The 115343-nt window shown below is 44.1% G+C and carries 94 protein-coding genes and 1 pseudogene (2 of these 95 cut by a window edge); 83 read left to right on the top strand and 12 right to left on the bottom strand.

Annotation, left to right across the window (positions count from 1 at the left end; all coding sequences use genetic code 11):
- From ACH6CZ_RS09615 to ACH6CZ_RS09625, 3 genes and pseudogenes are all read left to right on the top strand, one after another.
- Positions 1–1146 carry the 3' portion of a YjiH family protein gene (locus ACH6CZ_RS09615; protein ID WP_374097214.1) on the top strand. 225 nt of this gene lie to the left of the window's left edge, so only the last 1146 of its 1371 coding nucleotides appear in the window; the start codon falls outside the window, past its left edge; the stop codon is at positions 1144–1146.
- 172 nt (positions 1147–1318) lie between these two features.
- The gene (locus tag ACH6CZ_RS09620; protein ID WP_374097215.1) at positions 1319–2515 is read left to right on the top strand and encodes an aminotransferase-like domain-containing protein; all 1197 of its coding nucleotides are present in this window, start codon (positions 1319–1321) and stop codon (positions 2513–2515) included.
- A 140-nt stretch (positions 2516–2655) separates the two neighbouring features.
- A pseudogene (locus ACH6CZ_RS09625) lies at positions 2656–3798 on the top strand (Gfo/Idh/MocA family protein).
- Between the two features lie 110 nt (positions 3799–3908).
- Here the strand turns inward: ACH6CZ_RS09625 and ACH6CZ_RS09630 are convergent.
- Positions 3909–4427, bottom strand: coding sequence for a YehS family protein (locus tag ACH6CZ_RS09630; protein WP_374097216.1), 519 nt, complete (start codon positions 4425–4427; stop codon positions 3909–3911).
- 300 nt (positions 4428–4727) lie between these two features.
- Between ACH6CZ_RS09630 and ACH6CZ_RS09635 the strand changes: the two genes are divergently transcribed.
- The 4 genes from ACH6CZ_RS09635 (at position 4728) to ACH6CZ_RS09650 (ending at position 12715) form a co-directional block, all read left to right on the top strand.
- Entirely contained in the window at positions 4728–5252 is a 525-nt protein-coding gene (locus ACH6CZ_RS09635; RefSeq protein ID WP_374097217.1) for a nuclease-related domain-containing protein, read from the top strand.
- A 317-nt stretch (positions 5253–5569) separates the two neighbouring features.
- Positions 5570–10309: a S8 family serine peptidase gene (locus ACH6CZ_RS09640; protein ID WP_374097218.1), complete on the top strand. Its 4740-nt coding sequence runs from the start codon at positions 5570–5572 to the stop codon at positions 10307–10309.
- Positions 10310–10454: 145 nt separating this feature from the next.
- Positions 10455–11243: a transposase gene (locus ACH6CZ_RS09645; protein WP_374097219.1), complete on the top strand. Its 789-nt coding sequence runs from the start codon at positions 10455–10457 to the stop codon at positions 11241–11243.
- A 170-nt stretch (positions 11244–11413) separates the two neighbouring features.
- Positions 11414–12715, top strand: coding sequence for an acetamidase/formamidase family protein (locus ACH6CZ_RS09650; protein WP_374097220.1), 1302 nt, complete (start codon positions 11414–11416; stop codon positions 12713–12715).
- 114 nt (positions 12716–12829) lie between these two features.
- Here ACH6CZ_RS09650 and ACH6CZ_RS09655 read toward each other — a convergent pair whose 3' ends face one another.
- On the bottom strand, positions 12830–13756 hold the full coding sequence (locus ACH6CZ_RS09655; protein WP_374097221.1) for an LCP family glycopolymer transferase: 927 nt from the start codon (positions 13754–13756) through the stop codon (positions 12830–12832).
- Between the two features lie 294 nt (positions 13757–14050).
- On the opposite strand from ACH6CZ_RS09655, the gene ACH6CZ_RS09660 reads away from it, so the two are divergent.
- From ACH6CZ_RS09660 to ACH6CZ_RS09670, 3 genes are all read left to right on the top strand, one after another.
- Positions 14051–16063, top strand: a complete 2013-nt coding sequence (locus tag ACH6CZ_RS09660) for an acyltransferase family protein (protein WP_374097222.1) — start codon at positions 14051–14053, stop codon at positions 16061–16063.
- Between the two features lie 216 nt (positions 16064–16279).
- Positions 16280–17161: a UTP--glucose-1-phosphate uridylyltransferase GalU gene (gene galU, locus ACH6CZ_RS09665; RefSeq protein WP_374097223.1), complete on the top strand. Its 882-nt coding sequence runs from the start codon at positions 16280–16282 to the stop codon at positions 17159–17161.
- Between the two features lie 66 nt (positions 17162–17227).
- The gene (locus ACH6CZ_RS09670) at positions 17228–18328 is read left to right on the top strand and encodes an S-layer homology domain-containing protein (RefSeq protein ID WP_374097224.1); all 1101 of its coding nucleotides are present in this window, start codon (positions 17228–17230) and stop codon (positions 18326–18328) included.
- Between the two features lie 224 nt (positions 18329–18552).
- On the opposite strand, the gene ACH6CZ_RS09675 is transcribed toward ACH6CZ_RS09670, so the two are convergent.
- Positions 18553–19137: a histidine phosphatase family protein gene (locus ACH6CZ_RS09675; protein WP_374097225.1), complete on the bottom strand. Its 585-nt coding sequence runs from the start codon at positions 19135–19137 to the stop codon at positions 18553–18555.
- Positions 19138–19863: 726 nt separating this feature from the next.
- Between ACH6CZ_RS09675 and ACH6CZ_RS09680 the strand changes: the two genes are divergently transcribed.
- From ACH6CZ_RS09680 to ACH6CZ_RS09690, 3 genes are all read left to right on the top strand, one after another.
- Entirely contained in the window at positions 19864–20871 is a 1008-nt protein-coding gene (locus tag ACH6CZ_RS09680) for a CAP and S-layer homology domain-containing protein (RefSeq protein ID WP_374097226.1), read from the top strand.
- Between the two features lie 169 nt (positions 20872–21040).
- Positions 21041–21562 (top strand): VanZ family protein, encoded by a 522-nt coding sequence (locus ACH6CZ_RS09685; RefSeq protein WP_374097227.1) that lies wholly within the window; start codon positions 21041–21043, stop codon positions 21560–21562.
- 119 nt (positions 21563–21681) lie between these two features.
- Positions 21682–22815 carry a GGDEF domain-containing protein gene (locus tag ACH6CZ_RS09690; RefSeq protein WP_374097228.1) on the top strand — a complete coding sequence of 378 codons (1134 nt, stop codon included), beginning with the start codon at positions 21682–21684 and terminating at the stop codon, positions 22813–22815.
- A gap of 88 nt (positions 22816–22903) precedes the next feature.
- On the opposite strand, the gene ACH6CZ_RS09695 is transcribed toward ACH6CZ_RS09690, so the two are convergent.
- Positions 22904–25417, bottom strand: coding sequence for a CotH kinase family protein (locus tag ACH6CZ_RS09695; protein ID WP_374097229.1), 2514 nt, complete (start codon positions 25415–25417; stop codon positions 22904–22906).
- Positions 25418–25787: 370 nt separating this feature from the next.
- Between ACH6CZ_RS09695 and ACH6CZ_RS09700 the strand changes: the two genes are divergently transcribed.
- The 3 genes from ACH6CZ_RS09700 (at position 25788) to ACH6CZ_RS09710 (ending at position 30336) form a co-directional block, all read left to right on the top strand.
- Positions 25788–26528 carry a polyphosphate polymerase domain-containing protein gene (locus tag ACH6CZ_RS09700; protein ID WP_374097230.1) on the top strand — a complete coding sequence of 247 codons (741 nt, stop codon included), beginning with the start codon at positions 25788–25790 and terminating at the stop codon, positions 26526–26528.
- 16 nt (positions 26529–26544) lie between these two features.
- The gene (locus ACH6CZ_RS09705) at positions 26545–27240 is read left to right on the top strand and encodes a DUF4956 domain-containing protein (protein ID WP_374097231.1); all 696 of its coding nucleotides are present in this window, start codon (positions 26545–26547) and stop codon (positions 27238–27240) included.
- 579 nt (positions 27241–27819) lie between these two features.
- Entirely contained in the window at positions 27820–30336 is a 2517-nt protein-coding gene (locus tag ACH6CZ_RS09710; RefSeq protein ID WP_374097232.1) for a phosphodiester glycosidase family protein, read from the top strand.
- Between the two features lie 104 nt (positions 30337–30440).
- Here ACH6CZ_RS09710 and ACH6CZ_RS09715 read toward each other — a convergent pair whose 3' ends face one another.
- Positions 30441–31364: an accessory Sec system S-layer assembly protein gene (locus tag ACH6CZ_RS09715; protein WP_374097233.1), complete on the bottom strand. Its 924-nt coding sequence runs from the start codon at positions 31362–31364 to the stop codon at positions 30441–30443.
- Positions 31365–33725, bottom strand: coding sequence for an accessory Sec system translocase SecA2 (gene secA2 / locus ACH6CZ_RS09720; protein ID WP_374097234.1), 2361 nt, complete (start codon positions 33723–33725; stop codon positions 31365–31367). It lies immediately after the preceding gene.
- A gap of 644 nt (positions 33726–34369) precedes the next feature.
- On the opposite strand from secA2, the gene ACH6CZ_RS09725 reads away from it, so the two are divergent.
- A complete protein-coding gene (locus ACH6CZ_RS09725; protein ID WP_374097235.1) occupies positions 34370–35419 on the top strand; it encodes a glycosyltransferase family 4 protein in 1050 nt (349 codons plus the stop codon).
- 20 nt (positions 35420–35439) lie between these two features.
- On the opposite strand, the gene ACH6CZ_RS09730 is transcribed toward ACH6CZ_RS09725, so the two are convergent.
- Entirely contained in the window at positions 35440–36546 is a 1107-nt protein-coding gene (locus tag ACH6CZ_RS09730; RefSeq protein WP_374097236.1) for an acyltransferase, read from the bottom strand.
- Between the two features lie 266 nt (positions 36547–36812).
- On the opposite strand from ACH6CZ_RS09730, the gene ACH6CZ_RS09735 reads away from it, so the two are divergent.
- A complete protein-coding gene (locus tag ACH6CZ_RS09735) occupies positions 36813–37877 on the top strand; it encodes an S-layer homology domain-containing protein (RefSeq protein WP_374097237.1) in 1065 nt (354 codons plus the stop codon).
- Positions 37878–37910: 33 nt separating this feature from the next.
- Here ACH6CZ_RS09735 and ACH6CZ_RS09740 read toward each other — a convergent pair whose 3' ends face one another.
- Positions 37911–38987: an LCP family protein gene (locus tag ACH6CZ_RS09740; RefSeq protein ID WP_374097238.1), complete on the bottom strand. Its 1077-nt coding sequence runs from the start codon at positions 38985–38987 to the stop codon at positions 37911–37913.
- A 156-nt stretch (positions 38988–39143) separates the two neighbouring features.
- Entirely contained in the window at positions 39144–39782 is a 639-nt protein-coding gene (locus tag ACH6CZ_RS09745) for a YigZ family protein (RefSeq protein WP_374097239.1), read from the bottom strand.
- Positions 39783–40110: 328 nt separating this feature from the next.
- Between ACH6CZ_RS09745 and ACH6CZ_RS09750 the strand changes: the two genes are divergently transcribed.
- Together ACH6CZ_RS09750 and ACH6CZ_RS09755 are read left to right on the top strand one after the other, a co-directional pair.
- Complete coding sequence (locus tag ACH6CZ_RS09750) at positions 40111–41253, top strand: sensor histidine kinase (protein WP_374097240.1); 1143 nt, start codon at positions 40111–40113, stop codon at positions 41251–41253.
- Positions 41254–41273: 20 nt separating this feature from the next.
- Positions 41274–41948: a response regulator gene (locus ACH6CZ_RS09755; protein WP_374097241.1), complete on the top strand. Its 675-nt coding sequence runs from the start codon at positions 41274–41276 to the stop codon at positions 41946–41948.
- A gap of 245 nt (positions 41949–42193) precedes the next feature.
- On the opposite strand, the gene treR is transcribed toward ACH6CZ_RS09755, so the two are convergent.
- Positions 42194–42913, bottom strand: a complete 720-nt coding sequence (treR, locus tag ACH6CZ_RS09760) for a trehalose operon repressor (RefSeq protein ID WP_374097242.1) — start codon at positions 42911–42913, stop codon at positions 42194–42196.
- Positions 42914–43370: 457 nt separating this feature from the next.
- Here treR and ACH6CZ_RS09765 point away from each other — a divergent pair, with 457 nt between their 5' ends.
- The 3 genes from ACH6CZ_RS09765 to ACH6CZ_RS09775 all read left to right on the top strand — a co-directional run bounded on the left by ACH6CZ_RS09765 (position 43371) and on the right by ACH6CZ_RS09775 (position 46470).
- Positions 43371–43940 (top strand): Cif family virulence factor, encoded by a 570-nt coding sequence (locus tag ACH6CZ_RS09765; protein ID WP_374097243.1) that lies wholly within the window; start codon positions 43371–43373, stop codon positions 43938–43940.
- A gap of 326 nt (positions 43941–44266) precedes the next feature.
- Positions 44267–45373, top strand: a complete 1107-nt coding sequence (locus tag ACH6CZ_RS09770; RefSeq protein ID WP_374097244.1) for a mandelate racemase/muconate lactonizing enzyme family protein — start codon at positions 44267–44269, stop codon at positions 45371–45373.
- 2 nt (positions 45374–45375) lie between these two features.
- A complete protein-coding gene (locus ACH6CZ_RS09775) occupies positions 45376–46470 on the top strand; it encodes an amidohydrolase (protein ID WP_374097245.1) in 1095 nt (364 codons plus the stop codon).
- Positions 46471–46743: 273 nt separating this feature from the next.
- Here ACH6CZ_RS09775 and treC read toward each other — a convergent pair whose 3' ends face one another.
- On the bottom strand, positions 46744–48429 hold the full coding sequence (gene treC / locus ACH6CZ_RS09780; protein WP_374097246.1) for an alpha,alpha-phosphotrehalase: 1686 nt from the start codon (positions 48427–48429) through the stop codon (positions 46744–46746).
- A gap of 473 nt (positions 48430–48902) precedes the next feature.
- On the bottom strand, positions 48903–50345 hold the full coding sequence (treP, locus tag ACH6CZ_RS09785; protein WP_374097247.1) for a PTS system trehalose-specific EIIBC component: 1443 nt from the start codon (positions 50343–50345) through the stop codon (positions 48903–48905).
- Between the two features lie 913 nt (positions 50346–51258).
- Between treP and ACH6CZ_RS09790 the strand changes: the two genes are divergently transcribed.
- The 60 genes from ACH6CZ_RS09790 to uvrA all read left to right on the top strand — a co-directional run.
- A complete protein-coding gene (locus tag ACH6CZ_RS09790; protein ID WP_374097248.1) occupies positions 51259–53232 on the top strand; it encodes a sensor domain-containing protein in 1974 nt (657 codons plus the stop codon).
- 274 nt (positions 53233–53506) lie between these two features.
- Positions 53507–54349: a DegV family protein gene (locus ACH6CZ_RS09795; protein WP_374097249.1), complete on the top strand. Its 843-nt coding sequence runs from the start codon at positions 53507–53509 to the stop codon at positions 54347–54349.
- 519 nt (positions 54350–54868) lie between these two features.
- The gene (locus tag ACH6CZ_RS09800) at positions 54869–55966 is read left to right on the top strand and encodes an ATP-dependent helicase ComFA (protein WP_374097250.1); all 1098 of its coding nucleotides are present in this window, start codon (positions 54869–54871) and stop codon (positions 55964–55966) included.
- A gap of 23 nt (positions 55967–55989) precedes the next feature.
- A complete protein-coding gene (locus ACH6CZ_RS09805) occupies positions 55990–56640 on the top strand; it encodes a ComF family protein (RefSeq protein ID WP_374097454.1) in 651 nt (216 codons plus the stop codon).
- Positions 56641–56755: 115 nt separating this feature from the next.
- Positions 56756–57169, top strand: coding sequence for a TIGR03826 family flagellar region protein (locus ACH6CZ_RS09810; protein ID WP_374097251.1), 414 nt, complete (start codon positions 56756–56758; stop codon positions 57167–57169).
- Between the two features lie 115 nt (positions 57170–57284).
- Positions 57285–57551: a flagellar biosynthesis anti-sigma factor FlgM gene (gene flgM, locus ACH6CZ_RS09815; protein ID WP_374097252.1), complete on the top strand. Its 267-nt coding sequence runs from the start codon at positions 57285–57287 to the stop codon at positions 57549–57551.
- A gap of 51 nt (positions 57552–57602) precedes the next feature.
- On the top strand, positions 57603–59816 hold the full coding sequence (locus tag ACH6CZ_RS09820) for a hypothetical protein (RefSeq protein ID WP_374097253.1): 2214 nt from the start codon (positions 57603–57605) through the stop codon (positions 59814–59816).
- Positions 59813–60106, top strand: a complete 294-nt coding sequence (locus ACH6CZ_RS09825; RefSeq protein WP_374097254.1) for an EscU/YscU/HrcU family type III secretion system export apparatus switch protein — start codon at positions 59813–59815, stop codon at positions 60104–60106. The genes ACH6CZ_RS09820 and ACH6CZ_RS09825 overlap by 4 nt, the downstream gene beginning before the upstream one ends.
- Positions 60107–60208: 102 nt before the next feature.
- Entirely contained in the window at positions 60209–60652 is a 444-nt protein-coding gene (gene fliS / locus ACH6CZ_RS09830) for a flagellar export chaperone FliS (RefSeq protein WP_374097255.1), read from the top strand.
- 3 nt (positions 60653–60655) lie between these two features.
- Positions 60656–62473 carry a flagellin N-terminal helical domain-containing protein gene (locus ACH6CZ_RS09835; RefSeq protein ID WP_374097256.1) on the top strand — a complete coding sequence of 606 codons (1818 nt, stop codon included), beginning with the start codon at positions 60656–60658 and terminating at the stop codon, positions 62471–62473.
- A gap of 139 nt (positions 62474–62612) precedes the next feature.
- Complete coding sequence (locus tag ACH6CZ_RS09840; RefSeq protein ID WP_374097257.1) at positions 62613–63053, top strand: YaaR family protein; 441 nt, start codon at positions 62613–62615, stop codon at positions 63051–63053.
- A 153-nt stretch (positions 63054–63206) separates the two neighbouring features.
- Entirely contained in the window at positions 63207–63617 is a 411-nt protein-coding gene (locus ACH6CZ_RS09845) for a flagellar protein FlgN (protein ID WP_374097258.1), read from the top strand.
- 19 nt (positions 63618–63636) lie between these two features.
- A complete protein-coding gene (gene flgK, locus ACH6CZ_RS09850; RefSeq protein WP_374097259.1) occupies positions 63637–65277 on the top strand; it encodes a flagellar hook-associated protein FlgK in 1641 nt (546 codons plus the stop codon).
- Positions 65278–65289: 12 nt separating this feature from the next.
- Positions 65290–66168, top strand: a complete 879-nt coding sequence (gene flgL, locus ACH6CZ_RS09855; protein WP_374097260.1) for a flagellar hook-associated protein FlgL — start codon at positions 65290–65292, stop codon at positions 66166–66168.
- A gap of 16 nt (positions 66169–66184) precedes the next feature.
- A complete protein-coding gene (locus ACH6CZ_RS09860) occupies positions 66185–66748 on the top strand; it encodes a DUF6470 family protein (RefSeq protein ID WP_374097261.1) in 564 nt (187 codons plus the stop codon).
- 19 nt (positions 66749–66767) lie between these two features.
- Complete coding sequence (gene fliW / locus ACH6CZ_RS09865; RefSeq protein WP_374097262.1) at positions 66768–67199, top strand: flagellar assembly protein FliW; 432 nt, start codon at positions 66768–66770, stop codon at positions 67197–67199.
- A gap of 4 nt (positions 67200–67203) precedes the next feature.
- Entirely contained in the window at positions 67204–67419 is a 216-nt protein-coding gene (gene csrA / locus ACH6CZ_RS09870; protein ID WP_374097263.1) for a carbon storage regulator CsrA, read from the top strand.
- A gap of 177 nt (positions 67420–67596) precedes the next feature.
- Positions 67597–68751, top strand: a complete 1155-nt coding sequence (locus tag ACH6CZ_RS09875) for a flagellin N-terminal helical domain-containing protein (RefSeq protein ID WP_374097264.1) — start codon at positions 67597–67599, stop codon at positions 68749–68751.
- A gap of 121 nt (positions 68752–68872) precedes the next feature.
- Positions 68873–69232, top strand: a complete 360-nt coding sequence (gene flaG / locus ACH6CZ_RS09880; RefSeq protein WP_374097265.1) for a flagellar protein FlaG — start codon at positions 68873–68875, stop codon at positions 69230–69232.
- 12 nt (positions 69233–69244) lie between these two features.
- Positions 69245–71314: a flagellar filament capping protein FliD gene (fliD, locus tag ACH6CZ_RS09885; protein ID WP_374097266.1), complete on the top strand. Its 2070-nt coding sequence runs from the start codon at positions 69245–69247 to the stop codon at positions 71312–71314.
- 18 nt (positions 71315–71332) lie between these two features.
- The gene (gene fliS, locus ACH6CZ_RS09890) at positions 71333–71734 is read left to right on the top strand and encodes a flagellar export chaperone FliS (protein WP_374097267.1); all 402 of its coding nucleotides are present in this window, start codon (positions 71333–71335) and stop codon (positions 71732–71734) included.
- Positions 71734–72075, top strand: a complete 342-nt coding sequence (gene fliT, locus ACH6CZ_RS09895; RefSeq protein WP_374097268.1) for a flagellar protein FliT — start codon at positions 71734–71736, stop codon at positions 72073–72075. Before fliS (ACH6CZ_RS09890) ends, fliT begins: the two co-directional genes overlap by 1 nt.
- A 49-nt stretch (positions 72076–72124) precedes the next feature.
- On the top strand, positions 72125–72484 hold the full coding sequence (locus ACH6CZ_RS09900) for a DUF8042 domain-containing protein (RefSeq protein ID WP_374097269.1): 360 nt from the start codon (positions 72125–72127) through the stop codon (positions 72482–72484).
- A gap of 12 nt (positions 72485–72496) precedes the next feature.
- Entirely contained in the window at positions 72497–72697 is a 201-nt protein-coding gene (locus ACH6CZ_RS09905; protein WP_374097270.1) for a YjfB family protein, read from the top strand.
- 188 nt (positions 72698–72885) lie between these two features.
- Entirely contained in the window at positions 72886–74577 is a 1692-nt protein-coding gene (locus ACH6CZ_RS09910) for a methyl-accepting chemotaxis protein (RefSeq protein WP_374097271.1), read from the top strand.
- 52 nt (positions 74578–74629) lie between these two features.
- Positions 74630–74929 carry a hypothetical protein gene (locus tag ACH6CZ_RS09915; RefSeq protein ID WP_374097272.1) on the top strand — a complete coding sequence of 100 codons (300 nt, stop codon included), beginning with the start codon at positions 74630–74632 and terminating at the stop codon, positions 74927–74929.
- Between the two features lie 179 nt (positions 74930–75108).
- The gene (locus tag ACH6CZ_RS09920; protein ID WP_374097273.1) at positions 75109–76863 is read left to right on the top strand and encodes a sensor histidine kinase; all 1755 of its coding nucleotides are present in this window, start codon (positions 75109–75111) and stop codon (positions 76861–76863) included.
- Positions 76856–77632, top strand: coding sequence for a response regulator transcription factor (locus ACH6CZ_RS09925; RefSeq protein WP_374097274.1), 777 nt, complete (start codon positions 76856–76858; stop codon positions 77630–77632). Before ACH6CZ_RS09920 ends, ACH6CZ_RS09925 begins: the two co-directional genes overlap by 8 nt.
- 117 nt (positions 77633–77749) lie before the next feature.
- Positions 77750–79051 (top strand): extracellular solute-binding protein, encoded by a 1302-nt coding sequence (locus ACH6CZ_RS09930; RefSeq protein WP_374097275.1) that lies wholly within the window; start codon positions 77750–77752, stop codon positions 79049–79051.
- A 145-nt stretch (positions 79052–79196) separates the two neighbouring features.
- Complete coding sequence (locus ACH6CZ_RS09935) at positions 79197–80075, top strand: carbohydrate ABC transporter permease (RefSeq protein WP_374097276.1); 879 nt, start codon at positions 79197–79199, stop codon at positions 80073–80075.
- Positions 80076–80180: 105 nt separating this feature from the next.
- On the top strand, positions 80181–80990 hold the full coding sequence (locus ACH6CZ_RS09940) for a carbohydrate ABC transporter permease (protein ID WP_374097455.1): 810 nt from the start codon (positions 80181–80183) through the stop codon (positions 80988–80990).
- Between the two features lie 201 nt (positions 80991–81191).
- Positions 81192–83339, top strand: a complete 2148-nt coding sequence (locus ACH6CZ_RS09945; protein WP_374097277.1) for a glycoside hydrolase family 52 protein — start codon at positions 81192–81194, stop codon at positions 83337–83339.
- Entirely contained in the window at positions 83302–83934 is a 633-nt protein-coding gene (locus ACH6CZ_RS09950; RefSeq protein WP_374097278.1) for a YesL family protein, read from the top strand. The genes ACH6CZ_RS09945 and ACH6CZ_RS09950 overlap by 38 nt, the downstream gene beginning before the upstream one ends.
- On the top strand, positions 83846–84820 hold the full coding sequence (locus tag ACH6CZ_RS09955) for an aldose 1-epimerase (protein WP_374097279.1): 975 nt from the start codon (positions 83846–83848) through the stop codon (positions 84818–84820). Before ACH6CZ_RS09950 ends, ACH6CZ_RS09955 begins: the two co-directional genes overlap by 89 nt.
- Positions 84817–86145, top strand: a complete 1329-nt coding sequence (xylA, locus tag ACH6CZ_RS09960; RefSeq protein ID WP_374097280.1) for a xylose isomerase — start codon at positions 84817–84819, stop codon at positions 86143–86145. Before ACH6CZ_RS09955 ends, xylA begins: the two co-directional genes overlap by 4 nt.
- Before the next feature lie 65 nt (positions 86146–86210).
- A complete protein-coding gene (gene xylB / locus ACH6CZ_RS09965) occupies positions 86211–87719 on the top strand; it encodes a xylulokinase (protein ID WP_374097281.1) in 1509 nt (502 codons plus the stop codon).
- Positions 87716–88699 (top strand): aldo/keto reductase, encoded by a 984-nt coding sequence (locus ACH6CZ_RS09970; protein WP_374097282.1) that lies wholly within the window; start codon positions 87716–87718, stop codon positions 88697–88699. Before xylB ends, ACH6CZ_RS09970 begins: the two co-directional genes overlap by 4 nt.
- A 145-nt stretch (positions 88700–88844) precedes the next feature.
- Positions 88845–89435, top strand: coding sequence for a ribosome hibernation-promoting factor, HPF/YfiA family (hpf, locus tag ACH6CZ_RS09975; RefSeq protein WP_374097283.1), 591 nt, complete (start codon positions 88845–88847; stop codon positions 89433–89435).
- Positions 89436–89525: 90 nt separating this feature from the next.
- Positions 89526–90275 (top strand): SDR family NAD(P)-dependent oxidoreductase, encoded by a 750-nt coding sequence (locus ACH6CZ_RS09980; RefSeq protein WP_374097284.1) that lies wholly within the window; start codon positions 89526–89528, stop codon positions 90273–90275.
- Between the two features lie 379 nt (positions 90276–90654).
- Positions 90655–91689 (top strand): YecA family protein, encoded by a 1035-nt coding sequence (locus ACH6CZ_RS09985; RefSeq protein WP_374097285.1) that lies wholly within the window; start codon positions 90655–90657, stop codon positions 91687–91689.
- Positions 91690–92187: 498 nt separating this feature from the next.
- Positions 92188–93798 carry a gamma-glutamyltransferase family protein gene (locus ACH6CZ_RS09990; RefSeq protein ID WP_374097286.1) on the top strand — a complete coding sequence of 537 codons (1611 nt, stop codon included), beginning with the start codon at positions 92188–92190 and terminating at the stop codon, positions 93796–93798.
- Positions 93799–93834: 36 nt separating this feature from the next.
- On the top strand, positions 93835–94362 hold the full coding sequence (locus tag ACH6CZ_RS09995) for a chromate transporter (protein ID WP_374097456.1): 528 nt from the start codon (positions 93835–93837) through the stop codon (positions 94360–94362).
- The gene (locus tag ACH6CZ_RS10000; RefSeq protein ID WP_374097287.1) at positions 94359–94889 is read left to right on the top strand and encodes a chromate transporter; all 531 of its coding nucleotides are present in this window, start codon (positions 94359–94361) and stop codon (positions 94887–94889) included. The genes ACH6CZ_RS09995 and ACH6CZ_RS10000 overlap by 4 nt, the downstream gene beginning before the upstream one ends.
- Positions 94890–94922: 33 nt before the next feature.
- Positions 94923–95753, top strand: coding sequence for a DUF1028 domain-containing protein (locus ACH6CZ_RS10005; protein WP_374097288.1), 831 nt, complete (start codon positions 94923–94925; stop codon positions 95751–95753).
- A gap of 527 nt (positions 95754–96280) precedes the next feature.
- On the top strand, positions 96281–96667 hold the full coding sequence (locus ACH6CZ_RS10010) for a nuclease-related domain-containing protein (RefSeq protein WP_374097289.1): 387 nt from the start codon (positions 96281–96283) through the stop codon (positions 96665–96667).
- Between the two features lie 24 nt (positions 96668–96691).
- Positions 96692–97255 (top strand): hypothetical protein, encoded by a 564-nt coding sequence (locus ACH6CZ_RS10015; RefSeq protein ID WP_374097290.1) that lies wholly within the window; start codon positions 96692–96694, stop codon positions 97253–97255.
- 510 nt (positions 97256–97765) lie between these two features.
- Positions 97766–100273, top strand: a complete 2508-nt coding sequence (gene secA / locus ACH6CZ_RS10020) for a preprotein translocase subunit SecA (RefSeq protein WP_374097291.1) — start codon at positions 97766–97768, stop codon at positions 100271–100273.
- 466 nt (positions 100274–100739) lie between these two features.
- Positions 100740–101844 (top strand): peptide chain release factor 2 gene (gene prfB / locus ACH6CZ_RS10025; RefSeq protein WP_374097292.1). Its coding sequence is split into 2 segments (ribosomal slippage): positions 100740–100811 and positions 100813–101844, totalling 1104 coding nucleotides; the frame shifts between segments, so codons are not numbered across the junction.
- 547 nt (positions 101845–102391) lie between these two features.
- Positions 102392–103261, top strand: coding sequence for a YitT family protein (locus ACH6CZ_RS10030; protein ID WP_374097293.1), 870 nt, complete (start codon positions 102392–102394; stop codon positions 103259–103261).
- Between the two features lie 51 nt (positions 103262–103312).
- Positions 103313–103633, top strand: a complete 321-nt coding sequence (gene cccB, locus ACH6CZ_RS10035) for a cytochrome c551 (protein WP_374097294.1) — start codon at positions 103313–103315, stop codon at positions 103631–103633.
- Between the two features lie 250 nt (positions 103634–103883).
- Positions 103884–104570 carry a cell division ATP-binding protein FtsE gene (ftsE, locus tag ACH6CZ_RS10040; RefSeq protein ID WP_374097295.1) on the top strand — a complete coding sequence of 229 codons (687 nt, stop codon included), beginning with the start codon at positions 103884–103886 and terminating at the stop codon, positions 104568–104570.
- On the top strand, positions 104560–105444 hold the full coding sequence (ftsX, locus tag ACH6CZ_RS10045; protein ID WP_374097296.1) for a permease-like cell division protein FtsX: 885 nt from the start codon (positions 104560–104562) through the stop codon (positions 105442–105444). Before ftsE ends, ftsX begins: the two co-directional genes overlap by 11 nt.
- A gap of 103 nt (positions 105445–105547) precedes the next feature.
- A complete protein-coding gene (locus tag ACH6CZ_RS10050) occupies positions 105548–106915 on the top strand; it encodes a murein hydrolase activator EnvC family protein (RefSeq protein WP_374097297.1) in 1368 nt (455 codons plus the stop codon).
- Positions 106916–107333: 418 nt separating this feature from the next.
- On the top strand, positions 107334–107873 hold the full coding sequence (locus tag ACH6CZ_RS10055; RefSeq protein ID WP_374097298.1) for a TlpA family protein disulfide reductase: 540 nt from the start codon (positions 107334–107336) through the stop codon (positions 107871–107873).
- Positions 107874–107897: 24 nt separating this feature from the next.
- Positions 107898–109295, top strand: a complete 1398-nt coding sequence (locus tag ACH6CZ_RS10060) for a S41 family peptidase (RefSeq protein WP_374097299.1) — start codon at positions 107898–107900, stop codon at positions 109293–109295.
- A gap of 108 nt (positions 109296–109403) precedes the next feature.
- Positions 109404–110570 carry a PDZ domain-containing protein gene (locus ACH6CZ_RS10065; RefSeq protein ID WP_374097300.1) on the top strand — a complete coding sequence of 389 codons (1167 nt, stop codon included), beginning with the start codon at positions 109404–109406 and terminating at the stop codon, positions 110568–110570.
- 185 nt (positions 110571–110755) lie between these two features.
- The gene (locus tag ACH6CZ_RS10070; protein ID WP_374097301.1) at positions 110756–111394 is read left to right on the top strand and encodes an HD domain-containing protein; all 639 of its coding nucleotides are present in this window, start codon (positions 110756–110758) and stop codon (positions 111392–111394) included.
- A 31-nt stretch (positions 111395–111425) separates the two neighbouring features.
- Complete coding sequence (locus tag ACH6CZ_RS10075; RefSeq protein ID WP_374097302.1) at positions 111426–111671, top strand: CsbA family protein; 246 nt, start codon at positions 111426–111428, stop codon at positions 111669–111671.
- Between the two features lie 360 nt (positions 111672–112031).
- A complete protein-coding gene (uvrB, locus tag ACH6CZ_RS10080) occupies positions 112032–114014 on the top strand; it encodes an excinuclease ABC subunit UvrB (RefSeq protein ID WP_374097303.1) in 1983 nt (660 codons plus the stop codon).
- Between the two features lie 7 nt (positions 114015–114021).
- On the top strand, positions 114022–115343 hold the 5' portion of the coding sequence (uvrA, locus tag ACH6CZ_RS10085) for an excinuclease ABC subunit UvrA (RefSeq protein WP_374097304.1). It continues 1561 nt past the right edge of the window; only the first 1322 of its 2883 coding nucleotides appear in the window; the start codon lies at positions 114022–114024; the stop codon falls past the right edge of the window.

Below are 115343 nucleotides of genomic sequence, written 5' to 3' on the forward strand. Positions count from 1 at the left end.
TTAGTGGTGAAACTCCCGATGCTCAGTGAGGTGAAAAAGCAGCCTGCTGTTGCGTTATTGTTCGACGTAGCGCCGTTTTGGGTGGTACTGCGTGCTGTGGGTGCGCTGTTTGCTTTAGCGACACTTTTTGAAGTGGGACCTGAGCTGGTTTGGTCGCCTGTCACTGGACAGGTGATGTTATACGATCTGATTCCGGTGCTGATGGTATGGTTTTTATTTGCATGTTTATTCATGCCGCTTCTGTTAGAGTTTGGCTTAATGGATTTTATCGGGACGATTGTGCGAAAAGTAATGGTGCCGCTGTTTACGCTGCCGGGCCGCTCGTCTATTGATGCGCTGGCATCTTGGATGGGAAGCGGAACGGTCGGTGTGCTGCTCACGACTCAGCAGTATGAGTCCGGTTACTATACGAAGCGTGAAGCAGCAGTGGTTGCTACAAACTTTTCGATTGCATCGATTGCGTTCAGTTTAGTCATCGCACGATTTTTAAATATTGACAGCATGTTTGTGCAATTTTATTTTACCGTAATTGTGACAGGTGTAATTGTGGCAGTCATTTGCCCGAGAATTCCACCCCTTTCGCGTAAAAAAGAAACGTATTATGAGCCCGTTGGCAAGCAGATTGAAGAAGTTGTGCCGGAGGGCGTTTCGAACTTTAAATGGGGCGTCGAGAAAGCTGTTGAAAAGGCGGATCAGGTGAAGAGTTACCGTGGTGTAGCGAAAAAAGGGATTGTGAATGTGCTTGATATCTGGTTTGCGCTCATTCCACTCGTGATGGCGATCGGTACAATCGCACTTATCATTGCTGAATTTACACCGGTATTCACGTACCTGTCATATCCATTCGTTCCGCTGCTTGAACTGCTCCGAATCCCGGAAGCCCAGGCGGCTGCACCTGCAATGATCGTCGGATTTGCAGATATGTTCCTGCCGGCAGTCATCGGAAGCGGAATCGAATCAGAACTGACAAGATTCGTCATCGGCGTATTATCACTCACACAGCTGATCTACATGTCAGAAATCGGCGTACTTTTAGTAAAATCAAAAATCCCGATTTCAATCTGGGAACTATTCATCGTATTTTTACAGCGCACGATTATCAGTCTGCCAATCGCAGCACTGATGGCACATCTATTATTCTTTTAAGGTAATGTGGGGACGGAGTTAGTACTCCATTTTTGGGGACAGAGTTGTCACTTTCAAAGTGGACTCTGTCCCTTTTTGATGGAGTGCCAACTCCGTCCCCCCTTCTGCCGCATTGTTCTATTACCAGTAAAATTGATATACTCACACTGACCAAATCAGGGAGTGAAGCCATATGAACGTCTCGAAATACTTTTCCGAACACATCAAATCTTCCATGAAACACGAGCCGCCCGGTGCATGGATGCCGGTGGTGCCGGAGGGGTGTGTGCGGCTGAGCTCAGGTTTTCCGGATACCTCGCTTGTGCCGGTGAATGACCTACAACAGGCGGTCACACGCCTTTTAAATGAAGAAAAAGATCTGCCGTTGCATTATGTGGGCAGTCCGAAAATCGATCAGCTTCAAACATGGTTGCTTAATCGCATGAACGAAAGAGATATACATATCAAGCTGGAAGAACTGCTCGTCACGTCGGGTGCGTGCCAAGCAATTGACTTAGTCGCTCGCATGTTAATGGATGAAGAAACCTGGATCGTCGTCGAATCGCCGACCTATATGGAAGCACTTGAGATTTTTCAGAACTATACTGACCGGATTCTGACTGTGCCTGTAGATAAAAATGGGATTCTGACAGAGAAGCTTGAAGAAATGTTAGCAAAAAGAAACCGTGAAAATCAGCCGCTTCCTAAAGTGCTATACACGATACCAACCTTCCAAAACCCTACCGGAACAACACTTTCTTTTAAAAGAAGAAAGCATTTGATTGAGCTTGCAACGACTTATGATTTTCTCATTATGGAGGATGACGCGTACGGCGAACTTCATTTTGACGAACCGGTACAGACGCTGAAATCCATGGATCAGACAGGCCGAGTTTTTTATATCGGCTCCTTATCAAAAGTAGTCGCTCCAGGCATGCGTATCGGCTGGATCGCAGCAGATCAGCAATGGACCGAGACGCTGTTCCGCTTTAAAAAGGATCTGGATCACCCATTTGCCCAGGCAACCATGGCTACCTATCTCGCCGGCGTGAACTGGACAGCACATTTAGTGAACCTCCAGTCACTTTATCAATCTAAATGCGGCACCCTGCTAAATGCACTTTCAGCACATATGCCGAAACACGTAACCTGGACCAAACCAAACGGCGGCTACTTCGTCTGGCTCACCATCCCGGGAACAGACACCGCAGACCTTTTAGAAAAAGCGACAGAAGCAGGTGTATCCTACATACCCGGAAAACATTTCTACCTAAAACAGGAAGACGGACTCGATCAAATGCGACTGTCATTCAGCGCAGCGGATGAGAATGAGATTGTTGAGGGTGTGAAGCGACTGGCCGGGGTGATTTCATCTTGGGGACGGAGTTAACACACCATTTTTTGGGGACAGAGTTGTCAATTTTAAAGTGAACTCTGTCCCTTTTTGATGGAGTGCCAACTCCGTCCCCAAACTGCTATCTATGCTATAATAAAAATTCAGAATATTCCCTGAAAAAGGAGGCTCAACCAATGAAAAAGTTGATTCGTGCTGCTGTAATCGGCTCGGGGTTTTCGGCGATGGCGCATTTGGAGACGTTGAAGAGGCTGCCAGGTGTTGAGGCGGCTGGGATAGTTTCGAGGTCGAGGGAGAAGGCGGAGCGTATTGCGGGTGAGTACCGGCTAACGTTTGCTTATGATGATGTGAATGAGCTTTTGGCAAATCCAGAGATTGATGTGATACATAATTGCACGCTGAATGTGCTTCATTTTGAATTGAATAAGAAAATTTTACTTGCTGGAAAGCATGTGTTATCTGAAAAGCCGCTCGCATTAAATCGTGATCAGTCAGCTGAACTGCTTGAAATAGCAAGTAAGTCCGGACTTGTTCATGGTGTGTGCTTCAATTACCGCCACTATCCAATGGTGGAAGAAGCGCGTGTGAAAATTGTGAATCAGGAATTTGGGCGGCCACATTTAGTATCAGGGGGGTATTTACAGGACTAGTGCCTGTATGATTCAGATTACAGCTGGCGTATGGCTCCTGCGTTAAATGGCGAGTCCAGGGCCATTGCAGATATCGGTTCACACTGGTGTGACACGATGCAACATATTCTTGGCATGCGGATTGTGAAAGTAATGGCTGACCTCACAACCCTTCATTCTGAGCGTAAAAAGCCTGTGGATGGAGCCGGCTCAACTTTTACACATGAAAAAGCTGAGCAGTTTGAAAAAGTCGCGATTCAATCCGAAGATGCAGGTAACGTACTCGTTCAATTTGAAAATGGGACAAAAGGCATGTTTAACGTCTCGCAGGTAACTGCCGGCAAAAAGAATAACCTGCACTTCACCATCTCGCTAACTGATGGCTCATTTGAATGGAACCAGGAAGAACCAAATCGCCTCTGGATCGGCAAAAGAAATGAAGCAAACCAGATCCTCATGAAAGATCCAGCGTTGTTATCCGAAAAAGCCCGTGCGTACGCGCATTTTCCAGGCGGGCATCAGGAAGGCTGGCCGGACTGCCTAAAAAATTTAATGATGTCCTTTTATAAAAAGGTTGAAACTCCTGATGAAACAAGCTATTTCGCTAATTTTGAAGATGGTCATTATAACATGAAGATTGTGGATGCAATTTTGAGGAGTAATGAGGAGGAGAGATGGATTGAGGTATAAAAATGGCACTTTGGGGACGGAGTTTATACTCCATTTGTTGGGGACAGAGTTGTCAATTTTAAAGTGAACTCTGTCCCTTTTTGATGGAGTGCGAACTCCGTCCCCAAGTGTTAATCCCGGTACCGTAAAGTCAATCCCTTAAGAAAATTCCGTGCATACTTATCACCGCAAGGCTTGTAATTTTTATGTCCTTCTTTTCTGAGGAGGGCGCCGAGTTCTCCTTTTGTGACGGTGATGCCGGCCTGATCGAAGAGGTCGATCATGTCTTCGGTTGTGAGTGTGAGTGCGATTTTTACCTTCTTCAGCAGTACGTTGTTCACGCTGGCATGATTTTTAATGGAACGGTCCGGCTTAACCGGCTGACCATTTTTGTCCTTCTGAGGTCCTCTTTTAAATGTGATAAAGCCGTTCAGGAAAGACTCCAGCATTGAGTTTGTGCATTTAATATACTGATCAGTCTCTTCAGGCTCATCATGATCATAAAATTCGTCTTCGTCTATTTTCGTGAGAATTTTCAGCACATCTTCTTTTGTCACATCAACTCCGCCAAGTTTAAAAATCTCAATCATTTCAGTATTTTTAAGATCAAGCGCATATCGTAAACGTATTAGAATATCGTTATTTGTCATTCGTATCACCCCGTAAATTATTGTTTAACTTAAAAATTGTATCAGTAAATCAGGTTTACATCTAGTGATGCCCGGAAACAGTATGATTTGTGTGCATACTTTGCGTGCAAATACAGATATATTTGAGATGGATGCAAACTGTTCCAGTTAAAGGATACACAGTTATGACTGGTTTTTTTGATCAGTCATTTGAGTCATAAGACCTTATTATTCCTTAAAAATCAGTTTCAACTGTTAATTTTTACAGTTATAATAGAATTATCTGTTAATTCATGTGGACATTTAGAGGGGGAATCGTACGTGGTTCAATCAGCTGAAAATAAGATAAGTTATAACAGCCTTGATCTTAGGATCGATAACAGAACCATTAATGAAGTGCGTTTGACACACCGTTCTTTTGAAAAAGATCTGTTAATAGACAGGATTGTTTTTACGGGCGGTGGTATTTTTGTTATCCAGTATAATGAAGCGAAGGGGATGATTGATGGAAGTCCGGAACGTCCTGTCTGGTTGTCGGAAGGTGATATCAGAATTAAAAATCCGCTGCATGAAAATGAGAAAAAAATCAGTCTTTTAAAAGAGATCATCCCGCCTTATTTCCACGACTATATATACTCAATCGTCGGCTTCAAAAAGCGCGTTAAACTTAACGTGCAGGGAAACCACCGGGACATCGAAGGAAACCAGTGGATGCTTGGGGAAAATGAAATACCTGAATACATAGAACGGGTGATCTTAAAAAAGAACGTCTTAAACAATCAGCCAATCAAAAACCACCACCTGAATATACTCGAGCGCGGGTTTGTGTGGATGTGTCAATCGTGATGTTATAAACCCTGGTAATGCGTACCGGGGTTTTTCTTTTGAGTAAATGTATATTTAGGGGACGGAGTTAGCGTTTCATTTAAAGTACATGCGGTGACAGAGTTCATTATAATTGAACTCTGTCCCCATACTCTGCCTGAAGTGTAAACTCCGTCCCCTAAACACCAAATCTGCATAGAGTGTAAACTCCGTCCCCAACACCCCCCACCCCCACCCCCAACCCAACAAACAGTATAAAATACCTACACAATTTTCAGAAAAATAACTCTATAATAATATTGTTAGGAAATATTTTGAATAGAAATGGAGTTGAGGTTGTGGGTAGGAAGTTGTTGGTTTGTGTGTTTGTGCTGATGCTGGCTTTTAGTAGTGCTGCTTATGGGGCGCTGCCGCTTGAGAAGCCGGTGAGGAGTGGTGATGCGATTGCTTTGGATGTGGCTCAGGATGAAGAGGTCCGGGTGATCGTGGAGCTTGAGGGGGCTTCGGCTGTGGAGATTGCTTCAGAGGATGGAGCGGATTTTCAGGAGCTGAGTGTTTCTGAGCAGGACCGGATTATTGATGAGGTCCTGAAGAGTCAAAAGGATGCAAAGAATGAGGCAGGAGAGGTTTCGACGGCTTCTGTTGAGAATGAGTTTACGACGATTGTAAATGGTTTCAGTATGACTGTTCCGTCTGCTGATATTGAGAAGATTGAGCAGATTGCCGGTGTGAAGCGTGTACATATTGCGAATGTGTATGAGCGTCCGGCGGTTGAACCGGATATGAGTTATACAGGTGAACTGATTGAAAAGGAACTTGCCTGGGAGGATTATGGATACCGTGGCGAAGGACTGGTTGTTGCGATCATAGATTCCGGAATGGATCCGTCCCACCGTGATATGGTGATCAGTAATGAAACTGATGTAAAGCTTGATAAAAGCGATGTTAATGCAGCAATTAAAGAGTTTGGTCTTAAAGGTACATACTTAACTGAAAAAATGCCTTATGGCTATAACTATTTTGATAAGAACAAACAGGTGAAGGATTTCGGAGCGGATGCGTCTCATGGGATGCACGTAGCCGGGACGGTTGCTGCAAATGGGGACCTTGATAATGGTGGTGTGAAGGGTGTTGCGCCTGAAGCACAGCTGCTTGCGATGAAGGTGTTTGGCAGTGATCCATTGATTTCAACCACTTATAGTGATGTGTTCATTAAAGCAATTGATGATTCAATCCGTTTAGGGGCGGATGTGATTAATATGAGCCTAGGCGCGACTGCAGGGTTTGTGGATGCTGAGGACCCTGAGCAGCAGGCGGTTCAGCGTGCAGTGGATGCGGGTATACTTGTGTCTATTTCAGCGGGTAACTCTGCTATGTTTGGAGATGGCTATTATTATCCATATGCAGGGAATCCGGATTACGGCGTAGTGGGTTCGCCGGCTGTATCTGAAAATGCACTGACAGTTGCTTCGCTTGATAATGTCTTCGTTGACTCTAAAGCGGTGCAGGTCACAATTGACGGTGAAGATGCAGGTCTTGCACCTTATTCTGTAGCAAATGAAGAAGATCCTGAGGATTATGTCCAGACGGATTTTGAACTTGTACATGCAGGTCTTGGATATGAAGAAGACTTTTTTGAGATTGATGTTGCAGGTAAATATGCTCTGATTCAGCGCGGGGAAATTGATTTCGTGTCTAAAGTGCTGAATGCACAGTATGCAGGAGCTGCCGGTGCCATTATTTATAACAACACAGATGGTTTTGTTAATATGGCGACTGATCCTGAGATCATGATTCCACAGTTGTTTATGGTGAAATCTGAAGGAGACCGTCTTGCTGAAGCGCTGGCTGATGGCTCGGTGGTTGAGCTTTCATTTAACGGGGATGAGCTAACACAGCCTAATCCAACTGCAGGTATGATGAGCGATTTCACTTCATGGGGGCTGACGCCGGACCTTGAGTTTAAGCCGGAAATTACAGCACCGGGCGGCAGTATTTTATCAACTGATAATGAAGACGGATACGCTGTATTAGGCGGTACATCAATGGCTGCGCCGCATATCGCGGGTGGGTCTGCACTATTAATGCAGCAGCTTGAAGATACTGTGGACAAAGAGTTCAGATCTGACTGGGTTAAGACAATTATGATGAATACAGCGTCACCAGTGATGGATCCAAATGGACTTACGATTTCACCACGCCGTCAGGGAGCAGGTCTGATGCAACTTCATGCCGCACTGTCTGCACCAGCAGTTGTAACAGATGAGCAGGGTGATACAGCCGTTGCGCTAAAAGAAATTGATGGTGATACAGCTGTATTTGAACTCGAAGTTGAGAACCTGACTGATGAAGAAATTGTCTATGAAGTTGATGTGAATACGCAGACAGATGCGCTTTCAGAAGGATTAACTGCACCGAACCTGATTTATGGTCAGGACATTACAGGAGCAGGTCTTCTGTTAAATGGGGAAGAAGAATTGACGCTTGAAGTTGCACCACTTGCGACTGAAACGGTTGAAGTTGAAATTGACCTTTCAGATGTAACGCTGCTCCAGGACGGAGAAGAAGTGTTACCGGAAGACGTTTTTGAAAATGGTTATTTTGTAGAGGGGTTTGTCACTTTTACGGATCCAACTGACATGAACCCTGTGCTGACTGTACCGTATGCAGGTTTTAAAGGGGATTGGACTGCTGCGCCGATCTTTGATTTGCCGCAGTGGGATGAGATGACTTATTACGGCTACACAGGCGTTCGTTCATTTGATTTTTATGGTGAATTCGCTGAAGATCTTGGCGTAGATCCGTTTGCAGAAGAATATATGGTTGACCCTGAATTAATCGCCTTTTCTCCAAATGGTGATGGCATGCAGGATGACGTGATGCCTGTTGTATCCCTTTTAAGAAATGCGAAAGAATTGAAGGTAACGGTTACTGATGAAAACGGGCGCACACTGCGAACAATCCGTACTGACCGTGAGCTTCGTAAAAACTATATTGACGGACTTGAAGAAGAAGGCGCAACATTCTCACCTGCCTGGGTCTGGGATGGTAAAGTGAATGGCCGTACAGCGCCGGATGGACAGTATTACCTGACGCTTCAGGCAAAAATTGATTTTGAAGGAGCAGAATGGCAGGAGCTTTCACTGCCGGTCAAAATTGATACGAAAAAGCCGGAAATAGAAGCTGAGCTAGATACAGCAGCTTCAACAATCACGTTCTCTTCAGAGGATGATCATGCTGTTCAGTACGTTGATATTTTAGTAGACGGACAGAGTGTCACTGACTTTTATTTGTCTCCTGAAGAAGAGTCATTTACGTTTGACAAAAAAATTAACGAAAAGCAGCGCATTCAGGTTGAAGCGGTTGATTTTGCAGGTAACCGCGTAAAGACAACGGTTCAGCAGGGTGAAGATGCAAAAGGACCTGAAATTTTCCTTGATTCACCGGCATTCTTTGAGCCGACACCATTCCGTGAAACATTCGTTTCAGGTTATGTAACGGATGCTTCAAGTGTGAAAGAAGTTACGGTAAACGGTAAAAAAGTAGATTCATTTGAAATCGACGAACAGAATTACGTGTTCTTTGCACGCGTGACTTTTGACAGTGATGATATTCACGATGTCATTGTGTCTGCAACTGATAAGGAAGGCAATGAAATCAGCATTAACCGCACGATTATTGTGGACAGTGAAGCACCAGAGCTTACAGTCTCAGGTCTTGATACACCATTTATCGTAGGTGAAGATGCTGACAATCCTGTCATTTCTGTCAATGTCAAAGATAACTATGATGATGTGCGTCTCTATGTGAATGGAGACGAAATTTTCGCTTCAGTGCCTACAAAACTTTTAGAAAAGAAGGCTTTTGAAACAACGGTTGAAGACATTGAACTGCAGCTGGAGCCGGGACTGAACCGCTTTGAGATCAGTGCGATGGATGTTGTTGGCAATGTCCGTTATGCAAAAGACATTATTCTTTTCAAAGAAGGTGCAGATGATTCTCGCGTTATCACAATCGGTGAGGAAGAAGCGAAGCAGCTAGTAAAGGATTCAGATGACTTCTTTATGGTCAATGCGATTCCACAGCAGGCAGATGGCACAGTTGATGCTACGCTGATGATGAACGAAGCGGCTGTAAAAGTGCTTGCTGCAGCTAAAAAGGATCTCGAATTCCGCTCAGGACCATTCCAGGTACTTGTGCCGGCTGATTTCTTTAAAAATCAAGCATCGTCAACTCACGTCGCATTTAACATCGCAACAGACGACTCAACCAAGCTTAGCGGCAATGCCAAAGCACTTTCAGATGCTTTCCGCTTTGTTGCTGTTGCAGATGGAAAAGTGATCGAAACTTTCGATGAACTGTTCCTCGCAAATGTTGTATACGACAAGCAAAACGTAAAGAATGTGAATAAAGTATCGGTTCAACAAAGGTATGACAGCAAGTGGCACTATGCAGGCGGATCAGAATTTGAAGACGGACTGGTATTCATGATGACAAAGCCTGGACTCTATCAGGTGATCGAAAATGATATCACTTTTGCAGACGTTAAAGACCATTGGGCAAAAGATGATATTGATACGCTGGCATCCCTTAATATTACTGCCGGAAAAACGAAAGACGAATTCAAACCATACCTTGGCTTAACACGTGCAGAATTTGCTGCCCTGCTATCAAGAGCGATGCAGCTTCCTGAAGTCGAACCGACAGGCGTTTTCCCTGATGTAAAAGACTCTCACTGGGCTGCGTCATCAATCGAAGCAGCACACAAAGCAGGAATCGTTGCAGGTAAAGACGACGGCACATTCAAGCCAGGCGAACAAATCACGCGCGAACAAATGGCAGCCATGATCATGCGCGCCATCAACTATCGCGCACCATATCTGGCACCAACCGTATTCATGCCAGATGAATTCAAAGACCACAACCGCATCTCAGACTACGCCCGTGACGCAGTCTACCAGGCCGAAATGCTTGGCATCATCGCAGGTAAAAAAGACGGCAGCTTCGCACCAAAAGCGAACTTGACGCGCGGTGAAATGGCAGCTGTACTGAATCGGATGGTTGGTGTTTTGAGGTAGGGCTTGGACTTTGGGGACGGAGTTCATACTCTATTTAGAGTGGAGTACTGACTCTGTCCCGGGGTTTGGAAAACTGGGGACGGAGTTTGCACTCCATTTTGTGTGTAGTGTAAACTCCGTCCCCAAAAATTAAGGAGAGACTAAGATGCCCAGAGAAAAAAGAAAAATTAGCAGTACAGGTATTTATCATATTGATACTGTAGGTATTAATTCTCAGTTGCTATTTTATGATGATGCGGACAGAGAAATGTTTCTTAAAAAATTATCAAACATCAAAAAAGAGAAGGGATTTAAGATTTATGCCTGGTGTTTGATGGACAATCATTATCATCTTGTAATAAAAGAATCAGACTATTCTATTTCGAGAATTATGCAGAGTCTTAATGGAAGTTATGCAAGGTATTTCAATAATAAGTACAGAGGCAAAGGTTCAATTTATGCGGGGAGATTTTATAGCAGTCCGATTGAAAACATTTCTTACCTCCATACCGCGATCCGGTATATTCATCAAAACTGTGTACGCAGTTTTATTGTTGAATTTCCTGCGCTATATTTTTGGAGCAGCTGCAAGGAATATTATAATCAACGGAATTTTTACAATGATTTGAGTGACCACCAAGAGATTTTAGAGTTATTTTCACGTGATCCGATTAAAGCAGTGAATAATTTTATTGAATATACAGAAGCTGTTTACGAACTTCCTCAAAGAAAGTCCCCACACAGAAGTAAGCATTCCGATATTGAAGCTATGGACGTAATTAAATCCCATGTAGGCTCCATTGAACTCCCCGACATCAAAAAACTCCCGATAGATGAAAAAACGATTGTAATCCAACACCTAAAAACCATAAAAGATATTTCTGGACCACAGCTTTCTAGAATCCTTGGCATTCCAATTGGGGTGATTTGGAGAGCGGGTAAACGCGAGGATTAATTTTTGGGGACGGAGTTTGCACTTCATTATAGAGTGTGAACTCCGTCCCCGGGCCATAGAGTGCAAACTCCGTCCCCAATACAACCCCAGCAGCCCCAAAAACCTCAAACTCGAGATGATTGCAATTCTACGCTATAATTAAACTGAATTTTCAGAAAGGAGAGAAGGATATGAGTAAAGCGACTGATACATTACTGGTGAATTCGTTTATTGATGGGGTGCTGGATCCGGAGAAAGAGATGCTTGGGCCGGTTCGTGATGGCGGGCATATTATTGCGAATACAGCGCCGGGCTGCTGGGGGCCGATGATTACGCCGTGTATTCGTGGTGGTCATGAGGTGACGAAGCCTGTGTTTGTTGAGGGGGCTGAGCCTGGTGATGCGATTGTGGTGAAGATTCATTCGATTAATGTGACGTCACTTGCGACGGCTTCCGGGAATGATGCGCCGGTAGATGGGCGTTTTCTTGGGGATCCGTTTGTTGCGGTAAAATGTCCGGAATGCGGCACAATGTATCCGGATACGGTGATTGAAGGGATTGGACAGGAAGCCATCAGATGTGCGAATTGTCATGCCGATGTGACGCCATTTGTATTTACAAACGGCTATACAATCAGCTTTAGCGAGCATGGTGATGTCGGGGTGACGATGTCAAAGGAGTCGGCAGAGACGATTGCGCGTGATGGCCGTCACTATATGATGACGCCGGATGCATCGGTGCAGAACCCGATTGTGACGTTTGCGCCGCATGATTTAGTTGGTGTGGTAGCAAGGATGAGACCGTTTCTCGGACAGCTTGGCACGACGCCTTCAAAACCACTTCCAGATTCACACAATGCAGGTGATTTCGGATCGTTTTTAGTTGGCGCACCTCATGATTATAAGGTGACAGAGGACGAGCTGAATGAGCACAGGACTGACGGACATCTCGATATCAGCCGTGTACGCGCAGGATCGACACTGATTTGTCCTGTAAAAGTACCGGGTGGCGGGGTGTACTTAGGTGATATGCATGCGATGCAGGGAGATGGAGAAATTGCCGGGCATACCGCTGACGTTTCAGGTATTGTGCATCTTCAGGTCCACGTAATAAAAGGTGCAAATCTTGAAGGACCTATCCTTCTGCCAAACGAAGAAGACCTTCCATACACAGCGAAGCCATTTACAGAAGCTGAACTCAAATCAGCTCAGGCAGTCGCAAAGCAGTGGAATATCGAAAAGCTCGAAGAATCACTTCCTGTATCAGTAATTGGCACGGGCGCCAACCTGAATCTTGCAACCGACAATGGTTTGCAGCGTGCAGCCGATCTGTTTGGGGTGACTGTTCCTGAAATTATGAATCGTACAACTATAACAGGTTCGATTGAAATCGGGCGGCATCCTGGTGTGGTGACGATTACTTTCCTGGCACCTGTTGCTTATTTGGAGAAGGTAGCGATGCTTGAGGAGGTTAGGAAGCATTATAAAAAGTAATGAGAGCGGAGTGCCGTTTTTGGGGACGGAGTTGACACTCTATGATAGAGCGTCAACTCCGTCCCGGCACTCCGCCACTAAAATTCTTAATTGAGAACAAAGCGATCAAAAAAATTATTCAAGCTCCAATTCTTTATGCAGTTGAGCTTTGACGGATGTCAGGACCGGTTCCGGGACGTCATAATAATAAATGTCGTTGATGTAAAGTTCATTCCCGCCGGCTAGAGATTCTTCATTGAAGTTGTTTAAAGCGGGTCTGTATTTGCTTTGAATATCAATGATTTCGTCAACCTTCAGATTTGTTTTTATATTGGAACCGACTGCTTCAAAAAATTCATTTACACTTAATAGAGAATGAAAGCTTACCGCTTTTCTTAATACGGCTTCGATGACCTGGCGCTGCCTTTGCTGGCGTCCGAAATCGCCATCAGGATCTTCATAGCGCATGCGGGCATAAGCGAGCGCTTCTTCACCTGTCAGATCAATCATGCCTGCCGGAAAGTAAAATCCTCCTGTTTTAAATGCAAATTCATTGACCACGCTGATGCCTGAAATGGCGTTGACGATATCCATGAACCCATCCATATTGATCTGAATAAAGTAATCGATTGGAATATCCAGATAGTTTTCAACGGTTTTAATTGTCATGTCCACTCCGCCGAATGCATATGCATGATTGATTTTATCCATGGTATCACGCCCGGCAATTTCCACATAAGTATCTCTTGGAATGCTGAGGAGCTTTGTCGTTTCAGTTTCAGGATTAACTGTCACTACGATCATCGTGTCAGATCTTCCTCCATCATCTTCGCGTTCGTCCACACCGAGCAGAAGGACTGAAAAAGGCTCTTCTTTTTCAAAACGCAGCTCAGAAGCGCGCTTATCTGATTTCTCCCAGGTGACTCCTGCATGCATTTGCTGGGTTGCACTTGCAAATGACCGGTAAATATTATGCAAATAGATCCCTCCTGAAAGGATGATCAAAACAAGCAGGAAACTCAGCAAATTGAACCAGATATACCGCTTTTTGTTCTTTTTCATAAAAACAACCCCTTTATTTGTATATTTATAGAATTAGTTCTTTTTAGAGTATTTTATGTTCATTATAAAGAACAATATGGGTTATGTAAATAGATGTTAACTTTTTTCTTTTTGGGGGACGGAGTTAACACTTCATCATAGAGTGTCAACTCCGTCCCGGCAGTCCAAGCAATAACTCGAGTGTAGTAGAGTGTTAACTCCGTCCCCGCACTCCGAAGTCCGAACTCCGTCCCCACCATGTACATGACTATGATAAAATATACTAGATTCAATAATAGATATGGAGTGAATACAGTGCAGGAAGTAAAACCGCGTAAGTTGCGGGAGGAGTTAGAGGGTTTAAGGGCTGTTGCTGCGATTTTGGTGGCGATTTATCATATTTGGTTTAACCGGGTTTCGGGTGGTGTTGATGTGTTTTTTGTGGTGTCGGGGTTTTTGATTACGACGTCGCTGTTGTCGATGTATCGCCGGAATGGCCGGATTTTGTATTTTTCGTATGTGGTTAAGTTGTTGAAAAGGCTGTTGCCGACTGCGTGGCTGATTGGGATTGCGACGTTTGTGATCAGTTTTGTTGTGATGCCGCTTTATACGCGACAGCAGGTGCTGGATGAGTTTTTGGCGTCTTCTTTTTATTTTCAGAACTGGCGTCTGGCGATTGATTCGGTGGATTACCTCGCTTCAAATTATGCAGCGTCGCCATATCAGCATTTTTGGGCGCTGAGTATTCAGTTTCAGTTTTATCTGATTTGGCTGTTGCTGTTTTTTGTAGGCATTACACTGTTAAAAATATTTAAAAAAGCTGATTTCAAAAGACTTTTATTAATAGTCATTGGTCTTGTAATCGTGTCTTCGTTTACATATTCAGTGTATTTAACGGAAGTGAATCAGCCAGTTGCTTATTATCATACATTCACAAGAGTGTGGGAGTTTGGACTGGGCGGTATTCTGGCGTTGACGATTCATAAGATCCGTGTGTTGAAGCCACTGGCATGGGTGTTTGGCTGGGTTGGTCTGATTGCGCTGTTGAGCGGCGGCATTATTTTTCAGGTTTCGGACGTATTTCCGGGATATGCAGCGCTATGGCCGGTGCTTGCTGCTGTATTGATGATTGTTGCCGGAAATGAGGCGAAGCATTTCAGTGCGTACAGTGTGCTGAGCTGGAAGCCGCTGGTGAAATTTGGCGGGATTTCTTATGCATTTTATCTGTGGCACTGGCCGATGCTGATTTTTTATTATGCTTATTTTGAAGTGGAGAGCGTATCTGTGCTGCATGGAATTGCGGTTATGGCTGTGTCTGCGCTGCTTGCTTATCTCACTATTCAATTTGTGGAAAAACCGATTCGTACATCTGCTTTTCATTTAAAAAGAACGGCGGTTGTCATTGCGGTACTGGCGCTTTCGATTGTGTCAGCTGCACAGGTGTATGAAAGTCAGGCGCTTGTGCAGGAGGAGATCGATATTTCGGATAGTTATGATCCTGATAATCCTCATCCAGGCGCCACAGTAAAGCTTTTTGACGGTGGACTGGACAGCATTGCGGACTTTGAGGAGCCTTTCCTGCCAACACTTGACAACGCCTATCAGGACCGTGCAGATATTTATCCGGACAGGTGCCTTTTAGGAAAAGGGACGGTTGGCGTAAGGATCTGTGAATACGGTGAAACGGAAGAGTATGAGAATACGGTCGCGCTTGTCGGCGGATCACACTCAGCGCATTGGTTGCCTGCGCTGCAGGAGTTTGCCGATGAAGAAAACATCCTGATAAAAACGTATATCAAAGGCGGCTGCCGCTTTACGACAGACATATTGACTGATCTGAAGGAATGTGACGAGTGGTTTGCAAATGTGCAGGACCAGCTTGTTGAGGATGATCCTGATTTAATTTTTGCAGTAGCCGATGTAGGATTGCGCGTCGATATGTACGATGAAGTGCCTGAAGGGTTCATCAATGCGTGGGAATTCTTTGAAGAGCGCGATATGCCGTTATTTCTGATGGAGGACACACCATGGTTTGAAAAGAGTGTGCTGCGCTGCGTTGAAAAAAATCCCGATCATCCTGAAAGCTGCAATCAGCCGGTTGATCAGATTCTTCGTGATCCAACGCCGGTTAATAAGCTTGACCGGGTTCCGGAAAACGTGACGTTTTTAAATGTAAATGATTATTTCTGTGATGATGAAACATGTCATGCTGTCATTGGAAATGTGTTAACTTATTTTGATAATAATCATATTACAGCAACTTATGCGAGAACGCTTGGGCCGGTGATTAAGCCTCATGTCATGAGGGTGCTTGAGAACCGGGAATAAAAGACGGAAGTTAAGAAGAAGTCAGTTGATTTATTAGCTGACTTCTTTATTTTTATCATTTTAAACTGAATAGTTGCTGGAATTATTCTGCCGTGTACTTTGTCTTTTCGCTGTACATCGCATGATACTACAATCTCAGTCCCCAATATTGCACATACAAAACTCACAAATTTATGTTAAAATATTCATATATTATCTCAGGGGAGGGGAAATAACATGAAGGTGCGTAAGGCGATTATTCCTGCGGCGGGTCTTGGGACGAGGTTTTTGCCGGCGACGAAGGCTCAGCCGAAGGAGATGCTTCCGATCGTGGATAAGCCGACTTTGCAGTATATTATTGAGGAGGCTGTGCAGTCGGGGATTGAGGAGATTTTGATTATTACCGGCCGGAATAAGAAGAGTATTGAGGATCATTTTGATAAGTCGGTTGAGCTTGAGCTGGAGCTTGAAGCGAAGGGGAAGAAAGAGATGCTTGAGGAGGTTCGGAAGATTTCGGATCTGGTGAATATTCATTACATAAGACAAAAAGAGCCTAAGGGTCTTGGTCATGCGATTTATTGTGCGAAAAGTTTTATCGGGAATGAGCCGTTTGCTGTGATGCTCGGTGATGATATTGTTGAAAATGAGAAGCCGTGTCTTGAGCAAATGCTTGAGATGTTTAATCAGTATAAGACATCGATTTTAGGGGTACAGGAAATTCCTGAGACGGACGTTAATAAATATGGGATTGTGCAGGGGAATCATGTTGAGGACCGGATTTTTAAGGTGAAGGATCTGGTTGAGAAGCCGGCTGTTGAAGATGCACCTTCAAACCTGGCAATTCTTGGACGGTATATTATTACACCTGAAATTTTTGATATTCTTGAAAACACACCTCCAGGCAAGGATGGGGAAATTCAGCTGACTGATGCGTTAAAAGAGCTTGCGCAGCGCGAGGCGATGTATTCGTATCATTTTGAGGGCCGCCGTTATGATGTTGGGGACAAGCAGGGCTTTTTAGAAGCGACAGTTGAGTTTGCGCTTAAAAGGGAAGACCTTCGCAAGCCGTTTCTTGATTATCTGTTAAAAATCGTTGAGAAAGAAGCAGTAGGTAAGTAAAAATACCGCTTGAGTTGCACACTCAGGCGGTATTTTTAAAATCACGTTAGTTTAATAAAAAGGGGGATGAGGGACATCAGACAGATCATTGCAGTCATTGCCATAACATGTTTAACGCTAGGATTCAGCTTGCCGGCTTTTGCGGACGCTAAATTTAAGGATGTGGAATCAACTCACTGGGCGATCAATGAAATTTTATATTTGAGCGGAGAAGGCGTCATTAATGGATTCAATGATGGGAGTTTCAAGCCGGAAGCGGATGTAACACGTGGGCAGGCAGCGATTATGCTGGCAAATTCGTTAAATTTGAGTTTACGGGACAGACCTGATCCGGGATATACAGACGTTCCCCTTGATAAAAGCGTTTACCGCTACATTGCAGCAGTTGCGGATGAGGGAATTGTGCGGGCGGAACGTGAATATAAACCCAATGAACCGCTGACGCGTGAAGATATGGCCTATATGATTTACCAGGCTTTTAATCTTTCAGGAAATACAGCGATTACCTATTCTGATGTACAGACAAATTACTGGGCACAGGAATATATCAGCGTTTTGTCTGACCAGGGCATTGCTGCCGGCTTTTCAAACGGATCATATCAGCCGCTCAGAACAGTAACGCGTGCGCAGTTTTCTGCCTTTATGAGCAGGGCAATGGATGATCGTTACAAAGTTGACTGGGAGCCTGACCCGGCCCCTGTCGCAAAGGGAACTGTGGAAATTGGTATGACTGAAGAAGAAGTATTGCGGATTCACAACAATCCTGTTGATTACGTAGACCTCGGGCGGTCATCAGCGCTGTATTACCAGTCGTCTAAATTCGGCTATGACACAGAGCTCGTCTATATTTTTGAAAATGGTATTCTAGCTTATAAAATGCATGATTTCATGATGGGAGAAATTGTTTATCATAAAGATGAATTCTTGCATCAGATTTATGACCTGCTGAAGCCTCAGGCAGACCTTGAGTTTGGAGAGAGTATTTACGAAGTTAAGGCGGAAGAAGAATATATTCTGTATGATGTTTACTGGGAAGGTGAAAAAGGGTCAGTCATTTTAAGAATTGATAATAAGGACGACTCAACCTATGCAGCGCTGATCTATGGAAAATCTCATTATAATACCGCTTCTGAAAAAGAGGATTTGGTCAGGAAATATACTCGCTGAACATTAAAAAAAGAGAAGATGTAATTGTGTCAGGACAACTTACTACTTTTTATTGAAATCTGAGTGCAGCGAAGCGTAAGGTGGCGACTCCGGGACGATAAGAGGAAAGCTGAGACCCCGCAGGTGAAGGCGGGGTCTCAGCAACCACCGTCCGTATAGCGTTCGCCTGAAGCGCAGCGAAACGAAACGATTAAAGAAATGCATTTATTGGTTCTAGACTATTTTCACTCCGGAATCCAGTCTGTCTTCCATAGCCGCTCGACTGATTTCAGCTGAAAAAGGTCATCTATCGTCAGTTTGTAAATATCAGGTTTTGTCGTCTGCAGACTGAATTCGAATCCGTACCTATCGTCGAACCAGCTCATCATACAGGCAAAAATATTACCGTGAATGCCAATTGCAATACGTTTTCCCTGGTGTTCTCCGACAACTTCTTTCAGCCCGTCAATTCCACGTTCGATTACTTCATTATTGGATTCACCCTCCGGAAAACGGAAGTCCGGATCATCAAATACTTTTTTGATTGCAGACAGCGGGTCATCAAAATGATGATCGCGTGCAGCAAGATCCCTTTCACGGAACCTTTTATCAATTATTACATCTATATTCAGCTCTTTCGCAAGTCCTTCCAGTGTCTGCCTTGCTCTGACGTAGGGACTTGAGACGATCACTTCAATATTCTCTTTCAGAAGTACGTCTGTTACTTTTTCAACCGCTTTCCAGCCGCTCTTTGATAACCCGCGTGTTTCTTCAAACTCGAGCGAAAAAATAGAATGCGCATGTCTCACCATATAAACCTCAGTTACCATAACGTATCTCCCTTGTATTTGACTTCTCCCCTGATTGTTCCTTAATTTTACTATAGTTGGGTCTAAATGAACAATCTAAATAAGACGATGTTCTCTCCTGGTTCATTTTTAAGAGATTAAATGATAACGCATTCCAATTGAAAAACACCTTTAACTAATTATGTAAAAGTTTGAAAAAGTATTGTGTAATTTTTCCTAAAATAGTATGATAGTTTCATATGTGAGAGTGTATGTCTGGACAGAACCAGGGGTAAAGAAGGGTGGAGTGTGAACTTGCTGAAGTTATTTAAACCTTCCTGCACACTTTGTAAAAAGAAAGAAAGTCAGCTTACCAGATACATAGACATATTAAATCAGACATTGAATGTGTGTTCTTCCTGCAAAGATTATGCGGAAAGACGTGCTTTCAAGAAGGTAATCTGACAAAAAGAAGGTGGGACAAATGATTGTCTCATCTTTTTATATTTTTGGCTCTGTTAAACTTGGCTGCTGATCTTCGCTCCAGGGGGACTCTTTCCGCAGGATCGGCGGTGAGCCTCCTCGGATTCGCCTGCGGGGTCTCACCTGTCCGATTTCTCCTGCAGGAGTCGCCCCCTTCCGCTACGATCAACAGCTGTGCAATTATAATAATGGACTATAATAAAGCTTAAATAAAAATGATCCTTTCTACACACCTATCATTCGTTATGATAAGAGTAGAGATATATGTAAAAGGAGGATATGAATTTGAAAAAATGGACGATTCTTAACACAGCGATTCTATTATTTTTGACAGCGTTTTTATTTCCCGGGGAATCTTCAGCAAGGTCTTTTACGGATCTGAGTGAGGACGACTGGGCTTTTGAGGAAATTATGGAGCTGTCAGGACGTCAGGTGATCAGCGGGTTTCCGGATGGTTCTTTCAGACCTTATGCCGGAGTGAAGCGGAACCAGGCGGCAATTATGGTTGGTAGAGCGGTTCAAATTGATACTTCAGGGCGTCCGGATCCCGGTTTTCTTGATGTCAGCAGTTCAGTGGCAGGATATGATTATATTGCCGCGCTGACAGATGAAGGGGTTTTTGCGAAAGCATCCCGTTTTAATCCTGATGATACGCTCTCGAGAGCAGAGATGGCTAAAATTCTTACAGAAGCTTTTAACCTTGAAGGTTTTGTATCAAAAAATCTCTCAGATGTTCCCCCGTCATACTGGGCGCATGATTGGATTATGACACTTTATGCAAATGGGCTGACTGAAGGGACATCATCTGCGACTTATGATCCGAGTGGTGAAGTGAACCGGTCACAGCTCTCAGCATTTTTGACACGTGTGTTTGAATTAAATGGTGGCGGACCGCCTGTTGTGGAAGAGAATCCAGTTGCAGAAGAGATGCTTGATCAGATTAACGAAATCAGAAGGGCAAACGGTCTTTCCTCCCTTCAGATTGCAGATGACGCGCAGAACGTCGCGCAATTGAAGGCCGAGGATATGATGGAGAATCAATATTTTTCACATAACTCACCACGCTACGGTTCCCCATTTGACATGCTGCGGGAATTTAACGTCAGCTACCGAGCTGCGGGTGAAAATATTGCTGGCGGTCAAAGCAGTGTGACAGAAGTGATGAATGCCTGGATGAACAGTCCGGGGCACAGAGCGAATATGTTAAATGAATCGTATACACATGTAGGTATTGGCTATGCTGAAGGAGGAACATACAGAACGTATTATGTTCAAATCTTCCTTGGCAGATAAAGTGAACGAAGAGGTGTGATTGTGGGGTCCGGTTTTCAAAAAGAAGGAAAAGTGTGGTAGGATAGATCGTACAATTAGTCATGTTGACAAGATTAATATTTTTGTGCAGCTCCAACTATAACTATTATCCGTCATATCAAAACCTATCTAACATATAAGGTGGATCCACATGAACACAAACGACATCATTTCTAACAGATTAACGGGTGCAGTCATACGCTGCATCCCTTTATTTATATTAATCGGCATCATCTATTATTCTTCTTCACAGACCTATGAGGAACAGTCGATTATTCCTTTTCTCGAGCAGTGGACTTCGGCTGACTGGTACAGGCATCTCATTGCTCAGTTCAGTGTGCCCTACGGCGGCAGATGGATCAGCGTTGACACGCACGGTTATGCAGGGTTCACAGAATTCTTAATCCGCAAAGGTGCACATCTCGGAATCTTTTTTCTAATCAGCTTTTTTATGTATCACGTGATTTTTTATCTGTTGAAATTTACATGGCGGTCTATTGCACTGACACTTTTCCTCACGTTACTGATTGCAATGGCAGACGAATATCATCAGCAATTGACAGGCGGAAGAACCTCAAGTGTCAATGATGTCATCCTTGATATGCTGGGAGGTCTGATTGGACTGGCAGTTGCCCTTTTGTTAAAAAAAGCATTCAGCAAACCGAATATTTAAGTATCAATAAGCCCAAATGCTAAGAAGCTGCTTTTGGGCTTAAATTATCTGAAATTTTAGTTTGCGTAAGATAAATGTAAGGGGAAAGTGGTATTATTATGATAAAAGGAGGGAACTTCATGATAAGGGAGCTGTTTGTTAACATTTCAATTATGATTACATTTGTTTTTATCTGGCATCATTTGTTCAAACACAATAAGCTGACCCTTGATGCCCCTCTGAAACTGAAAGTAGTTGATGGAATCATTGCAGGTTTCTTCGGCATTTTATTAATGAACTTCAGCCTGGCTGTAAATGATATCACGATCCTTGATTTGCGCCACGTTGCGATTGCGATGGTTGCCTTCTTGGGAGGGATGATACCTGCATTAATTGCTGGAGCAATGATCATTGCAGGGAGGTATATGATCGACGTAAATATTTCTTCACATGTCGCACTCGTAATGATCATATTCATTAGTGTCGGCTGTGGTCTAATCAGTCAGTATGTGAAAATGAACAGGTGGCCGAAGTGGGCTTTAATGCTAGGGTACAGTCAGCTTATCTTCTCGCTGGCACTTGTACTTGTCTCACCTGATTTTCCTGCGATATGGGATTACGCGGTTATGCACATCATCAGTACATTTATCGGCGGCTTTCTTGTCATGTATTTTGCAATATACATCAGGCGGGGAACTGATCTGTATTTCGAATATAAGAAAGATGCCCTGAAGGATCCTTTAACAGGCCTGAATAATGTGCGGACGTTTGATTACTATTATAATAAATTTTATCAGGCTGCCCAGGAGGCGGGGAGGACGTTTTCAATCATTGTCATCGATATTGATCACTTCAAAAAAATAAATGATTCCTTTGGACATACTGCCGGAGATGACATATTAATTAAGTTAGCATCGGTTTTGAAGAAATATACAGTAAAGGACGATATTCTCTCAAGAAACGGAGGAGAGGAGTTTACGCTGCTTCTGCCTGACTATAAGCTTGAAACAGCTGTTCAAAAAGCTGAGATGATCAGAAAACGGATTGAAGAAGTAACATTTCACATAGAGGATGATTTACATATCACCATCACCATATCAGCCGGTGTGGCCGATTTTTATCAGAGTGAAGCACTCGGGGAAAATCTGTTTGAACTTGCTGACAGTGCACTTTATCAGGCTAAACATAATGGCAGGAATCAGGTGGCAGTGTGTGAATGTGGTGCAGATATAATCAGGCATAACAAAGAGGCGGCACAGTGGGGGCGGAGTTGAGCGGCTCACTTTTAGAAGGATTCCAAAAGTAGAACCGTCAAACCCCGAACCAGCTGCACCGCCTGAATCATGTTAAAATCAATCAGGTCTATCTCCCGATCAGCGTGAATGTCCGCTCCGATGTGATCTGCACCTGATAAGTAAACTTGCCGTCTTCATCAGATATCAGCTCCATACCTTCAATGCCGCTCAGTCTTTTTTCAGACGTAATGATAACAGGTACATTTGAAAAGAACGTTCCGCTCCACTCAGGCTGATTAATTTCAAGCGAGTTAATTTTAACTGACTCCATACCTTCAAGCTTAAACGTTGCGAGAGATGTGTTACCGATATTAAGCCTTCTTTGAAGCTGACCTCTCAGAACAGATGGACGTTTAACTGCAAATTCACGCAGGTGATCAACGTTTTCACGCCACTCATTAACTGAATTGATGTACCCCCACCTTTTAATATGTTCATTCATACCTGGTTCAATTTGAGATTGAATGCGGTCGATTTCTGACAGCACATGCCCCGTACTGAAGTTTTCATTTAACAGGTCATTCAGAATACTGACGAATTGATTCTGTACCGCTTCATTTTGCATAAGATTACGGAACATCGACACTGACGGGTGATCTCTCATCACCCATGTGAATGTATCTTGATTGAATGAGCCTTCCTGTGGACTGTAGCCCATACCAAAGTCAGTATCAAAAAGCATCCAGCGCCATCTTCCGTCATGACCTTGAGGCGCTTCCGGATGATAGGCTGTTTTTTTGCGCCAGATGGAGGTGTTATTGGAGAATGAATCAAAATTTGCATAGTATACCTGATAAGCTACATATTCAAGGAAGTTATCAAGGTCCATCTGCTCTTCGATAAAAGATAAATGGTCCGGGTCAGACATGTCATGTTCATGGATATAATCGTACATCTCGTTATAATGACGATCATCTCCAGCGAGTCCTTCATCTACAACGAACCCTCTTTTACCCGAAACATCACTCTCGAGAATTGTTGCTTCTGTTTCCTCAAGGTTATAGGCAACTTCAAGGTACTCAGCTGTATAACGCTCTCTAATGAAATGAATACCGAAATATTCACCGTTTAAAAGAACTGTAACAGGCTGATACGCCTGGAAATCCATTCCCCGATCCATGATCAGCGACTGCATCAGCACATCACGCATCATCGTGCTGTACCAATCATTCCCTCCGTTTCGTAAGATCAGCTGATTAAACTCCGCATATTCGCGGTCTTCAAAAATCGAATAGTAAATTCTGCTTTGGCCGTAATCGCTTCTCGGGTATATGCGCAGGCTCTTTTGCGGGAACCGGCGCGTGTAGCCGCCGTTAATTCTGACGCCAATATCCTGTTCAAATCCAAGCGTGCCGTCTGGTTCAAAGTAGTGGAGGTAAGCGGTCTTTTCCCACTCGCGTCCGGATTGAAAATAATTGCCCGACCGCTCAATTGCTTCATCATGATAAACGCCTGGTACATAAATCCCTTCTTTTTCATCAATCAGATCATCAGGATCCATTGTAATCGACACGACCGGAAACTGATGCTCCTCATTGAATAAATACGTTTCAGTGGCAATTGGGCTTAATGTGCCTTCGAAGTAGCCAAGGGCTTTGATCGTAATCCCCTTTTGAACATCCTGCCGGTTAAGTTCACGCGGCGCACTCATTGGTGATGTATCAGTATTTGATAAAAGTGTCTGACTTTTAAGTAAATCTTCATTTAATACAATCGCTTCAGTATAGACATTCGATTTCAATGTCGGATCAGAACCGTCTGTCGTGTAAAAAATCTTTGTATTGTGATCAGCTTCAATCAGCAATTCAGCCCCCCGTGAGATGCTGCCGCTTTTAATAGAAAAAGTAGGCGGAGTAGACGTAATCTCAAAGTCAATATCATACGTACTATCAGCAATCGTAATTAACGGTGCAAAATCTGTAATGCCATTTCCTGATAAGTAGAGTCTGTCGTTCAATGGCAATTCACTAATTGGCGTGACATCCTTAATCTGATTATTTCTCGCATTCAAATCCTCAAGGTGCGGTAATACGGATAAAGGCGCCAGAGAACTGATCTGATTTCCACGGATATTCAGTTCAATCAGGTGAACAAGAGATGACACCGGAGAAAGATCCTGAATAAAGTTATCTCTGACGTTCAGGTCAATCAGCTGCGGCAGATTTTCAACAAAGGACAGATCCGTTAATTTATTTCCCTCAAGATCCAGCTGTGTCATTGAAGTACTTGAAAACCGGACTTCTTCAATTTGATTAAAACTCAGGTTTGCTTCAGTTAAATGCTTCAGGTCTTTTAGAGGGGAAGCATCTTCTATCACATTATTTCTGAGATCAAGTACTTTCAGATTTTTGAAATACTGAATCCCTTCAATACTCGTCAGGTTGTATTCTCTCAAATCGAGCATTTCCACATCACGTGTAATATTTTCACTCAGCGTTCTTTCACCGAGTCCTAACTCTATCCTGACAGCTTCCTCAAAGCTTTCATCAAAATCAATTGACTCATTTGCAAGACTGTATGTAATAAAAAATAATGCTGCACCCGTAACTGCCAGCAATATTAACAGTAATATTTTTTTCATAAATCCTCCTAAATTGACGTCTTACAACATCAAGTGACACTTTGAAATGTCTTCCATCTCAAGTATACTAGCTTATAGTAATAATTTTTACATTTTCTTAATATTTCTTTACAATTAATTAAAGAATGTAAAATTATTGTTGTTATAGAGCGGTTTTGAAATGCAATATTTGTTAATTGCATAGGTGGTGGTTCTCGCTGCAGGGGGGTACTCCGGGAAGAATAGAGGGAGGCTTGAGGCCCCGCCGGCTTACCGAGCGATAAAGATTGGACCATAAAACAGTTCACCGTCCGAAAAGCGTCCCACTGAAGAGGAGATCACCAGCCCACCTATACAGAGCCAATTAGTTTGAATGAAAGCAGGTGAAAAAATGGCGCAGGAAATTTTTAAGAGATATGAATTAAAGTATTTAATTACAATGGATCAATATAAGAGATTCAGAGAGGCGATTATGCCGCATATGAATGTTGATACATATGGCAATCCGGAAGGTAAGTATAATATTATCAGTCTGTATTTTGATTCTGATGACTATAAAATTTATTACGAAACAAGAAATAAGCTGCGTTTCAGACAGAAGCTGAGACTGCGCATTTATGATCAGGCAGATCTGAATAGTCAGGCGTTTTTTGAAGTGAAACAGAAGTTTAAAAATGTCGTGAATAAGCGGCGTACGGTGATTCCTTTGAATGAAGCTTATGAATCAATTAAAGAGCCTCAGTGGAATGCTGATCTTTCAAAGTACAACCCTTCAAATCCTCAGATTATGCGAGAAGTACTGCATTTCAAAGATTTGTATGATTTGAAGCCAAAAGTGGTTGTGAGCTATGACCGGCAGGCATTTATGGGGATAGAAGAAAAAGATTTAAGGGTGACATTTGATTATAACCTGATGTGCCGCAATGATGATCTCCGGATTGAGAACGGGCCGCGGGGTCAGTATTTTATTGATCCGGGTTATGTCGTGCTTGAGGTAAAAGTGTCCAACAGCGTACCTTTTTGGCTCGCTAGGCTGTTAAGCGAATTCGAGTTGCCCAAACAAAGCGTCTCAAAGTATTGCACAAGCATTGATTTAACAACAAACATTCATAAACAGCAGAAAATAAACTAAAGGTTCAGGTGAAGTGATGAATTCGTTTTTCAACGAAGTACAGCAGCTTGCAGATGTTACATCCAGGCTGACGGTACTTGAAGCATTTGCAGCAATTATTCTAAGTTTTATTCTGACAACCATCGTCGCTGTCATATACAGATTTACACACACAGGGGCGCGCTACTCACAGTCTTTTGTCCAGACCATCATTATTATGGGTGTTGTTGTATCAGTAATTATGATCGTAATCGGTAATAATGTCGCTGTGGCGTTCGGCCTGGTCGGAGCATTTTCCATTATCCGTTTCAGAAGCGCAATGAGTGATCCGAAAGATATCGCCTTCATCTTTTTCGGCATGGCAACAGGGATTGCATGTGGACTCGGTTTTTATATCCTGGCGATTATTTTCACTGTGTCGTTATCAATTATTATCATGTTCCTGTATTTTATCAATTTTGGTAAAACAGGTTCCTCAAGAAAGCGTCTGACGCTTACAGTACCTGAAAACCTGCATGACGAGCACAAGTTCGAGCAGGTTCTATCTAAATATATGAAGTCCTACGCGCTCCGTTCAATTGAAACAACGAATCTGGGCACGATGATTCAGCTTGATTACATTGTCCAGACAAAAGAGGGTGTGCGTGATAAAGAAGTGATGGATGAACTCAGAAAAATGAACGGTAATCTGAAAGTCTCGGTCAATTATCTGAGTACAGAGATGTATTATTAAAACAGTTTGCTGCTCGTTGTGATGTAAAAGCTGTTTTTTGACGCTGATTTACCGAATCAGATGGTTCTTTTCCCACAACGCATGCACATCAATTATTTATGAAAAAAGACTAATCATGACATGAAATTTATGGTACAATGGGCTTGTGGTTTCTTACACTTGTTTTGATGGCTAGCATATGGAAACACAATATGACTTTGGTTGAGTCGAGGAAAGAAGTCTGCCGGGCAGTGGAGGCAGACTTCTTTCCTTTTTGTGGTTTTCGAGGGCTGCATGAAAGTGGGGCCGATAGGTGAACCGCACGTAAAATGCACTAAATGGACAAACCGCACGCAAATCGTGTTGAACCGCACACTAACCCAGGTGAACCGCACGCAAATCGGGACGAACCGCACAAAAACCCGGCACCCCACCCGGAAACCCCATCATTTATAAACCACACCGCACATCCACTACCTTTTCACCACAGCCATCATCACCTTACAAAAAATAGCACTTTGTACATGGTGAGCAATTTGTAATTCTCCTGTAAAATGGGTGTATTGTAAGAAATATAATGAAAAAAAGGGAGTACATACGTTGAAAAATCAAGCAAGTCTATTTGTTTTTAAGATTCTCGTCGTTATGGCTTTAGGAATATCACTAGTCTCACCGAGTGCAGCGGCTTCAATGACACTGTCACCCGGGATCTCACACGAATCAGAAAGATTGACTGTCTCCGGCTATCCACAGGCAGCCAATATTACTGAAATTGATTTAACAAACCCTTATGCAAAGGTTAATCTCGGCGTACCAAGCCCGATTAATTCTGTTGCAACTGTTTCAAAAACGGCGATGCAGAATTCAGCCGAGCGCAATCACGTAGTAGGAGCAATCAATGCGTCATTTTTCCATCTGGAAACAAGACTCTCATCCTATCTGGTCGCGAGAAATAATAAGATTGATAACCTTGGCGGCATCTCCGCTTCCTACACAGACTATATGTTTACACCGGCAGCATTCGGTGTGAATAGCAGCGGTAAAGCGATGGTTGACCGTTATGACATGGGCGTTAACGTCACGCATAATGGAAAGTCGTTTACTTTTAAAGGATTGAATAAAGTGCGTGAAGCAGATGAAGGTGTACTTTTTACGCCGGGACATCGTGATGACCGCACAATGACAAACTCATTTGGTCTTGAAGTTGTTGTAAGAGGCGTATCCAAAACTGTTGACCACGGACTTGAGTTTGGGGAGAAGGTCACTGGTAAGGTTTCGTCAATCCGCCCGTATGGACAGCATACGAGTGCAACGATTCCTGATGATGGCTACGTGCTGTCAGCCCAGGGAACTGAAGCAGCGAAACTGCGCGACATGAAGGTTGGAGATTCGATTGACCTGAATATCAATGTAGACCAGAGGTGGCAGAATGCAGAATTTATGCTCGCTTCCGGACCACTGCTTGTTCAGGACGGTGTCAGAAAGCTTTCAATCGATCCGACAAGCCCCCGCACAACATCACGCGCGCCGAGAACGGCAGTCGCTGTTGACCGCACTGGTGAAAAAGTATTTATGGTCACAGTAGATGGACGTCAGGCTGGTCACAGTGCCGGCATGACACTGCCTGAATTTGCGAATTATCTGGTAAATATCGGCGCACATCAGGCGATCAACCTTGATGGCGGCGGGTCAACTGCAATGGTTACAAGAAAGTACGGTAATCCTTATGCAACGCTAGTAAACAAACCATCTGACGGCTGGGAACGTTCAGTCTCAGCTACGATTCAGGCAGTGAGTACTGCACCATACGGTTCTCCGAGATACTTAAAAGTGTCACCGGAAGAAAGCGGGGCAGTATTTAAAGGCAACACACTTAATTTTAAAGCAGATTATGTACTGGATCAGTATTTCAATCCACTGACAATTGATCAGAACAAAGTCACGCCGTTAAGTGTTGAAGGTGGCGTTGGTGAGATTGTAAATGGAGAATTTAAAGCAACGAATTCAGGAAGCGGATCGGTTGTAGTTGGCTATGAAGGACAATCAGCGCGCGTGCCGGTTACTGTAACAGACAAGCTTGATCAGCTGCTGATTGCACCATCTGAAATCAGAATCGGCCTTTCAGAATCAGTACCGCTTTCGGTAAAAGGCAGACTGGATGGCCAGACAATCACGCTGGATGAAGATGATATTGAACTGAGCGTGAGCGGAAACGCCGGAGCAATTGCAAACGGCCGCTTTATTGCAGCAGCTTCTGAAGCATCAGGAACGATTACAGCGAAGTTTGGATCGAATACAGCTTCCATTCCTGTAACTGTTACAAACAAACCTTTTGCAGCAAACGGATTTGAATCTGTAACACCAATGAATTATACAGCTGTAAACGGAAAGGCCTCGGGCTCACTTGAAAAAGTCCTTCAGCCAAAGCAGGGAAGTGCTTCACTTAAGCTTGACTATGATTTCAGAAATACAGGATCTGCGACTTCAGCCGCTTACGTCACAATGAAGAACGGCGTGAAGCTGCCGGGACGTCCTGAAGCAATAGGAGCCTGGGTTTACGGAGACGGTGAGAACCACTGGCTGAGAGGAACAGTTGAGGATGCCAATGGCAGAAGTCATACAATCAGCTTTACAGAAGAAGGCGGACTTGACTGGAAGGGCTGGAAGTTCGTCGAAGCAGACGTTCCGGGGAACCTGACATTGCCACTTTCATTTAAGTCAATTTATATTGCAGAAACGTCTTCTGCACAAAAAAATAAAGGCTTCATTTATATTGATGATGTGAAAGCACTTTACACATCACAGTATGAAGAACCTGCATTTACAAACACAACAAACGTGAAAAATGTAAATTCAGATAAAGTATGGACTGTACGTTTCAGCCGTAAAATGGACGCGGCCACATTGAATAATGTAAATGCATACGTCACAGACCAGAGCGGTGTGAGGCAAAATGTAGCGGTAAAAGCACTTGATGGCGACAAGCTGACAGTCACTCCACCATCAGGCGGCTACACGCCAGGAAAGACTTATCAGCTCGTCGTTACACGCTATGCTGAATCTGAAAATGGCATTCTGATGGATAAGGATAGTATCACAACGTTTAAGATTAACTAAAGGAAACACCCTCTGCAGTTGAATTGCAGAGGGTGTTTTTACTTGGTACAGGCGGCACACAAAAAAGCCCTCTGCCAATAAACACAGAGAGCATACGTATAAAACTAAATCTTATCTGCAGACTGAACCACCTGCACATTCCATGATTTCATCTTGTCAGGCTGATAATCTTTCAGCGTTGAGGCAGGATAAATAAAGCGCCATGGTTTTGTTGAGTTGGCTTTTACTTTGAATTGATCGAGTTTGAAAGTCCCCTGAGCGACGATTTCTTTTTCCTCGTTCTGCACGAGCAGTGGAATCTGTTCAAATGACAATTCTTTTTCGTATGTGTTTCGGATAAATACGTCTACCTGCAGGTTACCTTCAGCGTCAAGTTTTTGTTGGATGCCTGTCAGGTTAACCTGATCTTTTTTCAATTCAGGCAGGCGTTTGTATAATGTTTCAATAGCCTGTTTTTGTTGATCATCGAGTGACTTTTCCCAGGCTGGATCAAAATCAAGTCGGTGTTCGCTGCCTGCATTTAAGAGGAATGACAGCTGCCAGTCCTGTTCCGGAATCTCGGTTTCAGTCTGTGATGCTTTGTCGAAAATGAAAATCCACGGACGGCTGCTTTCTGCAGGAAGCTGACCGAGCTCTGATAAGTCGAATTGTTTTTTCGCGATCACCTGCTCATTCTGATCTAAAAGTACAAGATCAGTTTTCTTCAGGTTAATGGGCTTTGCCAGACTCTGACGTACGAATGCTGTGACGTGCAGGTCACCGTTTCGCTCATTTCTTTCAATATCAATCCCTGACAGTGAAAGCTGGTTTGGCTTTAACGGTGCCAGGTCATTGTTTAAGAATCGGTAGACATATTCTTTTTCTTTTTCCACTGTCCATTCAGGATGAAAAGACAGTTTTGTCGTTACTTCACGATCAGCTGATGACTGGTTTTTACCACCGGTCAGCTGATCTGAGGCGACAGCGGAGTCACGGCCGCTTTTAGTCATATCTTTCTTCTGCTTTGAAAAAATTGAGAAAATAGACATTTATTTCACTCCCTGTTGTTGAATTTCCTGGTGTCTTGCAATCATAGCCGTACACGCGATGACGCTGCGCTTTTCAATTTCTCTAAAGTGATATTCGAATAACTCGAACCCTTCACGCTGATAAATGCGCATTGGATCTTCCTGCTGGTAGCTGCGCAGACCGATTCCCTCTTTCAGTCTTAACATGCTTTCAATGTGACGCACGAACTGCTGATCAATCTGCATCTGAATGACACCTTTGATGCCTTCAAGAAATCTTCTGTCTTCAGCAGAGCGGTCAATCGCTTCAAACAGTCGTTCACGCTCAGGTGATACGGCTTCTTCAAGCTGTCTGACGTGATCCACCGAGCGTGGCCATGACGGTTGATTTAACAGGCACTTATTGATCTGAGACTGAGCTTTTCTTACGTCCCAGCTTTCTTCTGGTGCGTCTTCAGGGCAGTATTTTTCAATCGATCCTTTAATTGTGTTATCTGTCATCTCTTTTAAAAGTCCGTCAAGATCGCGTTTTTCAAGTACGCGGTCACGCAGGCTGAATAAAATCTTCCGCTGATCATTGATCACATCATCTAGCTTCAAGTTATACTCACGCTGTCCAAAGTGTGCGCCTTCCACAATTCTCTGGGTGCGCTCAACGAATTCATAGACGTTTTTCTGATCGATCTGACCGTCTCCATCCGGGCTGATCTTTTTACGCAGCTTTTCAAGTTCTTCACGTGCAAAACGGCGGAACATATCGTCTTCAAGTGAAATAAAGAACTGGCTTTCACCCGGGTCACCCTGACGGCCGGATCTTCCGCGCAGCTGATTATCTACACGTCTGCTTTCGTGTTTTTCGGTACCCAGTACGAATAATCCGCCGGCATCCTTTACACCTTCACCGAGAAGGATATCTGTACCGCGGCCTGCCATATTGGTTGCGATTGTAATCTGGTTCAGCTGACCGGCTTGTGAAATCAAATCGTTTTCCTGCTCAACCGATTTGGCGTTTAACAGCTGATAGCTGAGTCCGGCATCTTTCAGGTAGGCAGCAACTTTATCTGACTGGAGAATAGAAGAGGTACCAATCAGTACTGGCTGACCTTTTGCATGACGTGCAGCCACTTCTTTTACAACGGCTGTATACTTCTGCTTGCTCGTCTGAAATACTTTATCCTGCTGATCCACACGTGCTTTTGGACGGTTTGTCGGAATCTGAACAACGTCCATTCCGTATACTTCCCTGAACTCTTTCTCTTGTGTCTTGGCAGTACCTGTCATGCCGCAAAGGACAGGGTACATTCTGAAATAGTTCTGAATCGTGATCTGGGACTGTGTTTTATTTTCATCGGTAATCTCAAGGCCTTCTTTGGCTTCAATTGCCTGATGAAGCCCGTCACTCATTGTGCGTCCTTCCATGACGCGTCCTGTGAACATATCAACGAGCAGTATTTTACCGTCTTTTACAATGTAATCCACGTCGCGTTCAAACATCACATGTGCCCGGACTGCCTGAATGACATAATGGTAAAGCATCTGGTGTTCTAGGTCATACAGGTTATCAACATCAAATGCTTCCTCGACTTTTGCAATTCCCTGGTCTGTAAGAGAGGTTGCTTTCGTTTCTTCGTCGAAATCATAGTCAGCATCTTTTTTGAAGCGCTTTGCAAGCATTGAAGCCACCCTGTGAAAATCTTCGTTAGCAGGCATTTTACCGGCAACAATTAAAGGTGTTTTTGCTTCGTCGACGAGTACGCTGTCCACCTCATCAATTATGGCGAAGTGATAAGGGCGCTGCACTCTGTCCGCTAATGATTTGACCATATTGTCACGCAGGTAATCAAAGCCGAATTCACTGCCGACACCGTATGTAATATCAGCTTCATAAGCAAGCTGCTTCTGATCAGCCTGCATCATAGGCAGGTTAAGACCAACGCGCAGTCCCAGATATTCGTGAATCTGACCGATATTTTCTTTATCACGCCGTGCAAGGTATTCATTTACCGTGATGACATGTACACCTTTGCCTTCAAGCGCACGTACATAACTCGGAAGGGAAGCGACCAGCGTTTTCCCCTCACCTGTAGCCATTTCAGCAATATTTCCTTCAGTCAGGACAAGACCGCCTGCAAGCTGCACATCAAAGTGACGCATACCAAGCACACGTTTTGATGCTTCGCGGACAGTGGCAAACGCTTCTACTTTAATATCATCAATTGTTTCACCGTTTCCTAAGCGTTCAATAAAGTGAGCGGTTTTTCCACGTAATTCCTGATCTGATAACACTTCAAATTCAGGCTCAAGCTGGTTGATCTTGTCAACAAGCTTTGTATATTTTTTATATTGATTCTTTGTTTTAAGTTGATTGAACAGTGAAATCATCTTTTTTCTCCTTATAATGAAAGCAATTTTTTGCACTGTTTCTATCTTACCAAAGAATGAGCTGAATTGAAATCTGTGTCAGATAGAGACATGGTAGGAGTTTAATGTCTATTAAAATCGTGAAAGTAATATATAGTGTGTAAGATTATTGAATTTGAACATAGAAAAGTGAACATTTTGTATTGCACAAATGATGATTTGAGCGTAAAGCGTCCCCCCTGGAGCTTCAATCATCAGCCCCCTTATCGGAGAATTTAATAAAAATACAATAAAAGTGAAACCCGCACGTAAAATAGTCCGTCTACTATTATAATGACTTTGTCATAGTCCAATCATATATCTGCACAGCTGATGGTTGGAGTGTAAGGCGGTGACTCCTGCGGCAGGAAGGGACAGGTGAGACCTGGCATGGCGAAGCCTGCGGGCTCACCGCCCGGCCGCGGAAAGCATCCGCCTGAAACGGAAACCAGCAGCCCCCTTCGACAGAGAAATAAGAAAAGGTAAAATGATGCTAGATTGATACACATAAAAGTGCTATAATTTCAAAAGTTAATAGCTGAGCAAGTTACTGGAAAAATGATTTGGAAAAAACAAACGCATTGAAAAATTATAAAAATGGATAAGATAGATACAGGAGGTTCCTGATGATTCTCATAACTGCACTCATATGTCTGCTTGCCTCAATTCTTATTACACCACTCGTAATCAAATTTGCCTTTTTAATCGGTGCAACAGACAAGCCTAATCATCGTAAAGTTCACCAGAAAATTATGCCGCGAATCGGCGGTCTGGCAATATATATCAGTTTTGTCATCGGGTTTTTAATTCTGTCGCCCGGAGATGTAGCCGCATGGCCAGTTCTAATCGGAAGCTTTATCATTATTGTGACCGGAGTTGTCGATGATATCCGTGAAATCTCACCAAAGGTAAAACTTGCCGGTCAGTTTGCTGCAGCGTTAGTTGTCATTTATGGTGGCGTTCGCCTTGAAGTCATTAACCTTCCATTTGGCGGAGAGCTTGAATTTGGATTCCTGAGTATTCCAATTACCGTTTTATGGATTGTCGGCATTACAAATGCCATTAACCTGATTGACGGTCTTGACGGTCTGGCAGCAGGTGTGTCCTCGATTGCACTTGTATCCATCACTCTGATGGCAATGTTAAAAGGTGACATGTTTGTTATGTCACTTGGATTAATCCTTCTGATGAGCATACTTGGATTTTTATTTTATAACTTTCACCCGGCAAAGATTTTCATGGGCGATACAGGCGCGCTGTTTCTTGGCTTTATGATTTCCGTGCTGGCCCTTCAGGGGTTCAAAAATGTAACAGTGATTTCACTAATTATTCCGCTGATCATTCTTGGTGTACCAATTTCAGATACGTTCTTTGCGATCATCCGCAGACTCGTTCAGAAAAAGCCGTTATCAGCACCTGACAAATCGCATTTGCATCACAGGCTGCTTGATATGGGTTATACGCACAAGCAGACGGTGATCATCATTTACATGATCGCTGCAATGTTTGGACTTGCAGCTACACTATTCTCAATGTCAACGGTGTGGGGAGCAATCCTGATTATCGGAATTCTACTGATCGCCATTGAGCTGTTCGTCGAGAGCATTGGTTTAGTGCATCATAGTTACCAGCCGCTTTTAAAACGTCTCAGACCAAAAGCGCGCGACAGATTTTAATACAAAAAAAGAAGCCCTCATCAGGCTTCTTTTTTTGTTTGCCAGAAAAGCGGCGCTTTCTTTGGTAATTTACCGTAAAACAATCCTGCACCCGGTATGAACCGGTGAAAGAACCAGATAATCAGGTAACAGATGATCACAACGAAAATGTAGTGAAGTAAAATGGCGAGGTGCCACGATATGCCGGATTCCTTAATCGGCAGATAAATCTCCATCTGTCTGATAATCAGTGGATGCAGTAAATAAAATCCGAATGAATAATACGCAACCTGTCTGATACGTGTCGTAGTGTCTTCTTTATAAGCTGAAACCATTTTTTCAGCAAGAAAGAAGAAGAACAGGCTTCCGACGAGCAGGAAAACCATCGCGATGCCTTTATAGAGTGATTCAGGAATCGGAACCCGCTCCGCACCGTATGCATTTTGATAGCGGATTAAAATCAGTGCAACTGATGAAACGGCAAAAACGCCTGCAAGTAACCATGTTCTTTTAGATGTAATATACGCTGTAATTTTTTCATAATACAGTCCGATTGATGCACCAAGTAAAAATGCACCCATATTTTCAACAAAAAGCGGGTACTGACTGAGTCCGAACGGCGCTCTGTTGAAGAAAAAGTAAAATTCAATTACAATGCCAAACACCCAAATGTACTTTCTGATGAATTGACTTTTCTGTGCAATCCAGAGCACAAGCGGGAAGATCAGGTAAAACTGGACGACTGTAAAAATGAAATGCAGCTGATATTTACTTCCTCCGGTCAAAACGCGCTCAATCACTTCGCTCCAGACAAATACGCTGTGACCATAATAGAATGCTTCATATTCATAAATGAATGACCAGATAATATAAGGGACAAGGATAAACCAGACGCGCTTTTTCCAGTATTGAAAGAATACGTCTTTTGTAAAAATCCTGTTTCTGTAATTGTAAAAGAACACAATACCCACTAGCATAATAAATATGCCGGCTTCTACGCGGATGATCCGGTTCACAAAGTGATAGGAAAAGTGCTGAATGGTGTCAGGTGAAAATAAATGCTCATAAGGAGCGGTGACATGTACAAGCACGACCATCAGCATTGCAAATGTCCGGATATAATAAATTGATTTGATTTCTCTCTTCATGCTGACATTAACTCCTCTTTAAACCAACTTAGACTATAAAGGAATTTATAACAGTTCTCAATACCCTTTTAGACCCTTAAATATACCTGTTAAAAGCTGGGCTTTCCTGTATATGAAAAAAAATCCGGCAATTAAGAGGGATGAAGTGGGGACTTTTCGCTTTATAACGTCTTACTGTTCGAATGAATCAGTTTTTAAAAAGCTGGTTTATAAAGTCCTGTGTTAAGGTATGGAAAGAGTAGGAAATAATTAAAAGGAGAGATTTTATGAAAAAGAAATTATTAGGAAGCTTTGTTCCGGCTGCAGCAGGTCTGATGCTGCTTACTCCGGCCAGCGCTGCAGAATTTTCAGATCTGAGCAGTTCACAGCGTTTTTATGAAGAAATGATGTATCTTGAACAGGAAGATGTGATTTCGGGTTATCCGGATGGGACATTCCGTCCTGCGAATGAAGTGACGCGAGCGGAAGCAACGATTATGATCGGACGTTCACTCGGTCTTGAAGAAGCACCTACTTCGAGTGAGTTTTCTGATGTTGGTGAGTCTGTCAGAGCTAGCGGTTATATTAATGAACTGACTGAAAGAGGCATCATCAGCGGATATCCTGATGGAACTTTCAGACCTGGAAAAGAAGTGTCACGAGGTGAAATGGCGATTCTGCTGACACGTGCTTTCAATTTTGATGAAGAAGCGCCGTATTCTTTTATAGATCTAAACCGCAATATGGCGTCATATGACTATGTCAGCAGATTCCTTGAAGCGAATATCACATACGGTTACCCAGATGGTACATATCGTCCTGCAGAAGGCGTCAGTCGTGCCGATTTCTCAGCATTTCTTGCCAGAAGCCTTAATGAAGATTTTCAGGAAGAACCTAGAGATCTGACCTCTTATGCGAGAGAACAGTCTTATACGTTTACGATTGAGTACTATACAACAGGTGAAGTAGATGAAATTACTTATGCAGGAATTGATTCATCGGGACAATATTACCTGTGGGAAAACACCAATCAATTTGGAGAAACGAATCAAACAATTGAATATGAGGCAGTGAATGGCTTACATTACGGCATTCTCAATTCTGAAGGCGTGCAGGTACTTGGATACCCAGTAGAAATTGGAACGACGTGGGAAGTTGGAGTCGGTATTACAACGCCGCGTGAAATTACTGATACAGGGGTGACGATTGAAACTGAGGCTGGCACATTTACAGATGCGGTTGAAGTAACTGAGCCTTCATCTGGCTACGTTTATTATGTTGTAGAAGATTACGGAGTGGTTTACAGCGAAAGAAACGGAGAAGCTGAAAGTGAATTAATTAATGTAGAATAAGAAAAAGAGCGCCATCTGAGCGCTCTTTTCATTTTACCACTGTGTTTCATCATCTTCCTGGGCAGTTTCACCGAATTCGCTGTCATTTGACAGGCTCGACGAATCATCATTTGATACAAATGATGATAATCCCAAATGCTGACGAAGGTCAGAACGGACTGTTTCCAGTTCATCTTCATAAGCTTCATAATAATAAACACCGTCATACATGACGCCTTCACCCTGCAATGTGTGCATATCCACTGACAGGTTTGAATTCACCGCATATGACATGAATGATCTCATTTCTGAGAATCTCATGTTTGTTTTCATATTGTCACCAACTGCTTCAATGACATCTGCATAGCGGTTAATGGAACCTGCGGATTTAGCTTTGTCTAAAATCGCATCAATGACTTCCTGCTGTCGTTCACCTCTTGCAATATCGCTATCCATATGACGGGAGCGGACAAATGCAAGTGCTTCTTCACCATCGACAATCTGCTCGCCTTCAGGAAGGAAGATTGCATTTTTAGTATCATTAGAATCCATTTCATACATATTAAATGGAACATCTACTTCAACACCATCTAACGCGTCCACGACATCCATAAATGCGTAGAAATTCATGCGTACATAATAGTCAACCGGTACATCAAGCAGTCCTTCTACTGCTTCCATTGATGCTTTCGGTCCGCCAAAAGCATGCGCGTGATTAATTTTGTCTTCATATTCAACTTCAGGAATGTATGCAAGTGTATCACGTGGAATACTTGTCAGTTTAATTGATTTATCTTCGTTATTCAGTGTAGCGAGAATGATCGCATCTGTACGGGTTGTACCATTTTGAAATCCGTCAGCGTTTTCACGTACATCACTGCCGTCCACGCCAAGGAATAAAACAGATACATTGTCTACATCAGGATCAACTTCTTTTTCACGAAGTTCTGATTGTTCTCTTCCTTCAACTTCTTCGTAAGACTCATCTGCCACGTTTTTAGCTTTAGTAATCAGGTAACCTCCATATACCAGCCCTGAAACAGCGATTAAAAGCAGTGGTAATCCCACCATCAGCATCACTTTTCTGACGCGCTTTGCTTTCGCCTTTTTCTTATACGTTTTTCTGTCCATATTTTCTTGTGGCTCCTTTACTCAGGGATTTCCAAATCATACTTACGCTGCTAATGACCGGGAAAACCTGTCATAGAACGGGCAAAAGAATCGCCAGGTTCTATTTTACTTGTTTTCCCGCTATCCGTAAAATGAAACTTTCATTACAATTGTCGATTATTCGGTTACAATTTGCTCGCGGTACACCATATCACCCTGTTTAATGACAGCCTGACCATTTGTCAGTTCAGTCATCCATTCAGTAAAAGCATCTACGTCATCTTCTTTAACATACGTTTCAACAGACACTTCATCTAAATAATGTATGTCTTTTAAAGGGTATTTTGAAGACCTGACTTCATTCTCTACTTTTCCAAGCCATGTGTAATCCATTTTGGACATCATAATGCGGTTTAATGACCTTTCTACAACCCCTGCAGCTTTTAGCCCTTCAGTAACTGACTTCCCGTACGCACGGATCAGACCGCCTCCGCCAAGCTTAATACCGCCAAAATATCGCGTGACGACTACTGTTGTATCCTTTAACCCCTGCTTTTTTAACACCTCAAGCATTGGGACACCGGCAGTTCCGGATGGTTCCCCATCATCGTTCGCTTTCTGAATCAAATCATGCTCGCCAATCATATAGGCTGAGCAGTTATGGTTCGCAGAAGGGTGCTTCTTTTTAATTTCCTGTATAAAAGCCTGCGCTTCTTCTTCTGTTTCAGTTCGTTTTGTATAGGTAATGAAGCGGGATTTTTGAATCGTGATCTCGCTTTCACTATAACCTGCGACTGTTAAATATTTTTTTAGCATATTTTACTCCTGACTTTCGACTGTTTATTACACAATTATAACAAGAAATTGCGTGCTGCGTCATTTTTTGCAGAGATGCAACAAAGGTGAAATGTCATATGCGCCAATTGTAATGCAACTTTAATATCGCGACAAAGTGATGATGTTATAATGGGTAAGGTCCTGTTGCTTAAAAGGACGTTTCGAAAATATATTGGAATAGCTTCTTTTTTGCGTATTTTCGACATGTTGCGGTGCGAAACTTTATTTAGCACAATACTTTCAATTTTACTGGTTTAACAGTATAATTTTTTGTAAAGACATGTATATGAAAGAAAGGAGTCTGCACGTGTCCGCAAATAGTATAGACACCCAGGTCCTTGATTCAATACTGGGTAAAATGATAGAGACTGTGGATCAGAGCAAATCAGAAATTTTTGAAATAGGTGAGCAGACCCGTAATGAATACGACCAGCTCGTCAATGAGCTTGCTCTCATACGCGAAAAAATTGCGAGTGTTATTTATACAGGTGATGACTTAGAGCGCCGTTCGCGTTTTGCAAGAAAACGTCTTGCAGAAGTCAGCCACCATTTTAAGGATTTTTCTGAAGAACAGGTACGTCAGGCATACGAAACGGCACACGATCTTCAGATGCAACTCTCTGTTAATAGACAGGAAGAAAAACGGCTGCGAGAGAGAAGAGATGACCTTGAACGCCGGCTTCAAAATATGATTGATACCATTGAACGTGCTGAAAACCTGGTGACACAGATTTCAGTTGTACTGAGTTACCTGAACAGTGACTTGAAAAAGGTCGGTGCAGCACTTGAAGATGCAGCTGAAAAGCAGCTTTTCGGGATGCAGATCATTGAAGCGCAGGAAGAAGAACGTAAAAGACTTTCCCGGGAAATACATGATGGTCCGGCTCAAATGATGGCAAATGTACTTATGAGATCAGACATTATAGAACGTGTTTTCAACGAAAAAGGCACTGAAGAAGCCATAAAAGAAATAAAAAGCTATAAAAAAATGGTCCGCTCAGCATTGTCAGAGGTCCGCCGCATCATCTATGACCTCCGACCGATGGCGCTCGATGACCTTGGTCTTGTTCCGACCCTCAGAAAATACTTAAGTACGATCGAAGAGTATAGCAATGGTACTAAGTTATCATTTAGGCAAATTGGGGAAGAATCAAGATTAGATCCAAAATATGAAGTTTCACTGTTCAGACTGATTCAGGAAGCTGTGCAAAATGCCGTAAAGCACGCACAGGCAACTGAAGTCATTGTGAAAGTAGAAATTCGTCCTGATTGCGTGAATGCAATTATTAAAGACGACGGCAAGGGCTTCGATCCTTCAGCAAAAAAGCAGGGCTCATATGGCATGATGGGAATGAAAGAGAGAATTGAACTTGTATCAGGAAAAATGAAAGTTCAGTCAAGTCCCGGAAAAGGCACTACAATTACGATTAATGTACCAATTACAAGTTAAAGATTGAGGGGGAACCAAACATGACAAAAATTCTAATTATTGATGATCATCAGTTATTCCGCGAAGGTGTAAAACGCATCCTGGATTTTGAAGAAACATTTGAAATCGTAGGAGAAGGCGATGACGGTTCTCAGGCAATCGAACTATATGAAACACACCAGCCGGATGTCGTATTAATGGATATTAACATGCCAAACGTAAACGGCGTGGAAGCAACAGGACAGCTTATTCAGAAGCATCCAGATGCAAAAGTGATTATCCTGTCGATTCACGATGATGAAAACTACGTATCACACGCGCTAAAATCAGGTGCGCTTGGCTACATGCTAAAAGAGATGGACTCAGAAGCACTGATTGAAGCAATTAAAACTGTTGCTGACGGCGGATCTTACCTTCACCCGAAAGTAACCGTAAACCTTGTAAATGAATTCCGACGCCTGGCTGAAGCAGAATTCACAGGTAACTTCCAGCAGATGGAAGTTCGCCGCCCGCTTCACCTGCTGACAAAGCGTGAATGCGAAGTACTGCAGATGCTTGCAGACGGTAAAAGTAACCGCGGAATCGGTGAAGGCCTGTACATCTCAGAAAAAACAGTTAAGAACCATGTAAGTAACATTCTTCAGAAAATGAATGTAAATGACCGTACTCAGGCAGTTGTGACTGCGATTAAGAATGGCTGGGTTGAGGTACGATAAATAGTTTTTTGGGCTCCGCTGCGGCGGGGCTTTTTTGGTGGGGACGGAGTTAGCACTTCACTTTTCTATTTGGGGACAGAGTTGATACTTCACTTCTAACACACTTAAATGGGTTAACTCTGTCCCTTCGTAGTGCTAACTCCGTCCCCGGTCCTTCCTTCCGCCCGTTGCGCTAACTCCGTCCCCAGACCCACCGTACGCCACCAAATAAAAAAACCCCGCCATCTAACCAGCGGAGTTTCAACCTATTTCCGGCGTCTCGCAAAATCGACAAACTTGAATTTATCAAGTCTGTGGCGCGACTCGGTGTATTGGAAGATCGATGTGTCTTCTAGGTGCACGAAGTTTTTAACGAGTACGATGTGGCTGTAGCCATCAAGGTCGAGCAAGGCACGGTCCTCGTCAGTTGCAGGCTCGACTGTGATTTCTTTTTTGGCGTAGGAGATGTTCAGACCGAGCTGCCCTTCAAGGTAGGCATAGATTGAGTCTGCACAGATCTCTTCTGTTAAAGAAGGGACGCTTGTCTGAAGCAGCCAGTCTTTATCGAGTATGACTCGTTCGCCCTGAATGGTTCGTGCACGGACCACTTCCCAGGCGAGTGCGTTTTGAGGACATTCGAGCTGGTTTGCAAGCCAGTCTTCTGCTTCGATCAGTTCAAGTTTATGCACAGTCGTCTGGATATCCCGTCCAAGTGACTGCTGGATTTCTTTAAAGCTGACAAGCCCCGTGACAGGGAATGTCATTTTACTTATATCAAGAACGAGGGAGCCTTTTCCCTGCATTTTCTGAATGAACCCGTTTTGCGATAAAAGTGTAAGCGCTTTCCTGATTGTTTCGCGTGATGTGTTGAATCGCTCGCACAGTTCGTGTTCTGAAGGGAGTAAAGAGTTCGGCTCGAAGACTCCATTTTTTATTTCTTCGGAGAGTTCTTGAAAAATGTTCATATATTTATTTGTAGTTGCCATATATATCACCCTTGTTTATTGTATCATATGAGGGGACAGGATTTTAGTGAATGTACCATTATTTTCATATGATATTTGAGTTAATAAGCCGCTACTTCTTTCCGTGGGGGGACTGCGCTTTCCGCAGCCGCGCGGTGAGCCTCCTCAGGCTTCGCCTTGCGGGGTCTCACCTGTCGCTTCTCCGCCGCAGGAGTCTCCGTCCCCCACTCCAAGAATCCGCTGGTAGGTGCTAATTCTAAAATTCAATAATATCAAAGTTAGCCATGATATAATCCATGGTTTTTATTTACACAGCTGACTGTTGGAGCTGCAGGGGACAACTCCTGTGGCAGGAAGGGACGGGTGAGGAAATGGCGAAGCCTGCTGGTTCACCGCCCGGCCACGAAGTAACCCTGACGCGGAAACTGTCAGCCCACTTTGTAGAGTTAAAGAATGATAAGCAGAAAGGACGGTTTGTATGAACAGAGTTTGGAAGACATCGATTGCTGCCGGTCTGCTTGCGGTTGTGCTTGCAGGATGCAGTGATGAAGAGAGTACGAATACAAATAGTGCTGATGATGGACTGGCTGGTGAAGGTCAGGAAACGCATGCTTCTGAGGGGACCGGTGAGTCTGAGGAAGGTATTGTGTTTGATGAAGAAGGCAATGTAGAGAGTGCAGAGGTGCCTGCTGAGGCTGAAGAGGAAATTATGGCGGTCTTTGATGAGTATATTGAGACTTTTAATAATAAAGATATAGAGGGTTATCTGGACCTGCTTTTATATGAAGATGGTTATTATGATAGAGAAGAAGAGCGTGCGGCGCTTGAGGAAGTGTATAACCAGTTTGATGTGCACAGAGAAGTGGTTGAGCATACGATCAGCGGATATGAAGAGGGTTCGGCTGAGGTGTTTTCAAATATGGAATTGACGACGACGGATCCGGATTCGGGAGCTGAGGCCGCAAGAGGCGGTCGTCAGGTAACGATTCTGAAAGAAGTTGACGGTGAGTGGAAGATTGCGTCGATTCAATTTATTGCGGCACCATAAATTAGTTTGACTTAGAAACCGCAAATCTCTACGTGGAGAACTCCGCTTTCCGCGGCCGGTCCGGCAAGCCTCCACGGCTCCGCCTGCGGGGTCTCGCCAGGCCCTTCCTGCCGCAGGAGTCTCCGTTCTCCACTACGAGGTTTGCTGAGTGAACTTTTATAAGAGGGATGTATCTAAAAATTAAATTGCAACTATCTTATTTTACAAATTCCCCGCCTGGAACGGAGATCAATGGTTATTAACATCTGATTGAAGAAGTGCATCTCCCAAAAGAGGTGCATTTTCTGTACATATCGACATATTTCCTGGGAAATGAGGTTTTAGAGATGAAAATTATTCGTGCTGAAATATGGGGGATACACCTTCCTTTAAAGGAACCATTTGTAGTTTCTTATGCAAGGTTCGAGTCAATGCCTTCCATTATATTAAAACTCACTACTGACACCGGCTATGAGGGGTATGGTGAGGCTGTGCCTGATGAGCATGTGACGGGGGAATCGTTTTATGGTTCGTTTGCGCTTTTAAAAAAAGTGATTTTGCCTGAGGTGAAGGGGCTGTCACCTTTTCAGATTGAAGAGATTCACTACCGCATGAATCGTGCGCTTAGGGGAAATCCTTCGATTAAAGCGGCGGTGGATATTGCGTGCTTTGATCTGATGGGCAAAATAACGGGAGTGCCTGTTTATGACCTGATCGGCGGGAAGGCGCATGAGCAGTTGAGTTATCCAAAGGTCATTTCGATTGGCTCACCTGAAAAAATGAGTGAGGCTGCACTCGCAGCGCTTGAAAGTGGCTATAAGCATCTAAAAATCAAGTTAAGCGGTGATACGGAACTTGATGTGCAGCGTTTGAGAAAGATCAGAGAGGCTGTTGGAGCAGATGTACCGATCCGTGTTGATGTGAATCAGGGATGGGAGACGTATGAAACGGCTAAGCGAGCGCTTGCTCAGACGGAATTGCTGAATCTGGACTGGGTGGAGCAGCCGCTTGTTCCTGAAGCATTTATTGAAATGAATGAACTACGCCAATCAACGGTTACGCCGCTCATGCTTGATGAGAGTATTTGTACTGAAAAAGATCTGCAGCGAGCCATTGAAATGCGTGCTGCAGATAAAATTAATTTGAAGCTGATGAAGAGTGGCGGGATTTATCCAATTATTCATATGGCGAAAACGGCTGAAGCAGCGGGACTGGCATGCCAAATCGGTTCAATGGTGGAGTCGTCAATTGGTTCTGCTGCGGGTTATCATACTGCGATTGCGAGGAAAAATATTGAGACGACTGAGCTGACTGGACCGCTGCTCTTTTCAAAAGATCCAGGGAATTTAAAATATGAAGTGCCTTATGTTCATTTAGCGGAAAAGCCGGGGCTTGGTGTGGATGTAGATGAAGAGATACTTAAGGACTTGAGCGAATTGCATGCGGAGGTGTGAGGATGAATCTTGAGCAGGTGTGGCAGGACCTTCACGGGCTTGCTGAGACGAGTTTTAAAGAAGTGAGGACGACTGATTATATTGCGCATATGCTGGAGCGGGAAGGCGTAGGCGTTCAGCTTTTTAAAAAGCATACGGGGCTGATTGCTGAAGTGGGAAGTGGTGAGCCGGTTGTCGGTTTCCGTGCGGATATGGATGCGCTTTGGCAGGAGGTTAACGGTGAGATGAAAGCGAACCATTCCTGCGGTCATGATGCACATATGACGATTGGGATCGGGACACTTTTAGCGTTGAAAAAGAAGGAAGATACACTAAAAGGAACATTTAGATGTATTTTTCAGCCGGCTGAGGAGCAGGGAAACGGCTCCCTTTCTGTCATTAAAAATGGTGGGGCTGACGGACTGACGACGCTGTTTGGCGTGCATCTTCGTCCGAAAGATGAACTGTCCTTTGGTGAGGCTGCACCATCTATATCACACGGCGGCGGGATCTTTTATGAAGGAAAAATTACTGGGGAAGACCTGCATGGCGCCAGGCCGCATCAAGGTGTAAATGCGATTGAAGCCGGATTTGCACTCGGTCAGCTGCTGCAGTCAGTCAGAATTTCACCGATGCTTCCGCATTCTATTAAAATGACAAGCTTTCATGCCGGCGCATCAAATTATAATATCATTCCGGGTTCTGCAACGTTTGCGCTGGACGTGCGTGCGCAGACGAATGAGGCGATGGATGAATTAAAGGAGCAGATTGATAAAAAGGTCACCTCTTTTAGTCACATGCTTGGTGTGAAAATTGAGGGTAACTGGATTGATTATACGCCGGGTGCTGCTGTGAATGAGGAAGCAGAAGCGATCATGCGTGAAGCGATTGTGCAGGAAATGGGGGAAGAAGCGCTCAGGCCGCGTGTCGTTACGCCGGGAAGTGATGATTTTCATTTCTATACGATAGAAAAGCCTGAGCTGAAGGCATGTATGCTCGCACTAGGCGCAGATCTCACACCTGGATTGCATCATCCTGATATGCGGTTTAATCATGACTGTTTGGAGCAGGGAGTACGGGTGATTACGCGGGCTGTGGAGCTGGTGCTGGAAAGATAGAAAGCCCAGCTTCATTCCCTTGGGAAATAGGCTTTTAGTTTCTTAAATGCATAAAGTGGGTGTAGTGCTTCGTTCAAATCGGTGGATACCGCAGTCAATCGCGCTGATACGTCACTCAACGGGAATGATAGCGCACTCAATCCGGGTGTATCACTACGTCACCGGCACAAACACAGCGTTCGCCAGCCTATATATGACACTCGGGCGCTGCACCACCTGCGTGAAAATAGACAAAACCGCCCAGGATCATTCATTCCGGGCGGTTTTCATATCTTACTTCTTATAATGAAACACAATTGACTCATAAGGACGCAGTGTATATTTCTCAGCGTCACCATTTACATCATTATAGTTCTGGATCAGTAAATCCGGACGCGTGAAACCTTCAAGTTTTTCAGCAAGTGCTTCAGGCATTTCGAACTTCGTTTCGTCTGCATAGTAGTTATTTAACACAAGCAGCATTTCATCTTCAGTATTCCGCGTATAAGCGAAAATTGATGGGTGATCTGCAAGCAGCAGCTCATAGTTGCCGTCTGTCAGGATATCAAAATCCTTGCGAAGCTGGATTAGCTTCTGGTAGTGATAGAAGACTGAGTTGCGATCTTCCAGCGCTGCTTTTGCATTGTGTTCCTTAAAGTTTTTCGCAACAGGAATCCACGGCGTACCGTTTGTAAATCCTGCGTTTTCACTGTCATCCCACTGAACAGGCGTACGGGAATTATCACGTGATTTCTGACGCAGAATCTTCAGGATTTCCTCTTCGCTTTTACCTTCTTCAAGCAGGATATTATAAATGTTCAGCGACTCTACATCACGGTATTCATCAATCGACGTGAACTTCGGATTCGTCATTCCGAACTCTTCACCCTGGTAAATGTACGGTGTACCCTGCATCATATGAACGGATGTTGCAAGCATCTTCGCGGACTCATTGTGATACTTACCGTCATTTCCGTAGCGCGATACAACGCGTGGCTGGTCATGGTTACACCAGAACAGTGCGTTCCAGCCGCCGCCTTCATTCATGCCAACCTGCCACGTTGAAAGGATGTCTTTCAGCTGCAGGAAGTCAAAGTCAGCTGCAGTCCACTTTTCACCGTTTGGATAATCGACTTTTAAATGGTGAAAGTTGAACGTCATGCTGAGTTCTTCACGTTCGGGGTTCGAGTATTTAATACAGTGATCGATTGTCGTTGAAGACATCTCACCAACCGTCAGCAGGTCGTGTTTTGAAAAGACCTCCTGATTCATCTCGTGCATATATTCGTGAACGCGCGGGCCGTCTGTGTAAAAGCGGCGTCCGTCACCGTCACCCGTTTCATCAGGGAAATCCTGATGTTTAGATACAAGGTTAATCACATCAAGGCGGAAGCCATCCACACCTTTTTCAGCCCAGAAATTCATCATGTCATAAATCTCACGGCGCACTTTCTCATTCTCCCAGTTCAAATCAGCCTGCGTTACATCAAACAGGTGAAGGTAGTACTGACCAGTCGCTTCATCATACTGCCATGCATTACCACCAAACTTTGATGCCCAATTCGTTGGCTCAGCACCGTCTTCTTTGCCGTCTTTCCAAATGTAGAAGTCGCGGTAGTCATTATCTTTAGACTTGCGTGATTCAATAAACCACTCGTGCTCAGTAGACGTATGGTTCACAACAATGTCCATAATGATGCGGATATCGCGCTTATGTGCTTCTTCAAGCATGCGGTCAAAGTCTTCCATCGAACCGTACTCGTCATGGATTGAGAAATAATCGCTGATATCATAGCCATTGTCACGCTGAGGCGACTTATAAGGCGGTGTCAGCCAAAGAACATCGACACCCAGTTCATTTAAATAATCAAGCTTCTCAGTGATCCCGTTTAAATCACCGACACCATTTCCGGTTGTATCATTAAAGCTCTTCGGATAAATCTGATATACCACTGCTTTTTTCCACCATGGCTGTGCCATTTGAATTCCTCCTTTTAAAAAGGTGATAGTTTTAATAATCGCAGGTTGCAGCTCCAGGCGGATGCTTTCCGGACGGTGGTTGCTGAGCCTCCTCGCCTTCGGCTGTGGGTTCTCAGCTTCCCACTAATCGTCCCGGAGTCACCGCCTTCCGCTGCAATCTGCTTGATAAATACTAATAAATACAAATTTATATAAAGTTGTATTAGTTAACTAAACCTGAAAACAATTAAGTAGCATAAATTTCAAAGTGTAATTCAAATAATAAATGAAAATTCAGTGTAGCGGAGCATAGGGCGGTGACTCCTGTTGCAGGAAGGGACAGGTGAGACAGAGCATGGCGAAGCCTGCTGGCTCACCGCCCAGCCACGGAAAGCATCCGTCCGAAGCGCAGCGAAACGGTTCTTAACACTCACTACTCTTTTAAAAGAAAAACAGAGCTGTGAAAATTTCTTCTCACAGCTCTATATCCATGTTTACTCGTCTTCAAGCTTACCTTTTTTCACAATCAGTGCATAAGCAAGTGTCAGTGCGAATGGTACGACGATGACGATTGCCATGCCGGTTGCAAATAGTCCCCAGAACTGGCTTTGGATTGAGATAATACCCGGTACACCGCCGACGCCGATTGAGTTGGCGAGGACGAAGTTGGCACCAAGAAGAAGTCCCGCGATACCTGAACCGATCAGTGCACAGATGAATGGGAACTTATAGCGTAAGTTAACCCCGAACAGTGCGGGTTCTGTGACGCCGAGCCATGCTGAGATACCGGAGGAACTTGCAAGTCCTTTCAGCTTCTCGTCTTTATTTTTCATGAAGAATGTTGCTGCAAAAATCGCAAATGCTGCAGACCCTTGTGCAATGTTAGACAGTGCAAGGATTGGCCATAGGAATGTACCTCCCTGGTCTGAGATCAGCTGTAAGTCCACCGGCAGGAATGTATGGTGCATACCTGTGATAACAAGTACTGCGTAGAATCCACCATAGATCAGTCCGCCTAACCAGCCGAAGTTTTCAAACATGTAAACAACTGCATCAGTTACTGCTGTACCTGCTGCAAATGTTAGTGGTCCAATGACGATAAATGCTGCAAACCCTGTGATTAAGATTGACACCGGTGCAACAACTAACAGTTTGATTGAATCGTGTACGCGTCTGTTTAAGAACTTTTCGATCAGGGCGTACAGATAAGCTGCCACTAATACCGGAAGAACCTGACCCTGATAACCGATTGATTCAACGGTTAAGCCAAATAAATTCCATGTTGGTACTGTGCCTTCCTGAAGTGCATCCGGGTAAGCGTAAGCACTTAACAGGGCAGGGTGTACAAGTACTAAACCAAGCACGATACCCATTAACGGGTTGCCTCCGAACCTCTTAACCGCTGACCAGCCGATCAGAGCGGGTAAGAAGGTGAAGGCGGCGCTGGCTATAATGTTTATGACTTCTGCAATGTCAGCCCACTGAGGATAGGTAACAATCAGCGGGTCAGCGCCGAATAAATCCGATGCTGTTAATACATTGTTCAAACCGAGCAGTAAACCTGCTGTTACGATTGCCGGAAGAATAGGAATGAAAATGTCAGCTAAAAGCTTAATCGCACGCTGCAGCGGGTTCATCTTTTTCGTCGCTGCACTTTTGACTTCATCTTTTGATACTTCCTGAATACCTGTTTCTTCAGCAAGAACCTTGTATACCTTATCTACAAGACCCTGACCAATCACTACCTGATACTGTCCGCTATTGGCAAAAGACCCTTTTACAAGATCAATTGACTCAAGCTTTTTCTTATCCACCTTGCTATCGTCATGCAGGACGAAGCGCAGGCGCGTGACACAGTGAGTAGCTGTGTCGATGTTTTCCTGTCCGCCGATTGCTTCAACAATCTGACGCACCTGTTCACGATTCACATCGCTCATCTATGAAACCTCCCTTTCGAAACCGTTTTCATTTCCGTGGCGCTAGTCATCTATTCCCTTTATTCAGGAAAAAACACTGGTATTGAGAGGGTTTTGTGCAGTGCTGGATGTAGTGATTTCTGCCTGATTTGTCGCATTATTTGTCCGGCTTGCGCGATGAACCAGCTGAGCTGTCGTTATGATTGCCAAAGTTGTAGCATTCCCACTTTAACTTGTAGCGATACACCCGGTCACTTGCATCAAACATTACCAAGGCTGTTGCAATCCCGCAATCACCTGGTAGCAATCTGCATTCCATTGCGTTTTGTAGGTCCAGGACAGATCCGCTTCTACTTCTCTTATGCCTGCTCAATAAACAGCGCTTTCATTTAACAATTCTTATCCTATAACGTGTATATACAAGTTGTCAATTAAGAAATTTCTACATAGCCTAAGTACCAATATATAACAGGCTTTTTGCGTAACATTATTATAAATCTTGTATCAAAGCACATTTAATAAAATATATGAGATAGTAAAATATACTAGTGTGTATGACTTTTGTCTTATATCATGTGTAATAACTCTAGAAACCGTCATTTTATGATTCTTAAAAAGAGCGTGAACTTATTTAACAGTTAGCACCAGAATCATAATTGAATATTTCAAAATGAGGAACGTAGTATGTCTTGCAACGAAACAAGAGTCCAATATCAATAATTGATTTGTGTTAGTCAAAAACTTTCAGAATTATACACATTGCGTGAAGTTACAGGTTTTATAGAATGAAAACTTACTGAATATGAGTAGGATAATATTTATACAAAATTACATATTTACGATAATGATTAACAATTTGTTTCAATTTTGAATTTAAATGACGATATTTGTATTGTAAATGCAGGTTTTATGAAAAAGCTTGGAGGTGATGACCATGGATGAAAAAAACTTACTTAATCTGTTAAAATTACCGGCTGCAATCGTTGATGAAAGCGGTAAAGTTCAACTATCAAACGCTACCTGGAAGCAATTTGATCACATGGTCGATCATGCGGGAAAAGAATATAGTGAACTGAATAAATTAATATGTGCGCCGCATATTAAAAAGGAATGTCAGAAGATCTGGCGTGGAAAAAATAAATCTTATGATTATTTTTTCCGAACAGTGTCACGAGAATATTGTCAACTTACCATCACCAAATATAATGAGCAGTATATGCTGTTTCAGATTCTCCCTGGGATGGATAAAGGTATTGTTGCTGAGAATGCAGTTGATGTATTAGAAAGTATGAACGAAGCATTTTTCTCACTAGATGATAAATGGTGTTTTACCTATGTGAATCATGAAGCTGAAAAAGTATTATTTAAAACACGTGAAGAAATGATTGGAAAAAATATGTGGACGCTCTTTCCGAAAGCATGGGGAACAGGCTTTGAAGAGTATTATTTCAAAACAATGCATGACCAGATTCCGACGCGGTTTGAAGAATATTATGAGCCCAACAAAAGCTGGTTTGATGTTCATGCATATCCAAACAGACAGGGCGGTCTATCCGTTTATTTCCGGAACACGAATAAGCAAAAAGAGCTTGAAAAGTCTTTATGGCAGTCTGCCAACTCGGATCATTTAACCGGTCTGCCAAATAGACGCTATTCCTATGAACTGATGAAAGACTATATAGATAAAAATAACCCTTTTACGATTTATTTTCTGGACCTGAATCAGTTCAAAATCATCAACGATCTTTATGGTCATGATGTAGGGGATAGACTGATCCGGAAGATTGGCATACGTCTTCAGAAAAATCTGCCTGACAGCCTGACCATTTCACGCCTTGGCGGTGATGAGTACCTCATTTTGGTGCCTGAAAATATGAATCAGGAAGAAGTAATTGAGTTCGGCAACCGGATTATAGCCATGTTCAGTAAAGCCTTTGTACTAACGGATCGTCCCGAAATACATATTGAACCAAGTATCGGGGTCAGTCAGTATCCAAAAGACGGCAACCTTGTTGATACCCTGATTGATAAGGCGGATATCGCAATGTACGAGGCAAAAAAGAAGCAGTCGTCAAAAGCGGTCCTTTATAATCCAATGATGCATGAAAGCGTTTCGCGTGACTTAATTATTCAGCAGGAGCTAAAAAAAGTGATTGAACGCGGAGAGCTGGAATTTGTTTTTCAACCTCAGGTAGATTCAACGAAGAATTGGATTACAGGAGTTGAAGTGCTCACACGCTGGGATCACCCGGTGCTTGGAGTGGTTTCACCTGCTGAATTCATCCCGATTGCTGAAACATCCGGCATGATGGAGAAGCTGACGCGCTATCAGCTGGAAAGCTGTCTGAAACAATTTTCAACCTGGAAAAAGAATTTCAAATTCGATGGGATCATTGCATTTAATATTTCTTCCGGACTTTTCAGGAACAAAAATTTTATCGCATTCTTAGAACAAGTCATTTACGAATTCAATATTCCATTTCATCAGATTGAACTCGAAATCACAGAAAATATTCAATTGTTTTCTCATCAAGAGAGTGTCAGAACACTCGAACGCCTGCGTGATCTCGGCATACGTGTGGCAATCGACGATTTCGGTACGGGCTATTCCACTCTGTCCTACCTGAATCAGTTTCCTGTAGACAAAATCAAAATTGATAAACACTTCACGGATCAGATTCTCACAGATGAACGTGGCGAAGCCATCCTCGTTTCCATCATTAAGCTAGCAAACAGCCTTAACCTAGATGTGCTGGCAGAAGGCGTCGAAACCGATGACCAGCGCAACTTCCTGCAGATGAACGGCTGCAATGATATGCAGGGATATTATTTCTTTAAGCCTTTGACCATTGAGCAGTGTGAAGAGTTTTATTATAAGAAAGTGTTGAAGGAAAGAGTGCCAGAGTAGGGTGCTCTTTTTTGTTGGTTTTGGAAGGGGGGAGGTGGGGGCAGTCGAGCGTAGTATCATGGCTGATGAGGTAGGTATGCTTCGCCGTGACGTAGCGATATACCCGGGTTAAGCGCAGTGAGAGCAAGGCTGAGGTAGGTGTTCGCGATTTTGAGCGCCAAAAAACTTTTCCAAATAAGATGCACACCTCATGTGATTAGGATAAAATAGGACATGACAAGTGTCATATATAAGTATCCATTTAGTTGGAAATGCAAATAGATAGGATGATTTAATGAGAACGGCAGTGGTAACTGATAGTACGGCTTATTTGCCGGAGGAACTGCGCGAGATGTATGGTATACGCATGGTCCCACTATGTGTCGTCATGAATGGCGAGACATATGAAGAGGAAGTTGATCTGAAAACGGACGACTTTTATGCGGAGGTCCGCAAAGGTGGCGCTTTACCTAAGACGTCTCAGCCTGCAGTGGGCACGTTTGCTTCTCTGTTTGAAGAACTGAGCACGGATCATGACGAAGTGGTGACGATCCATTTATCAAGCGGGATCAGTGGTACATACGCAGGTGCTGTGCAGGCTGGTGAGATGGTTGAAGGGATAAAAGTGTATCCTTTTGACTCTGAAATTTCCTGTATGGTGCAGGGGATGTTTGTGCTTGAAGCGGCTGCGATGGCAAAAAACGGTGCGGGTGCCGAAGAAATTCTTGCCCGTTTAAATGAACTGAAGGAAACAACGCACGCGTATTTTATGGTGGATAATTTAGGGCACCTTCAGCGGGGCGGTCGCCTTTCGAATGCACAGGCGATAATCGGAAGCATGCTGCAGGTGAAGCCGTTACTGCATTTTGTTGATACAAAAATTGAGCCTTTTGAAAAAATCCGTACGCGTAAAAAAGCGATGAAACGGATTGTTGATTTGTTAAAAGAAGACGCTCAGAAATATGAGGAAGTTCAGGCTGTCATTATACACGCCAATCGTGAGGAAGAAGCGGTGAAGTGGAAAAGTGAAATCAGCAGTGAACTGCCGAATGTAACGTTCCGGATCAGCCATTTCGGACCTGTCATTGGTACACACCTTGGTGAGGGTTCGATGGGGCTTGGGTGGATGAAGAAGTGATAGTTAATAAGGGTCAAGCACTCTAATGTGTTCCGCTGCACTTCAGGCGGATGCTGAGCCTCCTCATGCTTCGCCTTGCGGGGTCTCAGCTTCCCACTAATCGTCCCGGTGTCACCGCCTTACGCTCCGCTACACTAAGTATTTAATAAAAATGTAAATTTCCTCATCAATGTTAAGGCTAGAAAAACTCTGTATTCTATGTGCAAAAAGAAAGTATTGTTTCTCTACCAATTGATTATCTCTTAAATTTGCGATCTTACTCTTACAACAAAATAACCCCAAAAAAGGAGCTCCCCCCAAATGACTACTCCCCAACAATTCCTCTCCGGAAGACAGTTTTTGCTCTCTGAAGTCCTCAATGAATTTCCTTTATTAGAATTTCAAAACCAGATAGACTTAATCCCAGCTGTTAAGAATTTACTTTGCCAGCGTTGCGGGAATAGGAAGCGGTATTTATTAGCGGCGCATGACTGCGGGAAGTGCGGAAAGCAGTGTGTGTATTGCCGCAATTGTATTCAGATGGGGAAGGCCTCTGAGTGTGAGTGGATTGTACTTTGGAAGGATGAGCCGTTCACTCAGCCGCCTCCAGCTGAACCGATTTTGCAGTGGGAGGGTGAGTTATCGCTTCCTCAGCAAAAAGCTTCCGCTGCACTGGTCAATTCAATTGAAACGAAAAAATCCATTTTGGTTCATGCGGTTTGCGGGGCAGGGAAGACGGAGATTTTGTTTCATATGATTGAAAAAGCGCTCCGGGAAAATCTTCGTATTTGCATCGCCACACCCAGAAGAGATGTTGTGCAGGAACTCGCCCCGCGCCTCAAAAAAGCTTTTCCAACGACTCAGATTGAATCCCTTTATGGCGGCAGTGAAGACAGGCTGCCACATGCACAACTTACAATTGCCACCACGCATCAGCTGCTCCGGTTCAGGGAAGCGTTTGATGTGATGGTGATTGATGAGGTGGATGCGTTTCCTTTTTCAGCAGATGCAGCGCTTCAAAAATCTTCGGCTAAAGCCCGCAAAGCACACTCCACATTGATCTATCTCAGTGCCACACCTTCACGAAAAATTAAAACGGACCAAACAATCAAAATTCCTGCAAGATTTCACGGCTATCCGCTGCCTGTACCTGAGACGAAGTGGCTTGGGAACTGGCGGAAGGGTTTGACTAAAGAAAAGGTCGATCCCGCACTGCTGAAGTGGTTATCCAATCGTCCAAAATCTCTTATATTTATGCCTGACATTCAATCCATGCAGGTTTATTCAACGATTTTAAAAGTACCGTCCGTTCACTCTGCTGATCCGGAACGCGGTGAGAAGGTGCAGGCGTTCAGAGAAGGAAAAACGCAGGTCCTCCTTACAACAACCATTTTAGAAAGAGGCGTGACGTTTTCAGGCGTGGAAGTGGCGGTGATTGGTGCGGATGATCCTGTTTTTACAGAAGCGGCACTCGTTCAGATTGCCGGGAGAGTCGGACGCGATCCGCTGAAGCCAAAAGGAAACGTGATATTTTTTCATCATGGATTAACCGACGCGATCGTGAAGGCGCAGCGGCATATTGTGCTGATGAACAAAGAGGCGGCGCGGCTTGGGTATGTGAAGGGGTTTATGGTATGAGGTGCCTTTATTGTCACACTGTAATGTTTGAAGACATTTGCTGGAGCGATGTGCTTTTTAAAAGGGTGGAGGATCCATTTTGTGATAAGTGCAGAGCGGAACTGGTGGAAATAGAAGGTCCGAGGTGTAAGGTTTGTTCGCGTGGTATGGAACGTGACGAGTTATGTGGTGATTGTGAAAAGTGGGCGGTGCACCCTGAACTCAAGGATGTGCTGACTTCGAATATTTCAATCTATCAGTATAATCCTGCATTAAAAGAATGGTTGAAACGATTTAAGTATAACGGTGATTATGCGCTTGCGGGCTGCTTCAGGAAAGAACTTATTGAAACGCTGAAGCCTTTTAAAAAGACAGCCATCATCACGCCAGTCCCTGTCAGTGCGAAACGGCTGATGGAAAGAGGATTTAATCAGACGGAAGCAATGCTAGAGTGTGCGGGGGTTAAATATGAGCGGCTTTTGACTAGACAGAATACTGAAACTTCACAGGCAAAAAAGCAGAAGCATGACAGGCATACAGGTGAGAATCCATACACAGTGGTGAAAAAACTGAATGGTGAACAGATCATTTTAATTGATGATTTATATACAACCGGAACCACAATCAGGCGGGCTGCAACAGTGTTAAAAAAAGCTGGTGCAGGCGGGATCAGGTCAGTGACGATAGGGAGATAAAACAACTTAATAGTGATAAAGTTGTGATTGATAAACAAAAAGACCTATACATTAGCTTCCATTTATTCCTCATTCGTTTTATACTATAAGAAAATCACCCGAGGGGGATAAACGAATGGCGGAATTAAGAAATTGTCCAAAATGTAATGCGATATTTAATTATAACGGGCTGCGCGATGTATGTCCGAAATGTGCTAAAGAGGAAGAAGAATTGTTTGAACAAGTATACCGTTTTCTTAGACAGCGTGAAAATAGAGCGGCGTCGATTGAACGGATTACAGAAGTAACGGGCGCTTCACCTGAACTGTTGCATAAATGGGTACGCAAACGCAGGCTGCATCCCGCGCAATTTCCAGGGCTTGGCTATCCGTGTGACAGCTGCGGCACGATTATTAATCAGGGAAAGATCTGCCGCTCGTGCACTGACAGAATTCAGAGTGATTTGAAGCAGCATGAATCTAACATGGAATTCCGTGAGACTGTTGCCAGTCAAAATAAGAAAACCTATCTGTCAAACCGCGACAGATAATCATAAGACACATGGGACTTTTACTCTAAATTTCCTGTGTGTCTTTAATTTTTGTTCAGCCTGCCGATATAATGGGTAACAAAACAATATCGACTAGAGAAAGCAGGTGAGCGCTTTGAAAATAAATCCTTTCCATCAGAATCCGATTAACCCTTACAAACGTCAGGAAGCAAAAGTAGAGCAGGCGGAGCTTCAAAAGCAGAAAAAGGCGGATAAGGTAGAGATTTCAGCAGAAGCAAAGGAAATGCAGGGCTTAAATAAAGTACAGGAAGGCCGTCAGGAGCGCATTGATCAGCTGAAAGCAGCGGTTGAAAGCGGAACATATCAGCCTGATGCAAGCAAAACAGCTGAAAATCTATTGAAATTCTATCGGCAGTCCTGATAAAAAATTGCTCATTTAATGGGCAATTTTTTGTGTATAAATGGAGGTGTAATGAACGTGCAAATTAAAATGGATCCATCAGTCAGCAGTCAGCAGCAGGGTCAAAAGGAAGTGTCATTAAAGCAGGGTGATTTATTTTCAGCCACGGTAAAAAGTAAAAATGGCAATGAAGCGATGCTGCAGGTCAGAGGTCAGGAAGTCAAGGTGAAGACTGAAGGCAAGCTGCCGGACTCAGGTCGTGTTCAACTGGAAGTGACCGGAACGAAAGATGGTCTCCCTGTTGTTAAACAATCACAGCAGAAGCCAACCCAACAGCCACCTGATATCGTCAAGATGAATGACGGGAAACCAGTGTCAGCTGAACTAAAAAATGCATTACAGCTTTTATCAGCTAAAGGCGTAAAAGTGGATCCTGTACTAATGAAGGAGTTAAATCAATTTTTAACAAAAACAGATGCGACCTCCCAGCAAAAGCTCGACACCATTCAGGCAGCAATGTCCAAAAATCTTGATCTGACTGCAAATAAACTGACAGCAATCCATTCTGCACTACATGGCCCTCCAATCAGTAAAGCCGTGACTGATCTACTGAGATCAGCCGGCGTTGAAGTGATGCCAGGTCAAAGGCATTCTGCAAATCAGATACATCAGGCAGCCAGGCAGCAGCTGGTTCAGGCCCTGTCTATTTTTGCGGAGGGTGGATCCGTCGAAGCAAAAGGCCTGTTTAAGCAGCTTGAAGCGACTGGTGACGTAAAGGCCGTAGCTGCAGAAGCTCACAAAGTTCTTTCCGCTCTACTGAAAGAAAACCCCGCAGCTTCAAAACTGCTTCAAAACGCTTTAAAGCTGGACGCTCTTGTGCAGCCTGTTATTCAGACTCAAAACACTGATCAATCTAAAGCATTGCTTGTACAGGATGTTAAAACGGCTATACAAAAAATGCCCGACATTTCAAAAGTGACGGCACAATTCTCATCTTTAGTAAATAATCCTGAAATCGATACAAATGTCAGACAGACACTTCAGGAAACTGCACTTAAAGCAGATCAGTTTGTCCAAAATGGTCAGGAGCTTCAGGCGAGACAGATCATGATGCAGGGAATTGAACAGGCGACTGCCGTATATCCACTAAAAGCTGCTTCAGCGCAGTATCTGCTGTCAGAGGAACTGACTTCACAGATTCCAATGCACGCTAAAGATGTAATTGTCACACGAATCAGTGAAAAAATGTCGCAGGCAGCAATTGATTTTAAACATATACAAAAAGATATGACCAGAAACTTAAGTCAGATTGAATTTACTGCAAATCGTCAGCAGGTGCAGCATTCGAAGCCGCTCCTTGAAGCGACAATCAGAATGCTTGATAAAGCCATTTTAAAAGGCGACTTTATGCTGTATACGAACATGGAAACAGAGAAAAATTTGCTTAAAGCCAGCGGTCAGCTTGCTGAGGCATCTAAGCTTTTAGCTAAAGGAGAAGTTGCACAGGCAGCACGAATCACTTCAGAAGTGAAAGCTATGATGGAAAAGATTGAATTCAAACCGTCTGATGTAAAAGTGCAGCACTTTGTGTCAAAAGAAGTGATGCAGCTTGAGCAGCCTTCACTCCAGAAAGTAACGGCTCAAAATCTTCAGCAGTCAATGCAGAACTTACGGAATGAACCGTCAGCACGTCATGCATTTGAGCATGTGCGTGCGATGGGGATGACATTTGACAACGAACAGGCACATACGCTTTTAAACAAAAGCCAGGATCAGGCAGCTTCACTGAAAGCGCTGCTGATGAAAATGGCAGCGGGTGAAGGAAAGGCTGATCAGACGCTGTCTCAGCTGACAGGACAGCAGCTGCTCAGCAAAACGGACGCCTCAGGTCTTCAGAGTATGGTCATGACACTGCCGTTTATTCTCCAGGAAAAAGTGGAGAATTTTAAAGTGTATATGCAGTCGAAGAATGGCAGTCAGAAGGTCGACTGGGAAAACTGCAACCTGTATTTTCTTTTTGATACGAAAAAGCTTGGGGAGATTGGTGTATCACTGAATGTTTCTGAGCGGAATCTTTCTATTAAAATGAAAAACGACCAGCCTGATTTTGAAAAAAGGATGGAGCCTATTACGTCACTTGCGAAAGATCGTTTGGAACAGATCGGCTACAGTGTTCAGCAGCTGCAGTTTGACAGACTGACTGTGGAAGAAAATGATGAGGTGTCAAATCCGCCAAAACAGGCAGTGCCAATCATGACTGAGAAAGGATATGATTTTTCTATATGAGACCACATTATTTCAACCCTGGCGCCAAGAGAAAAATCAACGGTCCTACTGCAGCAGTCATCCGGTATGATGAAAGAGATGATTCCCCGCATGTGGTTGCGCAGGGAAGTGGTGCACTGGCTGAAAAAATTCTTGAGCTCGCCAAACAGCACGATATTCATTTAGAAGAAGACAACAGCCTGCTTGCTGACCTGCTGGATATTGATCTCGGAGAATCGATTCCGCCACAGCTCTATGCAGTGATTGCAGAGATCCTGTTGTTGATTGAAGAAATGGAAAAGAGTTACTAGGCAGACCTATAAAAATCGGGTCTGCTTTTTTATATAAATGTAAATTTACCTATTAATCATTTCCGGTTTTTCCCGATAAAGAGAGTAGCAGGAGGGGAAACGATGAACTTTTTATCTAAAGAACTTTTATATCAGAAATCACCTCAGGAGCTGACTTCTCTTTTATATGAAGCAGCAATTACGAAATTGGAAAAAGCGATTCAGGATACAAAGGAACAAAATTATATAGAAGCAAATCAGTCATATCAGCGTGTAAATGATATCCTTCACCGGCTTGGTGCAGGGTTGAACTATGACAGCGGCATCATTGCAGATCAATTGGATGCAGTGTACAACTTTATGGCTGATGAAATTGTGATGGCGAACCTTAAAAAGGATGTCACGCAGGCTGAAGAAGTACTTGTCATGCTGAAAGACATTAGCCATTCATGGAGGCAGGCCACACTCAGCAGCCAGCCGATGAAACGCCCATCAAAAGCGAATGCTTATGAACAGCATGTCATGGTCGAAGAGAAGACACCTAACACAATGGAAGCGGGGAAATAATCAATGAGAATTAACCATAATATCCAGGCATTAAATGCATACAGAAATCTGAATCAGACAATGAACGCCACTTCAAAAAGCTTAGAAAAACTATCATCAGGACTTCGTATTAACCGTGCAGCAGATGATGCTGCAGGACTGGCAATTTCAGAAAAGATGCGTTCACAGATCCGCGGTCTTGGTATGGCTGAGAGAAACTCACTTGATGCTGTATCACTCATTCAGACAGCTGAAGGAGCACTTTCATCAACACACGATATTCTTCAGCGTATGAGAGAGCTATCCGTACAGGCAGCAAACGACACGCTTGAAGACAGCGACCGTCAGGCGATTCAGGATGAAGTGAATCAGCTGACGCAGGAAATTGACCGGATTTCGGATACGACACAGTTTAACCAGAAGAAGCTTTTGAATGGATCAGAATTTGGCAAGTCATTTGCGAGTGTGAGTTCAGCTGACGTTACATTTGATGGTACTGATACATTCTCAGGTACTGTTGTTGCAGCGCCATCTAAGCCTGCTGAGATTAAGCTTGATATAACAGAAGCACTTTCACAGCTTGCTGGTGACAACACAGGAATTGATGAAAAAACAGTCGTTATTAATGGAAGAACATATGAGTTTGATACAACTGGCGGCGTTACAAATTCAAACCATGTTGTAGTCAGTCTTGGTGCATGGACACCTGCAACTGATGCAGCAAGCGCAGTTTCTAATATGGATAAAGTAACTTCGGCTTTAAGCGCTGCGATTGGGACGGTTGATCCGGACTTAATGACGACAGTTGTACCTGGATCTACGAACGCTGGTGGAACTGCTGTTGAACAAAATGGTGGTCTCATTATCCGTTCAGCTGAAAAAGTATCTCCAGCAGATGTTGAAGCTGAAACGTACTTCAAAAAAGAAATCACATCAAACTTTGGTTCATCTGAGCTTCAATATAAAAATGTTGAAACTGATGCTGTGATGGCAACAGGTACTTTTGTTGCTGATGAAGAAGCATCTAATGCAAATCGGGTGACCATTACATTACGTGAAGTGCCTAAAGCGGGAGATGCCATTACAATTGACGGATTTACATTCAATTTTATTGACTCAACCAGTACACCGGTTCCATATTCACCAACCGGGGCTTCAATGACCATTAATCCTGATGGGAAATCAATTGAGGATATTTTGACAGAGATCGATTCAGTTCTCGAAACGGCAATTAATGATAGTAACCCAAATGTAGCTGCTGTTGATCAGACGAAATCAGTTTCAGGAAACATGCTGACGATCGGGACGATTAAAACAGCAGGTGATACAACGCGTCCTTCAAATGGTATGGAAATCGCTATTAAAGATGCAGATATCAACCCTGCTCAAAATGAAAAGCTGAGTCTCATGTTCCAAATCGGAGGAAATGAATCAGAAACCATGGTTGTTGACATTGAACCAATGGATGCAGCAAAGCTTGGTATCGCAAGAGCAGCTGATGGTACACCAATTACCTCTGCAGGTACAAATGCTGAGCAGGGTGTTAATGTTATGACGGCAGAGGACGCAAGAAAAGCAATTTCCACTTTTGATAACGCCATTAAACTTGTTTCCGCTGAACGAAGCAAGCTTGGGGCATTCCAAAACCGACTTGAGCACACAGTCACAAATCTTCAGTCAGCACACGAAAACCTGACTGCAGCAGAATCGCGTATCCGTGACCTTGATATGGCTAAAGAAATGTCGCAGTTTACAAGAAACAATATTCTTAACCAGGCAGGACAGGCAATGCTTGCACAGGCTAACCAGCTGCCACAGGGCATTCTGCAGCTGCTTCAATAATGTTACAATCAATGGAGGAGCAGGTTACCTGCTTCTCCATTTTTTAGCGAAGTCCGGGTCTGACCCAGACTTCGCTCCAGCGTAGACCAGGGACAGACCTGCCTCTACGTACACCATCAACCTCATGGAGGGATTCAGCATGGACGTTCAACGCATAGGCAAAACCACTGAAACTAATAAAACCCAAAAGAAAGAACAGATTGCAAAAGAATCAGTCTCATTTCAGGACGTAATGTCTAAAAAACGTACGACAACACTGATCGATAAACTGACGGCAATGAGTGCAGAAATAGAAGACCAGGGGAAGAAACTTTCAGACTCCAGAACAGTAGAAGATCTTAGGAAATATAAAGGCCTTGTGAAAAAATTCATGGAGGAAGCCGTAAACAACGGTCTACAGCTTGAAGATCAGCGGGGCTTTAACCGGAGAGGCCGCACCAAGGTTTATAAAATCGTGAAAGAAATTGACTCGAAGCTGATAGACCTGACAAACCAGGTGCTGGATAAAGAGAAAAAAGGACTCGATATTCTGGGTACAATAGGGGAGATTCAGGGTCTGATTATAAATGTGTATTCATAAGTCTTGATAAATGTAGAAAACGTCCGATATATAATGTGATGGTTATTTCTGAAGTCAGGGTCAGACCCTGGCTTCATTACTCACCGACGGGATACTGCAGTCAGGGTCAGACCCTGACTGCGTCACACCTACCTTCACAACAGGAGGAACCACATGACTCAACAATCAATCAAAACCATTCTCCAGCAGCAGATCAAACTGCACAAGAGTCTGCTGGGACTCGCAAAGCGAAAGACTGCCGTAATTAAAGAGAATGACTTAGATCAGTTAAATCAGTTAATTAAAGATGAACAAAAACATATTCAGGGAATTGGTGCACTTGAAACGAAACGCCAGCAGCTGACAGGTGATGAGGATATTCAGCCGGAAAAAGAAGAGCTGCTTCAGGTGATTATAGAGCTGAAAGCAGTGAATGAGCTGAATCAGGATATGCTGACTCAATCTATGCAGTTTGTGTCACTTAATCTAGATCTTTTGATGCCTCAGCCTGATTCAATGAATTATTCGAAAGAAGATAACGAAGACGATCAGCCAGTGAGGTCGATGTTTGACTCACAAGCCTGACTGTTAGGGAGGAACAAAGATGCGTTCTACATTTATGGGACTTGAAACAGCAAAACGCGCGCTTTTTACACAGCAAAGTGCTCTGCATACAACCGGACATAATATCGCAAATGCGAATACACCCGGTTATACGAGACAGCGTGTGAATTTTGGTACAACGACGCCATTCGCACCGGCAGCAATGAACCGCCCGCAGATTCCCGGTCAAATGGGAACAGGTGTTGAAGCAAATTCAATCCAGCGCGTACGTGATTCTTTTCTTGATATTCAATACCGTCAGGAAACGAACAAGCTTGGGTTTTGGGATGCGAAATCAAATGCCATCAGTGAGATGGAAAACATTATTAATGAACCAACTTCAAATGGACTGGGAGCAGTGATGGGTGAATTCTGGCAGTCTCTGCAGGATTTATCTGTATACCCCGAGAATGATGGGGCACGAAACGTTGTGCTTGAACGTGGTCAGTCAGTCGTTGATACGTTCCATTACCTGAATGATTCACTGAATCAGATCAATGATAATATTGGAAACGAAATCAGTGTATCATTGAACAGTGTGAATTCACTGCTCGAACAGATAGCGAGTGTGAACAGCCAGATCAGTGATGTAGAACCGCATGGGAATATTCCAAATGATCTCTATGACAGAAGAGACAGTCTTGTAGATGAACTGTCAGGTTACATTAATATCCGCGTAACGACAACAAAATCAGAGGGTGATCCTGCTGCTGAAGCAGAGGGTCTGTACAATATCAGCATCATTGGAGCGGATGGAAAAGACAATATTCTTGTTTCAAAAGACAGTTTCTATCAGCTCGGTTTCTCTAACGGAAGCGGAAAGCTTTCAACTTCAACACCTGATGCAGTCAGTGAGATCAGTATTTTCTCAAGTGATGGAAAAGAAATCCCTTCAAAAAAAATGGCGATGTCAGATGAAAATGGCACGCCTTTATTCTCCCAGGGTGGACTTAGAGGACTGATTGAATCTTATGGATACAGTTATCAGGATGCGGGTGGGAACACTCAGGTGAAAGGGACTTATCCTGAAATGCTCGATAACCTCGATCGCCTGGCATATACATTCTCCCAGACATTTAATGCTGTACATGAAAAAGGGTATGATCTTGAAGGAAATCCCGGAGCAGCTTTTTTCGGAAGCCTTGCACCTGATCATAAAAATGCATCCAAATTAATCTCAATGGAGAATATCAGTTCCAAACAAATCGCAGCATCAACTACGCTGAGTGAGCCAGGGAAAGTCAATGCTGGAGACGGTAAGAATGCAATCAATTTGTCTAATATTCAAAACTGGCTGATGAATGATACTTCCGTTGAACTTGAAGGCTTTGATGGGAATGAAACCATTGATATCACGCCATTTAATCAGCTTGAAAATGCTTCAATGAATTCATTCTATGAAGGCGTAATCGGTAAACTCGGTGTTCAGGGTCTTCAGGCAAATCGTCTGGCAGGAAACAGCGAAATCCTGCAGCAGTCAGTTGATGAAAAAAGAATGTCAGTGAGCTCGGTTTCTTTAGATGAAGAAATGACAAATATGATTCAGTTCCAGCATGCTTACAATGCAGCTGCCAGAAACATTACAATGGTCGATGAAATGCTTGATAAAATCATTAACGGCATGGGCTTAGTCGGCAGATAAGGAGTGAAATAAATGCGCGTCACACAATCAATGCTTTCAAGTAACATGCTGCGCAACCTGACGCAGAGCTATGAAAAAATGGGGAGACAGCAGGAGCAGATCGCAACGCAGAAGAAGATTTCACGGCCGTCTGATGACCCTGTTGTCGCAATGAAAGGTGTCCTTTACCGCCGTAATCTAACAGAAGTTGAGCAGTATAAACGTAACTTCTCAGAAGCATATAACTGGGTGGAAAACGCTGATTCATCACTTGATAAAGCAAATCAGGCGATGCAGCGGCTGCGTGAACTGCTTGTGCAGACTTCCAATGATACGTATGATGCCGAACAGCGAAAAGCAACACGCGCTGAAGTAGAGCAGTTGAAAGAGCATATTGAGGAAATCGGTAACACGAAGTTCGGTGATAAATATTTATTTAACGGAACTGATACGACAAATAAGCCGCTTGATGTAGCGAATGGTGTCTATCCTGAAAATAATGAGTCTGTTGAGATCGAGCTTTCTAAAGGTGTTCATATTAAAGTAAACGTTGATAGCACTTCAGTATTTTCTCAGGAAATGTTTGATGATATTGATAATATTATCGCGACACTTGAAGATGAAAATACGACAGGTGATGATATCAATAACTTTTTAACGAATATGGATACACATATGACAAACCTGTCTAATGAACGTTCATCTCTCGGTGCAAGGTATAACCGCATTGAACTGATGGATTCACGTGTGAGCGAGCAGGAAGTGATTGCGACGCGCGTTATGTCTGATAATGAAGATATTGATTTTGAAAAGGTGATTACAGATATGAAGGTGCAGGAGAGTGTACATCGTGCGGCTTTATCTGTAGGGTCGCGGATTATTCAGCCTTCACTGATGGATTTTCTTAGATAAGAAAGGGGAATAACCAATGAACATTCCTCAAATACAAATTAATCTGACTCAGGCCAGAATTGGTATAGAATCACCAAAGGGTCAGCAGCGGATTGAACAGCCACAGGCAGTACTTGACTTGAAACAGACTCCATCTGACATGAGTATCACTACAACGAAGGGCTGGCTGACAATTGATCAGTCAGAAGCCTGGGCGTCGATGGATATTAAACCAATTTCCCGCCGCATCCGTGAATGGGCTGCTGAAGGAAATCAAGATGTGCTAAAAGGCATGCAGCGAGTTTCAGCAGAAGGTGATGAACTGATGAAAATTGAAAATGGCGGCGATCCGATCAAGTCCATTGCGAAAAGAAACTATAAAGGTCCGCCACCATCATTTAACATTGGTTATGTTCCACCTCCATTCAGTGTGAAAATCGATTATCGTCCCGGCACAACTGATATCCAGTTCACTGAAGGCGGAGTAGAAAACAATACACGTGCACAAAAAACAAGAATCAGTTACACCCCACAGGAAGTAAAAATTCACATGCAGCAGCTGAACTCAATCAGCTTCAGCGTTGTGAATCAGGAAATCTAAAATAGGAGCTGTTTGTTCCATGAAGATAGAAACAAAGTACCACGGTCAGGTTGAAATCGAAGGAAAAGATATCTGGCATTTTGAAAAAGGTATTCCTGGGTTTGAGGATGAAAAGCAGTTTACTGTTCTTTCGTTTGAAGGCAATAAAGTGTTTTTTGTCCTTCAATCAGTGAGCACGCCGTCGCTAGGTTTTATTATCAGCAATCCGTTTTCCTTTTTTAAAGAATATGAAATTAAGCTTGATGACGCTGTGACTCACGCACTATCACTTGAAAAACCTGAGGATTCACTGGTTTATGTAATCCTGACAGTCAGAGAACCGTTTAACGGCTCAACAGCTAACCTGCAGGCGCCATTGATCTTTAACCTTTCTAACAAAAAAGCAAAACAGGTCATCCTCAACCACTACTCCAGAAAACAGCCAGTTGCAGCGGCTGCCGTGAAGGAGTGATTGTATGTTAGTACTCACAAGAAAAACAGGCGAAGCAATAAGAATCGGCGACGACATCGAAATCACAGTCCTATCCGTACAGGGTGATCAGATCAAGCTTGGAATTGACGCACCAAAGCATGTTGACATACATAGAAAAGAAATCTTCCTCGCGATCCAGGAAGAAAACGAAGCAGCAAACAACACTGTAGACCTCACAAAACTATTCTCAAACGACTAATCCGCACATCGAGGCGGATTTTTTTTGTAAAAAAACTCAAAAACAGTTAAACAATTCGACCCGGTGCCGATATTACTAATGTAAGCAGGAAATACAGGGCGGCCGACCTTTAGGAACTGCTATAAAACTTACCGTTCACAAGGAAGTGAACAGGTACAACTCAGGGAGGAAAAAATCATGATTATTAATCACAATATTGCTGCACTTAATACACACCGTCAGCTTTCTGACGCTTCTGGCGCTCAATCTAAGTCAATGGAAAAGCTTGCTTCTGGTCTTCGTATCAACCGTGCAGGAGATGATGCAGCTGGACTTGCGATTTCTGAGAAAATGCGTGCACAAGTACGAGGTCTTGACCAAGCTTCACGTAATGCACAAGATGGTATTTCTTTAATACAAACTGCTGAAGGTGCATTAAACGAGACTCACTCTATCCTACAAAGAATGCGTGAATTAGCAGTACAAGGTTCTAATGGAACTAATGAATCTGAAGATTTAGATGCAATTCAAGCTGAATTAGATGAACTTATCACTGAAGTTGATCGTATTGGTGATGCTACTGAATTTAATGGTAAGAAGTTACTAGATGGTAGTTTAGGAAATACTCCAACTCTTGGCGCTAATTTAACTGTTGCAAATGGTATTAATGATGTCAAAATTAGTGGTACAGGTGCTGGCACATATACTTTAACTGTCGCTGATAATGGTGGAGACACTGACATTACAATTCAGGATGCAAATGGCGTATCTCAAACAATTACAGCTATCGCAGATCCTGCAGCTGGACAAAGTAGCAATGTCAAATTTGATGCATTTGGAATTACTCTCGAAGTAAATAGCGGATTAAATGGAGGGGTAGCAAATACTACTGGTCAATCCATTACTGTTGCTGCTGATGGAGTAGACCTTCAAATTGGTGCAAACAATGCTGCTGAACAAAGACTTAATATTTCAATTGACAGCATGAAATCAGGTGTTTTAGGTACAGGTGGTGTAACTTCTGGAGTAAACACGGCTTGGACTCTAGCAGACGTAAAAGTTGATACTGGTGCTAATGCACGTGACTCAATTGACGTAATTGAGAAAGCAATTAATACTGTATCATCAGAACGTTCGAAGTTGGGTGCTAATCAAAACCGCTTAGAGCATACTATCAATAACCTTGGCACATCTTCTGAAAACCTAACTGCTGCGGAATCTCGTATCCGTGATGTAGACATGGCTAAAGAAATGATGAACCAAACTAAGAACTCTATCCTTTCACAGGCAGCTCAGGCGATGCTTGCACAAGCTAACCAGCAGCCACAGGGAGTACTTCAGTTACTTCGTTAATTTACACTTTTTAAGACTCTGGTATTTTACCGGAGTCTTTTCTTATGCAATTTCTAATAAACCGTTAACTAATCCTGATTCTATCCGATATAAAAATTAAAACTACAGGAGCTGAAAATCTATGAACAGGGTTGGAGAGGCAGCGGGGAGTTCATCTATTCAGGAAAGTAAGTTTAGTTCTTTAAATGTACAGCGGGGGTCACATGAGCCGGAGGCGAGTTCGATTCAGCAGAAGGTTTATCGTGAAGAGCCTTTAAGTCAGGCGGAGGTTTTAAAGGCTGTTCAGGGGTTGAATGATTTTTTGAAGCCAACGAACTCTCATTTAAAGTTTGAGTTTCATGAGGACCTTGGTGAGTACTATGTGACGGTTGTGGATGAGGTAACGAAGGAAGTGATCAAAGAGATTCCTTCTAAAAAGCTGCTGGACTCTTACGCAGCGATGACTGAATTTATCGGATTGATGGTGGATCGAAAAGTGTAAGGAGTGAGGTAAATGCGTATTGGTGGATTAGCAAGTGGAATGGATATAGATTCGATTGTTAAGAATTTAATGCAGGCTGAGCGTATGCCATTACAGAAGCTGCAGCAGGATAAGCAGCGTCTTGAGTGGCAGCGTGATGATTATAGAACGATTAATACGATGATGATGGATTTTAGAAGTACGCTGACGCAGATGAAGCTGTCGACTTCTTTTAGAGCGAGGGCTGTGACGTCTTCTGATGAGGCAAGAGTGACGGCCACGGCTTCTTCAGCAGCGATGCAGGGATCTTATTCAATCGATTCAGTGAAATCTCTCGCAAAAGCGGAATCTTGGGTTTCAACTGCTACAAGTAAGATTGACCCGACAAAAGCGATGGGTGAACAATCGATTACTGGTTTAACCTGGGCTGAAGGTGCTGTTGGTAAAAAAACGCTTAATGGTAATGGTACCGCAACGTATCAGCTTGATCTGAATGGTGCAACAATTGAAACTGCTTTAACCGAGAAAATGAAGGTTAAAGTTGATGGTAAAGTGTTTAATATTATTGATAGTGGTGCAAGTTTTGAAGCAGGTAAAAACCAGGTGAAGATTTCTGACTCAGGTGAACTGACTTTTGGCAGTGCAGTCAGTGCCAACTCTAAAATCACGGTTGACTATGTGGCGGATAAGCATATCAAAGATTTAAAGATAGCTGATGGGACGAAGACACTGAACCTTGGTACAAAAATGATTGCACAAGACGCAGAGTTTAAGCTTGAGGCTGGAGCGAATACTTATACGTTAGTGGATCCTGACCCTTCTGCTACTGATGATCGCACAAAGATGGCTTTAAAGGATCAAAATGATCAGGTTGTTGGAGAGGTGAATCTGAATACAGGTGTTGTGACGTTAAATGACAATGTATCAGGCGAAACCAATGTGAAGGCAACCTTTAGACAGCAATACTCACATATGTCGCTGACAACTCATTCAAGCAAAGGTGAAATTACTGAAAGCTTTTTATTCACTCCAGACCAGACATTAAATTCAGTATTTGAACAGGTCAATAAGAGCTCACTTGGTCTATCTATGTTTATGGATACTCAGACGAATCAGGTGTCAATGATGAGAACTGAGACGGGCAGATATAATACTGATGCAGCAGAAGCTGACGTTTCATTTAAAGATATGTCATTTGTAACAGATGTTCTTGGATTCAGCTTTACTTCAATGGATGATCCAAATGATTCACTCAAAGTAAATGCTCAAAACGCTGAGTTTACAGTAAACGGCCTGACAACAAACCGTACGACAAACACATTTAATATGAATGGCGTTACATTTACATTAAACCAGACATTTGAACCCGGCAACCCGGTGACCATGAATATTAATAATGACAATGATCAGGTATTTGACAACATTAAAGAATTCGTTGAAAAATATAATACGCTGATCGCAGCGATAAATGAAAAGGCGACTGAAGAACGTTACCGTGATTTCAATCCGCTTTCTGATGAAGAGCGTGAAGCACTAACGGATAAACAGCAGGAGCAGTTTGAAGAAAAAGCAAGAAGTGGTTTACTAAGACGTGACCCTATTTTAACAGGTGCGCTATCATCAATGAGAATGGACTTCTACTCACCGGTTTCTAACGACCAGACAAATTCTGCTTTTAGCCAGCTTGCAGCAATCGGGATCACGACAACTTCAAACTTCCGTGAAGGCGGAAAGCTTGAGATTAATGAAGCTAAACTGAAGGAAGCTTTGAGTAATGATCCTGAAGCAGTTGAGAACTTGTTTAGAAGTGGATCAGATGCAACTGACAAAAGTGCTAAAGGAATTCTTCACCGTTTAACTGATTCGGTGAATGTAGCGATGGATCAATTCCGTCAAAAAGCAGGTAACCAATTCTCAACAAATCAGCAATTCTCAATCGGGCGGAATCTGAATGATGTTGATGACAGAATTAAGCGTTTTGAAGATCGGGTGATTCAGGTAGAAGACCGTTATTGGAGACAATTCACAGCCATGGAAAAAGCAATTCAGCAGGCGAACAATCAATCAGCCTATCTGATGCAACAATTTAGTTCAGGATTTTAAACATAGAGGAGTGGCAGCATGGTAAGAAATCCACAGCAGGCATACGCAAATAATTCGGTGAACACAGCTTCACCGGGTGAACTGACGTTAATGCTTTATAATGGTTGTCTGAAGTTTATTAAACAGGGACAAATGGCGATCGAGCAGAAAAACATAGAACAGAAAAATATCAATATCCAAAAAGCACAGGCGATTTTACGCGAGCTTTCTGTGACGCTAAAAACAGAGCAGGAAGTGGCGAAAAATATGTTGGCGCTGTATGACTTTTTAATCAGCCGTCTGATGGAAGCGAACGTGAAGGGCAGCACGGAGATTTTAGATGAAGTGGCAGGTTTTGTCACGGAATTCCGCGATGTCTGGAAGCAGGTCATCCAGGAAAATCGCAAGCTGCAGCAGGTTGGAGCAGGCGGAACGGTTTAATGAGTCTTGAGGTTTGTTATGAGCTGACAAAAGCACTTTATACCGTTGTTCAGTCTGATGAGGATCGCGACACAAAGATTGAACAAGTTGAAAAGCTTTTAGAGAAAAGGGAAAGTATACTGAAAGATGTAAAGGTTCCCGAGACGCCTGATGAGCAGAAGCTTGCGAATGATATTGTCACTTGGAATCAGAAAATAGATACAGCGATGCAGGACCTGCGTTTAGAGATTCAGAAGGATATCAAAAAGATAGGTCACAAGAAAAAATCTGCAGCAAAGTATAATAATCCATATGCAGAGTCAGAAACAACAGACGGTGTATTTTACGATAAGAGAAATTAAATGAGTCTGAGGATGATCCCTCAGACTTTTTCTGTCAGGAGAGGTTTTTATGGATGAGAGATTCAGAGAAGTTGTGGTTAGAACGAAAGAATTAGGTAAAACGGTTGTTGAAGCACTAGATCACACACAGCGTCTGATCAACGAAGGTCAGTTTGAACAGTCCGTCTACATGTTTGAAGAAGCAATGAAAGGTTACGCGCAGATTGAATTAGCGATCAAGCCGTCTGCGCCGGCAGAGCTGATTGTTCATTTTGATCAGATCGTGAAAGTAGCCAACCAGGTTGTTGCGGCATTTTCGGATCAGGCTTTTGAAAAAGTAAAAGAAATCATGCAGCTGTCAATGATTCCTGCATTTAAAAGGCTGGATGCAGGAATTTCAGAGGTGTATCAGGAGTACTTAACGCATTAAGGAGGAAAATGTATGGATATCGCAGCACTATCAATTGGTTTGAGTCACGGTAAAGTAAAGCAGGAAGCATCGCTTGCAATCATGAATAAAACAATGAATCACGCGGAGCAGAACGCCGCATCACTGCTGCAAATGATGAACAGTTCGCAGGTGAAGGCCGTACAGCATGTAGCACAGCCTCACTTAGGTGGTAACGTTGATGTGAGCAGGTAAGTGCAAAGGACATCTCTTATGGGAGGTGTCTTTTTTTGGATAATGAAGTCAGTGGTGACGGGTTTTGTAGACCTGGGTCTATCATGTCTCTACTTTATTCACAACTATAATACCAAAAAACTCTTCACAAATAAGTCGAAATACCTGATAATGAAACTATATATATACAACGTTTGATGGAGGTTAGGGTGTTGAGGATTAGAGGGAAATTAATTGTTTCGTATTTAATCATTGCTGCGCTTTTACTGGTGCTTGGTTTTGTGAGCTTTAATTCTTTGAATGTGGTGAATGAAAACGGTAAAGCGATGTATGAGGAACGACTAGTGCCGCTTTCAGTGGTAACGGACTTGACAAGGGTTTCTCAGGATACACGTGTCAAGATGTCGAGTGCGGTGTTGCTTGAGAGTCCGCGTATGACATTTGATGCACAAAGTAACTTGGAGCAGGTGGATATTCTTGTTGATATGTTATGGGCAACGAATCCCGGCGCGCAAATGTCTGAATATTTAACGAGTTTTGAAGAGAACTGGTCAGTGTACCGTGAGTCGGTTGAACGGAATATTTCGGTGATCCAGGCTGGCGATTTTGATGAAGCTGCACAGGGGCTTGGTGCTTCAGGTTCTATTTTTGAAATGGCAGAGGCTGACCTGGTCGATTTGAAAAACCGCAGCGTAGAAGTAGCGGATGAGTTAAATGATGAGAATGCTGAAATTTTCAATGCAAACGAACTAATTATTTTAGTACTTAGCGCAGTGGCGTTAATTACCGCAATTGTAATTGGTGTATTTATGGGCCGGACAATCGGACGCCCGCTGAAGCATGTGTCCAAAAGGATGGAGCGTATATCTAAAGGGGATCTGACACGCGAACCGCTTATTTCAAAACGTAAAGATGAAATCGGAACGCTTGTGGCAGCAACTAACAAAATGCAGGAAGACCTGAAAGCTGTAGTAAGCAAAATTGCATTAGCAACTGACAATGTATCTGCACAAAGTGAAGAATTGACACAGTCCGCAAATGAAGTACGCGAAGGCAGCGAGCAGATTGCTGTTACCATGCAGGAGATTGCTTCCGGAACTGAAGCGCAGGCGACGAATGCAGGCTCTCTTTCTGAAACGATGGAAGAGTTCTCAGTGAAAATTCAGGATACGAACCAGCAGAGTGAGGAAGTGACCAGCCGTTCACGTGCTGTGATGCAGAGTGCGGAAGAAGGCTCGCAGATGATGGAATCTTCCATTCAGCAGATGATGGTCATTGATCAGGTGATGACTGAAGCGGTTGGAAAAGTGCGTGGTCTTGATCATCAGACAAATGAAATCTCGAAACTTGTCGGTGTGATCCGTGACATTGCTGAGCAGACCAACCTTTTAGCGTTAAATGCTGCAATCGAGGCAGCGCGGGCAGGAGAGCAGGGGAAGGGGTTCGCGGTTGTTGCGGATGAAGTCCGTAAGCTTGCAGAACAGGTGGCGAACTCAGTGAATGACATCACCGGCTTTGTAAATGGGATCCAGACAGAGTCAAGAAGCGTCGTCGGATCACTTGAGCAGGGCTATGAAGAAGTAAACGAAGGAACGAGACAAATTGCTGTGACGGGTGAGCGATTCAATGAAATTAATGGATCCATCAAAGACATGATTGAAATGGTTGGTCAAATCGCAGATAATCTGCAGGATATCTCTCAGGGCAGCCAGTCGATGAACGCATCCATCCAGGAAATCGCGTCCATCTCAGAGGAATCAGCAGCCGGTGTTGAAGAAGCTGCTGCTTCAAGCGAGCAGTCACTCAGCACGATGGAGACGATTTCTGCGAGCGCAGATGATCTTGCGGGGCTGGCTGAAGAACTGGCTGGTGAGGTTAGGAAGTTTAAGTTGAATGCATGATGAGGAATCCGGAGCCTGGGTGGGCTTCTGTTTTTTGTTAAGGTGGAGCTCAGTGGTAGAGTCTTCATTTACCGGCAAAATGGAACTGCCGATCAGACAGGACGTAATGATGAAATTCTACTTTGAAATCAACGGACAGCAGTTTGAACTGCCCGGTCAGTGCCGGAGGAAAACTGAGCTGAAAGAAAAGCTATATCAATACGGCGTTGAATTCATGGTAAAAGAAAAAGAACGCGACCAGATCATCTCAGACCTGCACGACATGCAGATTCATCTGAAAGATCATCCGTATAACCCGCTTTATCCTTACTTTAAAGATGCAGATACCGAATACTTTCACCCCCGGGCGTAATGCTCCGGGGGTTTTTAGTGAGAGCAGACCTTGCACAAACACGCTTCTCAAAAAACGATTAAATCATAAATCAGATTTGGTTTATTCAATCGTTTGCAGAACATTTTCCAAATGCCTCCTATTCCGCATATCGAAATAGTCTGTTAAAGTAAATGAAAAATGCTAAGGGGGTGGGTGTTTTGGTCCAGCGTTTGAAAAAGTATAATACGCTCCGCAATCAGATTTCGATCGTGTTTCTGATTGTGATGGTAATTGTGCTCGGGTTTGTGGCGGTTTCAACTTATCATTTTGGGGGCCAGATTTTGCGGGATAATGCGGAGCGTCAGTTAAAGCAGACGGCTGTACAGGCTTCCGGGAAAACGGATACGCTGTATGATCAGATTGACCTGCTGACAACACAGGTGGCAACGAATCAGTCAGTTCAGCAGCTGTTGACCCGTTTATATGACGGTGAGGAGGCTACGTTTCAGCAGCGGCAATCGCTTTTGACAATCGGGAATACATTTCAGGCGTATTCTGACGGGATTCAGTCTTTTGAAATGTATAGCGCTGGGAATGAGCGGCTGTTTCCGCTAGATGATACATATTTGTATGACCGGGTTGCGCCTTATTGGGTGGTGCGCGCTGATTATGAACAGGGGCGTCAGATTTGGGTGGGGCAGGATCCCCAGTATCCGAATTCATTGCTTGCGATCAGGCGGATCAGTCTGATTGAGCGGAGCTTTGCAAGCGGCGGATATCTTGTGATCAGGATTGATCCGAATTATTTCAGGTTTTCTGATGGAGAGCGGACGGAGGACCGTGATGCGAAGGTGCTGGCGGATTCAAACGACAATATCATCACGACGAATTCTGATTTTGCTGAAGTACTGCTCGATCAGGAAGGTGAGCAGCGGATTACGTTGAACGGTGAGGAGCATATTCTTGTTCAGGAAACGTCACCCGTCACTGGATGGACGACCTATATTGCCACACCAATGACGGCACTCGCTTCAGGTGCGAGTGTCCTCGGGCTGATTATTCTGCTGTCAGCTGTGCTTGGCATGATTATTTTTGGAGCAGCATCATACGGTTTCTCAACCGTGATCACCAAGCCGATATTTAAACTGACTGAAACGATGAAAAAAGCGCGCGAAGGTCAGCTGCAGAAAAATAAAATCAGGTCTTCAAGCATTGAGATTAATGAGTTAAACCAGACCTATAATCAGATGGTTGAACAGACGAACCACTTAATCCAGGTCGTTTATGAAAAAGAATTGATTCAAAACCGGGCAGAATTGAAAGCGCTTCAGGCGCAGATTAATCCACATTTTCTTTTTAATACGCTGAATGCACTGTACTGGCTCTTAGAAGAAAAAGACGAGAGTGAGCTGGCTGAGCATGTCGTGACGATGTCTGAATTGTTCAGGTATACGATTGCAAACGGTAAGCGGAAGAATGAGTGGGTCACCCTTCAGGATGAGCTTGAGCATGCAGAGCGGTATATGTCTGTCATGAAAATGAGATTTGGAGAACGATTGAAATGGAAGGTTATTTTACCGGATCAGACGAAATCGATTCAGATTCCAAAGCTGATGATCCAGCCGCTCGTTGAAAATGCGATTATGCATGGGATTGAAGGTAAGGTGAAGCCTGGTGAAATCAAGATTGAAGTGGCTGAGACAGAAACGGATCGCGTGATGGTCATGGTCAGCGATGACGGACCGGGTATGTCAGGCGAATTACTGAGTCAAGTGACAGAAGCGATGAAGGCTGAAGGTATTTCCTCTAAAAAAGGAAACGGTGTCGCTCTTGCCAACGTGCATCACAGGCTGCTGCTACATTTTGCCGGACATGAAACAGGAGGATTAAAGATTGATAGTGTTGAAGGTAAAGGAACCATGGTGTATTTCGAATTACCTTATTACGAATCAAAGGGTGAACGTTTTGGATAAAGAGAGAACGATTTTAATTGTGGATGATGAGGAAACAACGCTGAGGGGACTGACGAAATCACTTGAAGTGTGGGCGGATGGCAGATTCAGAATCCGCTCGGCTGGTTCAGCAAGGGAAGCACTTCAGACAGCACAGGCTGAAAAAGTCCATGTACTGGTCACTGATATTTGTATGCCTGAAATGACTGGGCTTGAGCTCATAGAAGAAATTCAGCAGACCGGTCAGCAGCCGGTGTCATTGATTTTATCGGGTCATTCAGAGTTTGAATTTGCCCAGACTGCAATCCGGCTTGGTGTACTCAATTATCTGGTCAAGCCTGTGCAAAAGAAAAAGCTGATTCAGTCTGTAGAAGAGGCGCTTGAAAAAGAGTTTACCCAGGAGCGGGCAGGCATTATGCAAAAAGCAGCTGACCATTCACTGGCTGATCTTGAACAGAATCAAAAGCAGATGACTTCACCCGTTCAGGCTGGTAAAGATTATATTGACCTGCATATTAGCAGACAATTGACACTGAAGGAAGTAGCGGAGCATGTACACTTAAATCCCAGTTATTTCAGCGTCATTTTTAAAGAACAGACGGGACTTACATTCAGTGATTATGTCACGAGAAAGAGAATTCAAAAAGCGAAGCAGCTGCTTTTAACTACAACGATACCGGTTGCTGATGTAGCAGAAACGGCTGGTTATCAGACAGCAAAATATTTTAATAAGATTTTTAAGGAGTATGAAGGACTGACGCCGGGACAGTTCAGACGTCATCATAGATAGCAGAAAATTCAATCTAATCAAAGTGGAATTTTCCCCAATCAGTGTGACCTACCGGCAAGATTTTTATGGTGCTACACTTAAGTCAGCTTCAAACAAACAAAAGGGGGCACACATTACATGAAAAAGAAAGCGTTATCATTTTCTGCAGCTGCTATGACAGCAGCACTGATTATGGCTGGTTGTTCATCGGGGGAAGAAGCAAGCGGTACAGCAGGGGAGAGCGAGAAGGTTGTAAAATTCATGCACCTTTGGCCATCGGGAAGCTCTAAGCAGCACAATATGATTGCTTCAGATATTATCGCTGAATATGAAGAAGCAAATCCTGGTGTCACGATTGAAACTGAGGTCCTTGAAAACGAACAGTATAAAAATAAAATCAAAGTCCTTTCATCCTCAAATGATCTGCCGGATGTAGGGGTAACATGGGCAGCAGGCTACCTGCAGCCGTTTGTGGAAGGTGAATTGTTTGCGCCGCTTGATGACGTACTTGGTGACGGACTGCAAGATCAATTCGTCGCAGGTACAACTGAAGCGTATGCGATTGATAATCAGACATACGGACTGCCACTTGAATTGAATATCGCACCCGTTTATTACAACAAGGCGATTTTTGAAGAGCACGGCATTGAAGTACCGGAAACGTATGACGAATTTAAAGAAGTCGTTGAAAAGCTTGAATCAGCAGGAGTTGCACCAATCGCACTCGGTAATAAGGACCGTTGGACAGGTTCACTCTGGTACATGTACTTAGCAGACCGCTTTGGAGGTCCGGAAGTATTAACTCAGGCGATCAACCGCGAAGGATCATTTGAAGACCCTGCACTCGAGCAGGCAGCAGAAGAAATTCAGTGGCTTGTCGATGCAAATGCATTTAACAAAGGCTTCAACGGTCTGTCAAATGACGAAGGTAAATCTGAATTTATGAATGGAAATGCCGGCATGTATCTGATGGGGACATGGGAGCTGCCAAACTATACAACGAATGAAGACGTACCACAGGAATTCCGCGACAGCATCGGGTTCTTCAAGTTCCCCGAAGTTGACGGCGGGGCAGGCGATATTGACAGCTGGGTTGGCGGACCTGGTGTAGGATTATTCGTTTCTGAAAACTCTGAGGTGCAGGATGAAGCAAAAGAATTCGTTAAGTTCTTCGTTGAAAAATGGGGTGAGCGTTCTGTAACGGATGCGGGTGTGATTCCTGCAACAGTCGTTGATACAGAATCTGTTGACCTGCCTGAGATGTACATTGATGTACTCGACGAACTCGGAAACTCAAGCAACCTGACACTGTTTGCTGATGTGCAGATGAGTGCAGGCGTTGCAGAAACGCACCTGAATCTGATCCAATCACTGTACGGTAAAGAAGTAACTCCTGCAGACTTTGTCAAACAGCACGAAGAAGCGCTCGCCGCCGAGTAAGCTTCCTGCTGACTATAAGAAGAGACATATCACCAGTTTGGGTATGTCTTTTCTTTTACGCAAAAAACGGGATTTTAATGATAATTTGGTCTTATTTTGAGTGGGAACTTATATATCGCTCGACACCATGAAAGGAATGATTCATATGGATCAGGCTTTATCAAGTAAGAAAATGATTGCGCTTTATCTGGCGCCTGGGCTGCTTTTACTCCTTGCGCTGGTCTACATTCCGATTTTTCAGACCGGCTATTTCGGCTTAATGGACTGGAACGGGATCGGGGAGATGACCTTTATTGGGCTTGAAAATTACACATTACTGATCAGGGATGCTGCGTTTTGGGATAGTGCCTGGCACTCGCTGCTGCTGGCTGTTTTTTCAGCACTGAGCCTGATCGGCTACCTGCTGATCTCACTTGTACTTGCAGGCAAAATTAAAGGAGCGAATTTTCTCAGAAAAATCTATCTTGTCCCCATGCTGCTCGCTTCAGTTGCGATCGCGCAGCTCTGGATGAAAATTTATCACCCGACAAACGGAATTCTAAACACACTTCTCATCTCAATTGGTATCGAAAATCCGCCGGCGTGGCTTGCTGAACCGTCACTCGCTTTGTTTGCGATTTTTATCCCGATTATCTGGCAGTACGCTGGCTTTTATATTCTGATCTATTATGCAGCACTGAAAAATATTCCGGATTCACTTGTTGAGTCAGCAAAAATCGACGGAGCTAGCGCCTGGGATATTGCCTGGAAAATCAAGGTTCCGCTGATTATGAACGTTATCAAAGTAACGATTGTTCTCGCAGTGGTTGGTTCACTGAAATACTTTGATCTCATTTATGTGATGACAAATGGCGGGCCAAACGGTGCGAGTGAAGTAATGGCATCGTATATGTACGGTCAGGCATTCAGCCGTTTTGACTTCGGCTATGCAAGTGCCATCGGATTTTTCCTGCTTGTCATCTGTCTGGTGATTACGTGGCTGATCAGAAAAGTGACAGTATCAGATGAAGATATTCAATATTAAGGAGGCTGCTTTATGCGAAATGAAGCATTGACTGAAAAACAATCCGCATTAGCACGCCAAAAAGCTGCGGAAAGAAGTAAAGGAAAAGTCAGACATACCATCAGCATGACGCTTCTGTATATTGTGCTTGCCATTGTCGGCGTGTTCCAGATATTCCCGCTCGTATGGCTCGTATTGTTTTCACTGAAAAATAATCAGGAAGTATTTGAACTCTCACCATTCGCACTACCTGCAACGCCAAGATGGGAGAACTATATCAGAGTCTGGACAGAAGGCAACATCAGTCAGTACTTTTTCAACAGCGTACTGTATACAGGTTCAGCCGTGCTACTGACTATTCTTTTTGCAAGTATGGCGACATTTGCACTGACGAGAATGAAGTGGAAAAAGAGCAGCCTGTTTCTCGGACTGTTCATGGTTGGATTAATGATTCCAGTTCACTCAACATTAATTCCGCTGTTTAACACATTTTCTAATCTGGACCTGATCAATCATCCACTATCAATCATCCTGACGTACACGGCATTTAACCTGCCGATCACGATTATGATTCTCTACGGATTTTATCAGGTGCTGCCGCGTGAGGTGGAAGAGGCAGCTGTGATGGACGGGGCTTCTGTTCACAGAATCTTTTTCCAGATCACACTGCCGATGACAGCTCCCGTAATTGCAACAGCGGCGATTATCAACATGATTTACAACTGGAATGAATTTGTATTTATTAACACATTCATCAGTGCGGATCAGTTCAAAACGCTGACTGTAGGTATTCAGAACTTTATTGGTCAGTATTCAACAGACTGGGGTGCGATTGGTGCAACGCTTGTAATCAGTATCCTGCCGATTTTAATCGCTTTTATTTTCCTGAGCGACCGGATTGTTGAAGGGATTTCGGCTGGTTCGGTTAAGGGATAGAGTCGGGGCGGTAGCTTAGGGCGGAAAGGTACAACCTGGCGTGGGAAAAGGTACAACCTGGCCCGGGATTGCAACAACTTCCCGGGTGTATCGCGACAACTTTCACAGAAAAACAGACAACTCCGGCGACAATTGCGACAAGTCCGCCCAATCCTGATTACTGCAGCACATAATCATACATAACAAGAAAGGATGACCCGCATGAATCAATTTTTCAACGCACATCATTCACCAATTGGCGCATTTTCAAGCTTCACACTCGGCTATCCGGGCGCTGGAGGCGGAATGGATGTCGAGCTTGGACGTTCACCTGCGCAAAACGTGTATATCGGACTGGAGTCAGCAGCACAGGAAGGTCATTACGATGCATTTCCGTTTTTTCATCAGCTGACCGAGGAAGAAAGCAAGCGCTATGATATTGAAAATATGGACCCTAATCCTGATAAACCAAAAATCCTTCACCAGTATGATAAAGATGAAGTGATGCGTGATTTTAAACTTGGCACTGACACGTTTAAAGCGGGGGATATGGAGCTCACGATTTACTCCAAGGCTGAAGGCGTACCAGATCCTGATCAGGCGAGCGACAATGACATGAAAATGGTGATTGTACCTAGTGTACTCGCCACGCTTACGATTGATAATACAAAAGGCAGCCGTACAAGAAGAGCGTTTTTCGGATACCAGGGGACTGACGCTTATACATCTGTCAGAAAACTTGATGACACAATGGATGCGAAAGGCTTTGGTCAGGGGACATTTACTGCAGTTACGACGCAAGATCCTGATGCATATTCCGCGATGCATTTTAGTCTTGAAAACATCCTGACTGATCCGCATAAGGAAAACTGGGCGTTTGGACTAGGAACGGTTGGGACGCTTTTAGTGGACGTGCAGGCTGGTGAGAAAAAAACGCTTGATATTGTGATCAGCTTTTACCGGGATGGCAATGTGACGGCGGGCATGAAGAGCAGCTATTACTATACAAAGCTGTTTGACTCAATTGAAGAGGTGGCGGCTTATTCACATGCAAATTTTGAAGAGTTAAAGGAGCGCTCAGTCGCAGCTAATAAGCTTACTGCCTCAGAAAACCTGTCAAATGATCAGCGCTTTATGATGAATCATGCGATTAGAAGTTATTACGGCAGCACACAGTTCTTAGATCAGGACGGCAAGCCTTTATGGATTGTGAATGAGGGCGAATACCGCATGATGAATACGTTTGATCTGACGGTGGATCAGCTGTTTTTTGAAATGAAAATGAATCCATGGACCGTGAAAAATGAGCTTGATTTATTTATTGAGCGTTACAGTTATCGTGATGAAGTGAGATTTCCTGGCGACGAAAAAACGTATCCGGGCGGGATCAGCTTTACGCATGATATGGGTGTTGCCAATACATTTTCGAGACCGGGTTACTCTTCGTATGAACTGTATGGTATTGACGGCTGTTTTTCACATATGACACATGAGCAGCTTGTGAACTGGATTTTAACAGCGGCTGTTTATGTCAAACAGTCTGAGGACTTTGAGTGGCTGAAGCAAAACGAGCAGATCGTAAAAGACTGCCTTGAAAGCCTTGTGAACCGTGATCATCCGGAGCCGTCGAAACGAAACGGCATTATGGCGCTTGATTCATCCAGAACGATGGGTGGAGCTGAAATTACGACTTATGACAGTCTGGATGTTTCACTTGGTCAAGCGAGAAATAACCTGTACCTTGCGGGGAAAACGTGGGCATCCTATCTCGCGCTTGAACAGCTGCTGACTGAGCTTGGTGAGCAGGAATCTGCTAAACAGGCGTACAGCCAGTCTGAAAAAGCAGCTGACACAATGGTTTCTTTTACAACAACTGCCGGTTACATTCCGGCAGTCATGGGTGAAAATAACGACTCAAAAATCATCCCGGCCATTGAAGGACTGATTTTTCCTTACGTCCTTGGAATTGAAAAAGCGCTGGATGAGGATGGTCCGTTTAAACGCTATTTAAAAGCACTTCATACACATTTCGACGCAGTACTGAAAAAAGGCGTCTGTTTGTTTGATGACAACGGCTGGAAGCTTTCTTCGACAAGTGGCAACTCATGGCTCAGCAAAATTTATCTGTGCCAGTTTATTGCCAGGGAAATTATGCAAAAGGATGTCGATTCTTCTGCAGATGCTGCGCACGTGAAGTGGCTTACGCATCCTGAACTGTCATTCTGGAGCTGGAGTGATCAGATTATCAATGGGGAAATTGCCGGCAGTAAATATTATCCACGCGGCGTGACAAGTATTTTATGGCTTGATGAATCTAAAGGAGATGAGGTTCATGGAAAAGACCATGAACGGGCTGTACACAATATGTGAATGGATATCAAAAGGCGCATGGCTGAACTTGATCTGGCTCGTCTACCTAATCGCAGGCATCGGGTTAACAGCTGTACCGACAGCGATTGCTGCATTCATCGTCATCAGAAAATGGCTGCGTGGAGAAACCGATCTGAAAATCTGGCGCACGTTTCATACAGCATTTATTACGGCTTGTATTAAGTCATGGAAGCCGGCCCTACTGTTTACGGGTACACTCATTTTGCTGATGACACAGGCCGCTTATTTTTTCATCAACGGAGGCGCTCATCCAGTGCAGCTTGCAGCAACAGTCCTTTTTATCACAGTAATCGGAGGTATCTCACTATACCTGTTTCCGGTATGGGTTCACTATGAACTCAGCTTTATTCAGATCGTCAAACAGGCTGCGCTCATTGCAATCATCAGCCCGCTCCACACGCTTTTGATGGCATTCAGCGCTGCTGCACTGGTTCTGTTGTTTGCGGCCATCCCTGCACTGATTCCGTTTTTTGGACTCGTGACTTTTGCAGTGGCCTTTATGGTGCCTGCCTACCACCGCTTTATCCAGATCAGCAGAAAAAAGGAGGCGCTTCAAACTGAAATGGTTTCCTGATGCAGTTGAACTTAAGAATCAGCATTTAACAGCTGTCATTATCCTGTCTGAAGGTGCTAACCTAATGTCTTTAAAAAGAAAATCAACTGAGATTTTAAGGGCACCAACTGATGAGGCAGCTTACTTAAAAAGAAAAGTGTTATTTGGTACACCAGTCTTGTTTCCACCGAACCGGATAGAAGATGGCACATTCACATTTAACAGAACCACTTATCAGCTGACGTTAAATGAACCTGAATTAAATAATCATATTCACGGTTTTGTCAGTGAGCGTCCTTTTCGTATCAAAAGTCAGTCTGAGTCATCACTAACCGTCGTCTTTGATAGTGAAGACCATCCTGATATTTCAAAAGGTTTTCCGCACCATTTTCAGGTGGAGCTCGATTTTGAACTGAAGGGTGAATCACTGATTAAGCGCTGCCGGATCAGGAATCTGAGCGATAGTGAGATGCCTGCGGGATTCGGCTGGCATACAAGTTTTATATTTGATGCGACAACTGATGTGTTTCAGGTGTCAGTGAATGAGCAATGGGAGCTGAATGAAAGAAATCTTCCAACTGGTCAAAGAAGTATTGCACATCTGCCAGTATCACTTGAAGGTGTCTTACTGGATGATGCATTTACGGATAACGGTGGGCGGATGGCTTCCATCGTTAGACCTAAAGATCAGATTAGGATTGATTATCAAATATCTGACAACGTAACCAACTGGGTGATCTTTCATGAAGAAAAAGGATTTATCTGTCCGGAACCTTATACCTGGGTCACCAACGCGCCACACTTACAAGACGATCCTGCATCAGGGTTCAGGTCTATTGCACCGGGTGAAATATTAAATATTGAAGCCACGATAGACATCAAATTATTAGAGGAGGAAGTCAAATGACACATTTTAATGAAGGAAAGATTCAATTTGAGGGAGCAGGTTCTAAAAATCCAATGGCGTTCAAATATTATAAAGCTGATGAAACAATAAACGGAAAGACGATGGCTGAGTGGATGCGCTTTTCAGTCGCTTACTGGCATACGTTTACAGCTGATGGCACCGATCCGTTCGGTGCACCGACAATGATCCGTTCATGGGACCGCTATAGCGGAATGGACCTTGCAAAAGCACGTGTGGAAGCTGCATTTGAGTTTTTTGAAAAGCTGGGCGTACCTTACTTCTGCTTCCATGATGTAGACGTTGCACCTGAAGGCGATTCTCTTAAGGAATCATTTAAAAACTTTGATGATATTGCCAATATGATTGAGTCATATATGAACACATCTCAAACGAAGCTTTTATGGAACACAGCAAATCTATTCACAAATCCGCGCTACGTGCACGGTGGTGCGACAACGAATAACGCAGACGTCTTTGCCTATGCTGCTGCCCAGGTAAAAAAGGGACTTGATACAGCTAAGAAGCTAGGTGCTGAAAACTATGTGTTCTGGGGCGGACGTGAAGGATATGAAACGCTTTTAAATACTGATATGAAGCTTGAGATGGATAATATGGCACGGTTCTTCCATCTAGCGGTTGATTATGCAAAAGAGATCGGCTATACAGGGCAGTTCCTGATTGAACCAAAGCCAAAAGAACCAACGAAGCACCAGTATGATTTTGATGTGGCAACAAGTCTGTCATTCCTGCAGAAATATGATCTCGCTGACCACTTCAAATTTAACATTGAAGCCAATCACGCAACGCTTGCAGGTCACACATTTGAGCATGAATTGCGCCTGGCGAGAATTAACGGAATGCTTGGTTCAGTGGATGCGAACCAGGGTGATACACTGCTTGGCTGGGATACAGATGAGTTCCCGACGGACCTTTACGCTGCGACACTTGCAATGGTTGAGATCTTTCAAAACGGCGGGCTTGGTTCCGGCGGTCTGAATTTTGATGCAAAGGTGAGACGTGCGTCATTTGCACAGGAGGATCTGCTTGAAGCACATATCGCAGGCATGGACAGCTTTGCCATTGGGGCAAAGGTTGCTGCTAAACTGATCGAGGACCGCGTTTTTGAAAATGTGATTGAAAACCGCTACAAATCATTTGCAGAAGGAATCGGGCTGGATATTGTAAATGGAAAAGCTGACCTAAAATCACTTGAGCAGTATGCATTGTCACTCGGTGAAATCAAAAATGAATCAGGCAGACAGGAGCGTCTGAAAGGATTGCTAAATCAGTACCTGCTTGAAACGCTGTCAGAAGTACGCGTATAACATGATCCCCCGGGCAGGCTGGTCCGGGGGATTTACATATTTAACACACTAAAGGAGGAATCAGAATGAGTTATGTAATCGGAGTCGATCTTGGCACAAGTGCTGTGAAAGTGTTGCTCGTGAACCACAATGGAAAGGTCGTAAAGGAAGCATCGAGAGAATATCCCGTGATCAATTCGCAGTCTGGTTATAGCGAACAGGATCCTGAAGACTGGGTGAACGGAACTTTTCAGGCTTTGAAGGAAATCACTTCATCACTGGCGGCTGATGAAAAGATTGACAGCATCAGCTTTGCAGGACAGATGCACGGTCTTGTGATGGTGGATGAGGGAGGTAAAGTCATTCGCCCGGCGATTTTATGGAATGATACACGTACAACTGAACAGTGTCATGACATTGTAAATACGCTTGGTAATGAAAAACTGTTTGAACTGACAAAAAATCCTGCTCTTGAAGGCTTTACACTGCCAAAAATGCTGTGGGTGAAAAAGCATGAGCCGGAAAATTGGCAACGGCTTTACCAGTTTATGCTGCCAAAGGATTATGTCAGGTACCGGATGACGGGTGAAATGGCAATGGATCTGTCAGATGCGGCGGGTACGCTTTTATTAAACGTAGAAAAAGGTGAATGGAGCAGTGAAGTGCTTAAAGCATTTAAAATAGAAGAAAGCCGGTGTCCTAAGCTTCTATTTTCAACTGATCAGACAGGTGAACTGCTGCCTGACGTGATCAGTGAAACAGGGCTGAACGCCTCTGTAAAAGTATTTGCAGGCGGTGCTGATAATGCTTGCGGTGCAATTGGCGCAGGCGTTTTAAAGGAAGGGCTCAGCATGTGCAGTATCGGTACGTCAGGTGTTGTCCTGTCTTACGAGAAAAGAGGGGATCTGGATTTTGAAGGAAAAGTTCATTACTTTAACCATGGCGTGCCGGATGCCTACTATACAATGGGGGTAACACTTGCTGCAGGAGACAGTCTTTACTGGTACAGAAAAAACTTTGCACCGGATCTGTCATTTGATGAGCTCATTCAGGAAGCGGCATTGACGCCCGCTGGCGCTGAAGGTCTGGTATTTACACCATACATATCAGGGGAACGTACACCTTATGCAGATGCAATCGTGCGCGGTAGCTTTATTGGTATAGATAAAAGGCATACAAGAGGTCATTTCACGCGCGCCGTCCTTGAAGGCATCACCTTTTCTTTAAATGAGTCACTCAATATTTTCAGAGACCGGGACAAGGTCATTGATCAGATTGTTTCGATCGGTGGCGGAGCAAAAAGTGACTTCTGGCTGCAGCTGCAAGCAGATATTTTTGATGCGGAAATCCTGAAATTAAATTCTGAACAGGGACCGGGGATGGGCGCTGCGATGATTGCTGCTGTTGGGTCAGGCTGGTTCAATGATTTAACTGAGTGTGCAGACCGTTTTCTAGCTGTCGGAACAGTTGTAAAACCAAATATGGAAAATAAAGAATTTTACAAAAGTTTGTTTTCTGTCTATAAACAGGTGTACAATCAAACTAAAGAAATAAGTCGAATGCTGAATGAGTGTAAGGAGCGTGTTGTGAAATGAAATACCGTCAATTAGGCAATACAGAACTCAGTTTGAGTGAATTAAGCTTTGGTACTTGGGCAATCGGTGGGGCCTGGGGAAAATCGGATGATCAGGAAGCGCTTAAGTCTTTACATTATGCAATTGACCGGGGTGTGAACTTCTTCGATACGGCCGATGTGTATGGTGATGGCCATAGTGAAGAGCTTCTTGCAAAAGCGACAAAGGGGCAGGAATCAAGTATTCATATTGCAACAAAATTTTGCCGTGCAGGTGACATTCATGATCCAAAAACATATGAAATGCAGCAGGTGGAGGCTTACCTTGATAACAGTCTGAAGCGCCTTGAGCGTGACCGCGTTGATCTGTATCAGATCCACTGCCCGCCAAAGGAAATTTTGGCCGATGGCAGTGTGTTTGACGTGCTGGATCAGCTACAGGACAAAGGGAAAATCCGTCATTATGGTGTCAGTGTTGAAACCGTAGAAGAAGGGATGATCTGCCTGCAAAATCCGAATGTGAAAAGTCTACAGGTCATTTTTAATATTTTCCGTCAAAAACCGCTTGAAGAGCTTTTTGTTGAAGCAAAAAGGAAGGGCGTCGGGATCATTACACGCCTTCCCCTTGCGAGTGGACTACTGACAAATAAGTTCACTTTAGATCACGAATTTGAAGAAGATGATCACCGCAGATTTAATGAAAACGGTGAGCAGTTTAATGTGGGGGAAACCTTTGCAGGGCTTGGTTTTAAAAAGGGTGTAGAGCTGACAAAAGAGCTTGAATGGATTGTGGAAGGACGTGTCAATATGGCGCGTGCAGCACTGCGCTTTATTTTAGATCAGGAAGAGGTAACATGTGCAATTCCCGGCTTTAAAAATCAGTCTCAGATTGAAGAGAATCTGCAGGCATTACACACACCTTCATTTACAAAGCACGAATTAAATCAGCTTCATGACTTCTACGTAAAAGAGGTTCATCCGCACATTCGCGGGGCATATTAACGAAAGTCTAAATTGTGGCACAACCCATTTTTTACAGCAACCATTTCGACAAAAAATTAAAAAATCTTTTACGATTAAGAAGGAGAAAGCAAGGGTAGAGGAGAAATAGGTAGTATAGCTTTTAAGATTCAAAGGAGGAGTTTACATGTTGAATTATAATATCAGAGGCGAGAATATTGAGGTAACTCCAGCAATCCGCGAGTACGTGGAGAAAAAAATCGATAAGCTAGAGCGCTATTTCAACGATACACCTGATGCGAACGTGCATGTTAATCTAAAGGTGTATAACGATAAGCAGACAAAGGCAGAGGTTACAATCCCAATGCCAAGACTGACACTTCGCGCTGAAGAGCGTCATGAAGATCTGTACGCAGCAGTCGACTTAATCCTCGACAAGCTAGAGCGTCAGATTCGTAAGCACAAAACAAAAGTAAATCGTAAATTCCGTGAAAAAACAAATGAACCAGAGTTTTTCGCAACAACGGTTGACGCGGAAAACGGCATTGAAGAACTGGAGCCGGTGTCAATCGGCGCAGATGACGGTGACGAAAGCGAATTCGACATTGTCCGCACAAAGACATTCAATCTGAAACCAATGGACAGCGAAGAAGCTGTTCTTCAGATGAACATGCTCGGCCACAGCTTCTACGTCTTCACCGACGCTGACTCAAACGGTACAAACATCGTCTACAAGCGTAAAGACGGGAAGTATGGATTGATTGAAACAGAAGCTTGATTCATGAGGACGTCCCTTGGTGGGGCGTTCTTTTTGTGTTGGGCGGGACAGACCCGGGTCTACAAACGCTTATTTTAAAGGAGGATTCATATGACAAACAAAGTTGCACTCGTAACAGGCGCTTCAAGAGGCCTTGGGAAAAGTATGGCAGTCAAGCTGGCAGAGGCTGGCTTTAAGGTAGTGATTAATTACAACAGCAACCATGAAAAGGCTGAAGCGATAGTTCAGGATATCAGAAATTCCGGTGGGGAGGCAGTTGCAATACCGGCTGATGTGACAGATGAAGCTGCGGTGAAAAAGCTGATCGCTGATTCGCATAAAGCTTTCGGTCAGCCGGTTGAGGTGCTTGTCAATAATGCGACAGGTCCACAGCCTGAGCTGTCACTTGAAGAAGTGACATGGGAAGATTATCTGGATCAACTGCATTTTACCGCAAAAGCACCGTTACTCCTTTTAAAAGAAGTGATGCCTGCAATGAAAGAAAATCAATGGGGACGCATTATTAATATTGGAAGCGAAGTTGTTGAATTAGGTAATCCTGAATTCTCAAATTATGTGACTGCGAAATCAGCAGTGATCGGCATGACCCGCTCCTGGGCAAATGAATTAGGGAAATACAATATTACTGTAAATGCTGTACATCCAGGCTTTATCCCGGTGGAGCGACATGGTGAGGTCGCAGAGGAAAGTGCGAACGGCTATCTGAGGGATGTACCATTAAAGCGGCTTGGTCAACCTGAAGAGGTTGCGAATATGGTCAGGTTTTTAGCTAGTGAGGAGGCCAGCTTTGTGACGGGTCAGAATATGAATGTGAATGGCGGGAAGACGTTTGGGGTTTAAAAGTGATTAAGACATTCTGGGCGGGGATTGCTACCGCCCGGACGGAAACACAGACAATTAACGGATTTTCTTCTTCATGCACTTGGGTAACTGCCTTTTAGTTTCTAAAGGGCATGAAGAGGGGTGATGCTGCAACTAGGTGGGTGGATGCAACAAACTTTTGGCTGAAATACTACAAGTTAGCTAGTAATTGCTACAAGTTCCCGGGTGTATCGCTACAACCTGGGCAGGGATTACTACAACTTTTGCAGAAACTGCTACAAGTTGGGATCAAGTTTGTAAACATGCCTCTGCAAACCCCGTAAAATCGCCACTTTCTTGCGTTCTCGCGCGCCCGTGTTACAATAATGGGTGATTATTTTATAAAGGAAGTGCCGACATGCAGGAAATTGGACGTAATGAACCGTGCCCGTGTGGCAGTGGTAAGAAATATAAAAAATGCTGTGCAAATAAAGTTGTCAATATCGAAACGATTTTGGTGAAGGAGCAGATGGACCTTCAGCTTGGTTTCTTAAACGAAGCGATGGCGCCAAAGCAGTCTTCATTTAAAAAGGATTATGAATATGTGCTTCAGGAAGTGCAGGAAGTGTTCAATGAACCTCAGTTCCTGACTGTATTCCTGACGTATCTTTTCGGACTTCACGGCGAGCCGTCAAGCTGGGAGCAGTATCTTGATGAGCGGACGCCTTCAATTGAGCGCCCCCGCCTGAAGGAACTGCTTGAGAACTGGCAGCAGCCAAAGCCGATTGTGGCTGAAGTGACTGATATGGAAGAGCTCACGCGCAGAGTGGATATGAAGGATATGATCACTGGTGAAACGTATGAAGTGACGATTCCGGACTTCCATTCATGGGCTCCAATTGATTATCTGTTCACATTACTTCTTCCATTTGAAGATAAATGGGTGCCATACGGGTTTATGTTCCCATCTGTTTACATGAAAAGCGAAGCAGCTGTGCTACAGTCGCGCGTAGAAAAGCTGACTGACGACCGCAGCGAATGGATTTCAACAGAAGGCGTTGTGGACGTGATCCGCGCAGTGGTTGGCCGCGAAGAGCAAGCTGAAAACGGTGACTGGATTGAGCAGATGACAGAACCGCTTCAATCAGACAATCAAAAAGAAGCGCTTCACGAGCTGAAAACATTCTGGGATCAGCGCGATGAAGACCTTTCTCTGTTTGCATGCCATATCGCATCAGCTTACTTTGCTGAACACGGTGCAAAAGTGAGAAAGCCTGCAACATACCTTGCAACCTTCTCCTACCTGATGGCCCAGCACGCAACTGAGCTGCCAATGACGCAAAAAGAAGCCGGCGAAGCATTTGACGTAACGGCTTCCAGCGTGTCGTCAACAGCGCGTAAAGTTGAAGAGTGGTTTGTTGGAGAGCTTGAGGAATTGAAGAAGCAGTCATAATCTGTGGAATAACATCGCTTATGATCTGCGTTCCGTGCGGACGGCGGTGAGCCTCCTCATCGCTGCGCGCTTGCGGGGTCTCACCTGTCCGTCTACTCCCACTGGAGTCGCCGCCCTGCACTCCGATCAACGCTAAATATTAGAATGATTCAGCTGATAGATGTCCAACATTTTGTTGTCATCTATCAGCTTTTTATATTTTTTAGTTATAGAGAGAATATTAAAGTCCATTATTATGAAGAGAATTCTTACTTTCACGTACCAAGTTGATCGTAGCGGAAGGGGCGACTCCGGGAGGATATGTGGGAAGCTGAGACCCCGGAAAGCTTGCCTGAGAATGCTTAGCAATTACCGCCCGGAAAGCGTCCCCCTGCAGCGAAGATCAACGGTCCACCTAAGACTATTATCTACTTTCACAACAAAACTAGAATTTTCCCTCAATTTAGACTATAATAAAACGCATTGGTTCGTATTTCGAAATAAAAGGGGCGTACATAGATGACAACTGATTATTTATATCATCCATTTTCATCACAGAGGAATACTGTTTTTGCGAAGCGGGGTATGGTGGCGACGAGTCAGCCGCTTGCTGCGCAGGCAGGATTAGAAATTTTACAACAGGGGGGCAACGCGATTGATGCAGCAATTGCAACTGCTGCTGCGCTGACTGTTGTGGAGCCGACTTCAAATGGGATTGGCGGCGATGCGTTTGCGCTGGTGTGGACGAAGAATAAATTACACGGGCTGAATGCGAGTGGTCCGGCACCGCAGTCTATTTCAATAGAAGAAATGAAGAAGCGCGGTTATGAGAAGATGCCGGTGTTTGGCGTGGAGCCTGTAACTGTGCCGGGTGTGCCGGCTGCATGGGCGGAGCTTTCTGAGAAGCACGGGAAGCTGCCTTTTGAAAAGCTGATGGCACCTGCGATTCGTTTGGCGGAAGAGGGATATCCGGTGTCACCGATTCTCGGGAAGTACTGGAAGTCGGCTACTGAGAAATTCAAAGAGATTTTCAAGGATGATGTCTACAAATCATGGTTTGACACATTTACACCGGATGGCCGTGCGCCTGAGATTGGTGAGATGTGGTCGTCAAAAGGACATGCTGAGACGTTAAAAGAGATTGCAGATACGAAAGCGGAGAGCTTTTACAGCGGGCAGTTGGCTGATAAAATTGATGCTTATATGAAAGAGCATGGTGGTTATTTATCAAAAGAGGATCTTGCAGCGTTTAAGCCTGAATGGGTCGAGCCGGTGTCTGTGAATTACCGCGGCTATGATGTGTGGGAGATCCCGCCGAACGGTCAGGGAATGATTGCACTTATGGCGCTGAATATTGCGCAGGGGTTTGAGTTTGATGAATTCCAGAGTGCGGATACTTATCACAAGCAAATTGAAGCGATGAAGCTTGCGTTTACAGATGGGAAGGCGTTTATCACGGAGCCTGCGGATATGCCGATTTCAACTGAGGAGCTACTATCAAAAGAATATGCAGATAAGCGCCGTGAAGTGATTGGTGAGAAAGCGATCGATCCTGAGCCGATGGAGCTTCCAAAGGGGGGGACGGTTTATCTTGCGGCTGCTGATGATGAAGGCAATATGATATCGTATATTCAGAGTAACTATATGGGCTTCGGTTCAGGCGTTGTGGTGCCTGGCACTGGTATCGGGCTGCAGAACAGAGGGCATGATTTCAGTCTGGATCCTGAACACCCGAATGCATTGAATCCTGGTAAACGGACGTATCATACGATCATTCCAGGGTTCCTTACAAAAGATGGTGAGGCAGTCGGACCGTTTGGCGTGATGGGCGGTTATATGCAGCCGCAGGGTCATTTCCAGGTGGCGGTAAATACGATTGATTTCCACCTGAATCCGCAGGCAGCCCTTGATGCGCCGAGATGGCAGTGGATGAATGGGAAGACGGTTCATGTGGAGCCACATTTCCCGAACCATTTAGCGCAGGCACTTGTACGAAAAGGGCATACGATTCAAGTAACAACAGACGGTGGATCTTTTGGCCGCGGACAGATTATCTGGCGCGACCTTGAGACTGGCGTGTTAAAAGGCGGGACAGAATCCCGTACAGACGGACAAATTGCAGCGTGGTGATGAGAATTGGCTAAGAATAAACAGGGCGGTCTGTTCATGGGATTTTTCAGGGTCGGCATCTTCGGCTTTGGCGGCGGACCGTCATCGATTCCACTCGTTCATAAAGAAGTAGTGGAGCATTATAAATGGATGAGTGATGAAGAATTTTCAGATGTACTGGCGCTCGGCAATGCGATGCCGGGCCCGATTGCAACAAAGATGGCTGGCTATATCGGCTATCGCGTTGGGGGCATACTTGGCATGATTAACGCAGTGTTTGCAACGACTTTTCCATCCGTTGTTGCGATGATTGTGATGCTGATGGCACTGAACGCTTACCGTGATGTGTCATGGGTGAACGGCATGTCGCAGGCAGTGGTGCCGGTCGTTGGTGTACTGCTAGCTGTGCTGACGTGGGATTTTGTGAAGAAGTCCAAAAATGCATTTGGCTGGGGAATTGCGATTGCACTCATTATCGGAAGCTTCGTGCTGCTTGAACTGGCAGGCGTTCATCCGGCGATTCTGATTCTCGGCATTCTGCTGTATGCGCTGCTGTTTGGCGGAAAGCGGGGTGCTAAAGCATGATCTACTGGGAAATCTTTTTAGCGTTTTTTATACCGGGGATTCTCGGATACGGCGGTGGACCAGCTTCCATACCGCTTGTTGAAAATGAAGTCGTCGACCGCTACGGCTGGATGACGACACAGGAATTTTCAGAGGTGCTTGCACTTGGTAATTCACTGCCCGGACCGATCGCAACGAAAATGGCCGGCTATATTGGCTATGCGGAAGGCGGACTTTTAGGTGCCGGGGTTGCGCTGTTTGCAACAATTGCGCCTTCGTTAATTCTGATGATTGTCCTCCTTGGACTCATTATGAAATATAAGGATTCTCCGCGTGTGAAAAAAATGTCCACGCTTGTGCGCCCGACGATTGCGGTGCTATTAGGCGTAATGACGTGGGGATTTTTCGCAGATGCCATTGAAGCAACCGGGACTGTGCAGACCGTTGTGCTGGCAGCGATCAGCTTTGTTTTGCTGGAACGGTTTAAGGTGCATCCTGCATTTGTGATCGCCGGGGCACTGGTTTACGGAGCGGTTTTCTTAGGGTAAATATAAGCATCTTGATTGATGGGAGTGCTGAAGATGACGTATTCAATTGTGGGTTATGATCCGGTAGAAAAAGAATGGGGCGTCGCGACACAGTCTAAGTTTTTAGCAGTTGGCGCCGTTGTCCCTCATGCAGTTGCGGGCGTAGGTGCAGTCGCAACACAATCTTATGCAAATACTGCGTACGGACCTGAAGCGATGACATTTATTATGGCCGGTAAAACAGCTGAAGAAACGATTGAACTTTTAACAAAAGATGATGAAGATCGTGCGTACAGACAGGTAGGCATCATTGATAATCAGGGCAATGCAGCTACATACACAGGTGAGCAGTGCTACGACTGGGCTGGCGGCATGACTGGGAAGCATTTTGCCGTGCAGGGAAATATTCTTGTAGAAGGCACAGTCGAATCAATGGCACGCGCCTATGAAAATGCAGAAGGACAGCCGCTCGCAGACAGACTGTTAGCCGCACTCGCAGCAGGCCAGGCTGCCGGAGGAGACTCTCGCGGTCAGCAGTCAGCAGCGCTTTTAGTTGTAAAAGATAAGGGTGGTTACGGTGGTTACAATGACCGTTACATTGATCTTCGCGTTGACGATCATACGACCCCGGTTGATGAACTGAACCGGATCTACCGCCTGCACCAGCTGTACTTTGCGCCGGCTAAAAAAGACTTCATCGTACCGATCGAAAATGAAGTCGAAAAGAAGCTTGAGCTCCAGCTCGTGCGGCACGGTTATCTAAAAGAAGGTATGTCGCTACACAAAGCACTGCGCAACTACCTCCATACCGAAAACTTTGAAATGCGCGAGCAGGCTGAAGGGTATGTGGATATGGAAGTTGTCGAGTATATGGAACGGACGTAAAACCGGGCGGATGCCCGGTTTTTGTTTTTGGGGTGTGGGCCGGGGCTAAGCATAGTTGTCGCGGTTTTTGGCGGAGGTGTAGCAATTTCCGTCGTAGTTGTAGAGATACACCCGGGAAGTTGTAGCATTCCACGGCCAGGTTGTAGCATTCCACGGCCAGGTTGTAGCAATTCGGGCAAAAGTTTGTCCTATCCGCACCCGAAGTTGCAGCACCACGCCCTCTTGATGCCTTCAAGAAACTAAAAGCCTTTTACCTAAGTGCATGCAGAGCCGGGTTAGGCGGAACGGCTGAGTTGTCGCAGTTGTTGCCAGAGGTGTAGCAATAATAGTTGAAGTTGTAGCGATACGCCAGGGAAGTTGCACCGATTCCCGTCATAGTTGTAGCAATCCGGATCAAAGTTTGTCCGATCTTCCCACAAAGTTGCAGCACCACACCCTCTTAATGCCCTTCAGAAACATAATGAATCTTCTAGTAAATTCCATTACCCTGAAATATAATATATCTATTAACAGAAAGGAGTGACATTTTGTATACGAATGAAAGAACCCCCTCTATCAAACATAAGACTTATCAAACAGCAGTAAGGCGGCTCCCAGATCATCACCCTAGTTATCAGAAACTCGTGAAAAAATTAAACATTGAAGATTCTGGGCTCCATGGTGAAAATTATTATGATCAGGTTGCTTCGAAATTGCTTTCCTCAACTTGCCTCCACCTGAAAACCTCTCTGCTCACCCTCTTCAAAGAAACCTTTCAAATCGATTCCATTATTATTACCCCGAATTTTATCCTGATTAGTGAAGTGAAAAACATGGTAGGAACCCTGTTTTTTGATAAAAAGGGTGGCAGTCTGACCCGAATATTGAACGATCAGAAAGAGTATTTTACCTGCCCATTGTTTCAAGTGTCATGACATACTGAATGTGTGGAACATATTTTGAAGCAGGTCAATATCAGCGTGCCGGTCCTGAACCAGGTCATCTACACCAATCAAAACGTCGAATTTGCCGTTAAAGATTCAGAGACAGAAATCTACGAAAAAATTCATCGCATCGAACAATTCACTTATCACTTCCGAAAAATCAAAAAAAGTCATCTTCAGCGTTATCTCTCACAAGCTCAAATCGAATTCATTTATCAAACCATTGCTGATCGATGTGTGACGCCATTCTGGAAAGATCACCTGCTTGGTCTAGGGATTGACCGCATTGAACTCATCAAAGGATTCATGTGCTATGACTGCAACACAATTGCACCACACGTTTACGGTGGATGGCGTTGTACAACCTGCAGTAAAAAGGTGAATGATATGCTCTATCAAAATGTAATTGATTGTTTTTTATTAAATAGCGCTACATTGAATGTTGCTGAGATTAAAGCATTTTTAAATTTGACCAATAGCAGGCAGGTGCTGTCTTATATGAATAAACTGGGAATTAAATCTGAAGTCGCTGGAAGGGAGCGGGTATTTATCAGCCCTATTCATTCCAGAAATAACTAAGCTTGTTGCAGTTATCAGGTTACTTGTAGCAATCCGGCTTGGGGATGTAGCGATACACCCGGGAAGTTACACGTATCCGGCTTGAAGTTGTAGTCATCACGGCAAAAGTTTGTCCTATCCACCAACGAAGTTGTAGCACGACGCCTTCTTAATGACTTTTAGAAACTAAAAGCCTGTTACCTAAGTGCATGCAGAGCCGGGTGTGGGGGAGCTTCTGAGTTGTCGCAGTTTTTACTGGAGTTGTACCAATCCCTGCTGAAGTTGTAGCGATACACCCGGCAGTTTGCACCAATCCAGCTCGTGGTTATAGCAATCCACTCTAAAGATGTAGCAATTGCCCCTACTCGAAAGTCGTATCACTCCCCGGCTTTCTTGTATATCCCCCATGTAAGTGATAAGATAAATAGGTGTATAAATAGGTTTAACGTAAACGTGACAGGGGTATAAACTCTGTTTGCATTGTGAATAGCAAGGACGGTTTTTCCGCCCGTTATATAAAGGAGCGTTAACATGTCTGGAATTTTGAATAAAATTTTTGATGGTAATAAGCGTGATGTGAAACGTTTTGATAAAGTAGCTGACCAGGTGATCGCGAAAGCAGGCAGTATTGAACAGCTTTCAGATGAGCAGCTCCGTGCAAAGACAGATGAATTTAAACAGCGTTATGAACAGGGTGAGTCGCTTGACGATTTGATGCCTGAAGCGTTCGCTGTTGTTAAAGAAGGCGCAAAACGCGTGCTTGGACTTGATCCGTACCGCGTTCAGATGATGGGTGCCGCGGCACTTCACGAAGGTAACATTGCAGAAATGAAAACCGGTGAAGGTAAAACGCTGACGTCAACAATGCCTGTTTATCTAAATGCGATTACCGGTAAAGGTGTCCACGTTGTCACAGTCAACGAATACCTTGCCAGCCGTGATGCTGAAGAGATGGGCCAGCTTTATAACTTCCTAGGGCTCACTGTCGGACTGAATTTAAACAGTATGGATAAGGATGAAAAGCGTGAAGCTTATTTAGCTGATATCACATACAGCACGAATAATGAGCTGGGCTTTGATTATCTGCGTGACAACATGGTTCTTTATAAAGAGCAGAAGGTTCAGCGTCCGCTTCATTTCGCCGTAATTGATGAAGTTGACTCGATATTAATTGATGAAGCGAGAACACCGTTGATTATCTCGGGTCAGGCGCAGAAAAATACGCAGCTTTATATCCAGACGAATGCATTTGTCCGTAACCTCAGAATTGATGAGGATTACACGTATGATGAGAAAACGAAAGGCGTTCAGCTGACCGAAGAGGGGATCACGAAAGCGGAGAAAGCATTTCGTATTGATAACCTTTTTGACTATGCGCATGTAACGCTTAACCACCATATCAATCAGTCGCTAAAAGCGCATGCTTCAATGAAACGTGACTTTGATTATGTTGTAGAAGAAGGAAAAGTTGTCATCGTTGACCAATTTACAGGCCGTCTTATGAAAGGCCGCCGTTACAGTGACGGGCTTCACCAGGCAATTGAAGCGAAAGAAGGTCTTGAGATCCAGAATGAATCAATGACAATGGCGTCAATCACATTCCAGAACTATTTCCGCCGCTACGAAAAGCTTTCCGGTATGACAGGTACAGCGAAAACAGAGGAAGAGGAATTCCGCAACATTTACAATATGAGAGTTGTTGTTATCCCGACAAACCGCGAAATCGTGCGTGATGATAAAGCCGATCTGATCTATGCTTCTGTTAAAGGAAAGTATATGGCAGCAATCGAGGATATCGCAGATCGCCATCTAAAAGGTCAGCCGGTGCTTGTCGGTACAGTTGCGATTGAAACATCTGAACTGATCGCAAGCGAATTGAAGAAAAAAGGCATTCCGCATAACGTACTGAATGCAAAAAATCACGGCAGTGAAGCGCAGATTATTACTGACGCCGGTAAACGCGGTGCCGTAACAATCGCAACAAACATGGCCGGCCGTGGTACGGATATCAAACTTGGTGACGGTGTAAAAGAGCTTGGCGGACTTGCCGTTATCGGTACAGAGCGTCATGAATCGCGACGAATTGATAACCAGCTCCGTGGACGTTCTGGACGTCAGGGAGATCCTGGTGTGACGCAGTTCTATCTTTCAATGGAAGATGACCTGATGCGCCGCTTCGGTTCTGACAATATGAAAAATATGATGTCACGTCTTGGTATGGATGATTCACAGCCAATTCAGAGTAAAATGGTATCCCGCGCAGTTGAATCTGCACAAAAACGCGTTGAGGGTAATAACTTTGATGCGCGTAAGCAGCTTCTTCAGTATGACGATGTGCTTCGTCAGCAGCGTGAAGTCATTTATACTGACCGTGATGAAATTCTTGAATCAGAGAACCTTCGTCATATTGTTGACAGAATGGTTGAAACAACTGTTCACAACGCAGTGGATGCACACGCACCAATGGCTGAAGAGACGAGTAAGTGGGATCTGAAAGGTCTTGAGCACTATATCTTCGCCAACCTGCTCCCTGAAAATGTGATTACAGCTGACATGCTTGAAGGCAAATCAAACGAACAGATGAAATTATTCATTATGGATAAAGTAACAAAACGTTATGATGAGCGTGAAGAAGAGCTTGGCGAGAGAATGCGCGAATTTGAAAAAGTCGTGCTGCTCCGTTCACTTGACACAAAATGGATTGACCACATCGATGCAATGGACCAGCTGCGTCAGGGTATCCACCTGCGTGCATACGGTCAGATCGATCCACTGCGCGAGTATCAAAATGAAGGCTTCGCGATGTTTGTGACGATGCAGCAGTCTGTAAATGAAGAGGTCACAAAATACGTGATGAAGGCTGAAATCCGAAACAACATCGAGCGTCAGGAAGTTGCACAAGGACAGGCGGTTAATCCGAAAGAAGACGGCGAAACGAAGAAAAAAACCCAGCCGGTCCGCAAAGAAAATAACGTAGGACGCAACGACCCATGCCCATGCGGCAGCGGGAAGAAGTATAAGAATTGCCACGGGGTTTAAATAAATATATCTCTCAAAAAAGCTGGCTGATGGTTGAAGCTCCAGGAGGATACTTTCCGGACGGAGGTTGCTGAGCCTCCTCGCCTCCGGGGTCTCAGCTTCCCTCTAATCGTCCCGGAGTCGCCCCCTTCCGCTTCAACCATCAGCTGCGAAGGTATAAAGATGGTATTTATCAAAATGTCAAACACATGTCTGCAAAGGCATCTCAGTCATATATAGTTGAGCTTTTTATCTGTGATTTATAATAGTTAATTTTATAAGAATACTTTCATGTTTTTTAAGTAATCTCAGCCTGTGATTGGAGTGGAGGGCGGAGACTCCTGCGGCGGGAAGGGCCAGGCGAGACCCCGCAGGCTTTAGCCGAGGAGGCTTGCCGGACCGGCAGCGGAAAGCGCAGCCCTCCACGGAGATCACAAGCGGCTTTTAAGCAAAACCAAACACAACTTTACAATAAGGTGGAACTCAAATGGAATTATCAGACGTAAGAAACGAGCTCGAAAAAACAGCCAAGGTTTTGGCGGACTTCAGGGGGTCTCTTTGACTTAGAAAACAAAGAGGCAAAACTCGCTGAAATCGACGAAATCATGGTAGAACCAACATTCTGGGATGACCAGCAAAAAGCACAGGGCATCATCAATGAACAAAATGCCCTGAAAGATGTCGTGAACGGTTATCAAAACCTGGTCGACACGCAGGAAAATCTCGAAGTGACACTCGAGCTTTTAAAAGAAGAAGCAGATGAAGATATGCACGCCGAAATGGTATCTGAGCTTGAAACATTCCGCAAAACGCTGGATGAGTTTGAGCTGCAGCTGCTGTTAAGCGAACCGTATGATAAAAATAATGCGATTCTTGAACTGCACCCGGGTGCTGGCGGAACTGAGTCACAGGACTGGGGCTCTATGCTGCTGCGTATGTATCAGCGCTGGGGCGAAAAGCGTGGATTCAAAGTGGAAACACTTGATTATCTGCCTGGAGATGAAGCAGGAATTAAGTCTGTTACACTTCTATTTAAAGGCCATAACGCGTATGGCTATCTGAAAGCGGAAAAAGGTGTACACCGCCTTGTCCGTATTTCACCATTTGATTCATCAGGTCGCCGTCACACATCATTTGTGTCATGTGATATCATGCCTGAATTCAATGATGATATTGAAATTGAGATCCGCACTGAAGACCTGAAAATCGATACGTACCGTGCAAGCGGCGCCGGCGGTCAGCACATTAATACAACTGACTCTGCCGTACGGATTACCCACATTCCAACAGGCTCAGTTGTATCATGTCAGTCAGAGCGTTCACAGATCAAAAACCGTGAATCAGCGATGAAGATGTTGAAATCAAAGCTGTATCAGCTGAAGATTGAAGAGCAGGAGCAAAAGCTTGCTGATATCCGCGGTGAGCAAAAGGAAATCGGCTGGGGAAGCCAGATCCGCTCATACGTATTCCACCCGTATTCAATGGTTAAAGATCACCGTACGAGTACAGAATCAGGTAACGTACAGGGCGTCATGGACGGTGACCTTGATCCGTTTATTAACGCGTATCTGCGTTCGAAAATTAATAACTGATGATGATCCGCTGCGTGAGTGCAGCGGATTTTCTTTTAAATTGGGGGCAAAGTGCGGAGGCGATTGCTACAAGTTGATGGGCGATTGCTACAACCTGGCCGTGGAATGCTACAACTTCCCGGGTGTATCGCTACAACCCGAAGCCGGATTGCTACCTACCGCGCAAAAACAGCTGCAACTATGCCGACAGAAAGCCCCCAGCACTGCATGCACTTGGGTAACAGGCTTTATGTGTCTGAAAGGCATCAAGAGGGTGTGGTGCTGCAACTTCGGGGGCGGATAGGACAAACTTTTGATGTGATTGCTACAACCTGGACGTGGAAAGCTACAAGTTCCCGGGTGTATCGCTACAACTTCGAGAGAAATTGCTACAACTCCAGCCAAAACAGCAACAAGTAAACGAAAGCGCGCTGCACCACACCCTTATCCAAACATAACTCCAACCCTTCACCGCACTAACGCTCTAGCATGACAATATTCACAGAAATGTCGCTTCATGCTATACTCGCTAGCGGTGTAAACTTGAATAGTGAAAGGGTGACAGTCGATGAGTAAGCAGAATCGCCGTGGTCAAAGTGAGCCGAAACGCTGGCATGGTGCAATAGACTATATTTATGTGATTATCGGGGCTTTATTTGTCGCGATTTCTTTTAATGTGTTTCTTCTTCCAAATGCAGTGGCATCCGGGGGAACGAGTGGGATCAGTACAATTTTAAATGGATTGTTTGAGTGGCGTCCTGCGATTGTGCAGTATTCTTTTAACATTCCATTATTTATTGCGGGAGTCATTCTGCTCGGTAAAAACTTCGGGCTGAAGTCATTTGTTGGAACGTTAGCCTTGCCTGGTTGGGTATTCTTGACGGAAAACTGGGCACCATGGACAGAGGATCCACTGCTCGGCGCATTATTTGGCGGTATTGGTGTTGGAATTGGTTTAGGAATTGTATTTAGAGGTAAAGCATCTACAGGCGGGACAGATTTGGCTGCGCAGATTATACATAAGTACAGCGGCCTTGGTCTCGGGACGAGTATTGCATTGATTGACGGTCTGATTGTGCTCAGTTCAGCAGTCGTGTTCAGTATCGAACAGGGGTTATATGCTTTAATCGCGCTTTACGTAACGAGTAAAACGATTGACCTTGTGCAGGTCGGCTGGCAGCGTTCGAAAATGGTGCATATTATTACAAACCGCCAGGAAGCAATCAGTCAGGCTATTTTTGCTGAAGTCGACAGAGGTGTGACAAAGCTCTCAGCATATGGTGGATACACAGATCATGAGCGCCCGATTTTAATGTGCGTAATTGATCAGACAGAATTCACAAAATTGAAAAATGTAGTTAAAAAGATCGATCCGGGTGCTTTTGTCATTGTAAATGATGCCTCAGAAGTGTTGGGTGAAGGATTTAAAAGGGAGTAAATTGTTATTTCAAGAAAAGATTTTACAATTTTTAAAAATGGAGTGATCTTGATGAAAAAATGGTGGATTGGTGCTGTACTGGGTTCTGCAGTGCTGCTTGGTGCGTGTGGTGGCGGTGAAGAAGAGGCGGCTGATACGGGTTCTTCAGCAGGTGAAATGGATCCTGAAACAATTTTTATTCAGAATTGTTCAGGCTGTCACGGTGATAACCTGGAAGGTGCTAGTGGACCAAACCTGCAGGAGGTAGGTTCAAGACTGAGCCAGGAAGAAATCCTGAGTGTGATCCAAAATGGTCAAGGCAGTATGCCCTCTAATTTAATTGAAGGCGAAGAAGCTGAAGTAGTAGCTGAATGGCTGTCAGGAATGCAATGATAATATTGAATCAAAGCATCTTTTTCTAACTTGGAGAAAGATGCTTTTTTATATTTCACCACCGAAATGAAAATGTAATATAAATGTCGTTAACAAAATTCGCTAGAATGATATAATGTTCTTGTGCAAAAAAACGATATGCCGACATAATTAGCCATTTATTCCTATTATGCCGGGCTTTCGCGAGCATATAGAAGAATCAGCCAGAACAGTCATTATGGAAATTCAAAGATAAGGTGCGTAACTCTTTATGATACAAATGAATGAAGTATACAAGAAGTACCCGAACGGTATCATGGCTGCAAACGGTTTTGAAGTGAAGATCCAGTCAGGAGAGTTCGTCTATGTAGTCGGACCGAGTGGAGCTGGTAAATCTACATTTATCAAAATGATGTACCGTGAAGAAAAGCCGACAAAAGGTACGATTATGGTAAACGGCATTGATATTGCGAAACTGAAGCGCAAGCGTGTGCCTTACTTACGCAGAAATATCGGGGTTGTGTTCCAGGATTTCAAACTCCTGAGCAAACTGTCCGTTTATGAAAATATTGCTTTTGCTTTAGAAGTGATAGAGGAACAGCCAAAGGTCATCAAACAGAAAGTAATGGAAGTGTTAGATCTTGTAGGATTGAAACACAAAGCCCGCATGATGCCCGATGAGCTTTCCGGAGGGGAACAACAGCGAGTTTCTATCGCACGTTCAATCGTTAATTCACCAAAAGTGGTAATTGCTGATGAGCCGACAGGAAACCTTGATCCGGAGACTTCATGGGAAATTATGAACTTGTTTGAAGAAATTAATTCACGCGGCACTACAATTATCATGGCTACGCATAACCGTGAAATAGTTAACACGATCCGCCACCGTGTCATTGCCATTGAAAATGGTGTAATTGTCCGTGACGAACAGCGGGGGGACTACGGTTATGAAATTTAGTACAGTGACAAGACACTTCAGAGAAAGTTTTAAGAGTCTTGCGAGAAACGGATGGATGACATTTGCATCCGTCAGTGCAGTTACAGTGACGCTATTACTTGTCGGCGTATTCACAGCGCTTATGCTGAATATGAATAAAGTCGCAGATGATATAGAAAACGATGTTGAAATGAATGTCTACGTCGAGCTAGAAGCTGACCAGCAGGCAGTCGCATCGTTAGAGCAGGAAATTGAGCAGCTCACCGGAGTTGAATCCATCGATTACTCCACAAAAGAAGAAGAATTATCCGGTCTGATTGACAGCTTTGGTGAAGAGATGGCGTTGTTCGAACAGAATAACCCGCTCCGTGATAAGTTCATCGTCAAAGCCATTGACCCGAGACAGACTGAACGACTCGCTTCCCAGATCAACACGCTTGAGTATACTCACTCTGTTGAATACGGTGAAGGGAAAATCGACAGGTTGTTCAGCATTCTTGAAGTCAGCAGAAACGTCGGTGCCGTTTTGATCTTCGGTTTACTGTTTACCGCAATGTTCCTGATTTCAAACACAATTAAGATCACAATTGTTGCAAGAAGAACAGAAATTGAGATTATGAAGCTGGTTGGCGCGTCTAACTGGTTTGTCAGAATTCCATTCATTCTTGAAGGTATCTGGCTAGGCATCATCGGCTCAATTCTGCCGATTGCAGCCGTATCCATGATCTACTTCAACGTCTATGAATATATGGAGCCACGGCTTGAAGATTCATTTATCCAGATCCTTGAATTTTCACCGTTCATATACCAGATTAACGCATTAATTCTACTGATGGGCGTCGTAATCGGCGTATGGGGAAGCTTTATGTCCGTCAGAAAATTCCTGCGCGTATAAATTTTAAACAGAAAAATAGAAAATGTACTGTTAAAGCCATTTTATCATCAGCCCGCTTTAACAGAGATAAACGAAATGCTAGATTTGAAGGGAGAACAGTTTTGTGAAAAAGTCATTCGTCAGCCTGTCATTGGCAGCAGCACTGATTGCAGGAAGCATCCCGGCAATCAACACAGCATCTGCTGAGTCATTAGATAGCTTAAAAGAAGAACGTTCATCAATTGAAAGCCAGCGTCAAGAAATCAGCGGTGAGATCAGTGAAACCAACAGCCGCATTGAAGAAATCGTAGCAGAGCAGAAGAAAGTTACTGCTGAAATTAAAAAACTTGATAGTAAGATTGAAGATACAACAAATAAAATCAACGCAGTTTCAGGTGAAATTGATGAAACAAACGCAGAGATCGAAAAGCTCCGCGGAGAGATTGAAGAGCTGAAAAAGAAAATTGAAGAGCGTACAGCACTGCTTGAAGAACGTGCGCGTGCGATTCAATTAACTGGCGGATCAGTCAACTATCTTGATGTACTGCTTGGCGCTGAAAACTTCGGAGATTTCATTGACCGTTTCTCAGCAGTAAATACATTAGTCGATGCAGACCGTAAAATCATGGAAGAACAGCGTCAGGATAAAGCATCTCTTGAGCAAAAAGAAGAAGAAGTACAGCAGCAGCTTGAAGAGCTTGAAGCACAAAAAGCTGAGCTTGACGGACTAAAGGCTGATCTTGATGGTCAAAAAGCTGATAAAAATGCATTATTTGCAGACCTAGAAGCTAAGGAAGCTGAATATGAAGAAGAAATCGCTAAGCTTGAAGTAGAAGATGAGCACCTGCATGAAATGGAAGCAGACGTTGAAAGTCGTATTGTTGCTGAGCAGGAACGCCTTGCTGAACTTGCAAGACAACGTGAAATTGAACGTCAGAAAGAACTTGAACGTCAGCGTAAAGCTGAGGCAGCAGCTGAAGCAGAAAGACAGCGTCAGGCAGCAGCAGCGTCACAAACAAGTGGTAGCGCGAGCAGCAGTTCATCATCAAGTACACCACAGGCTACAGCACCTGTATCAGCAGGCGACTGGACAAGCCCGTCATATGGCAGATTCACAACAGAATTCGGTCACGATATTCTAAATGGTAAGCCAAGATATCACTACGGTATTGATATTGCCAATTCACCAGGAACGCCAATCTCAGCAGCAGCTTCAGGCTATGTTGTTGAAGCAGGCTTCAATGATGGTGGATATGGAAATATGGTCCTGATCACACACAATATCAATGGTAAAACATATTCTACAATGTACGCGCACCTGAGCAGCATTGGTGTATCACAGGGTAGCTATGTTGAAAAAGGCCAGTATATCGGTGGCATGGGTAACACAGGATTTTCATTCGGATCACACCTTCACTTCGAACTTCATGAAGGACTGTGGAACGGTGCAAAATCTAATGCTGTAAACCCTCGTAAATATATCTCATTCTAATCTAGCAGACTCCCAGGCTTCGGTTTGGGGGTTTTTTTATTATCCTTAAATCGTTTCGCTGCGCTTCAGGCGGAGGGGTCTCGACTATACCGCTTTATCGCCCCGGAATCCCCGCCTTCCGCTCCGCTACACTTCGATTTATCCCTAACTCACCTGTATATTAAAAGCGTAAACCTCTTTATCACACGGTGTACTAACCACTTTCTAAGTATCTGCATAGCTGATGATTCTCGCTGGAGGGGGTGACTCCGGGACGATTAGAGGGAAGCTGAGACCCCACAGCCGAAGGCGAGGAGGCTCAGCAACCTCCGTCCGGAAAGCGTCACCCCTGAAGCTCCAATCATCAGCCAGCTTATAAAATACCAATGTCATGAAATCACACCTTCCTCATATACTCCCCCATAAGGAGGGGCAGGATATGAGGGTTCAGAGATTAGCTGGATGGACGTTTGCTCTTTTGTGTTGTGCGGGAATATTTTTTTTAATCAGTGCAGAACCGGTAGTGGTTGAGCCGGTGATGAAAGCGGAATTGAAGGATGCGCCGGATTTTACGCTGATGATGCAGGATGGGACTGAGCTTTCAAAGAAAGATTTGTCCGGACAGCCGCTGATTCTTAATTTCTGGACTAGCTGGTGTCCGCCCTGTGTAGCCGAGGTTCCGGAGCTGAATCAATTTTCAGCTGAGTATTCTGATATCAAGCTGATTGGTGTGAATTTAACGAAAGAGGAATATAAGAAAGAGAACGTTTCAGGTTTTATTGAAGAGCACCAGGTACCTTTTCCAATCGCTTTAGATGAGGAAGGCACGATGCAGGAAACATTCAGAATTTTTACCATTCCGATCACTGTCATCATAACGGCTGACGGGAAAATATATGAAACGTTTTTTGGACCGGTGACGGCTGATCAGCTTGAAAAGAGTATGGATAGACTTCTAAGTGAAAGTTCAGCTTCATAATGTGTAACAGAAAGGGGGAAGCAGGTGAAAAGACTACTCATGATCCTGTTATGTATGGTACTTGGAGCAGGCGTTTATTACAGTGCAGACCGGTTTATCATTAAGCGTGTGCCTGAAGAAGTCTCTGTGGAGAAATCAAAGATTGAAAAAGCCCAGCAGATGATTCAGGAAAGTTATGTTGAAAAGGTGGATGAAAGTGTGCTGCTTGATGGCGCGTTGAAAGGAATGGTCGCCGCACTTGGGGATCCTTATTCTGTCTATATGGATGAAGAGGCGTCAAAGCAATTTCATGATTCACTCGATTCTTCATTTAGCGGGATTGGAGCGGAAATCACGCAGCAGGAAGGGAAATTTATTATTGTTGCACCATTAAAAGATTCGCCGGCCGAAGCAGCGGGACTGAAGCCGAATGATGTGATTACACATGTAGATAACGAAGAAATAAATGACCTGACGATTTATGACCTCACGTCTAAAATAAGAGGACCTAAAGGCAGCCGCGTCCAGCTTGGCATTCAAAGAGGAGAGTCAGAGAAGTCTTTAACAATCAATGTCGTGCGCGATGATATTCCAGTTGAAACGGTCACGCATCAGCTTTATGAACGTGACGGGGAAAAGGCCGGGTACATAGAAATTAAAACGTTCGGTGAGGGGACAGGCAAGGATGTCAAAGCTGCATTAGACGAGCTTGAAAAAGAAGAATTGACAGGGTTAATGATTGATGTGCGCGGGAATCCCGGTGGACTGTTATCAAGCGTTGAGGAAGTGCTCGGCAATTTCATTACGAATAAAAAGCCGTTTATGTATATTGAACAGCGCTCCGGTAAAAGAGAAGCACTGACTTCAGCGTCTGATAAAAATAAGGATTATCCGGTGGTTGTGCTCATTGATGAAGGCAGCGCATCCGCATCTGAAATTCTGGCAGCAGCGATGTACGAAGTGGAAGGCTATACGCTGATCGGCACAAAAACGTTTGGAAAAGGAACCGTTCAGCAGTCACTTGAGCTTGGTGACGGCAGTCAGATGAAGCTGACGGTTTCAAAATGGCTGACGCCTGATAAGCGCTGGATTCACCGTAAAGGAATTCAGCCAACTTTAGAAGTCGTCCAGCCGGAGGTTTTTGAGCTGTCACCTGTTCAATCGTCCATTGTACTGAAAAAGGGAATGAACGATGAAAGAGTTGCTTCACTGCAGAAGCTGCTCGATGGTCTCGGGTATGAAATAGACCGCACAGACGGTTACTTTAGCGCCCAGACTGAAAAAGCGATCACTGAATTTCAAAAGAGATCACGTTTAAAAGAAACGGGTGAAGTGAATACATCAACGCTGAAAAAGCTTGAATCCACACTTAATCTCTATAAAAAGAACCCGAATCATGATCACCAGCTGCAGTCTGCAATTGAATTTATCGCAAGACACTAATTTTTCGCCCGGGGAGGTTGCAATATCCCCGGGCGAAATTCCTATACAGAGATTCCTTCAGGTCTGATACAATAAATACAAGAATTTGTTATCGACCGGGGGGATCGTATGTTCAATCATTGGTTAAGTGAATTACCGGGTGCGCTATTGGCAGGCGTGCTGAATCCGGTGCTGCTCATTAGCGTGATCGCAGCAATTGTGGCAGGGGCAGTCAGGTTGAAAAGGGAGCGTCGTGATGTCAGAACAGCGGTCAAACCGTGGTACATAGAATTGCTCAGCTTTTTCGGCGTTTCTCTCGCAGTCGGGCTGGTTTTATCTGCTATAGTCAGCGGAGCGGGCATCGTTATAGATGTCTTCTGGATCTATGTTGTCAGTATGGTCATGATTTTAGCGGCAGTTACCGGACAGTTCAGACTGCTGTCGGCAGGATTTATGTTTCCGGTGGTGTTAGGTACTATATTGGCCCTAGACTACTATGATGTGGCGCTTCCGGACATCATTCCGCCGCTGCCTGACGTATTTTTAGCGGCAGGGATCTTAATGGGGCTTCTGCTTGTAGCTGAAGGGCTGATGATTCAGCTGAACGCAGTCAAACAGACTTCGCCCCGATTAATCCGGACACCCCGCGGCATGAAGGCAGGCGCTTTTTTCACTAAAAGGGTCTGGCTTGTGCCATTGCTGATTCCTGTACCATCAGGCTTGATCAGTGAAGCAGGCTGGTGGCCGCTGATTGGTGGAGGGGATACGTTCTCACTGATGATCTTTCCGGCAGTACTCGGCTATCAATTAACAGTCGTTCATGATCTGCCAAAAGCAATCCTAAAAACAACCGGCACACAGGTAGCCTGGCTTGGCGTCTTATCAGCGACTGTTGCAGCAGGTTCACTTTGGGCACCGTATCTGATCTACGGTGCATTCGGGATTGCCTTTGCCGGCAGACTGTTCATTCTGCTCAAAACACGCATTGTCTGCAGAAAGTCAGGCTATCACTTCCTGAACGGAGACAAAGGCGTCATCATCATTGACGTACTGCCCGGCACACCCGCTGCAAAAATGGGGCTCCTGCGCGGTGAAAGGGTGCACAAAGTCAACGGCATTGCAGTTAAAAACGAACGTGAATTTTATGAAGCAGTGCAGAAAAACCGCGCACACTGCAAACTCGAAGTCTACAACCACGCCGGCGAAATCCGCTACACGCAGGCTGCCTTATACGAAGGACAGCACCATCAGCTCGGCCTGATCTTAATTGAAGACCGGAATCGTGAAACAGCCTGAGGAATCGGGCTGTTTTTTTATGTGTTCGGGGGTCTGGATAAGAGGTGATTAAATGACACTCAAAGATGATCGAAATAAAACAAACTGCCACCTGTCTATATCTTTTAGCAAAAATTTCGCATACTATGTATTGTACATTCAACACGGTCAATGCTACGATTAGCTAAAAATAACGGGGTGAGCTTATGGGAATTCATCATTATTTTAAAAGTTTATCGGATATGGAAAAGCTTTATCGTTGTCCCGGTAAGTTTAAATATAACGAGCACACAGTGGCGGCTCATTCATTTAAAGTAACGAAGATTGCCCAGTTCCTCGGCACAGTGGAAGAACATCATGGGAAAATGGTGAACTGGAAAAACCTTTACGAGAAAGCATTAAATCATGACTATCCTGAGATTTTTACAGGAGATATCAAAACACCTGTGAAGTATGCTTCGTCTGAATTAAACCGTCTGTTCAGTGAAGTGGAAGAGGAAATGGCGCACCGGTTTGTGCAGGCGGAATTCCCGGAAGAATACCAGTCGATCTACCTTGCACGATTTAAGGAAGGTAAGGATCGCTCGCTTGAAGGAAATATTTTATCCGTCGCTGATAAAATTGACCTTTTGTATGAATCGTTCGGTGAAATTCAAAAAGGGAATCCGGAGCCAATTTTCCTGGAGATCTATCAGGAGGCTTTATCGACCATTTTGAAATTCAGGGAAATGACAAGTGTGGCGTTCTTCCTTGAAAAAGTGCTGCCTGACATGCTTGCTGAAAAGTTCATCCCTCACTCAGAACTGAGTAAAATTACGGAAAATCTTATTGCAGCATCAAAATGAGTTCAGTATGATGGAATCGTGAGGTGATGAAATGGGCACAAAAATTCTGATGGCCATCTTTCTTCCGGCATTATTAGTTATTCTTTTTACGCGAATCACATACAGCCGAACGATCGCAATGCTGCTGACCATTGCACTGATTGCCGGTTCGTCTTATAAAGGCTACACCGGCAGCTGGTATGTCATTATTGTAGACGCAGCTTCTCTGACATTCGGACTCTGGTATGTAAACCGATACATGAAGAAATACACAGAAAAACAGCGCGGAATCGCATAGATTCGGCGCTGTTTTTCTGTGTGACTCTGAATAGCCGCTGATCTGCGCTTTAGGCTAGTTGTCGTTGTTTTAGTGCGGGATGTAGCAATTTTGCTCCAGGTTGTAGTGATACACCCGGGAACTTGTAGCAATTTCAGGGAAACTTGTAGCAATCCCACTCACGTCTGGTAGCAATCTGCTTCAAACCGGATCAAAAACCATTTTAAGAATGTATGTTCGCTTTTTGCTGTTATTTTTTATCTCATGGTGGTAAACTAGTTGAGACAATTAATTTGCCTAAAACCCTGTTTCGTTTCATCATAAAGGGTATGAATATAGAAGAAGGTTTTTTTCGGAATGATTTTAGGAGGCGTTGAATAAATGGTGCAGGAATTTGATTTACAGTCAAAATATCAGCCGGCGGGGGATCAGCCTGCTGCAATTAAGAAGCTTGTAGAGGGTGTTGAAAAGAAGAAACGGCATCAGACACTGCTTGGTGCGACAGGTACAGGGAAGACCTTTACGGTTTCAAACGTTGTACAGGAAGTCAAAAGGCCAACGCTGGTCATTGCCCATAACAAAACGCTTGCCGGACAGCTTTACAGTGAGTTTAAAGAGTTTTTTCCAAATAATGCTGTCGAATATTTCGTCAGTTATTACGATTATTATCAGCCTGAAGCTTATGTGCCTCAGACAGATACATTTATAGAAAAAGATGCAAGCATCAATGATGAAATTGATAAGCTGCGTCACTCAGCGACATCTTCACTATTTGAGCGCGATGATGTCATCATTATTTCATCCGTTTCATGCATTTATGGTTTAGGGTCGCCAGAAGAATATAAAGAGCTTGTTGTTTCACTGAGAGTCGGCATGGAAATTGAGCGTAACCAGCTGCTTAGAAGACTTGTTGATATACAGTATGAGCGAAATGATATTGCCTTTACCCGAGGGACCTTCCGGGTGCGCGGCGATGTGGTTGAAATTTTCCCGGCTAAAAATGATGAGCACTGTATACGAGTGGAGTTTTTCGGAGATGAAATAGACCGGATCAGAATGGTGGATGCATTAACCGGTGAGATTCTCGGTGATCGCGATCACGTAGCTGTGTTCCCGGCATCCCACTTCGTTACGCGTGAAGAAAAAATGCGTGTTGCGATTGAGAATATTGAAAAAGAGCTTGAGGAACAATTGAAAATCCTTAAAGAAGAAGACAAGCTGCTTGAAGCACAGCGACTTGAACAGCGTACGCGTTATGATCTTGAGATGATGAGAGAAATGGGCTTCTGTTCAGGGATCGAGAACTATTCAAGACACCTGACACTGCGAGAAGCAGGCGCTACGCCTTATACACTACTCGATTATTTCCCGGATGATTTCCTGCTTGTGATTGATGAGTCACACGTGACACTGCCACAGGTCCGCGGGATGTATAACGGAGACCAGGCGCGTAAAAAAGTTCTGGTGGATCACGGTTTCCGTCTGCCTTCAGCGATGGATAACCGCCCACTGAAATTTGAGGAATTTGAAAAGCACGTGCATAATGCGATTTATGTATCAGCTACACCGGGTCCATATGAAATGGAACATACAGATGAAATGGTCGAACAGATTATCCGCCCGACCGGTTTGCTTGATCCAACCGTTGAAATTCGTCCGAGTGAAGGCCAGATTGATGACCTGCTCGGTGAAATTCAGGACCGGATCGCGAAAAATGAACGGACGCTGATTACCACACTGACGAAGAAAATGTCTGAGGATCTGACTGATTATCTGAAAGAAATCGGCATTAAGGTGCAGTATCTCCATTCAGAAGTGAAGACGCTTGAGCGGATTGAGATTATCAGGGATCTGCGGATTGGTAAATATGATGTACTGATCGGAATCAACCTTTTAAGAGAAGGGCTGGATATTCCTGAAGTATCACTAATTACGATTTTAGATGCAGATAAAGAAGGCTTCCTGCGTTCTGACCGGTCACTGATCCAGACAATTGGACGTGCTGCCCGTAACTCAAATGGACACGTTATTTTATATGCAGATAAAATCACAGACTCCATGCAGCGGGCGATGGATGAAACAGCCCGCAGACGTGAGAAGCAGATTGCCTATAACGAAGAACACGGTATTACGCCGGTTACGATTAATAAAGAGATCCGTGATGTCATCAGGGCTACTCATGCTGTTGAAGAAGCAGAAGAATATGTATCTCCTGCTGAACAGATGAAGAAAATGTCTAAGAAGGAACGCGGAAAAGTCATTGAGTCAATGGAAATTGAAATGAAGGAAGCAGCACGTGCGCTTGATTTTGAAAAAGCGGCTGAGCTGCGCGACCTCATTTTAGAACTGAAAGCGGAAGGATGACCTGACGATGGGTAAAGATCAGATTATTATACAGGGCGCAAGAGCCCATAATCTTAAGAATGTTGATATCAAGATTCCGCGTGACAAACTCGTTGTGATGACCGGTCTTTCAGGATCAGGTAAGTCATCGCTCGCGTTTGACACGATTTATGCGGAAGGGCAGAGAAGATACGTTGAATCGCTCTCTGCTTATGCAAGGCAGTTCCTTGGTCAGATGGATAAGCCGGATGTGGATACAATTGAAGGATTATCACCGGCCATTTCTATCGATCAGAAGACAACGAGCCGAAACCCGCGTTCAACTGTCGGAACTGTAACGGAGATTTATGATTATTTACGGCTGTTATTCGCGCGAATCGGAAGACCCGTCTGTCCTGATCATGGAATTGAAATTACCTCACAGACAGTGGAACAGATGGTAGACCGTATCTATGAATATCCTGAACGTACAAAGCTCCAGGTGCTTGCACCGCTCGTTTCAGGTCGTAAGGGTACCCATGCAAAAGTGCTTGAGGATGTGAAGAAGCAGGGCTATGTCCGCGTTCGTGTAAACGGTGAAATGATGGATATCGGTGATGAGATTGAGCTGGATAAAAATAAAAAGCATTCAATTGAAGTCATTATTGACCGGATTGTCGTAAAAGAAGGTGCAGAAGCACGTCTGGCAGATTCACTTGAAGCTGCACTGAAACTTGGCGATGGCAATGTCATTGTAGATGTAATTGGTGAAGAAGAAATCAAGTTCAATGAGCATCATGCCTGTCCAATCTGTGGCTTTTCAATAGAAGAACTTGAGCCGCGTATGTTCTCATTCAACTCGCCATTTGGTGCATGTCCTGAATGTGATGGTCTTGGTACAAAGCTTGAAGTGGATCTTGATCTTGTCATTCCGGACTGGAACCTGACACTGAATGAACATGCGATCGCACCTTGGGAACCAACCAGCTCTCAGTACTATCCATCTATGCTAAAAGCAGTCTGTGACCATTATGATATCGATATGGATATTCCGGTTAAAGATATTCCGAAGAAAAAAATGGATAAGATCCTTAAGGGATCAGGCCGCGATAAAATTTATTTCCGCTATGAAAATGATTTTGGTCAGGTTCGTGAAAATAAAATTAACTTTGAAGGTGTACTGAAAAACGTTGAAAGACGTTATCGCGAGACAAGCTCAGATTATATCCGCGAGCAAATGCAGAAATACATGGCGCAGCACCACTGCCCAAGCTGTGAAGGGCATCGTTTGAAGCGTGAAAGTCTGGCCGTAAAAGTGCAGAATCTTCATATTGGACACGTCACTTCTTTTTCAATTGAAGAAGCACAGGA

The organism is Jeotgalibacillus sp. JSM ZJ347 (assembly GCF_044383825.1).
In the GTDB taxonomy this organism is placed as follows: Bacteria; Bacillota; Bacilli; order Bacillales; family Jeotgalibacillaceae; genus Jeotgalibacillus.

Excerpts from the sequence above, each read along its gene's own strand:
- fliS (WP_374097255.1), top strand. The coding sequence starts at position 60,209 with ATGAACTTTTTATCTAAAGAACTTTTATATCAGAAATCACCTCAGGAG.
- xylB (WP_374097281.1), top strand. The coding sequence starts at position 86,211 with ATGAGTTATGTAATCGGAGTCGATCTTGGCACAAGTGCTGTGAAAGTG.
- ACH6CZ_RS09690 (WP_374097228.1), top strand. The coding sequence starts at position 21,682 with ATGATAAGGGAGCTGTTTGTTAACATTTCAATTATGATTACATTTGTT.
- ACH6CZ_RS10005 (WP_374097288.1), top strand. The coding sequence starts at position 94,923 with ATGACGTATTCAATTGTGGGTTATGATCCGGTAGAAAAAGAATGGGGC.
- ftsX (WP_374097296.1), top strand. The coding sequence starts at position 104,560 with ATGAAATTTAGTACAGTGACAAGACACTTCAGAGAAAGTTTTAAGAGT.
- ACH6CZ_RS09655 (WP_374097221.1), bottom strand. The coding sequence starts at position 13,756 with ATGAAAAAGAACAAAAAGCGGTATATCTGGTTCAATTTGCTGAGTTTC.
- ACH6CZ_RS09930 (WP_374097275.1), top strand. The coding sequence starts at position 77,750 with ATGAAAAAGAAAGCGTTATCATTTTCTGCAGCTGCTATGACAGCAGCA.
- xylA (WP_374097280.1), top strand. The coding sequence starts at position 84,817 with ATGACACATTTTAATGAAGGAAAGATTCAATTTGAGGGAGCAGGTTCT.
- uvrB (WP_374097303.1), top strand. The coding sequence starts at position 112,032 with ATGGTGCAGGAATTTGATTTACAGTCAAAATATCAGCCGGCGGGGGAT.
- ACH6CZ_RS09820 (WP_374097253.1), top strand. The coding sequence starts at position 57,603 with ATGAACGTGCAAATTAAAATGGATCCATCAGTCAGCAGTCAGCAGCAG.
- flgL (WP_374097260.1), top strand. The coding sequence starts at position 65,290 with ATGCGCGTCACACAATCAATGCTTTCAAGTAACATGCTGCGCAACCTG.
- ACH6CZ_RS09695 (WP_374097229.1), bottom strand. The coding sequence starts at position 25,417 with ATGAAAAAAATATTACTGTTAATATTGCTGGCAGTTACGGGTGCAGCA.
- ACH6CZ_RS09905 (WP_374097270.1), top strand. The coding sequence starts at position 72,497 with ATGGATATCGCAGCACTATCAATTGGTTTGAGTCACGGTAAAGTAAAG.
- ACH6CZ_RS09735 (WP_374097237.1), top strand. The coding sequence starts at position 36,813 with ATGAAAAAGAAATTATTAGGAAGCTTTGTTCCGGCTGCAGCAGGTCTG.
- flaG (WP_374097265.1), top strand. The coding sequence starts at position 68,873 with ATGAACAGGGTTGGAGAGGCAGCGGGGAGTTCATCTATTCAGGAAAGT.
- ACH6CZ_RS10065 (WP_374097300.1), top strand. The coding sequence starts at position 109,404 with ATGTTCAATCATTGGTTAAGTGAATTACCGGGTGCGCTATTGGCAGGC.
- ACH6CZ_RS09940 (WP_374097455.1), top strand. The coding sequence starts at position 80,181 with ATGACGCTTCTGTATATTGTGCTTGCCATTGTCGGCGTGTTCCAGATA.
- ACH6CZ_RS09845 (WP_374097258.1), top strand. The coding sequence starts at position 63,207 with ATGACTCAACAATCAATCAAAACCATTCTCCAGCAGCAGATCAAACTG.
- ACH6CZ_RS09970 (WP_374097282.1), top strand. The coding sequence starts at position 87,716 with ATGAAATACCGTCAATTAGGCAATACAGAACTCAGTTTGAGTGAATTA.
- csrA (WP_374097263.1), top strand. The coding sequence starts at position 67,204 with ATGTTAGTACTCACAAGAAAAACAGGCGAAGCAATAAGAATCGGCGAC.
- fliW (WP_374097262.1), top strand. The coding sequence starts at position 66,768 with ATGAAGATAGAAACAAAGTACCACGGTCAGGTTGAAATCGAAGGAAAA.
- treC (WP_374097246.1), bottom strand. The coding sequence starts at position 48,429 with ATGGCACAGCCATGGTGGAAAAAAGCAGTGGTATATCAGATTTATCCG.
- secA2 (WP_374097234.1), bottom strand. The coding sequence starts at position 33,725 with ATGATTTCACTGTTCAATCAACTTAAAACAAAGAATCAATATAAAAAA.
- ACH6CZ_RS09860 (WP_374097261.1), top strand. The coding sequence starts at position 66,185 with ATGAACATTCCTCAAATACAAATTAATCTGACTCAGGCCAGAATTGGT.
- ACH6CZ_RS09770 (WP_374097244.1), top strand. The coding sequence starts at position 44,267 with ATGAAAATTATTCGTGCTGAAATATGGGGGATACACCTTCCTTTAAAG.
- ftsE (WP_374097295.1), top strand. The coding sequence starts at position 103,884 with ATGATACAAATGAATGAAGTATACAAGAAGTACCCGAACGGTATCATG.
- ACH6CZ_RS10055 (WP_374097298.1), top strand. The coding sequence starts at position 107,334 with ATGAGGGTTCAGAGATTAGCTGGATGGACGTTTGCTCTTTTGTGTTGT.
- ACH6CZ_RS09800 (WP_374097250.1), top strand. The coding sequence starts at position 54,869 with ATGGGGAAGGCCTCTGAGTGTGAGTGGATTGTACTTTGGAAGGATGAG.
- ACH6CZ_RS09755 (WP_374097241.1), top strand. The coding sequence starts at position 41,274 with ATGACAAAAATTCTAATTATTGATGATCATCAGTTATTCCGCGAAGGT.
- ACH6CZ_RS09810 (WP_374097251.1), top strand. The coding sequence starts at position 56,756 with ATGGCGGAATTAAGAAATTGTCCAAAATGTAATGCGATATTTAATTAT.
- ACH6CZ_RS10030 (WP_374097293.1), top strand. The coding sequence starts at position 102,392 with ATGAGTAAGCAGAATCGCCGTGGTCAAAGTGAGCCGAAACGCTGGCAT.
- ACH6CZ_RS09875 (WP_374097264.1), top strand. The coding sequence starts at position 67,597 with ATGATTATTAATCACAATATTGCTGCACTTAATACACACCGTCAGCTT.
- fliS (WP_374097267.1), top strand. The coding sequence starts at position 71,333 with ATGGTAAGAAATCCACAGCAGGCATACGCAAATAATTCGGTGAACACA.
- ACH6CZ_RS09630 (WP_374097216.1), bottom strand. The coding sequence starts at position 4,427 with ATGACAAATAACGATATTCTAATACGTTTACGATATGCGCTTGATCTT.
- hpf (WP_374097283.1), top strand. The coding sequence starts at position 88,845 with ATGTTGAATTATAATATCAGAGGCGAGAATATTGAGGTAACTCCAGCA.
- ACH6CZ_RS09790 (WP_374097248.1), top strand. The coding sequence starts at position 51,259 with ATGGATGAAAAAAACTTACTTAATCTGTTAAAATTACCGGCTGCAATC.
- ACH6CZ_RS10000 (WP_374097287.1), top strand. The coding sequence starts at position 94,359 with ATGATCTACTGGGAAATCTTTTTAGCGTTTTTTATACCGGGGATTCTC.
- ACH6CZ_RS09990 (WP_374097286.1), top strand. The coding sequence starts at position 92,188 with ATGACAACTGATTATTTATATCATCCATTTTCATCACAGAGGAATACT.
- fliT (WP_374097268.1), top strand. The coding sequence starts at position 71,734 with ATGAGTCTTGAGGTTTGTTATGAGCTGACAAAAGCACTTTATACCGTT.
- ACH6CZ_RS09725 (WP_374097235.1), top strand. The coding sequence starts at position 34,370 with ATGATTCTCATAACTGCACTCATATGTCTGCTTGCCTCAATTCTTATT.
- ACH6CZ_RS09900 (WP_374097269.1), top strand. The coding sequence starts at position 72,125 with ATGGATGAGAGATTCAGAGAAGTTGTGGTTAGAACGAAAGAATTAGGT.
- ACH6CZ_RS09835 (WP_374097256.1), top strand. The coding sequence starts at position 60,656 with ATGAGAATTAACCATAATATCCAGGCATTAAATGCATACAGAAATCTG.
- ACH6CZ_RS09645 (WP_374097219.1), top strand. The coding sequence starts at position 10,455 with ATGCCCAGAGAAAAAAGAAAAATTAGCAGTACAGGTATTTATCATATT.
- ACH6CZ_RS10075 (WP_374097302.1), top strand. The coding sequence starts at position 111,426 with ATGGGCACAAAAATTCTGATGGCCATCTTTCTTCCGGCATTATTAGTT.
- ACH6CZ_RS09715 (WP_374097233.1), bottom strand. The coding sequence starts at position 31,364 with ATGTCTATTTTCTCAATTTTTTCAAAGCAGAAGAAAGATATGACTAAA.
- ACH6CZ_RS09740 (WP_374097238.1), bottom strand. The coding sequence starts at position 38,987 with ATGGACAGAAAAACGTATAAGAAAAAGGCGAAAGCAAAGCGCGTCAGA.
- ACH6CZ_RS09620 (WP_374097215.1), top strand. The coding sequence starts at position 1,319 with ATGAACGTCTCGAAATACTTTTCCGAACACATCAAATCTTCCATGAAA.
- ACH6CZ_RS09840 (WP_374097257.1), top strand. The coding sequence starts at position 62,613 with ATGGACGTTCAACGCATAGGCAAAACCACTGAAACTAATAAAACCCAA.
- ACH6CZ_RS09980 (WP_374097284.1), top strand. The coding sequence starts at position 89,526 with ATGACAAACAAAGTTGCACTCGTAACAGGCGCTTCAAGAGGCCTTGGG.
- ACH6CZ_RS09765 (WP_374097243.1), top strand. The coding sequence starts at position 43,371 with ATGAACAGAGTTTGGAAGACATCGATTGCTGCCGGTCTGCTTGCGGTT.
- ACH6CZ_RS09935 (WP_374097276.1), top strand. The coding sequence starts at position 79,197 with ATGGATCAGGCTTTATCAAGTAAGAAAATGATTGCGCTTTATCTGGCG.
- ACH6CZ_RS09745 (WP_374097239.1), bottom strand. The coding sequence starts at position 39,782 with ATGCTAAAAAAATATTTAACAGTCGCAGGTTATAGTGAAAGCGAGATC.
- ACH6CZ_RS09795 (WP_374097249.1), top strand. The coding sequence starts at position 53,507 with ATGAGAACGGCAGTGGTAACTGATAGTACGGCTTATTTGCCGGAGGAA.
- ACH6CZ_RS09995 (WP_374097456.1), top strand. The coding sequence starts at position 93,835 with ATGGGATTTTTCAGGGTCGGCATCTTCGGCTTTGGCGGCGGACCGTCA.
- treP (WP_374097247.1), bottom strand. The coding sequence starts at position 50,345 with ATGAGCGATGTGAATCGTGAACAGGTGCGTCAGATTGTTGAAGCAATC.
- ACH6CZ_RS09700 (WP_374097230.1), top strand. The coding sequence starts at position 25,788 with ATGGCGCAGGAAATTTTTAAGAGATATGAATTAAAGTATTTAATTACA.
- ACH6CZ_RS09805 (WP_374097454.1), top strand. The coding sequence starts at position 55,990 with ATGTTTGAAGACATTTGCTGGAGCGATGTGCTTTTTAAAAGGGTGGAG.
- ACH6CZ_RS09730 (WP_374097236.1), bottom strand. The coding sequence starts at position 36,546 with ATGAAGAGAGAAATCAAATCAATTTATTATATCCGGACATTTGCAATG.
- ACH6CZ_RS09670 (WP_374097224.1), top strand. The coding sequence starts at position 17,228 with ATGAGGGACATCAGACAGATCATTGCAGTCATTGCCATAACATGTTTA.
- treR (WP_374097242.1), bottom strand. The coding sequence starts at position 42,913 with ATGGCAACTACAAATAAATATATGAACATTTTTCAAGAACTCTCCGAA.
- secA (WP_374097291.1), top strand. The coding sequence starts at position 97,766 with ATGTCTGGAATTTTGAATAAAATTTTTGATGGTAATAAGCGTGATGTG.
- galU (WP_374097223.1), top strand. The coding sequence starts at position 16,280 with ATGAAGGTGCGTAAGGCGATTATTCCTGCGGCGGGTCTTGGGACGAGG.
- ACH6CZ_RS09650 (WP_374097220.1), top strand. The coding sequence starts at position 11,414 with ATGAGTAAAGCGACTGATACATTACTGGTGAATTCGTTTATTGATGGG.
- flgK (WP_374097259.1), top strand. The coding sequence starts at position 63,637 with ATGCGTTCTACATTTATGGGACTTGAAACAGCAAAACGCGCGCTTTTT.
- ACH6CZ_RS09775 (WP_374097245.1), top strand. The coding sequence starts at position 45,376 with ATGAATCTTGAGCAGGTGTGGCAGGACCTTCACGGGCTTGCTGAGACG.
- ACH6CZ_RS09945 (WP_374097277.1), top strand. The coding sequence starts at position 81,192 with ATGAATCAATTTTTCAACGCACATCATTCACCAATTGGCGCATTTTCA.
- fliD (WP_374097266.1), top strand. The coding sequence starts at position 69,245 with ATGCGTATTGGTGGATTAGCAAGTGGAATGGATATAGATTCGATTGTT.
- ACH6CZ_RS09950 (WP_374097278.1), top strand. The coding sequence starts at position 83,302 with ATGGAAAAGACCATGAACGGGCTGTACACAATATGTGAATGGATATCA.
- ACH6CZ_RS09705 (WP_374097231.1), top strand. The coding sequence starts at position 26,545 with ATGAATTCGTTTTTCAACGAAGTACAGCAGCTTGCAGATGTTACATCC.
- ACH6CZ_RS09675 (WP_374097225.1), bottom strand. The coding sequence starts at position 19,137 with ATGGTAACTGAGGTTTATATGGTGAGACATGCGCATTCTATTTTTTCG.
- ACH6CZ_RS09825 (WP_374097254.1), top strand. The coding sequence starts at position 59,813 with ATGAGACCACATTATTTCAACCCTGGCGCCAAGAGAAAAATCAACGGT.
- ACH6CZ_RS09985 (WP_374097285.1), top strand. The coding sequence starts at position 90,655 with ATGCAGGAAATTGGACGTAATGAACCGTGCCCGTGTGGCAGTGGTAAG.
- ACH6CZ_RS09685 (WP_374097227.1), top strand. The coding sequence starts at position 21,041 with ATGAACACAAACGACATCATTTCTAACAGATTAACGGGTGCAGTCATA.
- ACH6CZ_RS10070 (WP_374097301.1), top strand. The coding sequence starts at position 110,756 with ATGGGAATTCATCATTATTTTAAAAGTTTATCGGATATGGAAAAGCTT.
- cccB (WP_374097294.1), top strand. The coding sequence starts at position 103,313 with ATGAAAAAATGGTGGATTGGTGCTGTACTGGGTTCTGCAGTGCTGCTT.